At 69.7% G+C, this 115,343-nt stretch carries 90 protein-coding genes and 12 pseudogenes (2 of these 102 only partly in view); 49 read left to right on the top strand and 53 right to left on the bottom strand.

Annotated features, from left to right (window positions below; genetic code table 11):
• Positions 1-295 carry the 3' portion of a response regulator gene (locus tag KI385_RS41760; protein ID WP_238577218.1) on the top strand. The gene continues 368 nt to the left of window position 1, outside the view, so the window shows 295 of its 663 coding nt (coding positions 369-663); the start codon falls outside the window, past its left edge; its stop codon occupies positions 293-295.
• Here KI385_RS41760 and KI385_RS41755 read toward each other — a convergent pair.
• Positions 288-761, bottom strand: coding sequence for a hypothetical protein (locus tag KI385_RS41755; protein ID WP_238577217.1), 474 nt, complete (start codon positions 759-761; stop codon positions 288-290). The two genes, KI385_RS41760 and KI385_RS41755, sit on opposite strands and share 8 nt — an antisense overlap.
• A 336-nt stretch (positions 762-1,097) precedes the next feature.
• On the opposite strand from KI385_RS41755, the gene KI385_RS41750 reads away from it, so the two are divergent.
• Positions 1,098-2,213, top strand: coding sequence for an agmatinase family protein (locus tag KI385_RS41750; protein WP_238577216.1), 1,116 nt, complete (start codon positions 1,098-1,100; stop codon positions 2,211-2,213).
• Positions 2,214-2,283: 70 nt separating this feature from the next.
• On the opposite strand, the gene KI385_RS41745 is transcribed toward KI385_RS41750, so the two are convergent.
• The 5 genes and pseudogenes from KI385_RS41745 to KI385_RS41730 form a co-directional block, all read right to left on the bottom strand.
• Positions 2,284-2,475, bottom strand: coding sequence for a hypothetical protein (locus tag KI385_RS41745; protein ID WP_238577215.1), 192 nt, complete (start codon positions 2,473-2,475; stop codon positions 2,284-2,286).
• A 309-nt stretch (positions 2,476-2,784) separates the two neighbouring features.
• Positions 2,785-2,907 (bottom strand): hypothetical protein, encoded by a 123-nt coding sequence (locus KI385_RS44090; RefSeq protein ID WP_281066959.1) that lies wholly within the window; start codon positions 2,905-2,907, stop codon positions 2,785-2,787.
• Positions 2,908-3,341: 434 nt separating this feature from the next.
• Complete coding sequence (locus KI385_RS41740; protein WP_238577214.1) at positions 3,342-3,551, bottom strand: hypothetical protein; 210 nt, start codon at positions 3,549-3,551, stop codon at positions 3,342-3,344.
• Between the two features lie 757 nt (positions 3,552-4,308).
• Positions 4,309-5,160 (bottom strand): hypothetical protein, encoded by an 852-nt coding sequence (locus KI385_RS41735; protein ID WP_238577213.1) that lies wholly within the window; start codon positions 5,158-5,160, stop codon positions 4,309-4,311.
• Positions 5,161-5,305: 145 nt separating this feature from the next.
• Positions 5,306-5,392 (bottom strand): annotated as a pseudogene (locus KI385_RS41730) (HNH endonuclease); the annotation flags it as partial.
• 167 nt (positions 5,393-5,559) lie between these two features.
• On the opposite strand from KI385_RS41730, the gene KI385_RS44800 reads away from it, so the two are divergent.
• From KI385_RS44800 to KI385_RS41710, 5 genes are all read left to right on the top strand, one after another.
• Positions 5,560-5,802, top strand: coding sequence for a YxD-tail cyclophane-containing RiPP peptide (locus KI385_RS44800; protein WP_425357038.1), 243 nt, complete (start codon positions 5,560-5,562; stop codon positions 5,800-5,802).
• An 83-nt stretch (positions 5,803-5,885) separates the two neighbouring features.
• Positions 5,886-6,311: a hypothetical protein gene (locus tag KI385_RS41725; protein ID WP_238577212.1), complete on the top strand. Its 426-nt coding sequence runs from the start codon at positions 5,886-5,888 to the stop codon at positions 6,309-6,311.
• 86 nt (positions 6,312-6,397) lie between these two features.
• The gene (locus KI385_RS41720; protein WP_238577211.1) at positions 6,398-8,962 is read left to right on the top strand and encodes an ATP-binding protein; all 2,565 of its coding nucleotides are present in this window, start codon (positions 6,398-6,400) and stop codon (positions 8,960-8,962) included.
• An 833-nt stretch (positions 8,963-9,795) separates the two neighbouring features.
• Entirely contained in the window at positions 9,796-10,152 is a 357-nt protein-coding gene (locus KI385_RS41715) for a calpain family cysteine peptidase (protein ID WP_238577210.1), read from the top strand.
• An 8-nt stretch (positions 10,153-10,160) separates the two neighbouring features.
• Positions 10,161-10,649 carry a protease inhibitor I42 family protein gene (locus KI385_RS41710; RefSeq protein WP_238577209.1) on the top strand — a complete coding sequence of 163 codons (489 nt, stop codon included), beginning with the start codon at positions 10,161-10,163 and terminating at the stop codon, positions 10,647-10,649.
• Positions 10,650-10,762: 113 nt separating this feature from the next.
• Here KI385_RS41710 and KI385_RS41705 read toward each other — a convergent pair whose 3' ends face one another.
• The 4 genes from KI385_RS41705 to KI385_RS41690 form a co-directional block, all read right to left on the bottom strand.
• Positions 10,763-13,771 carry a tetratricopeptide repeat protein gene (locus KI385_RS41705; RefSeq protein ID WP_238577208.1) on the bottom strand — a complete coding sequence of 1,003 codons (3,009 nt, stop codon included), beginning with the start codon at positions 13,769-13,771 and terminating at the stop codon, positions 10,763-10,765.
• Complete coding sequence (locus KI385_RS41700) at positions 13,768-14,238, bottom strand: hypothetical protein (protein WP_238577207.1); 471 nt, start codon at positions 14,236-14,238, stop codon at positions 13,768-13,770. Before KI385_RS41700 ends, KI385_RS41705 begins: the two co-directional genes overlap by 4 nt.
• Positions 14,239-14,821: 583 nt before the next feature.
• Complete coding sequence (locus KI385_RS41695; protein ID WP_238577206.1) at positions 14,822-15,442, bottom strand: HAD family hydrolase; 621 nt, start codon at positions 15,440-15,442, stop codon at positions 14,822-14,824.
• Positions 15,443-15,446: 4 nt separating this feature from the next.
• Positions 15,447-16,205, bottom strand: a complete 759-nt coding sequence (locus KI385_RS41690; RefSeq protein WP_238577205.1) for a DeoR/GlpR family DNA-binding transcription regulator — start codon at positions 16,203-16,205, stop codon at positions 15,447-15,449.
• A gap of 73 nt (positions 16,206-16,278) precedes the next feature.
• On the opposite strand from KI385_RS41690, the gene KI385_RS41685 reads away from it, so the two are divergent.
• The 6 genes from KI385_RS41685 (at position 16,279) to KI385_RS44795 (ending at position 21,020) form a co-directional block, all read left to right on the top strand.
• Positions 16,279-17,505 carry an MFS transporter gene (locus tag KI385_RS41685; RefSeq protein ID WP_238577204.1) on the top strand — a complete coding sequence of 409 codons (1,227 nt, stop codon included), beginning with the start codon at positions 16,279-16,281 and terminating at the stop codon, positions 17,503-17,505.
• 25 nt (positions 17,506-17,530) lie between these two features.
• Positions 17,531-17,983 carry an MFS transporter gene (locus KI385_RS41680; RefSeq protein ID WP_238577202.1) on the top strand — a complete coding sequence of 151 codons (453 nt, stop codon included), beginning with the start codon at positions 17,531-17,533 and terminating at the stop codon, positions 17,981-17,983.
• Positions 17,896-18,399 (top strand): MFS transporter, encoded by a 504-nt coding sequence (locus tag KI385_RS41675; RefSeq protein ID WP_342593538.1) that lies wholly within the window; start codon positions 17,896-17,898, stop codon positions 18,397-18,399. The genes KI385_RS41680 and KI385_RS41675 overlap by 88 nt, the downstream gene beginning before the upstream one ends.
• A 142-nt stretch (positions 18,400-18,541) precedes the next feature.
• On the top strand, positions 18,542-18,970 hold the full coding sequence (locus KI385_RS41670) for a hypothetical protein (RefSeq protein ID WP_238577199.1): 429 nt from the start codon (positions 18,542-18,544) through the stop codon (positions 18,968-18,970).
• A gap of 697 nt (positions 18,971-19,667) precedes the next feature.
• Positions 19,668-20,213 carry a phospholipase gene (locus KI385_RS41665; protein WP_238577197.1) on the top strand — a complete coding sequence of 182 codons (546 nt, stop codon included), beginning with the start codon at positions 19,668-19,670 and terminating at the stop codon, positions 20,211-20,213.
• Between the two features lie 162 nt (positions 20,214-20,375).
• Positions 20,376-21,020, top strand: coding sequence for a transposase domain-containing protein (locus KI385_RS44795; protein ID WP_425357120.1), 645 nt, complete (start codon positions 20,376-20,378; stop codon positions 21,018-21,020).
• Positions 21,021-21,102: 82 nt separating this feature from the next.
• Here KI385_RS44795 and KI385_RS41660 read toward each other — a convergent pair whose 3' ends face one another.
• The 5 genes from KI385_RS41660 to KI385_RS41640 all read right to left on the bottom strand — a co-directional run bounded on the left by KI385_RS41660 (position 21,103) and on the right by KI385_RS41640 (position 30,297).
• Positions 21,103-23,076 (bottom strand): collagenase, encoded by a 1,974-nt coding sequence (locus tag KI385_RS41660; RefSeq protein WP_238577195.1) that lies wholly within the window; start codon positions 23,074-23,076, stop codon positions 21,103-21,105.
• A gap of 634 nt (positions 23,077-23,710) precedes the next feature.
• Positions 23,711-25,609 (bottom strand): ArnT family glycosyltransferase, encoded by a 1,899-nt coding sequence (locus KI385_RS41655; protein WP_238577193.1) that lies wholly within the window; start codon positions 25,607-25,609, stop codon positions 23,711-23,713.
• A gap of 527 nt (positions 25,610-26,136) precedes the next feature.
• On the bottom strand, positions 26,137-26,619 hold the full coding sequence (locus KI385_RS41650) for a poly-gamma-glutamate biosynthesis protein PgsC/CapC (RefSeq protein WP_238577192.1): 483 nt from the start codon (positions 26,617-26,619) through the stop codon (positions 26,137-26,139).
• Entirely contained in the window at positions 26,616-27,950 is a 1,335-nt protein-coding gene (gene pgsB / locus KI385_RS41645; protein ID WP_238577190.1) for a poly-gamma-glutamate synthase PgsB, read from the bottom strand. The genes KI385_RS41650 and pgsB overlap by 4 nt, the downstream gene beginning before the upstream one ends.
• Before the next feature lie 13 nt (positions 27,951-27,963).
• Complete coding sequence (locus KI385_RS41640; protein WP_238577189.1) at positions 27,964-30,297, bottom strand: HAMP domain-containing protein; 2,334 nt, start codon at positions 30,295-30,297, stop codon at positions 27,964-27,966.
• Between the two features lie 985 nt (positions 30,298-31,282).
• Here KI385_RS41640 and KI385_RS41635 point away from each other — a divergent pair.
• Both KI385_RS41635 and KI385_RS41630 read left to right on the top strand, forming a co-directional pair.
• A complete protein-coding gene (locus KI385_RS41635) occupies positions 31,283-32,572 on the top strand; it encodes an alpha/beta hydrolase family protein (RefSeq protein ID WP_238577188.1) in 1,290 nt (429 codons plus the stop codon).
• Between the two features lie 208 nt (positions 32,573-32,780).
• The gene (locus KI385_RS41630) at positions 32,781-34,319 is read left to right on the top strand and encodes a DUF5722 domain-containing protein (RefSeq protein ID WP_238577187.1); all 1,539 of its coding nucleotides are present in this window, start codon (positions 32,781-32,783) and stop codon (positions 34,317-34,319) included.
• 446 nt (positions 34,320-34,765) lie between these two features.
• Here the strand turns inward: KI385_RS41630 and KI385_RS41625 are convergent, their stop codons facing one another.
• From KI385_RS41625 to KI385_RS44345, 4 genes and pseudogenes are all read right to left on the bottom strand, one after another.
• The gene (locus KI385_RS41625; RefSeq protein ID WP_238577185.1) at positions 34,766-35,629 is read right to left on the bottom strand and encodes a class I SAM-dependent methyltransferase; all 864 of its coding nucleotides are present in this window, start codon (positions 35,627-35,629) and stop codon (positions 34,766-34,768) included.
• Positions 35,630-35,648: 19 nt separating this feature from the next.
• Positions 35,649-35,993, bottom strand: a complete 345-nt coding sequence (locus KI385_RS41620; protein ID WP_238577184.1) for a VOC family protein — start codon at positions 35,991-35,993, stop codon at positions 35,649-35,651.
• 1 nt (position 35,994) lies between these two features.
• The gene (locus KI385_RS41615) at positions 35,995-36,174 is read right to left on the bottom strand and encodes a ribbon-helix-helix domain-containing protein (RefSeq protein WP_128510758.1); all 180 of its coding nucleotides are present in this window, start codon (positions 36,172-36,174) and stop codon (positions 35,995-35,997) included.
• Between the two features lie 41 nt (positions 36,175-36,215).
• A pseudogene (locus tag KI385_RS44345) lies at positions 36,216-36,946 on the bottom strand (transposase).
• Between the two features lie 203 nt (positions 36,947-37,149).
• Here KI385_RS44345 and KI385_RS41605 point away from each other — a divergent pair.
• The 3 genes and pseudogenes from KI385_RS41605 to KI385_RS41595 all read left to right on the top strand — a co-directional run bounded on the left by KI385_RS41605 (position 37,150) and on the right by KI385_RS41595 (position 38,938).
• The gene (locus KI385_RS41605; RefSeq protein ID WP_238577180.1) at positions 37,150-37,560 is read left to right on the top strand and encodes a VOC family protein; all 411 of its coding nucleotides are present in this window, start codon (positions 37,150-37,152) and stop codon (positions 37,558-37,560) included.
• 250 nt (positions 37,561-37,810) lie between these two features.
• Positions 37,811-38,306 (top strand): annotated as a pseudogene (locus KI385_RS41600) (helix-turn-helix transcriptional regulator).
• Between the two features lie 5 nt (positions 38,307-38,311).
• Positions 38,312-38,938, top strand: a complete 627-nt coding sequence (locus KI385_RS41595) for a VOC family protein (RefSeq protein WP_238577178.1) — start codon at positions 38,312-38,314, stop codon at positions 38,936-38,938.
• Between the two features lie 34 nt (positions 38,939-38,972).
• On the opposite strand, the gene KI385_RS44790 is transcribed toward KI385_RS41595, so the two are convergent.
• Positions 38,973-39,179: a hypothetical protein gene (locus KI385_RS44790; protein ID WP_425357037.1), complete on the bottom strand. Its 207-nt coding sequence runs from the start codon at positions 39,177-39,179 to the stop codon at positions 38,973-38,975.
• A 232-nt stretch (positions 39,180-39,411) separates the two neighbouring features.
• On the bottom strand, positions 39,412-40,596 hold the full coding sequence (locus tag KI385_RS41585) for an IS701 family transposase (RefSeq protein WP_238577177.1): 1,185 nt from the start codon (positions 40,594-40,596) through the stop codon (positions 39,412-39,414).
• 219 nt (positions 40,597-40,815) lie between these two features.
• Between KI385_RS41585 and KI385_RS41580 the strand changes: the two genes are divergently transcribed.
• Entirely contained in the window at positions 40,816-41,655 is an 840-nt protein-coding gene (locus KI385_RS41580; RefSeq protein WP_238577176.1) for a DUF1963 domain-containing protein, read from the top strand.
• Here KI385_RS41580 and KI385_RS41575 read toward each other — a convergent pair.
• Positions 41,621-42,459, bottom strand: a pseudogene (locus KI385_RS41575) (IS5 family transposase). The gene KI385_RS41580 and the pseudogene KI385_RS41575 overlap by 35 nt on opposite strands.
• Positions 42,460-43,101: 642 nt before the next feature.
• On the opposite strand from KI385_RS41575, the gene KI385_RS41570 reads away from it, so the two are divergent.
• Complete coding sequence (locus tag KI385_RS41570) at positions 43,102-43,527, top strand: VOC family protein (protein WP_238577175.1); 426 nt, start codon at positions 43,102-43,104, stop codon at positions 43,525-43,527.
• A gap of 76 nt (positions 43,528-43,603) precedes the next feature.
• On the opposite strand, the pseudogene KI385_RS41565 reads toward KI385_RS41570, so the two are convergent.
• From KI385_RS41565 to KI385_RS41540, 6 genes and pseudogenes are all read right to left on the bottom strand, one after another.
• A pseudogene (locus tag KI385_RS41565) lies at positions 43,604-43,753 on the bottom strand (transposase); the annotation flags it as partial.
• A 99-nt stretch (positions 43,754-43,852) separates the two neighbouring features.
• Positions 43,853-44,044, bottom strand: a complete 192-nt coding sequence (locus KI385_RS41560; protein ID WP_238577174.1) for a hypothetical protein — start codon at positions 44,042-44,044, stop codon at positions 43,853-43,855.
• Between the two features lie 5 nt (positions 44,045-44,049).
• On the bottom strand, positions 44,050-44,367 hold the full coding sequence (locus KI385_RS41555; RefSeq protein WP_342593508.1) for a hypothetical protein: 318 nt from the start codon (positions 44,365-44,367) through the stop codon (positions 44,050-44,052).
• Between the two features lie 448 nt (positions 44,368-44,815).
• The gene (locus KI385_RS41550) at positions 44,816-45,928 is read right to left on the bottom strand and encodes a serine hydrolase domain-containing protein (RefSeq protein ID WP_238577173.1); all 1,113 of its coding nucleotides are present in this window, start codon (positions 45,926-45,928) and stop codon (positions 44,816-44,818) included.
• 974 nt (positions 45,929-46,902) lie between these two features.
• A pseudogene (locus KI385_RS41545) lies at positions 46,903-47,031 on the bottom strand (IS5/IS1182 family transposase); the annotation flags it as partial.
• A gap of 233 nt (positions 47,032-47,264) precedes the next feature.
• On the bottom strand, positions 47,265-47,678 hold the full coding sequence (locus KI385_RS41540) for an acyl-CoA thioesterase (protein WP_238577172.1): 414 nt from the start codon (positions 47,676-47,678) through the stop codon (positions 47,265-47,267).
• A 497-nt stretch (positions 47,679-48,175) separates the two neighbouring features.
• Between KI385_RS41540 and KI385_RS41535 the strand changes: the two are divergent.
• The 4 genes and pseudogenes from KI385_RS41535 to KI385_RS41520 form a co-directional block, all read left to right on the top strand.
• Positions 48,176-48,724, top strand: a pseudogene (locus KI385_RS41535) (class I SAM-dependent methyltransferase); the annotation flags it as partial.
• A 368-nt stretch (positions 48,725-49,092) separates the two neighbouring features.
• On the top strand, positions 49,093-49,263 hold the full coding sequence (locus tag KI385_RS41530) for a hypothetical protein (protein ID WP_238577171.1): 171 nt from the start codon (positions 49,093-49,095) through the stop codon (positions 49,261-49,263).
• Between the two features lie 406 nt (positions 49,264-49,669).
• The gene (locus tag KI385_RS41525; protein ID WP_238577168.1) at positions 49,670-51,055 is read left to right on the top strand and encodes an AAA family ATPase; all 1,386 of its coding nucleotides are present in this window, start codon (positions 49,670-49,672) and stop codon (positions 51,053-51,055) included.
• On the top strand, positions 51,052-52,179 hold the full coding sequence (locus KI385_RS41520; RefSeq protein WP_238577167.1) for a tetratricopeptide repeat protein: 1,128 nt from the start codon (positions 51,052-51,054) through the stop codon (positions 52,177-52,179). The genes KI385_RS41525 and KI385_RS41520 overlap by 4 nt, the downstream gene beginning before the upstream one ends.
• 386 nt (positions 52,180-52,565) lie before the next feature.
• Here the strand turns inward: KI385_RS41520 and KI385_RS41515 are convergent, their stop codons facing one another.
• Entirely contained in the window at positions 52,566-52,736 is a 171-nt protein-coding gene (locus KI385_RS41515) for a hypothetical protein (protein WP_238577166.1), read from the bottom strand.
• A gap of 1,282 nt (positions 52,737-54,018) precedes the next feature.
• On the opposite strand from KI385_RS41515, the gene KI385_RS41510 reads away from it, so the two are divergent.
• Positions 54,019-56,415 carry an Orn/Lys/Arg family decarboxylase gene (locus tag KI385_RS41510; protein WP_238577164.1) on the top strand — a complete coding sequence of 799 codons (2,397 nt, stop codon included), beginning with the start codon at positions 54,019-54,021 and terminating at the stop codon, positions 56,413-56,415.
• Between the two features lie 1,007 nt (positions 56,416-57,422).
• Here KI385_RS41510 and KI385_RS41505 read toward each other — a convergent pair.
• Positions 57,423-57,800: a hypothetical protein gene (locus KI385_RS41505; protein WP_238577163.1), complete on the bottom strand. Its 378-nt coding sequence runs from the start codon at positions 57,798-57,800 to the stop codon at positions 57,423-57,425.
• Positions 57,801-58,724: 924 nt separating this feature from the next.
• Between KI385_RS41505 and KI385_RS41500 the strand changes: the two genes are divergently transcribed.
• On the top strand, positions 58,725-59,048 hold the full coding sequence (locus KI385_RS41500) for a hypothetical protein (RefSeq protein ID WP_238577162.1): 324 nt from the start codon (positions 58,725-58,727) through the stop codon (positions 59,046-59,048).
• 365 nt (positions 59,049-59,413) lie between these two features.
• Here KI385_RS41500 and KI385_RS41495 read toward each other — a convergent pair whose 3' ends face one another.
• The 3 genes from KI385_RS41495 to KI385_RS41485 all read right to left on the bottom strand — a co-directional run bounded on the left by KI385_RS41495 (position 59,414) and on the right by KI385_RS41485 (position 60,894).
• Positions 59,414-59,902: a hypothetical protein gene (locus KI385_RS41495; protein WP_238577161.1), complete on the bottom strand. Its 489-nt coding sequence runs from the start codon at positions 59,900-59,902 to the stop codon at positions 59,414-59,416.
• A 10-nt stretch (positions 59,903-59,912) separates the two neighbouring features.
• Positions 59,913-60,275, bottom strand: a complete 363-nt coding sequence (locus KI385_RS41490; protein ID WP_238577160.1) for a hypothetical protein — start codon at positions 60,273-60,275, stop codon at positions 59,913-59,915.
• Between the two features lie 283 nt (positions 60,276-60,558).
• On the bottom strand, positions 60,559-60,894 hold the full coding sequence (locus KI385_RS41485) for a hypothetical protein (protein ID WP_238577159.1): 336 nt from the start codon (positions 60,892-60,894) through the stop codon (positions 60,559-60,561).
• A 219-nt stretch (positions 60,895-61,113) separates the two neighbouring features.
• Here KI385_RS41485 and KI385_RS41480 point away from each other — a divergent pair, with 219 nt between their 5' ends.
• A complete protein-coding gene (locus KI385_RS41480) occupies positions 61,114-61,731 on the top strand; it encodes a GNAT family N-acetyltransferase (RefSeq protein WP_238577157.1) in 618 nt (205 codons plus the stop codon).
• 125 nt (positions 61,732-61,856) lie between these two features.
• Here KI385_RS41480 and KI385_RS41475 read toward each other — a convergent pair whose 3' ends face one another.
• The 5 genes and pseudogenes from KI385_RS41475 to KI385_RS41455 all read right to left on the bottom strand — a co-directional run bounded on the left by KI385_RS41475 (position 61,857) and on the right by KI385_RS41455 (position 65,469).
• Complete coding sequence (locus KI385_RS41475) at positions 61,857-62,450, bottom strand: hypothetical protein (protein ID WP_238577156.1); 594 nt, start codon at positions 62,448-62,450, stop codon at positions 61,857-61,859.
• A gap of 362 nt (positions 62,451-62,812) precedes the next feature.
• Positions 62,813-63,739 (bottom strand): phosphotransferase family protein, encoded by a 927-nt coding sequence (locus KI385_RS41470; RefSeq protein WP_238578059.1) that lies wholly within the window; start codon positions 63,737-63,739, stop codon positions 62,813-62,815.
• 81 nt (positions 63,740-63,820) lie between these two features.
• Positions 63,821-63,996 (bottom strand): annotated as a pseudogene (locus tag KI385_RS41465) (diadenosine tetraphosphate hydrolase); the annotation flags it as partial.
• A gap of 72 nt (positions 63,997-64,068) precedes the next feature.
• Positions 64,069-64,530, bottom strand: a pseudogene (locus KI385_RS41460) (class I SAM-dependent methyltransferase); the annotation flags it as partial.
• A 228-nt stretch (positions 64,531-64,758) separates the two neighbouring features.
• On the bottom strand, positions 64,759-65,469 hold the full coding sequence (locus KI385_RS41455) for a CTP synthase C-terminal region-related (seleno)protein (protein WP_238577155.1): 711 nt from the start codon (positions 65,467-65,469) through the stop codon (positions 64,759-64,761).
• Between the two features lie 77 nt (positions 65,470-65,546).
• Between KI385_RS41455 and KI385_RS41450 the strand changes: the two genes are divergently transcribed.
• From KI385_RS41450 to KI385_RS41425, 6 genes and pseudogenes are all read left to right on the top strand, one after another.
• Positions 65,547-66,440 carry a LysR family transcriptional regulator gene (locus KI385_RS41450; RefSeq protein WP_238578058.1) on the top strand — a complete coding sequence of 298 codons (894 nt, stop codon included), beginning with the start codon at positions 65,547-65,549 and terminating at the stop codon, positions 66,438-66,440.
• Positions 66,441-66,740: 300 nt separating this feature from the next.
• Positions 66,741-67,250, top strand: a pseudogene (locus KI385_RS44340) (LamG-like jellyroll fold domain-containing protein); the annotation flags it as partial.
• Between the two features lie 25 nt (positions 67,251-67,275).
• Positions 67,276-67,683 (top strand): LamG-like jellyroll fold domain-containing protein, encoded by a 408-nt coding sequence (locus KI385_RS41440; protein ID WP_238577152.1) that lies wholly within the window; start codon positions 67,276-67,278, stop codon positions 67,681-67,683.
• Positions 67,614-68,375: a LamG-like jellyroll fold domain-containing protein gene (locus KI385_RS41435; RefSeq protein WP_342593507.1), complete on the top strand. Its 762-nt coding sequence runs from the start codon at positions 67,614-67,616 to the stop codon at positions 68,373-68,375. The genes KI385_RS41440 and KI385_RS41435 overlap by 70 nt, the downstream gene beginning before the upstream one ends.
• Complete coding sequence (locus tag KI385_RS41430) at positions 68,368-69,264, top strand: RNA polymerase sigma-70 factor (RefSeq protein WP_238577151.1); 897 nt, start codon at positions 68,368-68,370, stop codon at positions 69,262-69,264. Before KI385_RS41435 ends, KI385_RS41430 begins: the two co-directional genes overlap by 8 nt.
• Positions 69,252-69,758, top strand: a complete 507-nt coding sequence (locus KI385_RS41425; protein WP_238577149.1) for an SRPBCC family protein — start codon at positions 69,252-69,254, stop codon at positions 69,756-69,758. Before KI385_RS41430 ends, KI385_RS41425 begins: the two co-directional genes overlap by 13 nt.
• A 138-nt stretch (positions 69,759-69,896) precedes the next feature.
• On the opposite strand, the pseudogene KI385_RS44785 reads toward KI385_RS41425, so the two are convergent.
• Both KI385_RS44785 and KI385_RS41420 read right to left on the bottom strand, forming a co-directional pair.
• Positions 69,897-69,986, bottom strand: a pseudogene (locus KI385_RS44785) (IS5/IS1182 family transposase); the annotation flags it as partial.
• A gap of 153 nt (positions 69,987-70,139) precedes the next feature.
• Positions 70,140-71,003, bottom strand: coding sequence for a DUF5707 domain-containing protein (locus KI385_RS41420; protein WP_238577147.1), 864 nt, complete (start codon positions 71,001-71,003; stop codon positions 70,140-70,142).
• Between the two features lie 136 nt (positions 71,004-71,139).
• Here KI385_RS41420 and KI385_RS41415 point away from each other — a divergent pair, with 136 nt between their 5' ends.
• Entirely contained in the window at positions 71,140-71,511 is a 372-nt protein-coding gene (locus KI385_RS41415; RefSeq protein WP_238577146.1) for a hypothetical protein, read from the top strand.
• A 6-nt stretch (positions 71,512-71,517) separates the two neighbouring features.
• On the opposite strand, the pseudogene KI385_RS41410 reads toward KI385_RS41415, so the two are convergent.
• The 6 genes and pseudogenes from KI385_RS41410 to KI385_RS41395 form a co-directional block, all read right to left on the bottom strand.
• Positions 71,518-72,337 (bottom strand): annotated as a pseudogene (locus KI385_RS41410) (IS5 family transposase).
• Between the two features lie 275 nt (positions 72,338-72,612).
• Positions 72,613-74,376, bottom strand: a complete 1,764-nt coding sequence (locus tag KI385_RS41405; protein ID WP_342593506.1) for a protein kinase domain-containing protein — start codon at positions 74,374-74,376, stop codon at positions 72,613-72,615.
• Positions 74,348-74,590 carry a protein kinase domain-containing protein gene (locus tag KI385_RS44335; protein ID WP_342593505.1) on the bottom strand — a complete coding sequence of 81 codons (243 nt, stop codon included), beginning with the start codon at positions 74,588-74,590 and terminating at the stop codon, positions 74,348-74,350. The genes KI385_RS41405 and KI385_RS44335 overlap by 29 nt, the downstream gene beginning before the upstream one ends.
• A gap of 26 nt (positions 74,591-74,616) precedes the next feature.
• Complete coding sequence (locus KI385_RS44330) at positions 74,617-74,904, bottom strand: protein kinase family protein (RefSeq protein WP_342593504.1); 288 nt, start codon at positions 74,902-74,904, stop codon at positions 74,617-74,619.
• A gap of 194 nt (positions 74,905-75,098) precedes the next feature.
• Positions 75,099-75,359 (bottom strand): hypothetical protein, encoded by a 261-nt coding sequence (locus KI385_RS41400; RefSeq protein ID WP_238577144.1) that lies wholly within the window; start codon positions 75,357-75,359, stop codon positions 75,099-75,101.
• A 72-nt stretch (positions 75,360-75,431) separates the two neighbouring features.
• Positions 75,432-76,364, bottom strand: a complete 933-nt coding sequence (locus tag KI385_RS41395; RefSeq protein WP_238577143.1) for an NADP-dependent oxidoreductase — start codon at positions 76,362-76,364, stop codon at positions 75,432-75,434.
• Positions 76,365-76,484: 120 nt separating this feature from the next.
• Here KI385_RS41395 and KI385_RS41390 point away from each other — a divergent pair, with 120 nt between their 5' ends.
• Positions 76,485-76,901 carry a winged helix-turn-helix transcriptional regulator gene (locus KI385_RS41390; protein WP_238577142.1) on the top strand — a complete coding sequence of 139 codons (417 nt, stop codon included), beginning with the start codon at positions 76,485-76,487 and terminating at the stop codon, positions 76,899-76,901.
• A gap of 21 nt (positions 76,902-76,922) precedes the next feature.
• Here the strand turns inward: KI385_RS41390 and KI385_RS41385 are convergent, their stop codons facing one another.
• Positions 76,923-77,165, bottom strand: coding sequence for a hypothetical protein (locus KI385_RS41385; protein WP_238577141.1), 243 nt, complete (start codon positions 77,163-77,165; stop codon positions 76,923-76,925).
• A 427-nt stretch (positions 77,166-77,592) separates the two neighbouring features.
• Positions 77,593-78,078 carry a hypothetical protein gene (locus KI385_RS41380; RefSeq protein WP_238577140.1) on the bottom strand — a complete coding sequence of 162 codons (486 nt, stop codon included), beginning with the start codon at positions 78,076-78,078 and terminating at the stop codon, positions 77,593-77,595.
• A gap of 267 nt (positions 78,079-78,345) precedes the next feature.
• Between KI385_RS41380 and KI385_RS41375 the strand changes: the two genes are divergently transcribed.
• Together KI385_RS41375 and KI385_RS41370 are read left to right on the top strand one after the other, a co-directional pair.
• On the top strand, positions 78,346-78,627 hold the full coding sequence (locus KI385_RS41375) for a hypothetical protein (RefSeq protein ID WP_238577139.1): 282 nt from the start codon (positions 78,346-78,348) through the stop codon (positions 78,625-78,627).
• 442 nt (positions 78,628-79,069) lie between these two features.
• Positions 79,070-80,254, top strand: coding sequence for a serine hydrolase domain-containing protein (locus tag KI385_RS41370; protein WP_238577138.1), 1,185 nt, complete (start codon positions 79,070-79,072; stop codon positions 80,252-80,254).
• A gap of 399 nt (positions 80,255-80,653) precedes the next feature.
• Here KI385_RS41370 and KI385_RS41365 read toward each other — a convergent pair whose 3' ends face one another.
• Positions 80,654-81,052 carry a hypothetical protein gene (locus tag KI385_RS41365; RefSeq protein WP_238577137.1) on the bottom strand — a complete coding sequence of 133 codons (399 nt, stop codon included), beginning with the start codon at positions 81,050-81,052 and terminating at the stop codon, positions 80,654-80,656.
• Between the two features lie 567 nt (positions 81,053-81,619).
• Between KI385_RS41365 and KI385_RS41360 the strand changes: the two genes are divergently transcribed.
• The 6 genes from KI385_RS41360 (at position 81,620) to KI385_RS41335 (ending at position 94,473) form a co-directional block, all read left to right on the top strand.
• Positions 81,620-82,966 carry an MFS transporter gene (locus tag KI385_RS41360; protein ID WP_238577136.1) on the top strand — a complete coding sequence of 449 codons (1,347 nt, stop codon included), beginning with the start codon at positions 81,620-81,622 and terminating at the stop codon, positions 82,964-82,966.
• A 142-nt stretch (positions 82,967-83,108) separates the two neighbouring features.
• Entirely contained in the window at positions 83,109-84,413 is a 1,305-nt protein-coding gene (locus KI385_RS41355) for a condensation domain-containing protein (RefSeq protein WP_238577135.1), read from the top strand.
• Between the two features lie 138 nt (positions 84,414-84,551).
• Positions 84,552-87,746 (top strand): non-ribosomal peptide synthetase, encoded by a 3,195-nt coding sequence (locus KI385_RS41350; protein WP_238577134.1) that lies wholly within the window; start codon positions 84,552-84,554, stop codon positions 87,744-87,746.
• The gene (locus tag KI385_RS41345) at positions 87,746-89,686 is read left to right on the top strand and encodes an amino acid adenylation domain-containing protein (protein WP_238577133.1); all 1,941 of its coding nucleotides are present in this window, start codon (positions 87,746-87,748) and stop codon (positions 89,684-89,686) included. Before KI385_RS41350 ends, KI385_RS41345 begins: the two co-directional genes overlap by 1 nt.
• A 49-nt stretch (positions 89,687-89,735) precedes the next feature.
• The gene (locus tag KI385_RS41340) at positions 89,736-91,610 is read left to right on the top strand and encodes a non-ribosomal peptide synthetase (RefSeq protein ID WP_238577132.1); all 1,875 of its coding nucleotides are present in this window, start codon (positions 89,736-89,738) and stop codon (positions 91,608-91,610) included.
• A complete protein-coding gene (locus KI385_RS41335) occupies positions 91,600-94,473 on the top strand; it encodes a condensation domain-containing protein (protein ID WP_238577131.1) in 2,874 nt (957 codons plus the stop codon). The genes KI385_RS41340 and KI385_RS41335 overlap by 11 nt, the downstream gene beginning before the upstream one ends.
• A gap of 100 nt (positions 94,474-94,573) precedes the next feature.
• On the opposite strand, the gene KI385_RS41330 is transcribed toward KI385_RS41335, so the two are convergent.
• Positions 94,574-95,221, bottom strand: a complete 648-nt coding sequence (locus KI385_RS41330) for a response regulator transcription factor (RefSeq protein ID WP_238577129.1) — start codon at positions 95,219-95,221, stop codon at positions 94,574-94,576.
• A complete protein-coding gene (locus tag KI385_RS41325; RefSeq protein ID WP_238577128.1) occupies positions 95,206-96,459 on the bottom strand; it encodes a sensor histidine kinase in 1,254 nt (417 codons plus the stop codon). Before KI385_RS41325 ends, KI385_RS41330 begins: the two co-directional genes overlap by 16 nt.
• Before the next feature lie 246 nt (positions 96,460-96,705).
• Here KI385_RS41325 and KI385_RS41320 point away from each other — a divergent pair, with 246 nt between their 5' ends.
• Positions 96,706-97,146, top strand: coding sequence for a hypothetical protein (locus tag KI385_RS41320; protein WP_238577127.1), 441 nt, complete (start codon positions 96,706-96,708; stop codon positions 97,144-97,146).
• A gap of 64 nt (positions 97,147-97,210) precedes the next feature.
• Here KI385_RS41320 and KI385_RS41315 read toward each other — a convergent pair whose 3' ends face one another.
• Both KI385_RS41315 and KI385_RS41310 read right to left on the bottom strand, forming a co-directional pair.
• Positions 97,211-98,677 (bottom strand): hypothetical protein, encoded by a 1,467-nt coding sequence (locus KI385_RS41315; RefSeq protein WP_238577126.1) that lies wholly within the window; start codon positions 98,675-98,677, stop codon positions 97,211-97,213.
• 332 nt (positions 98,678-99,009) lie between these two features.
• A complete protein-coding gene (locus KI385_RS41310) occupies positions 99,010-99,237 on the bottom strand; it encodes an acyl carrier protein (RefSeq protein ID WP_238577124.1) in 228 nt (75 codons plus the stop codon).
• A gap of 110 nt (positions 99,238-99,347) precedes the next feature.
• Here KI385_RS41310 and KI385_RS41305 point away from each other — a divergent pair, with 110 nt between their 5' ends.
• The 5 genes in view from KI385_RS41305 to KI385_RS41285 are tightly spaced (at most 47 nt apart) and all read left to right on the top strand, a layout consistent with a single transcriptional unit that may run on beyond the window.
• Positions 99,348-102,509 carry a non-ribosomal peptide synthetase gene (locus KI385_RS41305; RefSeq protein WP_238577123.1) on the top strand — a complete coding sequence of 1,054 codons (3,162 nt, stop codon included), beginning with the start codon at positions 99,348-99,350 and terminating at the stop codon, positions 102,507-102,509.
• Complete coding sequence (locus KI385_RS41300) at positions 102,506-105,028, top strand: beta-ketoacyl synthase N-terminal-like domain-containing protein (RefSeq protein WP_238577122.1); 2,523 nt, start codon at positions 102,506-102,508, stop codon at positions 105,026-105,028. The genes KI385_RS41305 and KI385_RS41300 overlap by 4 nt, the downstream gene beginning before the upstream one ends.
• A gap of 2 nt (positions 105,029-105,030) precedes the next feature.
• Positions 105,031-108,552, top strand: coding sequence for a non-ribosomal peptide synthetase (locus KI385_RS41295; protein WP_238577121.1), 3,522 nt, complete (start codon positions 105,031-105,033; stop codon positions 108,550-108,552).
• Between the two features lie 47 nt (positions 108,553-108,599).
• Positions 108,600-114,824 carry a non-ribosomal peptide synthetase gene (locus tag KI385_RS41290; RefSeq protein ID WP_238577120.1) on the top strand — a complete coding sequence of 2,075 codons (6,225 nt, stop codon included), beginning with the start codon at positions 108,600-108,602 and terminating at the stop codon, positions 114,822-114,824.
• Positions 114,821-115,343 carry the 5' portion of a MupA/Atu3671 family FMN-dependent luciferase-like monooxygenase gene (locus tag KI385_RS41285; protein WP_238577118.1) on the top strand. The gene runs 509 nt beyond the window's last position, so only the first 523 of its 1,032 coding nucleotides appear in the window; the start codon lies at positions 114,821-114,823; its stop codon lies beyond the right edge, outside the window. The genes KI385_RS41290 and KI385_RS41285 overlap by 4 nt, the downstream gene beginning before the upstream one ends.

The following is a 115,343-nucleotide window of genomic DNA, read 5'->3' as shown; positions in this document are numbered from 1 at the left end:
CGCACTGATCGCGCCAGGTGTGACGCGCCGTCTGATCGCGGACTTTGTCAGGCGCCCCGCGGCTGCCCCGGAGCGCTCCCCACGGCCGGTCGAGAACCTCACCGAGCGGGAACGGGAAGTGCTGACCCTGGTCGGACGCGGCCGGTCGAACACCGAGATCGCGAAGGATCTCTTCATCACGGTGGCCACCGCCAAGTCGCACGTGTCACGGCTGTTCATCAAACTGGGCGCCCGGGATCGGGTTCAGCTGGTGATCACCGCCTATGAGATGGGGCTGGTCACGCTGCCTAGCTGAGCGCGTGGCTGGGCCGATGGTGAAGTCGAAAATGTGGCGTTGGGGCGAGCGCGTGGCGCTGCCGGTCAATCACCCCACCCGGAAAGGCATTGGGCAACCCGTAGTCGAGGTGGCTCTCGCACATCGCCACCGTGCGCAGCCGCTCAAGCGCGGCGTCCACGAGAGCGCGGGTGCCCTCGGTGTCCGGTCCGGGTTCTCGATGTAGACCTCGGCGGCGAAGGCGGCCCACTCGAACCAGCACTGCCGCGCCGCTGCGCCGGCGGGCGGGCATAGCGTGCCTGGGCTGCCAGCAGCCGGCCGGAGATGCGGGTGGCGCCTCGATAGTGCCGTGGCTGACGTGCCCTGGTTGCCGGTAGTCGGCAACGGCCATCTCGTGCAACGAAGACTCCCCCACGCTGCGTTCGGTGAAGAAGGTGAAGAAGCAGGTGCCGTCATCTTCGCGGCCGCTGTCGACCTGCTCGGGCACCCCACTTACCCCTCTCCCCGGGACCGCGGTAAGCGGCCTCTGGCTGGGGCAGTTTCTGCGGGAGTCGTTTCGAGGTGACTTCGGGAGTCGTTTCGCAGTGGCCTTCATGATCAATGCCGGTGAGTTTTGATGTCACTCGCTCGTGCGTCGGCCTGGGAACGGGGCCCTGCGGGGCCGCCGGGCCTCCTGGTCACCGGCCCGAATGACTGACTGTTGCGGCCTGTCGCGCCGGGGTGTCCGCTGCAATCACCGTAGGTCGGTTTGAGTGATCGCAGTGTGGCCGGCCGGCACCATCGGCACCAGGCGACTGTACGGGTGGGGCGAGAGGAGTTGACTGTGGAAGGTGTACCCCCGGATGCCTGGAAATGGGAAATCGACCGTACGTCCGACCCGAGGCGCGAGCCGGGGCCGATCAACCTGCAGCGCTACGCGTTCGTACCGGCCTACGCCGGGATCGCCACGTTCTTCGGGCTGCCGCTGTGCCTCAACCCGGACGACCTTCGTGCCGGCCACGTGGATGTGGCAGTCGTCGGAGCGCCGGTGGACATGTCCACCGGGCATCGAGGGGCGGCCTACGGACCGCGTGCGATCCGGGCCGACGAGCGGATCCTGCCCAACACCCCGCAGATGCTGGTCAATCCCAGCACCCGCATCAAACCGTTCGAGGAGCTGACGGTGGTCGACTACGGCGATGCCGCCGTGGACCCGTTCAGCATCGACAACTCCATGGAACCGATCCGCGCTCTGGTCCGCGAGATCGCAGGAACGGGCGCCATCCCGATCGTGCTCGGCGGGGACCACTCGATCCTGTGGCCGGACGCCGCGGCTGTCGCCGATGTGTATGGGGCCGGCAAGGTCGGGGTGATCCACTTCGATGCGCATCCGGACTGCTCCCACGACCTGTTCGGCCATCTCGCCTCGCACGCCACACCGATCCGCCGGTTGATCGAGGACGAGCACGTCCCCGGACGCAACTTCATCCAGATCGGTCTGCGCAGCGCGATCGCGCCCGACGACGAACTGTTCGACTGGATGCGCGAGCACGGATTGCGCGCGCATTTCATGGCCGAGATCGACCGACGCGGATTCGATGTCGTCCTTCAGCAGGCCATCGACGAGGCGCTGGACGGGCCGGAATATCTGTTCCTGTCACTGGACATCGACGTGCTGGACCCGGCCTTCGCGCCCGGCACCGGCACACCGGAGCCGCCCGGCCTGACCAACCGCGAACTGCTGCCGGCTATTCGCCGGATCTGTCACGAGACGCCAGTCATCGGCATGGACGTCGTCGAGGTCGCGCCCCACCTCGATCCCGGTTACACCACGACAATGAACGCCCGCCGGGCCATCTTCGAGGCGCTGACCGGGATCGCCATGCGCCGTAAAGGCATGCCCGGGCCCGCCTACCTGGACCCGGGAGTCGACGGACCGCCGCCCGGGCAGCAGACATAGCCGTCGTCCGCGAAACGGGAAGCTGTGATGTCCCGCCGCTGTACTGTGTGCTGCTTCGGGCTGCCCCGTGTCAACTGCGGGCCCTGGCACGGGAGATGAGCACAACCGCGACCAGCCCGATGACGATGAGCACGCCTCCCGCCCCCGGCAGCGTGCCGAGGGTGCCGAGCACTGCGTTGCCGAGCGCCGAGCCCGCCTGCCGCATTCCGTTGAGTGCCCCCTGGCCCGTGGCAGTGAGCTCGGACGGCGCGGAGACGGCCATCTCGGCCGCGGCACCGGGGATGCAGAGGGTGCCCGTGACGGCGAGCGCGAGTTCGGCCGCGATGATCAGGGCGAGCGGGGCCCCAGCGGATACCCGCAGGTCTGTCGTGGTTCTCCGCGCCTGCCCCTGTGGAGCTGAGCTTGGTGTTGACCGGAAAGGTGGCGGCCAGGCTTTGCAGGCCCTGTTCGAGACCGAGGGCAGAGGCGGCAGGGGTGAGCAATTGGGGGCTGTAGCCGTGCGGCGGCGCGAGTGTGAGCAGCGCGTGAGTCGGCCGGGACGGCATTCGCCGATGCCAGCGGGCGAACGGCCCTACGTCGTCGCGGCGCTGGAGTAGGAGTGCAGGCTGAGCAGGGCCTCCGACAGCGGATCAGACCGTTCCGCGACATAGGTCCGGGCCACATAAGTCCGGGCCAGGTGAATGCGCACGGTCATTTGCGCACCCCCGGCTCCCCCGGCATTGCGGCGCCCGGTTCCCCTGCCCAGGCCGTCGGCCCACCCCCTCCCCGAGACGCTGTTGGTTAATTCGCGCCCTGCCCTTGCCTGCCCTACTTCGGCCCGTCGCATTGTTGCGAGGCAGGGCGGAGTAGGCCGAAGTAGCTGACGTGGCCCGGTGCGGCCCGCCCCGCGGCGGGAACAGGTCCGCGAACTCCTCGTCGGTGAGCAACCGTCCCAGCTCGTCCCGGTCCCGGATCGCCAGGCTTCCCTTCGGCCGCCCAGACATCGTCAGCCACCCCATACGACAACGTCGGCCTTCAAGACCACAACCAGGTCTTGAAGGCCGACGTCACACAGGCCCCGAATTACCCCACAACGGCCCGGGGTGGTTCCGGGGCCCGGTGGCTGAGCACCGTGCCAAAAGCTGTATCTCAGCCGGTGATCGGGCCCAGGGGGATGTCCGAGACATTGATGCTGAGGGACTTCACGGAGCCGCCCGTCAGGACAGGCACGCCATTGGGGCCCGGGGCGAACTTGGCGGTCAGGCCCTCCACGGAGCCACCGACGGAAAGGCCACCCGCGACGCTGTCGAGGTCGGCATCGGCAAGCTCGCGGGTCTCAATGCGGGAGGTGTTGCTCATGATGATGAGCGTCCTTCTTCTCTAGTGGTGAGTCGCAATGCGTGGCGCACTGCAGCGGGAACCCCTTGAATGACCCCCGCCATGCGCCAGATTGCACGCTCGCGTGGGGCGTGGTGAATCAAACGCCCCACCCTTCACGCTCTGCACACACCAAGTCTTGAAGCGGAACGCCGACTTCACGCAGGACCCCGAATTAGCCAACAGCATCCCTCCCGGACGGCGGGCCGACGGCATCGCCCCGGGCTCGTAGATGTCGACGGGCGGTCCTGGTTCGTACTGACCCGTTTCCGGGTCGAAGACCGGTTCGCCAGGCCGGTGGATCCTGATCTTGTTGGTGAGGATCTCCTTCTCGACGATCGCACTGACAGCCCCAGATCCAGCCCGTCAGCAGGCGCGCTCGTACGTTCGATCATAGCCCTGTTGTCCGTCTCAGATGATGTGGCCTGTGGAGGCGGCTCCGTCCTGGGGCGACCAGATCGATTGAGATGCGTGTCTGCCGTAGATCTCAATCGATCTGGTCCCGAAGGAGCGGATGCCGGGTGCCATCTCAGTTGATCTGGTTCGTCTCTGCTGTTTCGAACTGGTACCACGTCTGGGTGGTCAGCCATGACTGATAGTTCTTGAAGATCACGGCGAGGCCGTCAGGCTGTACGCGCAGATCGAAGTACTTGCGCAGAAGCCGGTGGAGAGTGGTGACGGCCTCGGCCTCGGCTTGTGGGGTGGAGTGTGGTCGGCCGCAACCGGATCGCTGGCGGGGCTAGGGGTCCGATACGGCACGGCGCACAACAGCCTGCCCCACACCCGTGGCGACATCGATGACGGACAAGCCCAACCGCGCGTGGAAGACGGCCAACTCCGCAGTGCGGTCCGGTCGCCGGTAGCAATCCACCGTGGTGTCGAGATCCCGGCCGACCGGCAGGCGGGCCGGCCGTCGGCACAGCACGGTTAGGCAGGCCGTCACCGCAGTCTCCCAGGGTTCACCGCGAACGGTATGCGCGAGAAGCTCCATGGCTCCCCCGGTGTCGCCCGCCGTGACGCGGTCGATGACCGCGACCTGGCGGCCGTCGAGCATCCTCCTGCCGATACCTTTGTGCCTCTGGAGCTGCTCGAGCGCATCCGCCCACCTGCCGGCGCTGACCAGGGCTCGGGCGCCATCGGCCAGCAGCACAGTCCACAGCCACTGCCGCAGCCCACGAGGGTCGTCGGCGGAACCGGTGATGTGCTCGAAAGACACCGTCCGCCCGTCGATCACGGCGCATGACCGGGACCTCACGGCTCGGAACATCGAGTCGAAGAGGAGGTAAGCGCCCTCTCCATCGCCCGACCGGATCAGCAGGCGAGAGAGGTTGACGAGGGGTTCCAAGCCGCACCGGGCGACCTGCGCACCCGGTGGTTGGGTGCGCAGGTACACCTCGGCGTGACGCCGGCACAGCGTGCGGGCCAGCTCGGGCAGGTCGCAGTCACTCGCGAGCAACGCGGCCTTGTTCAATGCCGCGGCAGCCGGTGCCAAGATGCCGTTGCCTTCGGCCTCGCGGGCCAGAACGCCGATCCCCCGGACCCGCTCAGCAAGGGGCAGACATGCCGGGCGCGGGCGACCGGCCGAAACCACCGGACTATCTGGCTGGCGTCCACCTCACTGCCACTCTCCCAGAGGTTCCCGAAGGTCCCGGCCGCTTCGCGGACCGCCGTGGAGCGGGCGTTGGCTCCGGTCATGCGGACGTAGGTACGGGCAAGCGGCGAGGAGTTCGGCGTACGCCTCGGTCGTTGGCGTACTTCTCGCGGCGCTGCACGGTCCATTTCGAAGCGCCGGAGTCCCAGGCTTCGGCGAGGGGGACGACGTGCTTCGTCGGCGATATTGACATGCCAAGGAGGATGGGCTGGGGAACATCTCCGTACCGCCCAATCGCCGGGCCGAACACGCTCACGCCCGGCGGACCGTCCCGCCCCGTTCGGCTTTGCACACGCCGAAGATGTGACCAAGGCGGGTGTCGCGAGAGGATGTAGGACGATGGACCAGCAGACGTTCCCTGAAGCGGATCGGGTTTCACACGACGCAACGGTGGGTCCGCGCGGCAATGATTTTCCTCTGCGTGACTACTCCGGCGTTGACCTCCAAGACTTGACGGCCCGCACGAACCATCCCGTGCTCAGGGATGTCCTGGCCAGGTTGGCGGCCAGGACAGGGAGCCCGGGGGATAGCGTCGCCTACTACGAAGATTCGGCCGGAGAACCACCGACAGCAAGTCAGTGATGGATAATTGACGGAACGTCACAGCACGGGAGACCCTCAAAGGTCTACTCTGTTGGCTCGGAAACCAGCGGCGGGGGTAGCGCATGGATCCACTCGTGTTGGCGGCGGGTACGGCACTGGTCGGGGCTATGGCCAAGGACGGCTGGGATCAGACTCGGGCAGCTGTGGTCGCGCTGTGGCGGCGAGCCCGTCCTACGGAAGGCGATGACATCCACGCGGGTCTGACCAGGGCGCGTTCCCAACTGCTCGTGGCCCGCGAAGGCGCGGACGAGGACACCTTTACTGCTCTGGTGGGGAGTTGGCAGCTTCGCTTACAGCAGCTGTTGGACGAGGACCCGGGCATCATGGATGAGCTGCAGTGGCTGCTGGACAACGAGCTCAGTCCGTCACTGGGCCCGGACGAACGGAATCACATCCGTTCGATCGTGCAGAAGGCGGAGGGCACCGGCAACAGCCGGATCATCCAAGCAGGGCGGGACGTCCGCTTCTCCGGGCCGCCTGAGCAATGAGTTCCGGGGCACCCCGGCCGGTTCCACCGGGGACGCAGCAAGCGCGGGCCGAGCACGGCGCCAATGTCTACCAAGCCGCGCGTGACGTGCATGTCACCCGTTACGAAACAGCGGCACCGACGCCGGTAGCCGCCCTGCACACCTTGCCGCGGGATATTGGCGGATTCACCGGCCGCGACGACGAGTTGCGGAAGCTGGTCGAGTCGGCCGCCGCTGCCGCGGGTCCGGCACGGGTGATCGCCATCCATACGCTGGACGGCATGCCAGGGGTCGGGAAGACCGCTCTCGCCGTGCATGCCGCGCACCTGCTCGCCACCGAGTTTCCCGACGGCCAGCTGTTCATTCGTCTGCACGCCCATACTCCTGGGCAGCGCCCGGTCACCGCGGCTGCCGCCCTGGCGACACTTCTCACGGGCATAGGGGTGCCGCCGCAAGGGATACCTGATGATCTCGACGCTCGCGCTGGGCTGTGGCGTGACCGGCTGGCCGGCCGAAGAATGCTCCTCGTCCTGGACGATGCCACCGGCCAGGAACAGATCGAGCCGTTGTTGCCGAACTCCCCCGCATGCCTGGTGATCATCACGAGCCGCAGCCGTCTGGTGGCTCTTGAGGGTGCCCAACCGCTCGCGTTGGACATACTGCCGCCCGCCCAGGCTGCCTCGCTGTTCGCGCGCCTGATCCACCGTGAAATCGCGGACAACGAGACTGCGGCAATAACAGAACTGGTCGGACTCTGCGGCTACTTGCCGCTGGCGATCACTCTGCTGGCAGGCCGGATCAATCATCATCCCACCTGGGCCATACGCCAGTTGGTGGCCGAATTCGCCGACACCCAGGACAAGCTCGCGCAGTTCACCGCGGGGGACCGGGCGGTGGCCGGCGCCTTCGATCTCTCCTACCGCGACCTGATGTCCGATCGGCAGCGGTTCTTCCGTTGCCTTGGCCTGCACCCAGGCTCCGACATCGATGCCCAGGCCGCTGCGGCTCTGGGCAACATCTCCCTGGCTGAGGCCCGTCGACACCTCGACGCTCTCTACATCGACCATCTACTCGACGAGCCGTCGCCGGGGCGCTACCGTGCGCACGACCTCATCCGCGCGTACGCTCGCCGCCTCGTTGCCGAGGACCCCCAAGAAGACCGTGACCAAGCCGTCGACCGGTTGATGGATCACTACCGGCGCATGACGGAAGCTTGCGACCGTCACCTCAACCGGTACTGGCACCGCGACACCAGATCGGACCAACCGCTCGCCACGCCACCCGCTCCGGTCAACCGTGGTCAGGCTCTGGCCTGGATCCGCACGGAACAACCGAATCTGGCCGCTTGCGCGCACCACGCCCTGGCCACCTCGCGCCTCTCCGCCGCGGTGGGGCTCGTCCAGGCGATGGCCGCCTACCTGCGCCAAGAGGGCCCCTGGGACCAAGCCATCGCCCTCCAGCAGTTGGCCGCGACCGCCGCAGGACAGAGCGGCGACCACATTGGCGAGGCCCATGCGCTACGGCAGCAGGGCATTCTGTGTTCCTTGGCGGGCGACTACCCAGCGGCCCTGACAACACAGCGGAAGGCGCTGGACACCTTCCGCAGGTACGGAGACCGTACCGGCCAGGCCGCCGTGCTCTATCAGCTGGGCATCATGGACATGCTGAATGGTCGGGCTCGGGACGCGGCGTCCAGGCAGCGGGAAGCCCTGTCCCTCTACGAAGAGGTGGGCGACGCGACCGGCCAAGCTGACGCCCTGAACGGACTGGGCACCGTACAGCGACAGTTCGATGACATCTCGGATGCATCGCGAAGCCACAGTCGGGCACTCGCCCTGTACCGCGGCCTCGGCGACCGTCTCGGGCAGGCCAACGCCCTCCACGGTCTCGGCGCTGTGCAAGGTCATCAAGGCGATATCGATGCCGCGGTGGAGTCCCACCAACACGCGCTGAGCATCTACCGCGACCTCGGCAATCGTCTGGGAGAAGCTCATGTCCTGCGGTACCTCGGCGTCCTACAGACGAGGCGGGAGGACTATGGCGCAGCGGTCGAGACCCTTCAGCAGGCATTGGCGATCTACCGCGGTCTCGGTAACCGCTTCGGCGAAGCCGGCACCCTGCACGACCTTGGCTTCGCGCTGAGACGGAGCGGCGACCACCGACCCGCGATGGCGGCCCAGCGGGCGTGCATCGGCATCCGCCGCGATCTTGGTGACGCATTCGGCGAGGCCCACTCCCTGCGCGAGCTGGGCAGACTCCACGCCCTGACACAGCATTACGCGATGGGGCTGGCGACGCAGTACCAGGCGTTGGGCCTGTACCAAAGCCTCAACCACACCCTCCTTGCGGCCAAGACCTTGCACGGGATCGGCATCGTGCACGGTGAAATGGACGACCACCAAGCCGCCTTGGACACCCAACGAGAGGCACTGGCCCTCCTTCGCGCTTGCGGTGACCGCAGGGGCCAGGCCGATGCCTTGTACCGCCTGGGCATCTCCTTGCGGCTGACCGGCGACCACCCCGCCGCACGAGCAAGCCTGCGAGAGGCGCTCACGTTCTACCGCGGCCTGGGCAGCGACACTGGCGAGGCCAACACCCTCGCCGAACTGAGCGCTCTTGCCGGCGGTACCGACGGGACAGGCCCCAACGAGCCCCTTGCAGGGCAGCCGTAGCGGCGAGTACCACGCGCCCCGCCGCCACCGGCCATTCAGATGATGTCCCACTGAGGTGGATGTTGGTTCAGGGTTTGCGTTCAATCCATAGTGCTGGCGGCTTTGTGGCCGCGCCGACGGCGCCGCGGGCGATGAGCGGTTTCACTGCCAGGCGGTGCGCGGGTCGCGCAGCGTGTGGCCCCGCCGGCGGTCCGTACATGGCGGCAAGCGTGACGAACACGCATGCCGTCACATGCATTCTCTTCGCAGTGCCCGGATTTCCTCAGCGAGCAGCCTGCGCAGCACAGGCTCGTCGATAACGGCCCACATCAAAGGCGCGGTTGTGAGACAGCGCGCCATCCTCCCACTGAGCCGCGCCTGACGTTTCATCAACAGGTCCGTCTTCCTTGCCGATTCTTCCCTACTCATCACAGGGCGCCCGACTGCATCCCATGCGGTGTGCTGCCTCGGCACCTGGCAACCCAGCATCCTCGCGCAGCTGTCGCATTCGTACTCCTGCCAGCTGCCTCGCGAGGCTGCCCTGACGGCGCCGTCTTCGTCCTGCCGTCAGCGATACCGTCGAGATGGTTCATCACCCATAGATTCCCGAGCACTTCCTCGGGCTCTCCAAGGTGACTGGCCTCTGAATCGGCGAGTTCACCCTTCCGCCCCGTCGGGCGATGCTCCCGCATCCGGGACGACTTGTATCGGCGAAACTCGTTGGGGAGGTCGTATACACAAGCCCCCATGAAATATGTGGTGATGCTCGCTCCGCCTTCATGGGACCAGCCATGTTCAAGAAGCGCACCTTGGCGCAAGGACCCGGCCTGGCTCCAGCGCCACCTCCCCCCCCCGTGACCACCACCGCGGACAGCATGGAGATCAGCCCGCACACCGGAGCGGCGTACGACTTTCAGGAGTCCAGGAGCGCCGACGCCAGGCGGGATGTGCGGCCGGACATCGAGAAGTCCGTGGCCGAAGGCAAGCCGGTGCCGATCGGCGTCGAGGGGTACAACAAGCGCGATGAGCGCTCCGGCCACGCGATGATGATCACCGGCCAGGAGGGCAACATGCTCCAGGTCTACAACCCCTGGGGCACCACCACCTGGATCAGTGAGGAAGACTTCGTCAACGGCCACGTCGACAAGGCCTCCAAGGCCTCCGACAACCGCATCCCCGACGCCTACGCCGTCCACCTGCCCGCCGACTGAAGTGATCCATGATGCGCAACCAACTCCCGAACGCCGCCCTTCACCGGGTACTCGCACCGGCACTCACCACGCTCACCGTCCTCACCGCCCTCACCGGATGCGGTCTCATCGGTCCCGCTACCTACGACACGGACGAAACCGCCATCGAGGCCGACTCCGGAGAGGAGTTCACGCTGTCCGTGCCCTCCAACGCCTCCCTCGGCGAGCGCTGGTACGTGGCTACGCCGAAGCCCGCCGCCGGTGTGCTGCGCGCGACAGGCGAGGATCAGGAGAACTCCGGAAGCGAGGCGGACGGGGCAGGCGGCGGCAGCCAGCTCTTCCACTTCAAGGCCGTCGGCCAGGGAAGCACCAGGATCCGGCTGATCCACTGCCCCGTGCACGCCTGCATCGACAAGGGCGACTCGGCCACCGCTTCCCCGCCCCCGCCCCCCGGCTCCACGGCCGCCCCGGCATCGAGCCGGCCGACCTACCGCACCTACACCGTCACCGTGAAGTGACCGATTCCGAGACAGGTATGCATCCCACCCCTGTCTGCCCTGTAGGGCGAGTCCGGAGGACGGGCTCCCGTGACACGCTTTTCCCGAAAGGCCGGCGCCCCAAAGTGCAGGGGTCAGTCCACGATGATTCCGGGGTAGCAGTACTCATGGCTCCAATCGGGTTGAATCCGGTACCCGCAGTGGCACAGCTCAGCTCGGGCCCGCTCTCCCGCCGACCGGCGTCGTAGAGCGGTCACGAGGGGCTGCCGCTCCAGCCACGACACCGCGTCGTCTCCCTCCTTCCAGCCCAATGACTCGGGAACGACGATGAGCCCGTTCAGCAGCATCTGCACAATGCCGTCAGCCTGCCGGAGTATGAAGTTCAGGACATTGGTGCAATAGGTGGGGTCCATCTCGTCCAGGCGAATGCGCCGGTCCTGGGCGTCCTGCCAGACCTCGTCCTGGTTCAGCAGAGTCGACCAGTGTTCCTCCACCGTCCAGCGGATATTGATCTTGATGGGGAGGCCGGCGAGCGCATCATGCACGGCCTTCTGGGTTTCCAGGGCCTCTTCCCACGCGTTGTGGAATTCGGAGGGTCGCTCTGCCGCGAGCCTCCGGTAGATCCCAACGGCCTGGTCCGCCGCCCGCTGCGCCGGCCGCAGATCCTGTGAGTCGCCGAGCCGCGCCAATGCCGAAACCTGTAGTGACCTCGCGAGTGCGGCCTCGTACCGCGCCGGGTCGACGGCCGAGAGACGGCCGCAGATCTCCGCTGCCTCCTCAGCCGCAGCCAGAGCTGCCTTCCACCGCCGCACCCGCGACAGGTAGATGCCGAGATTCGTCGTCAGCTGCGCGAGCGACGGTTCGTGAGCCTCGGGGTTCACCGCAGCCAGTCGTCGGCTGATCCCCACCGCTTCCTGAAGGGCGCTGATCGCCTCGGTCCGACGGCGTGCTCCCCAGAGCAGCACCGCCAGGTTGCCCAGTGAAAGCGCCAGGACGGACTCGTCCAGTGCGAGGGACCGTGCGAGGTCCGACTCATCCGTGGAGGGAGCCGAAGTCACCCACCGTCGGATGATCTCGACCGCCCGCTCGGTGGCGACCAGACCGTCGCTCCAGCGGCGCAGTCGCCAGGACAGGACGCCGAGGTTGGCCAGGGCCATCGCCAGACCGGGCTCGTACGCCGACGGATGGGACGCGGCCAACCGCCAGAAGATGCCGACCGCCCGCTCGGTGGAGGCGAGGGCTTCTTCTGTACGCCGTGAGTCCGACAGCCCCTGTCCCAGATGGCTGAGCGACATCGCCAGACCGGGCTCGTACGCAGCCGGATCCGATGCGGCCAGTCTCCGGAAGAGCTTGGCCGCCTCCTCGGCCGCCTGCCGACTCTCCTTCGAACTGCCCACACGAAAGGCGCACTCGCTGAGATTGACCAGGGCCATGGCAAGGCCTGGCTCGTACGCCGCGGCGTCGGCCGCCGCCGCTCGTCGGAAGGTACGCACCGCCTCCTGCGTAACGGCCACAGCGTCTTCCCGGCGCCCCGCCCTCGACAGCCGGAACCCGAGGTCCTGATACAGGCGAGCGCGCTCGGAGGGAGCATCGGTGGTGGAGAGTCGATACGCCGTGAGCCGTTCCGTGAACGCGGCAATTCCCACGTCGAGGTCTGCCTGACCGAATCTGGGGAAGTGGGCTTCGACCGCCTCCATGACAGCTGGCCCGATGTCGAGTTCGGCCACTGTGCTCAGAGCGGTGCTGCCCGCGGCAACGGCCAATGCCGGGTCCGCGCGCAGGATCCGTTCGAGGTGGTGCGCCACGTGCGGCCAGCGATGGGGAGCCGCTGCCGAGGCCAGGAAGGTGACGGCCCGGGCGACATGGCCGCGCGACGTGTCGTCCTCGTGGCGTGCGCTCAGTTCGTCTGCTGTCGTCTCCGCCCAAGGAGCTGCGGGGTAGGCGGTGATGTGGTGCCCGGGGAGGCTCAGCGCGAGGAAGTCCTCGGCCAGCCGGTCGGGATAGAGCGGCTCCAATACGGCGCCCGGCTCCGACGACGGGTAGCAAGCGGCATGGTCGGTCAGCAGTCGCTCCGGACGCTCCATGCCGAGTCGGGTCAGGGTGACCTTGCCGTTCGCGTGGGTGGTAGCCCCCGTCAGTGCCGCGGTGAACACCACTCGGTTCATCTCGCTGGGTGGCGTCCCGAATTCGAGGCCTTCGAGTCTGTTCTCCCAGAGCTGGGCCCAGTGCTTGCGTTCACGGTTCAGCAGGTAGGCGGAGAGCCCGGCCATGCCTTTCGGCGGCCGTTGCCCACGGGTGTGGGCATCGATGGCGACCAACGCGGCCATGTGCACCGCAAGGACGAGTCCGAAGTCCGGCCGGTGCAGGTCGTCGGGCGGACCTACGACGGTCGGTTCGGCGAGTCCGTAGCAGGCCGCGAAGCAGTCACGGGCCCTGGTGAACATGGCTGTCCGCGCACCACGATCTGGCTCAGCGTCGAGCGGTGCCAGCTCCAGGTCCCCGGTCTCCGCGGTGAGGTCTTCCAGCGCAGCCCGGACGGCCGGCCACTGACTGGTCGACCGTGCCAGCAACAGCAGCCGTGTGGGCACCGTTCCGTCGAGCAGCTTGTTGCTGAACAGCCAGGTCAGATGGGAGACAGGCCAGCGGTCCGCGTAGTCGACGATCAGGAGCAGCCCGGTGGCACCGTTCAGCCGAAGATCCTGACTCCCCGGCTGCGGCAGGACAGCACCGGGGCCGTGGGTGGCCGTGACCACCTTCCAGCCCGCTGTGGTGCTGTCGGCCGCGAACTCGGCCGCCAACCGTGACTTACCCTGCCCACCGGTACCGTGCAGCCACATCGCCGAGACGCGCGGGCCGCCTCCGTCACGCCAGGCGGCCAGCTCGGCCCGCTCCCGATTCCGTCCGGTGAAGTCCACAATCTGGTAACGGGCGTTGAGCAATCGACTGGGCTGCGTGGTCAACCACGCACGATCCAGGTCCACCGGCGGTGGACGGTGCTCGGTGAGCAGGTAGACAGGGCCTCGGTCGGCGAAGACGTGCAGATCGGCGCCTATGACTCCGTAGCCGAAACCGTTGTCCACCCGGATCCGTTGGCGTGCGCCGTTGCCGTCCTCCGACCAGGCTTCGGCATCCGGCGGATTCAACGGACGTCTCCGGTGCCCTCCTCGTCGGCCGCCCCGTGCGCGGTCACCGACGGTCCGCCGAGTGGTGCCTCGTGAATGATGACATTGCCGCCCTGGGCGGCAAACACTCGCCCGTTGTCCCGGGCGACATTGGTCTGCACCCACGTCTCCTGCCTCGTCGGCCGCCCTGCCTCGATCTCACTGATCAGGGTCCGAAGCTCGTCGACGGCCTCCGGGTGGCGGTCCAACAGCGACTCCAGCTCCAGCGACCACAGCGCAATCAGACTCTGGCGTACACGCTCTCTGTCCTCGGCTTGCGCGACCAACTCCGCGTTACCGTCCAACTGCGCCTCAATGGCCGACCGACGTTCCTCACCGCGGTGCCGGAAGAGCCTGGCCACTCCGGCACGGACCGCCGCCCAGGAATCGGTTGCCATCGCCCCTACGACCGTCGTGCCGCCCGCCAGAACCAGTTCCTGCAGCATCATGCCTCCTTCTTCGACGAGCCTGTCGACGCCCTACCCCCGAAGGCGCCTGACTCGCCGTCGACTCGACGGTAGCGGAAGCCACCGACATCAGCTCTGCACAGGTGCCTCCTGTGCTGAGGCGGCAAGGAAACCGCCCGATGCCGGGGCGGACTGCTGAGGGAGCAACTGTCACGGCCAACGGCGGGGGCGGACGCGTCATGCAGGGCGAAGGTATGACCCTCGGCAACCTGGGGATCGTGAACGCCGAGACCGGAAGAACCGATCTTGCCCGCCAAATCCTTGAAGAAGCGCTCCGGCTTCTGGGCGACTCCGGCAGTCGCGCCCAGAGGGAGATCCTCCTCCGGTGGTTGAGGGATTTGCAGACGCGAGACCGACTGGTTCAAGGACTCGCATGGCCCCATAGCCCTTCGCGCAGCGACGGCTCGGTTACGGCCACGCCGGTGCCTGGTGTTGCACCTGGTGATTGGAGCTGAGTGCCTGTCATGTCTGCCCGCACCGGTCGACAGCCACCGCTGACGGTGTTCTCATCCGGCCGGCGAAGGCATCGATCCGGCCTCGGTAGCGGGCCGGGCGAGGCCGGTGCTCACGACCGTGATGGAGCGGCGTCCCACTGCGCGAGGGTTTCCCTCAGCCGGGCGGGGGTGGTGAAAAGGTGACTGCGGATGCCGATTGCCTCGGCGGCCCGGACGTTGTCCTGACGGTCGTCGACGAACAGGATGCGATCCGGTGCGGCGCGCAGGGCGTTCTGGCACCACCGGTAGGCGTCCGGCTCGGGTTTGGCGTGGCCGATGCGGCAGGAGAAGGCGCGTAGATGGAAGCGCTTGAGCCAGCCGTGGTGTTCTTCGTAGTGGGTGGCCAGTTCCTCGGGGATGTTGGACAGCAGCGCGATACGCCGGCCGGACGCCGCGAGCTCTTCGATCAGGGCGACCATGGTCTCGTCGACGGCGCTCCAGCTGGCGATGTCGGCTTCGATGAGCCGTGCGATCCGGTCGTCGTCGAAGTGGGTGCCGAGGGAGTCGGCCACCTGGTGCCAGTAGCCGGAACCGGTCACCTCTCCGCGGTCGTACGGCGGGCGCTGTGCCCAGTAGGCATCCCAGAAGGCCACAGCGGGCACGGCCGCCGTCCGGGCCAGCCGGTTCTTACCTTCCGGGGACTGGTGGCGTGCGATGACGCCGAACAGATCGAACAGAACGGTGCTGGTCACGTGGTCACACCTTTCGAACGGCCACGCCCGCCGTGGCCAGTGCGTCGGTCTCATCGCTGGGGGCCGCCTCATCGGTGACGACTGCGTGCAGAGCGGAGGCGTGCGCGACGAATGCGAGGGCGGTGCGGGAGAGCTTGACGGCCTCCGCGACGGCGATGACGCGGCGGGCCGAGGCGATCGCGGCACGCTTGACGGCGGCGTCCTCCAGGTCGTATGCGGTCAGGCCGTTCGTCGCCTGCAGTCCGCAGCAGCCGATGACGGCGGTGTCGAAGCGCAGGGCGGCCAGTGACGCCGCGGTCAGAGGCCCGGTGAGCGCCAGCTCGCCCGGCCGCGGCCGGCCGCCGGGGACCAGCAGCGTCAGCTGCGGTGCCCCGCTCAGCGCGTTGACTGCGTGGAGGGACAGCGGCATCACGGTCAGGCGACGGTGTTCGAGCGCACGGGCCACCTCCAGGCAGGTGGTGCCGCTGTCGAGGACGACGGACTCGCCGTCGGCGATCAGCCCGGCGACCTCGGCGGCGATGCGCCGCTTGGCGTCCAGCCCCTCCTGCGCCCGCATCACGAAGGGGGGTTCCTCGCCGCGCAGCAGCAGGCTTCTTGCTCCTCCGCGGTAGCGCTCCAGGACACCCTGGTCGGCCAGGACCTCCAGGTCGCGGCGGATGGTCATCTCCGAAGCGCCGGTGATTTCAGCCAGCTCCGCGACGCCGATGCGGCCCGCCTCGCGCACGACATCGGTGATCTGCCTGAGTCGGTCTGTGCTTGCCATGCCCTTATTGAACATTGAGCACGTTCAAATGGCAACCTTACGAACATTGATTTTGTTCGTTATGTTTGCAGGCATGGAGAGACCACTGCGAGCCGGTCGGCTGGCCACCTTCGCGTACTTCGCCTTGAACGGCTTCCTCATGGGGATGTGGATCGTCCACATCCCCGCCATCGAGCACCGTGTCGGGATAAGCCATGCCCTGCTCGGCTGGCTCCTGCTGCTGCTCGGTGCGGGAGCCTTCGCGGGCATGCAGATCACCGGCCCGCTCACCGACCGCTTCGGCGCCCGCACCGTCGTACCGGCCGGCGCGGCACTGTGCAGCGCCGCCCTGGTCCTGCCGGGCCTGGCCACCAACGTCTGGACGCTGGGGGCGGCGCTGCTGGTGCTCGGCTTCGGCAACGGCTGCCTGGACGTCAGCATGAACGCCCACGCCGTCCAGGTCGAGCGCGGCTACCAACGGCCCGTCATGTCCGCCTTCCATGCCACCTTCTCCATCGGCGGCGTCCTTGCCGCGCTGGTCGGCGCTTGCACACTCAGCTGGAACTGGAGCCCGCTGGTCACCCTCGGCGCGATGGCGCTCCTCGGCCTCGCCGTTGCCTCGCTGGCCACTCCTGCACTGCTGCGTCCCGAGCGCGCCCAGACCGAAGAAGCCCCCGGCCCGGCTGCGAGAACCCGGCGCAGGACTCCCCGGCGGATCTGGGTATTGTCCGGTCTCGCGTTGATGCTCATGCTCTGCGAAGGCGTGGCCAACGACTGGAGTGTGCTCCAGTTCAGGGACGTCCTGGACGCGCCGGCCGCCACCGCCGCCCTCGCCTACGGAGCCTTCGCCACGGCCATGACCATCGGACGCCTGCTCGCCGACCGGGTGGCCGCGCGATTCGGTCCGGTGGCCATCCTCCGCTACGGAGCGTCCATGGCCGCACTCGGCCTGACGGTCGTGGCGCTGTCCCCCTGGATTCCCCTGGCCCTGATCGGCTGGACCGTGTTCGGGACGGGGCTGTCCGGCTGCATCCCCCAGCTCTTCAGCGCGGCAGGCCACACCGACCGTGACGCCGCCGGTGCCAACGTCTCCCGTGTCGCGGGCCTCGGCTACCTCGGCATGCTCGCCGGGCCCGCCATCATCGGACCGCTGACCCACTTCATCGCACTCAACGTCACATTCTTCCTGCCCGTGGCGTGTTGCATCATCGCCGCCTGCACGGCGGACACCCTGCGACCCACCGGCGCCGCGGCCGAAGGGGAAGGGCTCAACGGCTTCGGCCCGCTTCGGGCCCCGACTCCCGACGAGACCGTCCGTTGAGCACGTTCGTGGTCGGACGTCAGAGATGCTGCCGGTCGGCGTGCTGACCCCGATGGCCGACGGCTTGCAGATCTCCCCGGGTAGGGCGGGGTTCAGCCTGTCGATCACCGGCCTGGTGACCACCGTCACCACCCCGGTGGCCTCACGCGTGGTGGGTGCGCTCGAACGGCGTGTGGTGCCGCCAGCAGCGACGGTGGTGCTGGCCGGCGGCAACGGGCTGACCACCGTGGCAAACGGCTTCGGCTTGCTGGTCGTCTCCCGGGTCGTCATCAGGATCGGGGGGAACGGTGTGGGGCTTGGCGTCCGCGGTCGCTACGCAGGTCGTGGCTCCCCGCCGCCAGTGTCCTTCGCCGTCGGTGGGGTCGCGGCAGCCTCGGTCACCGGCGTGCCCTGGGCACGCTCGTCGGTAACGCCCTTGGGTGGCGTGCCGCGTTTGCCTCACTGTCCGCTGCCGCCCTCGCCGCCGGGCTGCTGCTGACGCCTCGCCTTCCCTGCCCGATCGCACCGGCCGGTACGAACAACCACACTGGTCGCAAGCCGCTGCTGCGCACCGCCTCGGTGACCGTCGGTCCGGCGCTGATCGTGTTCCTCGTCACCGCGCACTTCGCCGAATACACCTACGTGCGGCCCTTCCTCGAAGAGCACACCGGATTGACGCCTGCGGCCATCGCCCTGCTCTTGCTGGTCCACGGCGTCTTCGGGCTGCTTGGTAACGTCGCCGCTGGTGCCCTGGCGGCACGCCGCGCCCGGGTCAGTCCGACGACCGGCATCAGCACGACGATCGTGCTGCTCGCGCTTTCGGCACCCTCGTCGGCGTCACGGCGTCAGCATCGCCTTGTGAGACCTGGCCTACGGCGGGCTGTCGGTGGCCCCCGGTCCGGTAGCGGCAGCTGAGACCACGGCACGGCGAGGGCCATGACCAAGAGCTGGCCGGGTCGTCATATCCGCTGGTCAAGGTTGTGGAAGATACGAGATACGAGATACGAGATACGAGATACGAGCTCGTGAGGGGGTGTCCCCGACACGCCTTCCAAGCGTGTTCCACCGCTGCACAACTCGCGGATCTCTCCCAGGCAAGACCGACGACGAACTCGCCTCGCTCGATGTCACGGCGCTGGTGCGCTACGGCATCGGCTTCGGCGGCTCGCACCGCACCACGTTCGTCGGAGACGGGGCAGTGGGCGCCGCCGTCGCACTCGACCGGCAGGGCGTCCTTCCGCGCGCGATCGCCTTCCTCGCCGAAGTCGTCCGCAGCGGCGGGACCACGTACGCCGCGGCGCTCCCCGAGCCGGTGCCGGGCGAAGCCGCGGCACAACTGGTACGTGGCTGGGTGCAGTCGGCAGCGTCCCTGATTCGTACCGTGGAGGGCGACCAGGACGTCGCCCGGTGGCTGGAGTCCGTCTGCGCCATCATGGCGCTCCGACTCACGTACCGGACCAGGACCGCTGGACCCGGCAGCGGTTGAGACGGTGTCCTGATTGGTGAGCGCAGACGGGCGACGAGCCGGGTTGTTGGGGCTGCTCGTTCCTATGCTGGTCCCATGGGCTGAGAGCACTTCAAGGACGCAAGCCTGTCGGGCGAGGGCGAGTACCAGGACGGCGAGTGGGTCCGGTACCGCGAGGGCGGCGGCCTGCTGCGACAGGGAGCCTTCGTGGACGGTCAGCGGCACGGCCCGTGGCGCCGTGGCACGACACCGGGAACCTACTGGAACAGGGGACAGACAACCTCGGCAAGAAGACCGGCGAGTGGACCACCTACAACAAGGCCGGTGAAAAGGTGAAGCGAAAGGTCCACCTCTGAATGGACCAAGCTTCACCAGACCAGACCAGACGGGGCGAGGTCGTTGGTGGCGGGGCCCTCAGCGGTCGTCGACGGCGGCCTGGACATGGGAGCCGGCTCTCAGATGTCGAGGCCGATGCCATGGATTAACAAATTCCGTTTAACCGGGATTCCGGTCTGCGCATCACGGGGGAGCGCCGGACCGTAACTTCTCTTGCCGATCGGGTTGGTTGATCCAACTCCGTACGATAGCCTCTCGAACGCACTCGGTTTCGGGGGGACGAGTAGCACGGGGTTTCCATAGAGGAATCGTTCCCCTTCGCGCCGAGGTTGCTTCCGACCACCGGGTGAATCACCCGGTAGGCAAGAGGGGAAAACTTTTCGTGAAGAAATTCGCCATGTCCTTGTCCGGTGCCGCACTCAGCGGCGTCGTGGCCCTCTCGCTCGCCCCTCCGGCACTCGCTGAGAGCACACCCGCAGGCCGTGCGGAGGCACTGACCACGGTCTCCGCCGACGCCGGCCGGCCGGCGGCCGCGTACACCCGGGGGCAGAAGCTCACGCGGCTCGGGCAGTTGACGGGCGAGAGCCAGGGTTCGCAGACCGATTGGTTCAATACCCGGGTCAAGTGGCAGAACGGAAGCAACAAGTACGGCTTCGACTGGAACACCGACGGCTGCTCGGGGGTTACGAACAATCCGGTCGGCTTCCATTTCTGGGAGTCGTGTGCGCGGCACGACTTCGGCTACCGCAATTACAAGAAGCTGCACGCGTTCAGTCACGCGAACAAGAGGCACGTCGACAAGGCGTTCTTTGCTGACATGACTCGCCAGTGCAACGGGCAGTGGGGCAAGACCAGCGTCGAGCGCAAGGCATGCCGAAAGGTCGCCAAGAAGTATTACGACGCAGTGGTGGCCCTCGGCCACCTCTGAGCTTGCTGTTCAAGGGCCGTGGCGCCGGCGTGGCATGCGCCGGCGCCCGTGCTCAGACCCATGCGTGAAAGGGCACGCTGCCCCATGTGGTAAAGCTCAGGTGGGTCGACCGGGTAATTGCGATCCGGTCGACCCACCTAAAGCCAATGCCGTTGTCTTGGCATTCGGTGGCTCGGGCGTACGCGGAGAGAACAACGCAGACGGCTGCTGTCCGCCCGGCTGGTGGTCTACTTCATCCTTGGCCTGGCGCTGTTTTCGCCGGCGCCGTATCTGGAGGTGCTGCGGCATCTGGTCGAGGGCCTGCGGGGAGCCGGGCTGTTGGGGTCGTGGCGGATCCCGGCGAAATCCTCGCTGTTTCGGGTGAGGGAGCGTCTGGGGTCGGAGCCGCTGCGGATGCTGTTCGCCGCCACCGCCGGGCCGCTGGCGGATGAGCGGACAACGGGTGCGCACTGGCATGGGCTGCGGCTGGTGGCAGTGGACGGCAGCTGCTGGGATGCGGCCGACAGCGTCGCGAATGGAGTTGATGCACCGCACCGAAGTGACATCCCGCCCCCGGCACTCCCCCGTACCGCTCTTGGACGACTGGGCGGCGGGACGTCTGGAAGCCTCCGTCCTCGGCGGCAACCCCGATCAGGAGCTCCAGCCGCAGGGCGGCCTGGTCCTCGCCTCGCCCCGCTCGTCACCGAGCCGGTCTGCGCCCTGCTCCCACGGCCCATCCGCCGGCTTCCCCGAAGGAGGTGGCCCTGGCTCAGGTCCCGGAGGAGCCTCCATGTTTCAGGGGATTGGCAGATGAACCGGGACAGTTGAGAGGCCTGGTGTCCCGCGCACGAACGATGCGCGGGACACCAGGCTCTCCTGACTCAGTTCTTGCCGGTGGCCGAGGCCCCGGTCACCGGCCGCTCCGGGCCGGCAGCTGGCCGCAGTTGCCGCCGGCGCACTTGCTCAGCCAGTCGGTGAAATCGGCGTCGTACTTGGTGCCGATGGTGTCGCGGAGCAGGCTGTGGGCCGCGTCGTACTCGCCTGCGCGGTAGTGGCCGAGCAGGGTGGCGACGTCCTCGGGGTGTGACTGGAGCATGTATCGGACGCCCAGGTAGCCCCACTGGTAGATACGGGTGGTGTCGGCGTTGTCGTAGGTGGTCTCGAAGAGCTGGCTGAGCTTGTAGGTGTTCTTGCCCGCCTCCTCGATCGCCCGGTCGTAGGTGATGCCGCGGTACGAGTAGGAGACGTACTCGGCGAAGCCCTCGACCCACATCACGGTCGGGGTGGTCTGCCCGGCTGCGAAGTCGCCGTGCATGTCGAAGCGGCCGTCGAGGTAGTGGGTGTACTCGTGGTTGAGGTTCCAGATCTGGAAGGCGCCGTCCTGGGCCGGCTGCTCGTAGGCGATGAAGCGCGGCTGGTTGCCCTCAGCGGCCGGGTCGCCCTCCAGGTACATGCCGCCGTTGTTGGTGTCGATGCCGAAGACGACACCGGCGTAGGTCTTGTAATCGGTGCTGGAGTTGAAGGCGACGATCTCGATGCTGGTGTTGTTGTCGTCCTTGACCGGGCCGTTGTCCTTGACGATGCCGTGGAAGACCGGGTCCTGCTTGAGGATGCTCTCGCATGTGGCCGAGAGTTCGGACGCGGTCAGCTCCTGCGCGAGGATCTTCGCGCTCGGACCGCATGAGTGCTTGACCGTCAGCACGGCGTCGCGCACGCGGTTCTGCAGGTCACAGGTGCCGTACTCGGCGCAGTTCTCCTTATCGAACTCACCTGTCATCTCTGCGAGGCCGACCCAGAGCGGGGCGGTGCGCCCAGTGATCTCGCTGCGGCCGAGCAGCTCCTTGACCAACGGCTTGACGGTGTCCTTGAGGCCGGCGTGCTGCAGAAAGCGGCCGAGTTCGCGTCCGGCGTTGCTGGCCAGGTAGGACTTGTCGGTGCCGAGCAGATCGTCGTGGGCGACGGCGAAGTCACGCAGTCCGGTGAGGACGCTCGGGTCGGCCTTCACGGCTTCCGCGAACTCCGGCAGCTGGTGGCCGCGGAACAGCACGGTGTAGGTGTTGTTGACCGCCGAGAGCATCCCGTAGAACTGGTCGTACGACGAGTTGTAGTCCTTCTGCAGACGCTTGACCACGTTGAGGAAGCGGGCGTTCTCTCCGGAGCTGTCGATCAGGGTGACCGTCTCGGCCAGGGTTCCTCCGTTGGCCTCGGTGACGTCGAAGGCGTGGGACGAGCCGAAGAAGCCGTCCAGGGCGCCCTGAATGGCGCTTTTCAGCGTCGGGCCGTATTCGCCGACGTTCTCCGGCTGGTTGTACTGGATGTAGTAGCCGGCGCGCAGGTACAGCACCACCTGGGTTGCGAAAGTGCTGTTGTCCCCCGGGTAGTTGGTCGCGACATCCTTGAGCGCGTTCGCCACCGTGACCATCTGTTCCTCGCGGAAGAGGGCCTTGGAGTCCTCACCGGCCACGCTGAACAGCGTGTTGATGCAGGCGGGTTCCGACTGCTTGATCTGCTCGACCAGGGCAGCACCGGTCTTCGAAGTGAAGTCGCTGACGTTACAGTCCGCCGCGGCCTTCGCCGCAGAGCGCGCCCGCTTGCGCTCTGCGGCGTTCTGGGCCGCGGGCAGCGGAGGGCGTTGCGCGGACTTCGCGGACTTCGTGGCCGATCGCGCGGGCTCGGTGGCGTGTCCGGGTGCGAGATCGGCGGCGAGCACGGTGGCGGAGGCGGGCTGCGGGGCGAGGGCCGACCTCGGTGCGGGCTTGGGTGCCTCGGCGCCGGCCGGTGCCGCCCCTCCGTTGGGGGCGAGCACGGTGAGCCCTAGGCCGGCGGCGGCCACGGTAGGTATCAGCAGTTGGGCGAGTCTCTTGAAGGTGGGGGGTCTACGCATAGTGATGGCCTCCAGGCCGGTCGGCAGCCGTGCGTGGGGCACGGCAGTGGGGGGTGCGGACCGTGATGGCAACGGAAGTTGCGCACTCTCGGAGCTGTCATCCGCAGAAAGTGTGACCGTACAATTTCACAGTTCACATGACAGCAAAAGAGGGTTGCAGGTAGCAGAAGTAAATTGATGAGTCGTCAGAGATGGGATCTGTCGGGGAGCTTGAGATTCCCGGACGGAACTGCGTGATCCCGCCGGGCACGCTCATGCCGATTTCGAGGGACGACCGTCGTCCCTGAGGTGAGCCGGGCTCCTCCATCCCTACTCCGGCGCGCGGATTCCGCCCCCGGACCGCGCGGGTGGCATGTCGCATCCACGTGTGCGGAGCAGTTGACGCGAGCCGACCAGCGGCTGGCGGCTTCGTCGCTGCCGCGGCCAGCAAGCCGCCCGGCGGGGCGTTCGCTCACTCGACGCCGGGGTGGGTGGCGCCGGTGCGCTCCACCAGGCGACGCGGGGTCGCCGGGTTGATGCCGCCCAGTCACATCGGCTCGATGTACGGAGGCTGCGGGGTGTGTTGTGCGTGGTGAAGGGGGCATCGTGAACCTGTGAGGCAGGTGTTGCCGCAGAACTCGCCGCGTGCGGCAGGTCAGTTGGCTCGTCGAGAGCAGTCATAGAGGGTAAAGCTTCCGTCCGAGGTTCGACCGTAGGCGCTTGGGGGGATGGGGGTGCAGTTTCTCTTCACCCAGGCCGATGCCGGTGTGGGCGGGCGGCGTGTGGTCAGCAGGGCGTAGCGCAGTTGGTGGGTAGAGACCAGGTCACTGAGTCGTCGTGCGGCCGGATAGGGGGTCAGGCCGGTGAAGCCGCCCATGACCAGTATGGGTTGGGAGGTGGCGCGCAGCAGCGGCTCGGCACCGTAGGCGGCTTGGGTGGCGAGCAGGTACTTCTCCCCGGAACGGTGCGCGGAAAGGTATTTCAGCAGTGCGGCGTCCCGCGCGGACGGCTTGCTCAAGGGGTATCGCCGGAACGTGGCCCGATGGTGGTGCCCGTCACGGTAGTCGGGTCCCACCGGTCCGGCCAGCGGCGACATCGGTGAGCCGGCGTACCGCGGGTCCAGGCAGGAGGTGGCCCAGACCGCCGGGGCGAGCAGTATGGACGCCAGGGAGGCTGCCAGGGCAGTGTGCACCGCCCGTCGCGTTGTGCGTGGTCCGCGGGTGCACAGGCCGACGGTCCCGCACAGGCCGAGCATCAGCACCATCGGCAGCAGCCAGGGCGCGAATTCGCTGTGCGGCCCTTGAATTGCCACAGCCCACAGCGTCGTGAGCCCGATGGCGAGGGGCAGCGCCGCTCGACGTCGGCCACCGGCGCGGTACTCGGCCCAGAAGAGGACGACTCCCCCACCGGTCAGCGCGGCGAGGGCCGGGGCAAGTACGACGGTGTAGTAGCCGTGGTTGCCGTTGGAGTTGCTGAAGACCACGACGTGCACCACCAGCCAGCCTCCCCAGAGCAGGAACCCCGTCCGCGGCCCGTCGGTGCGCGGCTGTCCGGTGCGCCACCACACGCCCAGCGCCAAGGCCAGTACGGCGAGCGGCAGGAGCCAGGCGATCTGCGGGCCCACGCTCTGGTTGACCAGCATGGTCCAACCGGTGTTGTCGGTGGTGCGGCTGGCTGCGGTGCCGGCGACGGCGCCCAGCGCGTTCGGGTCGTGCCCGAAGCGGCTCAACCCGTTGTAGCCGAAGACCAGGGTGAAGGGGTTGTTGTTGGTGGTCGCGTCGATGTACGGACGGTTCGCTGCGGGGGTCGCCCACACCAGCAGCAGCCAGGAACAGGAGACGACGAGTGCGGTGGCCCCGGCGAGCAGCAGCCGCCAGGCCCGGTTCCACCGGGAGCCAGGCGCCGCTATCTGGTACACCGCGGCGAAGACCGGCAGGACGAGCCATGCCTGGAGCATCTTGGCCTGGAAGGCCAGTCCCACCCATGTCCCACAGAGGAGCAGCGGCAGCAGCCTCCCGGTGGCGACGGCCTTCTGCAGCGACCCTGCTGCGAGGACCAGCAGCAGGACGAGCAGCGTGTCGGGGATGGTGTGCCGGTCGAGTACGACGGTGACCGGGGTGAGCGTGAGTGCCAGCGCGGCGAGCAGCCCTGCCCGTGGGCCGGCCCAGGCACGGACGATCCGGTGCAGCGCCCAGACGGCCAGTACGCCCTCCAGCACCTGCGGCATCACCACCGCCCAGTTGTGCGGTCCGAGGAGCTTGACGGAAAGGGCCTGCGGCCACAGCGCACCGGGGATCTTGTCCACGGTGATCGAGCCGCTCGGGTCAAGCCCGCCGAAGACGAAGGCGTGCCAGTTCGCCGCCATCGACCGCGCGGCCGCGCTGTAATACGGGTGTACCCCGGCATGGTCGATGCCCCAGGCATAGAGCACCGCGGCAGTGGCCAGGATCAGCAGAAGCGCGGACAACTCCCTGCGATCGGTGGTCCGTTGACGGAGCCTGGTGGTGCGCCGGCGGCGGTCGGCGGGGTCCGGGGCGAGGGCGGTCGTGGCCATGGCGGGGTCTCTCATGGGACGTCGGGCTGGGGTGCGGTGATCGTTCGTCGGCTTCACGGGCGGCGGTCCTTGCGCAACCTCGGGCGGGGAAGCCGTCGCCGTCGAGCGTCGCGCGGCCCGGCAGGCCGCCCTTGGTGGGCGCGTTGTCCTTCGAGCGGCACGAGCAGCAGCGCCGATGCCCGTCGTCGTCCGGCCCCAGGTACCTGCCGCGGTGATCGATGCCGTGTGGTGTGCCGATGTCGAGGGAGGAGTGGGCGTGGGTTCGCTGCTCGCCCTGAACGCGTGGGGGCGGGCGTGAGGCGGCGTTCGAAGCGGTAGCCACCGGTCGATGCCGGAAAGCCGCTGTCCGGTCCGCCGCTTCGGGGGTGGCGCCATGGGGATCCGCCGACAGCTCCCCCGGCGGGCAGGCCGGCGGTGGTGCCCAGGACCTGAGGGTGACCGGGCCGGCGGCGCGGGGTGGGAACGGTGCCCATGATGACCTCTTCGACGTGCGGAGGGGCGTGGCGGACGCGGGCGGTACGGCGAGATCAGCCGATGGGCAGCGCCCCCAGCAGCAAGCCGGCAACGAGCACCACATACGTGCTGAGGGTCACGGCCGTGGTGGAGATCACGGTGGCGGCCAACGGTTGGCGAACCAACTGATACGCGATGAGCCCGGGCACGATGAAGCCCAGGGTCTGGGCGGTGTAGAGGAGCGGGAACTCGTGCTGGAGCGCGAGCAGCACCGTGGTCTGGAGCAGCACCGCGGACAGCACCACGGCGGCGAACAGCCGCTTCCCGTAAAGGATCACATGGCGCTGAAGGAGCTTGGTCGCGAGGAGGGTGAGCGCGGTGACGCCGATCACCATGGCGGCCCGGACGACATCGGTGACGAGGGTCAGCGCCAGCCAGCCGGGGGTGATCATGCCGCCGGGAGAGAGGTTGGTGGTCAGATAGCAGACCAGCGAGAAGACCAGTCCGAGGGCTATCCCCAACGCGATGGTCTGCGGAGTGACGTTGACGGGGATCACAGCGAGTTCCTTGTCGGCTGGTACAGGGCGTCGGCATGGGCAGAGGCGGGGCTCGGGATATGCGGGCCGGGCGTGGGGCGGTTCAGCGACGCCACCCAGCTGTACGGCTCCGGCTCGGGCGGGTGCGCGAGCGGAAGCGGCTCGTCGGCGTCGTCAGAGGGCAGCTTGCCGAGGTGCTCCAGGAACAGCTCGCCCTGGCCGTGGATATTGCCGACGGCCACCAGCGAGGAATCCGGGGCCAGTTCGTCGAGGACGGCGCGGGTCAACTCCTGTGCGTCGCGCCGGTCGCCACCCAGGTCCACCACCCGACCCGACCAGCCCGGCGGGATGCCGTCGCGGGCGCTCTTGGTCGGATGCCCGATGAGGAAGACCGTCTCCGGGTCCAGGTCAGGGACGATCGCTCCCATCTGCCCGTTGCGTTCGACCCGGTCCGGGCGGCAGTTGATGACCACGTTCAGCGGGCGGCGGATCGCACCGAGTTCCTCCAACTGACGGACATTCATCAACGTCGACTCGGGATCGTTGGCGGCGAAGACATTGGCGAAGCGCAGCCGTTTGCCGTCCGGTGTGCGGTAGCGCTCGACGGAGAGCACGCCGGGGTCCGGCGGCGCGTCCCACATTCCGCGCAGTGCGGTGGCCCGGTCCACACCGAGCAGTTCGGCCACTGCCAGCGCGATGGCGACGTTCTCCTTGAAGGTGAACCAACTGAACCCGCGCAGCTCCTCATCCGTGACCGACTCCGGATCCACCGCGATCAGGCGGCACCTCCGTTTGTCCGCCTCCTCCTGGAGAATGTGCAGCCGCTCCCGCTCGGCGGTGACACAGACCCCTCCGACCGGCATCGACCGGGACAGGGAGCGAGCCACATCGTCCAACGTCGGCCCCATTTCGGCGAGATGATCCTCGCGAACGTTGCACAGCACGCCGATGGTGGAACGGATCAGCTTCTCCTGGTTGATCTCCTGAAGTGCAGGCATCACCGCCATGCACTCGATCACCAGAGCGTGCGGCCGGTATGCCGCCGCGCGCCGGACGATGCCGATCTGCTCGACGACGTTGGCGATGCCCAACTTCCGGTACACCGGTTCCTCGGTGGCATCCGGGTGGATGAACCGGGCAGCGGTGCCGGTGGTCTTGGCCACGGTGACCAGACCACCACCGCGCAGCGCCCCCGCGCACAGCCGCGTGATCGAGCTCTTGCCGCGAATGCCGTTGACCAGCACCCGAGTGGGGATCTGCGCCAGCGCGGCGTAGTGGCGACGCTGCTCCAACACGCCGGCGACCAGCAGCACGGCACAGCTCAACAGCACCACAACATAAAGAAACAGCACGTCAGTTGGTCCTTCACTGTTGCGGCGGGCCGCCGCTTTGGAACGATGGGGCAGGTACGGAAGCCACGTGAGCTCTCCCGCCACCACGGTCCCGCTCCACCAGCGCCTGCCGGAGCAGTTCCAGACTGCGCGTGACCGAGCCGCACTCATCGTGGTGGACCGGGTACAGCACGGTGCGACGGTCACCGCCGGCCAGCCGCTCCGCGCATCCGGTGACGGCGCGCAGCGGCCTGACCACCACGATGTGCAGCCAGCTCAGGCATGCGACGCCTACGGACAGGGCGAGCAGACCGGCCAGCATGGTGCGCGCTTGCAGCTGATATGCCGCCAGTTTGAGCGCTGCGGCAGGCTCGGCGGAGACCACCCGCCAGCCGAGTCCGGCGACAGGCCCCTTCTGTGCCAGTGGCGCTGCGGCCGCGACCGACGGGCCTTCGCCCAGGGCCGTCCCCGCGTGCAGTACTGCCGATGCCGGACTGCCCGCGCTGCCAGGCGCTGCCTCGGTCCTGGCCACCAGACGGGTGAGGCCCCGGTGGGGAAGAGCCTGGAAGGCTTGAAAACCGACGCTCGCCGCGAGCACCCTGTGGCGCTCGTCGGTCAGCCACACACTGCCGAGCCCCTGCCGCGCAACCAGGGAGTTCAGCGCGTTCACGCCGATCTCGGCGACGACGACGGCCCCGGCCGGGACGGCGTCCTTGGCGTTCCTGGCCTTCCGGGCCGCCGGGATCTGGGCGTAGGCGGCGATCGCGGGGATCGTGCCCGACGTGTTGACCTGGGTGATTCCGTCACCGGTCGGCGCATGGTCGAGGGTGCGCACTGGCTGCTTGCCCACCCGCAGCACGATGGCTCCGGTGCGGTCCAGCACATACAGCGACCGGAACGTGGGGTGGTCGGCTTGTTCGCGCCGCAGCACCTCCGTCGCCCGCTCGCGTGGCGCACCGGAGAGGGCTGACGCCGACGCCGCGAGGTCGGTGCAGCTCCGGCCGAGGGACCGCCGCACCCGGTCGGCGGCGGCCTCGGTGCGTGCCTGCTGGTCGGCGACGGCGGCTGCCGGTACGGCCTTGGCTGCCGGTACCCGGTTGAGCAGGAACAGCAGCGGTATTCCCCACGCGGCGATCACGAGTGCGCAGACGAGGACCAGAGCCCGCACACCGGGGCGGCGCCGCACCGGCCGCACGGGCTCCGGTCCTGTCTCGCCGAGCAGCTGGCGGCGTATCGACTCCAGTGCCCGGCCGACCCTGCCGGGCTCGCCGAACGCGCCAACCGACACCGGTCGCGCCAACTCCCCGCGGTCGCCGGGAATTTCGGCGACAGCCCTGGCCAGCCGGGCAGCGGACAGGTGCAGCCGCAGGAGCGTGCGCTGCATGCGGCCCCACAGCACCAGGGTGACCAGCACGGCGATCACCACCAGCGCACCCGCGGCCACGAGGGCAAACCACGTATGGTCGGCTCCCTCCTTCGCCGGCGGCACATCCCTGGCCGTGAGGACAGTCAGCCCCAGGCCGGAGGTGTCGCCCTTACCGCCCGCCGCGGCGACCGATGCCCACCCCGTGACCCTGCGCAGCCCGTCGTGACCGTCACCGAGCACGCTGCCCGAGACGTCGCCGGTGTGGAGACCGGCGTTCGCGGCGTTCGCCGCAGCGGCAGGCAGAGCGCGGTGGTCGGTACGGGGCGCCGGGGCCGTGCCGGTGGTGGCGGCGGTGGCAAGCACTTTTCCGTTCCGGTCCACCAGTTGACCGGTGCGCCCGTCTCCGTACACCGCTGGATCAGCGACCTTTTCCGAGACGACAAGCAGGAGTTCGCGTTCCTCAGCATCCTGATCCCCTCTCAGGTCGCCTGCCTGATCGTGATTCTCGTCCTGCTTGGTGCCCGGAGCGGGGACGGCCACCCGGGCGAAGAGCAACAGCCGCGGTTCGCCACGGCCCGAAAGGACCAGTCGGGGCGCGATGTTCGCGGTACCGGGCCGCACCAGCGCTGCCACATCCACCCCGGCCAGCGGAACCGTTTCACCACTGGCCGCCAGCGGTCTGCCGGTGCGCGGGTCGAGCAGCGCACCGCCCCCAGCAGGGTGCCCGGTCGGGAGAAGGGACCGCAGTAGTGCCACCGGCGTGCTGCTGCCGGCGGGCGCTTCCGATGCCGCGGCGCGGCGCACTGCCGTGGCTCTTGCGTTGATGGAGGTCACGACCGAGTCGGCGGCATCCTCGGCGATCTGACGTTCCGCGTCGCGTAAGGCCTGGGGGACATCCTGTTCGTGAACGGTACCGAGACCGAGTGCGGTGAACGCGGCAACTGCCAGCAGGGCGCTGAGCAGTGCGGCGATCGGTGGGCGGACGCCTCCGAGCAGAGGCATGTCGGCACGGCGTCGGGTGCGGTGCGGACGGGGCGCGCGGGCAACAGCGTGCAGGACAGCGTCCTCTCGGAATGTGGGGTTGGCCGTGCGGCAACTCGCCCAGTATGAATACGGGGAGCACAGGATAATCACAAGTCTGTTCGTGCTGGGCCCCTGTATACCGGCTCACAGGAACTGCGCTCAACTCGCCCTTGGGAGAGGTCGCTTATACATCCGGGATCTCGTCCCGGCGTGGCGCAATTCCCAACTCAACTTCCGACCGGGGCGATTGACCGCACGTTCCCCGTCCGCATTCGCCGCGTCACGCACAGTCGCGGGGGCGCTCAAGACCACCCCCGAAACCGCCCCTTCTCAAGAATCCGCAAACCCACAGGGGACGGCTTGCGAGGCTCGGCGATCACGAACTGGCGCGTAACAAAAACGCTCAGTGAAAACACGAGCAACGCCGGCGAATTCTGGATCCCACGGACACCATCCGGCGATGGCGTGAATCAGCCATCTCCCGCAGAGGCCCCTTGACCGGGGATGGTGCCCCGTCAGCCACCGCGCCGAGGCAACGGAACAGCCGCCCACGTCGGCCCTTTGCCGGCTTGGGCCTTTGCTGCTGCGACTGGTTCCCCGAGGATGCAGAGTTGTCAAACATTGACAACTTCCACCGGCCGCACCAGGGTATTTCTCCCGCACGTGTCCGTATCGGCACCCGGCGCCGCTCAACTCGGTGGCCTACTCCACGAGCACCGACAGACCGCTCCCAGCGCGTATACGTCAAGGGAAATGGCCGGTCACAGAGGCGCGGCAACGGACGGGGCACGAAGCCGACACCATGTATTTCCGGACGCGTCAGCAGCGCCCATCTCACCAACCGCCATGGGTATAACTCCCCGCACAATCAGAGGGGTTGGCACGACCATGGCAAATTGCCTATACGATGATCGCCGGCCGACCGCCGGTCACGTGGCGATCACCACCATGGAGGGGGCTGCCCATGAAACACGCACGAAGGCGCCAGAGGCGGTTGCGCACCCGGGTCGCCGGCACCACAGGACTACTGACCCTCGCCCTGGGCGCCGGGATCGCGCCGGCTACCGCCGCGGAGAAGACCACCACTGCGCCCATGACCACGGCAGCGTCCCTGGATACAGCGGCATCCTCGGACACAGCAGCGCCGTTGAACACGGCGCCGGCCCCGGGCGAGCTGACGCTCCCCGCCCCGACCGGACGTCATCGCGTCGGAATGGTCGACCTCCACCTGCGCGACACGGCGCGCGCGGATCCGTGGGTGCCCGGAAACCAGCCGCGCGAGCTGATGGTCTCGGTGTGGTACCCGGCCACGGACACCGACCGCTATCCCCCCGCGCCCTGGCTGCAACCCGCCGCCGCCGCACACTTCTTGGCCCGCTCGCAGGTGCCGCCGGGATCGGTGACCCTGCCCACCACCGCCGGGCACATCGGCGCACCCGTTGACCGCGGGGCCGGCAAACTGCCGGTGCTGCTCTACTCGACCGGGCTCCACTCGCCCCGCGCGATGGGCACCGCTCTCGCTCAGGACCTGGCCAGTCGCGGCTACATGGTCGTCACCATCGACCACACCCACGATGCCAGCGAGGTGGAGTTCCCCGGCGGGCGGCTTGAGGTGAACACCATGCCGCCGGGTTCCCACTCGTCCGACACGATCGCCGTCCGGGCGGCGGACACCCACTTCGTCATCAACCAACTGGCGTCGATGGCCCGCGGCCACAACCCGGACGTGGACCACAAACCACTCCCCCGCGGGCTGTCCAAGGCCGTGAACATGAACCGTATCGGGATGTTCGGCGCTTCCCTTGGCGGAGGGGCGGTTCCCGCGGCCATGCATGCGGACTCCAGGATCGACGCCGGCGCGAACCTGGACGGCCAATTCTTCGGGCCGTCGATCACCCAGCCGCTCAAACGCCCCTTCCTGCTGTTCAGTTCCCAGAACCACAACCGCAACACCGACCGGAGCTGGGCGAAGTTCTGGGACCACCTGCACGGAGAGCGCCTCGACCTGAAACTTCTCGGCTCCGGGCACAACTCCTTCGTTGACAACCAGGTCCTCTTCCCCCAGGCAGCGGGCGCGTTCCGACTGACCCCCGAGCAACTGGTGCAGATTCTCGGCACGATCGACCCCAACCGCTCCATCGGGGTCCAACGCACCTACCTCGCGGCCTTCTTCGACAAGCATCTGCGCCACCGGCACACGAGCCTGCTCGACGGTCCCTCGCGCCATTACCCGGAGATCGACTTCGTGCGCTGAACGCCGCTCCCATGCGCGCACCCCCAGCGCCGTCCCTCCCCGGACGACGACACGGTCGGCCCGAGCAGAGCCCCGACAAGGGCAGGCAGCCAACCATAGGACCGCCCCCTCCCCGTCTCTCTCGCCGAAGGGGACGGGGCCGGTTCACCACCACGCCAAGCGCATCAGGAGAGTCACGGCCAGGCCGGCTCGATATCTCGCCGCCCTCGTGTTGCTGATATTCGCTCTCGTCCTTCCTGAGGCTCTCCAGCCCACTGCCGGTGCTGAGACGGCTCCGCCGCCGTACCCGACGCGCTCCGACTACCGCATCAAGGGCATCCAGCCGGACTTCTGGGCCGGCAAGGACGAGATCGCCGGCAACAACGCCGGCGGCGTGTCCATGAACCTCGTCTGGGCGGACTGGGAGCCGAGCGCCAAGGCGGCCCCGTGCGCTGCCGGTGAGCAGACGTTCGACGGTCGCTGCTTCACCATCCGGCCCGAGGTGGACTCGGCCATCAAGGAGTGGACCGACCGGGGCCTGGTGGTCACCGCCATCGTCTACGGCACCCCCACCTGGGCCCGTCAGGGCCGGCCCTGCGAGCCCGCACCCGGCTACGAGTTGTTCTGCGTACCCAACGACCCTGCCGACTTCGGACGGTTCGCCGGAATGCTGGCCCAACGTTACGACGGACTCCACGGGCACGGCCGGATCGCCGACTTCGTGATCGACAACGAGGTCAACACCAACACCTGGTTCAACATCGGCTGCGGCCGAGGAAAACCCTGCGACACCACGCAATGGCTCGATCAGATCGCCGCCAACTACAACGCCGCCTACGACCGCATCACCGCCCAGCAGCCCACCGCCAAGGTACTGACCTCACTGGACCACCACTTCGGTACGGCATACGACCGCCCCTCCGACCAGGACGCGACGCTGTCCGGCATGACCGTGCTCAAGGGCCTGGCCGCCCGGACGGGCTCGCGCCGATGGCGCGTCGCCTACCACCCCTACGCCCCGGACCTGTTCACATCTGCCTTCTCTGCCGACGACTTCCCCAAGGTCACCTACGGCAACATCGGCGTAGTGGTGGGCTGGCTGCGCCAGCAGTTCCCGGACACCCCCTCCGCCTGGACGATCCAGCTCACCGAGAGCGGCATCAACTCCGGAGACCGGTCCAGCGAGTCGCAGCAGGCCGCAGCCGTGTGCGACTCCTTCCGCAACGTGCTCGCCACGCCGGACATCGAGAACTACATCTACCACCGGATGCAGGACCACCCCGCCGAGGGCGGCCTCAAGCTCGGCCTCCGGAGGCAGGACGGCTCGGCCAAACCCGCGTGGTCCACCTGGGCCCTGGCCAACCGCAACGACCTGACCTCACCCCAACTCTCCTGCGGCTTCGAGCACCTGCCCTACACGCTCCTGCGCCGCGGCTCCAGTCCCGGCCGAGGACACATCGCCTCCTCCCGGCTGCTGCCGCCCGGCTTCACCCAGGAGCAGAACTGGAAGCTGCTGCGCCACCAGGCACCCGGCACCACCATGCTCTACGAGTGCAAGGTTGGCGGCCACACGCTGCTGACCCGCGACCCCGGCTGCGAAGGCCAGTTCCCCATGGGACCCGTCGGCTACCTCCACACCACCCAGGTGACCGGCTCCGTACCCCTCTACCGCTGCTACATCCCCTCCAACGGAGACCACCTCGTCTCCAGCACGGCCGGCTGCGAGGGCCACACCAGGGAGTCCGTCCTCGGCTACGCGTTCCCGTAACACCTCCCGATCCCGGCTGGGACCGGCCCTGACAGACAGCCAGCCATCTTGAGGGCTCCCATGACACGGGACTGATCGTCGCCCAGAGGCGCTGGGCGACGAGAGCGCACGGTACGAGAGCCAGCCGGATCTTCAAGTCGGATCTTCAAGTCGGAAAAGGCTCCGCGGTGGCGATGTAGGCGGCACTGTCCAAGCACGCGGGCACCACCGGTGACCAGTCGTTGATGACGTTCCACTGGCGCACGATCGACGCCATGGTGTTTGCCCGCGCGCTGCCGGAGACCACGGCCGGGCTGCATCAGACGGCCGCGGTCCGTGCGCGCGCCGACCGAGCGGCGCTTGCGCACCACGCTCCCCCGCTCCCCCGCTCCCCCGCTCCCCCGCTCCCCCGCTCCAACCGCACATCCCCAACCTTCGTTTTCGGAACATGTGGTGGCCGAAGAGCGTCAGGTAGTGGCCACCAGTAGGTCCTCTCCGCTTGACGGGCGAAGGCCGTCGGTCCGATCGGCGAAGTAGCGTTCGGCGAGCACAGTTCCCGACACGTGTTGGGCGTCTTTGAAGCCGGCGTCGCGGGCCAGTGCCAGCATCTCCTGCGGGGCGTAGAAGCTGATGAACGGCGTTCCGGCTGCTTGCGCCTGTGGCTTGGTCGCCTCGAGTGCGGGGCGATCGGCGTCATCGATGAGTTCGGTCGGCAGCATGAACGTCATGGCGAGCGTCGAGCCGGGGGCGAGCCCCGCGAGCCGGCGCAGGGTCGCCGCGGTGACGTCTTTGGTGAGGTACATGGTGACGCCGGTGGAGACGACGACCGCGGGCCGGCCGGGATCGAAGCCGGCGCCGGACAGCTGCTCCCACCAGTCCCCGCCCGCCTCGAAGTCGACCGGCACCAGTCGCAGCCAGTCGGGGATCCCGTGGCCGAGCTCGATCAGGCGTCGGCGCTTCCAGGCTTGGGTGTCCGGCTGGTCGATCTCGAAGACCCGTAGGCGGGAGGCGATCTCCGGCCTGCGCTGGGCAAAGGTGTCGAGTCCGGCCCCCAGGACGACGTACTGGGTGATGCCGTGGCCGGCCTGCTCGGCAACCAGGTCCTCGATGAAACGAGCGCGGGCCACAATGGCCGCCCGGAACCCGCTGGTGCCGCGCAGGTCCATGTCCGGGCGGCGCTGCCATCCCTCGTCAGGGGCCGCCAGTTGCAGTCCTATCTCGTCCTCGAGGACGTGGGGCGGCGGGTCGGCCTGCACATGCATCGCCCGCCAGAGGGCGACCCGCACCGCGCTGCTGTCCGGCACCTCGTTCTGCTTCTGCTCGTCTGCCACGATGTCCGTCTCCTTACGGTCAGTTCTTGGTCGGAGCCTGGAGGCTCCACAGACGTCCGTCGGGGTCACGGACAGTCATCTCCGTGGTCCCGTAATGGGTGTCCTCGAACGGCGTGACCACCTCGACGGCAGGATCGGGACGGAACGCCTCCGCATCGGTCACCTTCAACACGATCTGCGTCTGGGGCTCCCGGTCCTCGGGGACCTCGGCGATGAACACGTACGCACCGTCGCCATTGCGGAGTCGGCCGGAGTTGTGGTCGGTCGAGAACTCCAATTCGAAGCCCAGCGCCTGGAAGAACTTCGCCGCCTTGCCCCAGTTGTGGGTCTCCAGGAACACGGCCTCGATGCCTTCGGTCGCCATGTCAGTTCTCCTTCTCAGACGATTGCTGTCGCTGCCCATGGGTGTCGTCGAGGTAGGCGCGCAGGGCGGCTGCGACCAACGCCGAGAGGGACGAACCCGACTCGATGGCGTGATATTTGACCTGCTTGATCAGTCCGACCGGCAAGTACACGTTGAATTGCTTGACCTCTTCGTCACTCACAGAGGCGATGCTAGCATCCTAGCAAGCTAGCGTGGGTCGTATCAGGCAACATTCGCCCCGTTGACGACCTTGCGTAGGCGGGTGTCTGCAGCGCGCTTGTTCCGCCAGATGATGGGCCTCGATGCGGTCAGCCAGGGACTATTGGTCGGGGTATTGGCGATCTCCACGTTGTTGGCCTCAGCCCGGTCCACCACCCGGCGACACCGTTTCGTGGTCAGGTGCCGGGAGTAGCTGTCGCAGACGCTCGCGATGCGCACGCCGGATGGGTGCAGCGAACGCAGGTAGCGGCAGGAACTCCCGGAACTTCGAGCGGTTCTTGGTCTTCTTGATGTGCCCGTAAAGGCGGTACTTGCCCAGGTCGTAGGCGGCGAACAAGTGCCGGGCCCCGTGCGTGGGGTTGGAGGTTGCGCGGGCCGAACTCGTCCATGCAGAAGATGGCTTCGGGTCCGTCGTCCTCGGGAATGACCTCGCCGTCGGCTATCGCGTACAGGTGCTCGACACGCGCCTTCTTCGTGACGTAGTCGGGGTCGCGGGTCGTCTTCCAGGCTCCAGGTCGAACCGTTGGCGTTGACGTTGTGGAGTACGTCCCGGACCCGGTCCGTGCTGGTGAACGTCACTTCCGCGATCTTCGCCACGGTCTGCCCTGGGCGGACAGGAGCACCGTCCGGGCCCGTCGCCAGGTCACCACCGCCCCGGTGCCCCTGCGGATGCTCCGCAGCAGGCGGCACCCCTCGTTGTCATCGATCGCGCGCACGCGAACACGTTCACCCACCCAAGCACTCTGACGATGACGCGCCACTCAGGCCAGGACCCGATCGGCGCCTCCCTCTGGGAGACGGTTGAGGAGATCCTGGGCGACGCGGCGTCAGGCGGTGCGCGCGACGGCGGGGATGCGACCGTGTCTGGCGTAACAGGTGGCCAGACCGATCAGGAATCGAGAAGCGTCGGCCCCCGAGCCCATCTAGCGTGACCGCCATGGACATCACCATTCACGCGAGCTTCCTCCCGCATGACGACCCGGACGCGTCCCTGGCTTTCTACCGCGACGTCCTTGGCTTCGAGGTCCGCAGCGACGTCGGGCAGGGCAAGATGCGCTGGATCACGGTCGGCCCCGCCGGCCAGCCGAGCACGTCCATCCTCCTGGCGCCGCCGGCCGCCGACCCCGGGGTCACCGAGGACGAGCGCCGCACCATCACCGAGATGATGGCCAAGGGCACCTACGGCTGGATCCTGCTGGCCACCCGGGACCTCGACGGCACCTTCGAGAAGCTGCAGGCCGGCGACGCCGAGGTCGTCCAGGAGCCGACCGAGCAGCCGTACGGCATCCGCGACTGCGCCGTCCGCGACCCCGCGGGCAACCTGATCCGCATCCAGGAGCTGCGCTGAGCCGTCCGGTCATCGATTCGGCCATGATGGCCGGCGTCGCGACCACCTGCGAAGAATACGACGGTCAGCGCTTCCAGGCCGCTGCCCCTCGGCGGCCGCGCCATCGCTGAGGTACTCGCGATGTCGGCCGCCGAGGCGCGCACGGCGGCCGCCCACAAGGGCGGCGTCCACAGCCTCGCCGAGCCGACCACCAGCCTCTATCCGCATGCAACCCAGGTGCTCGCGGACATCGATGAAAAGGAGTTCTCTCATGTGTCACCCCTCGTGGGGGCGCGCACGCACAGCGGCGCAGCGCCTGAGCGACCTCGCGCGACTGCGCCGCGTCCACGACCGGATCGACCGGGAGTACGCGCAGCCTTCCCCAAGCTCTTAAGGAGCAGGGGAGACCCCATTACGTCGAGGCGCTCGCCCGCGGCGTGAACATGTCGGCCGGGCACCTCAGCCGCCAGTTCCGGCTGGCCTACGGAGAGTCGCCGTACGCGTACCTGATGACGCGTCGCATCGAGCGCGCGACGGCGCTGCTGCGTCGTGGCGACCTCAGCGTCACCGAGGTCTGCTTCGAGGTCGGCTGCTCATCGCTGGGCACCTTCAGCACCCGCTTCACCGAGCTGGTCGGCATGCCGCCCGGCGCCTACCGGCGCCGCGCAACGGGCGCTACGGCGGGGATGCCGCCGTGTGTGGCAAAACAGGTGACAAGACCGATCAGGATTCAAGAAGCGCCGGTCGTCGAGCCGCAACTAGCGTGATGACCATGGCATCCATCGAAACCGTCACCCTCGACGTGGCCGACCCCACGGCCGCCAACCGCTTCTACACCGCCGCCTTCGGTTTGGACACGCAGATACGCCTGCGGGCCTCGGAGGCACCGACGACCGGCTTCCGTGGGTTCACGCTGGCGCTCACGGTGTCCCAGCCGGCCACCGTCAACAGCCTCATCGACGCCGCCCTCGACGCCGGCGCCACGCCGCTGAAGCCTGCCGCGAAGTCGCTCTGGGGCTACGGCGGTGTCGTACAAGCCCCGGACGGGACGATCTGGAAGGTCGCGACCTCGGCGAAGAAGGACACCGGCCCTGCCACCCGGCAGATCGACGAAGTCGTCCTCCTGCTGGGAGTCGCGGACGTGGCCGCGAGCAAGGGGTTCTACGTCGACCAAGGCCTTGCCGTGGCGAAGAGCTTCGGCCGCATGTACGTCGAGTTCGCAGCTGGGTCGAGTCCCGTCAAGCTGGCGCTGTACAGGCGCCGTGCCCTTGCCAAGGACGCCGGCGTCTCTCCCGACGGCACCGGATCACACCGGCTCGTGATCGGCGGCGATGCCGGGCCTTTCACCGACCCGGACGGGTTTGCATGGGAGGCCGCATCGCCGGCACCCACGCCCTGATGTGTCACTGCTGTCTGCCCTGCCTGGTCGCCGATCACGAGACAGCCGCCGGGCTCGGGGCGGTGCCGGGTACCGAGCCGATGCGCCCGCCGCGGCCGACCACCATCCAACGCACCAGTTCCGCATCCTGCGGAAAGCGCGCTCCGTTCACCTTCCCGGCCGGCGTTGCCGGGCGTCCCTTGCGCTGCAGGCTGATGCGTTCGACGCCCAGTTCCGCCAGTGCCGTGTCGTTGGTTGCCAAGGCCCCGCCTGCGACGACGGTGTCCGGCGTACGGCCGGCGATGCCCGTGACCGCTCGATGGCAGGGACTAGTACTGCAACGGTGTTTGTGCTGATGGCTGGGCAGTTCTATGGGCTGTGTCCGCGTCGTGTGTAGTGACTGATGCGGGCCTGGTGTTGTCGCTTTCGGCGCCAGTGTGACCAGTGCAGGATGTGGTCGACGGGTGTGGGTTGGCGGTTGGTGAGGCGGGTGATCAGGCGTCTGATCTCGGCGAGGCTGAGGTGGATGAGCTGGGAGGATCCGTTTCTGCTTTCCCGGCATTGAGTTCACGGGACCGCAGGACGGTCAGGCAGGCGTGTGCGGCCATGGCCAGGGTGATGTGGCGGTGCCAGCCGGGATAGCGGCGGACTTGGTAGTCGTCCAGGCCGCACTCCTGCTTCGCGGTCTGAAAGCACTCCTCGACTGCCCATCGGCTGCCCGCAACCTGGATCAACTCATCAAGAGTGGTGCCGGCGGGACAGTAGGCGATGTAGTAGGAGATTTCCTCGGGTCGCCTGACGCTGCGGCGGGCGAGAACCCAGTGGCGGCGGTCCTCGCGGTGCCAGGGACGGACTTCGACACGCGCCCAGTCGAACACCCGCATCCCATGAGCGCCGTTCCCACACGAGCGGCGTTTCCACTTCTGCCGCGGCAGGCCCGTGAACAGGTCGTGGACGGGATGGTCCAAGGCCCAGCGGGTGACCACGGTGTCGTGCCGGGTGGTGGCCATGACGTGGAAGACATCGGCCTGCTCCAGCTCATGGCGCCAGCCCTTGCTGAAGCCGTAGGCCGCATCCGCCGTCACCCACCGGAACGGGATCTTGTCCGCGATCGCACGGCGGACCATCTTCTTGGCCATGACGACCTTGGTCTCGAAGCCGACCTCGTCGTCGATACCGGCCCTGCGGCATCTCTCGCGGTCGTCTGTCCAGGAGGTGGGCAGATACAACCTGCGGTCGATCAGCGTCCGGCCACCGCCAGCTGCATAGGCGAGGAAGACGCCGACCTGGCAGTTCTCCGTCCGTCCCGCGGTCCCGGAGTACTGCCGCTGCACACCTGCCGAACGGGTCCCCTTCTTCAGGAAGCCGGTGTCGTCCACGATGAGCACCGCGTCGGGGTCGCCGAGGTTGTCGACGACGTAGTCACGCACATCGTCGAGGACCTCATCGGCCTCCCACTCGATCCGGTTCAGCAGCCGATGGAGGCGGTCCGGAGCTGCGTGACCGGCCTGTTCGGCCAGGGTCCAGCCGTTCTTCCGCTCAAGCGGGGCGATCAGTCCCCGCATATAGGCAAGCGCCGACTCCCGCGGCTCCGTCCTGGAAAACCTGTGCACGAACCGCTCGTGCACAGCGTCCAGTTCACCGGCCCACGCCCTGACAGCAGCAAGGTCCCCACCCATGACCAGACCAACGACCAGCCTGCCCAACCGTCACGGCAAACACCGTTGCAGTACTAGGTTCTGTCCGGCGGTCACGAGCGGAGACAGCGTCTCCAACGGGAACGCGAATTGCACCTGGACACGCGGTCTCGTGAGATTCTGAGACCCAAAACGGACGGTTGATGATCTGAAGGAATCGGCCACGTCCTGTCTGTCACAGGCAGGTGCTTGACTGCCCGTATGGACCCAGAGACCACCCGCTCCGCCCTTCGTGACTTCTGCGCCGAACGTCTCGGCGCCGATCTCGCCGCCCGCTTCGTCCGCCTCGCCCGACCCGGTTTCGAACTCACCGCAGCCGGTCCCGGCGAAGCCGCCGGCCACAGCCGGTTCGGCGGCCGGGCGATGCTCGAGCCGGGCACGCCCTGGCCGACGTGCGAAGGCTTTCCGCTGAGCCTGATCGCAGTCCTCGACACCGACGCCTTGGCCCCCTGGCTCGATGATGTCCTCCCGCCCGGGACGGGCCTGCTCAACTTCTTCTGTCTCGACGCCGACTCCGAGCAGTGCGATCCCGCCTCCTACGAGCTGGCACTCAAGTACGACTGCTTCCACCCGCAGTTGGGGAAGGTCATCGCGACGCGTACCGCACACGCCGTCGAGACGGACCCACCCGCCCGGTCGAGCGTCTTCGACCCGGTCGTCTGGGCAGCCGCGCCCGGGTTCGACTTCCCCGACACATGGGACCCGGCCTGGGACACCCTCGACCTGGGACCCGAGGCCGACGACATGGCCAGGGCCATGCCCGGTCAGTACGTGGAGGAGCTGCTCGCCGACTGGGCGAGGCGGCCGGGTGCGCTCGTTTCCGAGGACATAGCCTTTGGATGGCCGAAGTTCCCCACGGGGAGTTCGCCGATGGTGCCGTGGGGCGAAGACCCGACCACCTACCACCACCTGCTCCAGCTGTCTGGGCAGGACGAGTGGTACCTCGGCGGCGACGGTGGCTGGATGCATTGGTCGATACCCACCGATGCGCTGCGGGCCGGCGACTTCAGCCGGGCGATCCCGACCCCGGACATTTGGTGACCACCGGGCGAGCAGGTTCTGCCCGAAATGTTGAGCGGAACCAAAGTCTGATCGCAGCGACGCTGACAGTGCCGTGGACGACGTAGGCCCGCTTGTCGTCCCTCGTGGCCACGGCCCGGAAGTTCTTGAACCTGTTGACCGTCCGCTCGACTTCGTTCCTGCGCTTGTAGATCGCCTTCCCGAAGCCGGCCGACGAGTACGCCTTGTCGCCGCCGAGGTGATCGGGTCGGGTTCGGGGGTGACCGCCGCCCGGACGGGCGACACGGACGCGTTCCATGACCGGGATGAGCTGCGGGGCGTTGCCCCACTGGCCCGGCGTGATCAGGAACGCGAGCGGACGGCGCCCCCTCCACCGGCCAGATGGATCTTGCAGGTCAATCCGCCCCGCCAGCGTCCGAGTCCCTCGTCGGGAGGGTGCTGCCATGGCGTGCTTCTTTTCCCGGCGCCCGCGGCGGTCTCTTGCGTGCTCCGGGGGCGTGCTGATGAGCGCGACAGGAGGTCGAGTCCACGCTCACCATGGACCAGTCGATGCGGCCGTCCGCGTCGGCTTGCACGGCCCGCAGGATCTTGTCCCACGCGCCATCCGCCGACCAACGTCTGTGCCGCTCGTAGAACAGTCTTCCACTTGCCGAATCGCGCAGGCAGATCCCGCCACGGCAGCCCTGTCCGCTCCCGGACGAGGATCCCGTTGATCACCCTGCGGTGATTGGCCCAACGCCCGCCGCACTCACCGATCTTGGGTAGGTGGGGCTTCAGCCGGGCCCACTTGTCGTTCGTCGCATCTCTCCGCCCAACGACGGGCACAACGACCCGAATCCGGTGCAGTCACATAATCCGCCGGACGGAACCTGGTGTCCTGAGTCAGAGATTCGCCGGCAGTAGGCGGTGACCTTGTCGAGGAACTCGTCGGCTGTCGCCCCGGGCATCATCGCCAGCACCGGCTGGGACCGGTCCAAGGCCTGGATCTGGGACTTCTCTTCCACGCACGGCACCAGCGCCCGCTCGGCAACGGTCAGCACCGCTGGTGGGATCTTCGGTCCAGGACGACTCACACCAGGCCAACGACGAATCTCTGACTCAGGACACCAGGGCATATGTCTGGCGGGTGGCAGGGGGCTTAGGGGTGTCTCGGGGACTGTTCAGGGTGATCACTGATGGCACCTGATGTCCAAGATGGCCAAGGGCCTGGGGGGTGCGGGTCCGGTCCTCACTCGGGAGGAGTCTTCTCCGTAGGTGCGGACCCGGGTCGGCACGCTGCCCTCGGGAAACGCGGCGATAGCCGTGGCCGCGGTCTGGTCCGGAAGGCGGGCAACCCCTTGGCGGCATCGACATCGGGGCACCCCCTGCGACCGCACGACACAGCAGCGGCTCGCAAGGATCATCCCCCGTCAAGATGCAGATGCCTACCGGGAGATGAGCAACAGAGTCCCCTGCTATGGTGCGCCGATGTCATCGATCAAGCAGTTCCAAGTCACCTTCGACTGCGCAGAACCTGAGCGCGTCGCTCGTTTTTGGTGCGAGGTGTTGGGGTACGTCGTATCGCCGCCGAAGGGGTTTGCTACTTGGGACGATTTCGATCGCTCGCGGCCGCCTGAGGATCAGGGTTCATGGTTCGCATGCAGTGATCCCTCAGGTGCGGGCCCGCGGCTGTTCTTTCAGCGCGTTCCCGAAGGCAAGGTCGTCAAGAATCGGCTGCATCTTGACGTGCGGGTCGGCACCGGGCTCGTGGGTGAAGAGCGCCTGGCCACGCTTGAGGCCGAATGCACACGACTGGTCGCGCTCGGCGCGGTACGCGTGCGACTACTGGCTGACGACAACGATTCGTGCATCGTGATGCAGGACATCGAGGGCAACGAGTTCTGTCTCGACTGAGCATCCTCCGAGACGGCGAGGCGGGGAGCCGTCTGCCTTGGGCCTCTCTCGAAGGTGGTCCCGTATGGAGCGGGAGTTATCCCGTGAGCGTGCGGTTGTGAAGTCGGGCGATGCCGAGCATCGCGGTGTGAATGCCGTCGCCCTTCAGACGGCAGTCGCGAAGGATCTTCCAGGTCTTCATCCGCGCGAAGACGTGCTCGACGCGGGCCCGGACCTTGCGGTGGGAGTCTCAATGACCGTTTGCCGACCACAAGCAGGCGCTGGAAGGTCAGTGGAATCGCGGCGAGCAAGTCGATACCGAGGGCCTGCGGATGGCTCTGCGCCACTACCGGTCTTTCTTCAACCGCCTGCTCGCGGAGTAGGACGGCAGTCCGCGGCCGGCGGCCGCGCTGACGGCGGACGCCGACACGAAGTCCGGTGTCACTGGCAGCGCGGTGCCGTCGTCAGCCAGCGGCAGCGCCACACCACCCACGACCTCGACCCGGTCCGCTACCGAAGAGACGAAACACAGGGGCATCACTCTCAGTCCATAGAGCCGGCGACGCGTCGCCGGCGCGCGAGCACACCGAGCACGACGTCCACGATCAGGAAGCCGACGAGCGAGACGCCGAGCAGCGGCACCGCCCAGCCCACCGCCGCGACGACCAGCGCCAGCGGAAGGAGCACGGGCAGCGGAACCTGCCGCCACGCGCCCCGCGGAATCGGACGGCCGAAGGACAGGGCGCGATCGCGGGTGGGCCGGCGCTGCCACCACATCCGGTAACCCCAGACGATCAGGAAGATCAAGGTGACGGCGAGCGCCACCGAAGTCGTGAAGTCACCCAGATTCGAGGAACGCATCAGAGAATCGGGCGACAGCACGAGCGAGCCGCACGACCCTGGCGATCGGTAGCGCCCTCGGTGGCGTTGCCGTGGTCGCTGCGGCGCAGGCCCAGCACACCGCCGTGGCCGGGGTGTTCCGCGACCAACGGCACTGGACGGCCCAGCCATCCCAACCTGACACTGTTGCCGCATGACGACCTCGTGATCAACAGCGGACGCCCAACGCACACCTGTCGGCGTCGTGGCTGAGCGCCTGCCGTGGGTTCCCGGCCGTGGACACGAACACACAGCCCGATGCCCTCGAGCTGATCCGCCTGGCCGGTACCACACAGAGCGTGCACGAAGCAGCCGAGGCCGGGGCTGGTGAACTCGCATGCTTCGTGCATCGCGTCACCATCGCGTCATCATCCGGAGACAATCGCGAGATCACCAGCCTGCTCACGCTGTTACCACGGCGTGCTGGCCATCACTTCTTGCACAGGGCGGTGTCGAGGAGAGCATCGGCGTTCGTGAAGCCCTTTGAGGTGGGCGCCCAGTCGGCGGTGACGACGACCGTGGCGGCACGGCCGTCATCGGTGACACCGGGGGCCGAGTGGTAGCCGGGGATGTCACCGCCGTGCCCCCACATCACGCCGCCGCAGCTCAGGGGCGTGCTTGTCAGCCCCAGCCCGAACCGGACGCCGGCCCCCGCATCGAAATCGTCGGGGACCTTGACGGTGGTGCGCATCTGGGCGAGCTCGGCGGGCTTGAGGAGTTTGCCGCCGATCAGGGCGGAGAAGAAGCGGTTCAGGTCGCTCGGGGTGGAGATCAGCTGCCCTGCGGCCCAACCCCAGGAGGGGTCCAACTCTGTGACGCCTTCCAGTGGTGCTCCGGGCTTCGTTGCGTGGTAGCCCTGGGGGTGGGCTTCGCGGATGTTCTCGTCGCCGACGTCGGGGAAGTAGGTGTGGCGCAGTCCGATGCGGTCGATGATCCGCTTGGTGATCTGCTCGGCGAGGGGGCGGCCGGTGACCTTCTCGATGAGCAGGCCGGCCAGTATGTAGTTGGTGTTGCTGTATGACCAGCTGGTCCCGGGGGCGAACTCCGCCTTGTGGGCCAGCGCCGTGTCGAGCAAGGCGCGGGGCTGGTAATAGGTATGGCGGCCCTTGCCGAAGACGGCATCCAGCATGAAGTTGGTGTAGTTGGGCAGTCCGCTGGTGTGCTGGAGCACCTGGCGTACGGTGATGTTGCGGCCGTCGATGCCCTCGCCGCGTACCAGGTTGGGCAGGTACTCCTCGATGGGGGCGTCGAGGTTGACCTTGCCTTCGCCGACCAGTTGCAGGACGACCGTGGCAGTGAAGGTCTTGGTGTTGCTGCCCGCCCGCACCTGTCCGTCGACCGGCACCTTCGCCTTGGTCTTCAGGTCCGCGACGCCAGCGGTGTAGTTGCGGGCGCGTCCGTCACGGTCGACAGTGGCGGCCAGGGCGGCGGGGAACTGGTCGTCGGTCACCAGCCGCTCCAGGCCCTTGCGTACGACATCACGAGGGCCGTGGGACTCCGCCGCCGCGGGCAACGTGCCGGCTACGGCCAGGGCGGCAGCCATTACCGCTACCGCCGCGACTGCCCGCCGCGGCCTGCACAGCGATGTCACGTGAACACGCCGGAGGTTCTGAGAACGATCAGACATGGGCGAACTCCCCTTGTGAAACCTGCTGGTTGCATCGGAAAACCGGACGTTTCCAGCCTGCGCGCCCAAGATCCATCAAACCAACCAGACAGCACCCCCATGCAACGTAGGGACAACCCCCGGCTTCTTGGGGGCCTGTTCCCCAGGTACATCCAGTCCCGCACTGCTGGGCTTCGCCCACCCAGGTCAGCTTCCTTCCCCGCTACCGGAGTTGGCCGGCTGCCCGGCGGATCCTCCACGGTGCCGGCGGTCCGCAGCTCAGCGTGTCCAGGGCGGGGAAGCAGAGTGAGCAGGTCTGTCCCAGCCCTGAGCAGGAAGTGGGGAAGTTCAAAGATCCCCATCAGCCCGGCCTCGAAGACCTGGGCGTCCGGCACTACGACGCGGAGGCCGTCATCACGAGCGGCTTGCCAGCGGTGTTCGGAGCCACCCAGGTCAGGCGGCCGCGAGGATTCGCAGATGGCCACTGTGCCGGGCGATGGCCGACCACCTGGGACCTCGACTCGTCAGGGGAAGCTCGTCGGGGTCCGGCGATCGTCAAGGGAAGAGGGCGACCTGCGGGACCGCAGGTTCCTCCAGTGCCAGCTTGTCCTGCATGAGGCGATGGCTGCCGCGGCCCATTTGGTCAGTATCGGTGACGACTCACCGGTACGAAACCATTCGGGAGCAGCCAGCCCCCGACCGGGCGGGACGCTGTTGGCGAATTGGGCCTCGTGCGTGATGGCTGCCTGTGTGACCTGGTTGGCCGTGCAGGCCGACGTTGTGTTGGGGAGGGGCATGCTGTGTCGCTGCACGTGGAGGAGCCGGGGGATGCCGGCGGAGACGGTACGGATCGCGCGGGCGGCTTTCCCGAAGGGCAGTCGAAGGGCAGTCCACATCGGTCTCCCGGCCACCGGATGGGCGCGGGCATGGCCGCCGGCCGGACGTGGCACGCGAATGCGTTCCAGGACCGCAATCATCTGCGGGGCATCGCCCCGTTGTCCGGGCGTCACCAGCATGGCCAACGGCCGCAGCCCATTCTTCGTTCGATAAGCCACCCCGCACCACGCCGACCGGAACGACCAGCACGCTCAGCACGCTCAGCACGCTCAGCAGTCACGCGACTCGTCGGACAGGCCGTAGGTGCGAGTTCAGCCCGTCGCTGGGCCGGAGAAGGCCCCACCGATCGGTGCGGCAACGGCAGTGCACTTTGCGCGGTGGGAGAACCCAACGGTGATCATTGGGTTGTGGAGCGCGTGCCGCTGTACTGGTCCTATTACCCTGCTGAGGTATACGGCTGGAGGGCCGCACGAACCGGGGTGGGCATCTCCTTCTTGCTGTGCGTCGCGGGATCGACGAACACGTGTCGTACTTCGCCTTCTGCGATGAGCCGTTCACCGACCTTGAACACCGGGCGCACGATCATGCTCGTTGTTCCGAGATGGGTGATGGGCATCTCAATATCGAGGAGCTCATCGAAGCGTGCCCCCAGGCGGTAGAGAACCCGCGCTTCTGCCACTACCAGGTCGGCTCCGCCCTCGATCGTGGACGCGTAGTCTCCGATGACTTCTCGCCACAGCTCAGTCAGGGCCACGTCGTAGTAGAAGAGGTAGTGACCGTTGAACACCACGCCTTGCTGGTCACACTCGCTGTAGCGCACTCGCAATCGGTGCGTGAATAACTTGGCCATGGCGAGATGGTAGTTGCCTCCCGCACTGATGACCGAGGAGGGCGGAGAGCGCGTGCTCCGGAAACTTCCGCGGGAGGGCATCTGGGCCGGCAAGGGGTTGCCGGTCGGGGAGCGCAAGAGCCACCGGCGCCTCGGGGACGACAGACGGCGCGTAACCCACTCCACACCCGACAAGGTCGCACGGGCCCGAAGCCGGATCGCCCCATGTCCAGCCGAAGGGCTACCAAGCCGACAACCTTGCGACCGACTAGCGCTGTCCGTCGAGTCTTGTCCAGGCGTGAGACGCGCGATGCAGGCTCCGATGACCGGTCGGCCCAGGAGTTGTCGGCACAGCGTCACGCTGGGCAGCAGCGGCCGCCCCGATTCCACTCGCTGACCGACAGTGCATGGCGGCTGTCCAGTCGCACCGAACGTTGAGCGCGTCTCAACCGACTTTGAGTAGGTGGCCGAGGCCCTAACGCCCAGCGTGAGGAGGCACGTGAGGCGAGAATGGAGTGATGACTGCAGTACCGCGCGCCCATTCGTTCAACAAGTCCGCCGCCCAATATGCGGCAAGCCGCCCCTCCTACCCACCCGCTCTCTTCAACGTCATCGAGGAGCTCACAGGACGCCCCCTCGCGGGGCCCGTGGCGCCGACGTCGGCGCGGGCACCGGAATCGCCACCGCCCTGTTGCACGAGCGCGGCGTGGACGTGATTGCCGTTGAACCCGGTGACGGCATGGCGGTCCAGTGCCGCAGCGCCCTCCCCGCCGTGCCGATCGTCCGGAGCGACGGCAATGCCCTTCCCCTGGCCGATACCTCCCTCGAACACCACCGCCTTGGACGTGCCATGGATCGCTGCGCAGCACGAGCGCATCGCACACCACTGCGGAGTGAAGCCCCGTTCCGGGACGCGTCCCAACGACAGCGACGCCATTCGGCTCGCGGGCCTCGGCGATCTCCCTGTCACCCGCCGCCAAGTGCGGTGGAGTCGCACTGTCCCCCTCGACACGCATCTCGCCAACATCAGCAGCCGCTCAGCGTTTCTTGTTCTCGGCGAGACCCGCAACCGCCGCCGCCGCGGCTGGATCGTCGGCTGGCTGTTCTCTTGTCCGACCTCCACACAGGGCTGGGAACAGCTCTGTGCAATCCGAAGGCCGCTGCCTTCGCCATATCGGTGCTGCCTCAGTTCGTTGCGGCCCAGGGGCCCGTCCTGCTGTCGAGCATGGCCTTGGGGGTGGTGTGGGCGCTGGTCAACACCGGCCGGTACCTGCTACTCACGTGGGCCGTCGGTCGGGGTCGCGCACCGGTGTCCCGGCAGGTTGTACGACAGCGGCTGAGCGTCACCACCGGCATCGTGCTGCTGGCACTCGGGGCGGCCGTGGCGAGTGGTCTCTGAGGGGCCCATCGGCCCGGTGGCGTAGCTCAGCCGGCATTGTCCACCGCCTACGCCCAGGACACCCTCGGCAACGCCGAAACCAACGACGAATTCGGCCCCGTCACCAGCGGATCGGCCGGCATCTGCGGCAAAGACACCGACCTCACCCTCCGCGGCCCCCACGACCTCTTCGGCGCCGCCCTACCCGGCGTCCACGTCACCTTCTGACGCACGTCCCGCCAAGACCCGCCGAGACGTGCGAAGCAGCCACAGGCGTGGACACTCGGCTCGCAACCTGCATGCATGCGGCGGCACGATGAGCGTGAAGGAGCCCCGGATCATCAACGCCGCCATACGGTACAAGCGCCGCTACCCGAAGCCGCCGTCGCTGAAAGCTGTCCCGTGGTCGCGTCTGAGGTTCCGGGGATGGGTCACCCCGGAAAGGATGGCCTTCTCTTGGAAACGACTGGCTGCGACGTCGTCAACGTGAACGAAGCCAGGCGGGGATATGGGGCTCATTCTCCCCCAGGTCCTCGCCGCTGGTGGGCCACGTGGCTTCCCCACAGCAGGTTGTGCGCAGAGCACATCAAGGGCGCCCGCAAGTCACTCACCTCGGCTCCGTAAAGTGTGAGCCATGTCGGCGGAATCCCCCCTGATCAAGAGCATGCGCACCGCCGTTGCGGCGGCGCCCGATGACGTACCCCTGCGGCTGCACCTCGCCGAGTTGCTGCTGGCCGCGGGGCACGGTGACGCAGCGGTGGGGGAGGTTGCTGTGGCGTTGCAGCACGCGCCTGGTGATGTGCAGGCACGCGAGTTGATGGTCCGGGCCCTGGCAGGTACTCCGGTAAGCACCCCCGGCGAAGCCGCGCTTCCCCCGACGTCACAGGCCCCGGTGCCCGGCCAATCTCCCGCCCCCGCCACCGTGCCGCCGCAGGCCCCGGTGCCCGGCCAGCCTCCCGCCCCCGCCACCGTGCCGCCGCAGGCCCCGGTGCCCAGCCAGCCTCCCGCCCCCGCCTCGCGCCCGGGTTTCGACTGGAAGGCCGCTGAGGACCAGGTCGGTGATGCCGTGCCACCCAGGTTCGTTGAGGCGCCGCTCACCGTCGACGGCGGCGGCGACCCTGGGGACGCCGCTGCCTGGGACGTGGAACGCCCGGGGGCCGTCCGCCTCGCCGATGTGGGCGGCATGCAGGAGGTCAAGGAGCGGCTGGAGGCGGCCTTTTTGGCGCCGTTGCGCAATCCGGAGCTGCGCCGCCTGTACGGCAAGAGTCTGCGTGGGGGGCTTTTGCTGTACGGGCCGCCTGGTTGCGGCAAGACCTTCATCGCGCGGGCCGTCGCAGGTGAGCTCGGGGCGAACTTCCTGTCCGTGTCCGTCAACGACGTACTCGACATGTGGATCGGCACCTCCGAACGCAACATGCACGAGCTCTTCCAAACCGCCCGCCGCCAGGCCCCGTGCGTGGTCTTCCTGGACGAACTGGACGCACTCGGCGGAAAGCGCAGCCGCACCCAGAGCAACGGAATGCGCAACACCGTCAACCAGTTGCTGACCGAGCTGGACGGCATCGAGGCGAGGGAGGCGAACCAGGGCGTGTTCGTGCTCGCCGCCACCAATGTGCCCTGGGACGTGGACATCGCCCTGCGCCGCCCCGGCCGACTGGACCGGACCTTGCTGGTGCTGCCGCCCGACGGGCCGGCCCGGGAGGCGATTCTCCGCTATCACCTGCGTGAGCGGCCCATCGAGAACGTCGACCTCGGCAAGCTCGTCAAGGCCACCGACGGCCTGTCCGGCGCCGATCTGGCCCATGTGTGCGAGGCCGCGGCCGAGCACGCGCTGCTGGACTCGGCCCGCACCGGGACCGTACGCCTGATCGGGATGAAGGACCTGCTGGCCGCGGCGGGGCAGATCGCGCCCTCGACGGAGCCATGGTTCGCGTCCGCCCGCAACGTGGCGATGTACGCGAACGACGGCGGGATGTACGACGACCTGGTGGCCTATCTGAAGAAGAAGCGGAAGCTGTGACCGAACTGAACTCGGCCGTCGAACAGGCCCAAGCCCTCATCGATTTCCAACGTTACGACCAGGCCCGGGACCTGCTGTCGCAGCACCTCGCCGAGGACCCCGGCGACATGGGCGCCTGGATCAAGATCGGCTACTGCCACCTGAACACGGAGCAGCCGGAACAAGCCCTTCACGCGGCTGACGAGGCCCTCAAGCTGGCTCCGGAGGACTTCGGGGCACTCATCCTGCGCGCCCAGGCGATGACCAGAGGGCCCAACGGCTCATGGCGCGAGGTCGAGCCCGTACTGCGCGAAGCGGTCCGGGTGGATCCGCAACACTGGTACGGCTATGCGAAGCTCGCCGACGCCGTGTCCCGCATGGCGCTGCTCCGCTACGCTCAGACAGCCGGCGTCAACGACCTCCGGAACCATGACCTCAGCCACGTCATGCGCGAGGCGTCCGACCTGGTCATGGAGGCGCTGCGGCTGGGCCCCGAGGAGGTCTACGCCCACGAAGTCGCCCTGCAGATCGCCAACTGGTCGAGCAACATCACCCTCGCCGACCAGCTCGAACGCGCCATCCTCCGGCTCGACCCCACCCATGCCGAGGCTCTGACCGCGCAGACTCACAGGGCCGCCAACGCCCCGGGCGTCAAGGCCGCCCAGGCCGCCGATCTCTACGCCACCGGGCTTGCCGCCGCACCGGACTCCGCCGATCTGCAGCGAGGTCTCGACCAGGCCACGTACCGCATGCTGCGCGGCGTGCGGTGGCTCGCTCTGCTCTGCGTCGGCCTTGCCGGGGCGGGGATGGACCTGTTCGCCGTCGAGGGCGGGGTGCAGCGGGAGTTGCCGCTGCACCTCGGCCAGCGCCTGTGGGACCTCGTGCCGATGACCGCCATCTGGCTCGTCGGCGCCCTGCTGCGCTACCGGCGGCGGCGCGCCGGCGTCCGACTCAACGTGCAGTCACTGATACGCCGCCGCCAGTGGGCCCGCATCGTGGTGGCCCAGGCGGCCTGGGCCATGCTGTGCGCCCTGCTGATCACCCAAGTCCCTTGGGCGGACCGGCCGTTGCCGCAGGTGCTGTTCTGGGCCGGGCTCGCGCCGACGTTCGCCACAATCTGGTTCGACCGGAAGAAAACCCGGTGAAGATGAACGCCATGGCGTGAAAAGCGCGACCGACACCGTGCCGTGCTCGCCAACGACCACCCGCTCGGCCAGCTGCGCCAGGATCTCCTGCGGCCGCGGCCCAGTGGAACGCTACGGCCAGGCCCCGAACCATGGTGGTTCGGGGGCACCCGGCTGGAAGAAGACCGCGATCCACCTGCGGGCGCGTTCCAGGTCGGCGAGCCGGCCTCGTTCGAGGAAGCACAGCAGGTCGAGACGTGGTAGCGAACAGTAAAGTCAGCCACGTACTTGATTCCGTGTCCGGGGGGCCCGGACGGCTCGCCGGGGCGGGGCCGCGACTGAGCGTTTCACTTGGCGGATGAGCGCTTGAGTTGGCGGGTGAGCGCTTGAGTTGGCGGGTGAGCGTTTCATTTGGCGGGGACGTTCTCATCGATGCGGGTGGCGAGCCTGGAGGAGTACTCGCTCAGTGCAGCGGCCGGCAGTGGGTGGATGACGGTCGCTCGTCGGCGGTCTTGGCATTCGGGGCACCAGCCCTCGTTGCTGGTGGCCTTGAGCTGCGCTGACGAGCAGTTGCGCATGGCTCGCAAGGGTGGCGCGTAAAGGCGTTCTCCGTGAGTGACGTGCGTCCAGACGAAGACTGAGGCCGCGAGTTGACGCGTGCGCGGCTATTTCGTCACGAAACGGAACCTTGGCGTCTGCCGTTGTCGCACTCCTTCGGCGATCGTGTTCCAGCCCTCTTCGGGCATGGCCCATTGGCTGAGGCGCTCTCTGCGCCGCCGGTAGTTGGTCAGGCCGGGGGTGGAGGCGGGCGATGTGATCGGCGAGGCAGGCAAGGGCTTCCTGGTAACGCCTTGCGTTGTTGCCCGCCGGTAGCCATTGGAGGAGTCCCGCGCTCGCGTTTTCGGATGCGACGGCATGGAATCCGAGGTGGAAAGCCCCTTCCCTCCGGCTGCCGCCGCGTGCCATCTGGACCGGGCGGATCGCCACGTCCCTTCTGAGGTACAGACCTCGTGCCGGGGCTCCAAGGTCTTCCAGCGGTGCGGTCCATGAGTTCGGGAGGCTCGGGAGGCGTTGATGGATGCCCGTGGCTGCCAGTCTGCCCTGGTGGGTTGCCGGCTGGGGGAAGGTGGCCTGAGTTCCGGCCCGGCGGACCCGGGGGTGTCGAGACGCGGTTTCACGGCGGTGCGGAAGCCGGCCGAGCCGTGAGGCTCCAGCTGGAGAATCCTTGCCCGTCCGGGCCAGTGGATGTCTCCGTGGGCCAGGAGGCCGTCCAGGTATTCGACGGCCTGGGGAGCGGTGAGGGCCTGGGAAGCCCGCGATCAAGGCCGCGCTGGTGGCAGCTTCCAGCGGTGGGCTGTCGAGCGCCGAACGGCGATGGCGAGCCGTCCATGCTGTTTGCGGGTGCTCATCGCCTGGAGGCAGTTGTCGATATGGGTGGCGATCGTGTCGAGGTGAGGCGCGTGGGGGAACAGATCGGCAGCGGCCGGCCAAGTTCCGCAGATCAGCAGCATGGCAGCGCGCAGGTCGTCGAAGTGTCCGGCTGCGGATGCGGGTGTGCGACGGACTGAGCGGCATCCGGCTCGGAGGATGCCGCCAGGTGGACCAGACGCTGAGGTCGACGCGCTGCCGCGGCCACTCACTGACTCTGAGAGACCAAGCAGGGTGGCCGGCTCTTGGGTGCTGCGGCTTTCCTCGGCGAGTGATGCGACCTGGATCGGCAGCCTTTTGTGCGGTGTTTCCCTCATCGGGGTGGTTTCGACCTGGTCGCCGGGGTGCTACCGGTGATCTTCCGGTTGCCTCTCGGGCATCACGCATGGTGCGGACCGGCAGACCATGCGCCGACACGCGCAGAGGGGCACTATGACAGACGCGACGGTTCTGTTCGCGGTACGTGAGTTCCCGGAGAGCGGAGGTACCGGAGCCGAGCAGCTGCGCAGGATCCACAAGGAGTTGGAGACCTGCGGTTTCGAGGTGCGCTGGGTCTCCACGGGCGACGACGCCCAGGCGGTGCTGCGTACCGAGGCGGGCCTGGCCGCCGCCGTGGTGGACTGGGATCTTCCGGAGGACGGAAAGACCAGTGGCGAGTCGGGCGGTGCCCAAGTGCTGCGCCAGATCGGGCGGCGTTTCCAGAATCTGCCGGTCTTCCTGGCCACGGCCGGCGAAGACCTGGAGCATCTGCCGCTGTGGGTGGCGGAGACGGTGATCGGCTACATCTGGCCGCTGGAGGACACCGCGACCTTCATCGCCGGACGGATCGCCAGCGCCGCCCGCGCCTACCAGCAGGACCTGCTGCCGCCGTTCTTCAAGGCGCTGCGCCGCTTCGACCACGCGCACGAGTACTCCTGGCACACCCCTGCCCACTCCGGCGGTGTCGCCTTCCTCAAATCCCCGGTCGGCCGGGCCTTCCACGACTACTTCGGGGAACGGCTGCTGCGCAGCGACCTGTCGATCTCGGTCGAGGAACTCGGTTCCCTGTTCGAGCACACCGGCCCGGTCGGCGCGGCGGAGCGCAACGCCGCCCGCGTCTTCGGCGCAGACCGCACCTACTTCGTACTCCACGGCGACTCCACCTGCGACCGGATGGTCGGTCACTTCAGCGTCACCCGCGACGAGATCGCGCTGGTGGACCGCAACTGCCACAAGTCGGTCCTGCACGGCCTGGTCCTCTCCGGAGCCCGGCCGGTCTATCTGGTCCCCACCCGCAACGGCTACGGACTGGCAGGTCCCCTACCGCCCTCCGAGATCCAGGCGCAGTCGGTCGCTTCCCGGATCAGCCGCAACCCGCTGGCCCAGGGCGCGGTCTCGTCCGAGGCGCAGTACGCGGTGCTGACCAACTCCACCTACGACGGCCTGTGTTACGACGCCCTCCAGGTCGCCCGGGCCCTCGCGCCCAGCACGCCCCGGCTCCACTTCGACGAAGCCTGGTTCGCCTACGCCCGTTTCCACCCCCTCTACGCCGGGCGCTACGGCATGGCGGTGGGCCCCGACACCTTCCCCGGCCCCGAACGCCCCACCGTCTTTTCCACCCAGTCCACCCACAAGCTGTTGGCCGCGCTGTCGCAGAGCGCGATGGTGCACGTCAAGCCCGCGCCGCGGGCGCCGGTGGAGCACGAGCGGTTCAACGAGGCGTTCATGATGCACGGCACCACCTCGCCGCTCTACCCGATGATCGCCTCCCTCGACGTGGCCACCGCGATGATGGACGGGCCGCAGGGCCGCTGGCTGATCGACGAGGCGGTGACCGAAGCCATCCGCTTCCGCCAGACGGTCGTACGCGTCGGCCGGCGCATCGCGGCCGCCGGTGACCGGCCCGACTGGTTCTTCGGTGTCTGGCAGCCCGGGACCGTGACCGACCCGGATACCGGCGAGTGTCTGTCCTTCGCCGACGCATCGGCCGAACTGCTGCGCACCGAACCGTCCTGCTGGCAGTTGGAGCCCGACGCCGACTGGCACGGCTTCGCCGGCCTGACCGAGGGCTACTGCCTGCTCGACCCCGTCAAGGTCACCCTCACCTGCCCCGGCATCGACGCCACCGGGCAGATGGCCGACTGGGGCATCCCCGCCCGTGTCCTCACCACCTATCTGGCCACCAGGGACATCGTGGTGGAGAAGACCGACAGCTACACCACACTCATCCTGTTCTCCATGGGGATCACCAAGGGCAAGTGGGGAACCCTGCTGGACGCCTTGATGGACTTCAAGACGCTCTACGACCAGGACGCACCGCTGGAGCGCCTGCTGCCTGAGCTGGTCGCCGCCCACCCGCAGCGCTACACCGGCCAGACCCTGCGCGGTCTGTGCCAGGAGATGCACGACCACCTGCGCGAGGCGCGCCTGGTCGAGCTGCTCGATACGGCCTTCCAGGACCTGCCCGAGCCCGTCACCCCGCCCCAGCTTTGCTACCAGCGCCTCATCCGCGGCGGCACCGAGCGCGTACGGCTGGCCGACGCGGCCGACCGGGTGGCCGCCGCCATGGTCACCGTCACCCCGCCCGGCATCCCCGTCCTGATGCCCGGCGAAAACACCGGCACCCCCGACGGCCCGCTGCTGCGCTACCTGACCGCTCTGGAATCCTTCGACCGGTGCTTCCCCGGCTTCCGCAGCGAGACCCATGGCGTCACCCTCGACCCGGACACCGGCGACTACCTCATCGAATGCGTACGCCGGATCCCGGCCCAGCAAGCCGGCCGCGCAACCGGAGAGCATCAGGAGACGCCGGCGTTGAACTCGGCCGACTCCCGACTGTCCGCAGGTTGACCGAGGGGCAGCCCCGCACCGCCCACCTGGGCGAATGAGGGCCCTGACCAGATCTTGGTCAGGGCCCTCGTCTGGTCCCAGTTGCCGCCGGACAGCCCGTGGACCGATCAGGCCGAACGCTCACAACCTGCCGATCCTGGCGGTCCGTTAGCCCGTTGGCCCGTTGGCCCGTTGGCCCGTTGGCCCGTTGGCCCGTTGCAGGGCATCGCACGGTAAGCAACGAAGGTTCTCGGGGTCTCAGCCTCTGGCCTCGGGACCGGATCCCTCCGTGACCTGCTGTTCGGCGCGAAGGCCCGACCTGCCCCGACCTGCCGCATCCGCTGGCCCATCGTCTCGACGGAGGCGCGCCACTACGGCCTTGCCCGGGCGAGTGCTGGAGAGCCCCGGCCCAGGGCCCAGGGCCCGGGGCTGCGTGGGGTCAGCCGTGAGTGGCTGCCGTGCTGCACAGTGGTGGTGTGCTGGATGGGGACAGCGATGGCCGGTACCCGGTCGACGCGGAAGGTGCGCCAGTCGGTCGGCCGTTGTCCCAGGCGACCGGGTACCGGTGGCGGCCGAAGCTGACGAGGCTGTGCGGCTCGGCTACGCACGCTACGGCGTCCAGGGCTGTGACACGGGCTCAGTCAGGACCATTGCGCAGCCGGTCGGCGTGGGACGGTGCCCACCGCCGTACTGGTCTCCACCCACGACGTGACCATCCGCCGCTGGGCCGAACGCGACCACAACGTCGTGCGGTGGACCGAACTCGACGCGGCGGCCACTTCGTCGCGATGGACGCCCCGGACCAACTCGTCAGCGACGTCCGCAGGGGTGGGGATTTGAAAGGCCCTCATCAGCGGAGTGGAATCCGTCGTGGGCTGGCGCGAGCGCCATAGCTTCAACCCGGTTAAGACTCAGAGTTCTGAAGCTCTGCTCCCCCCGCCAGGCCGACACCGAGCCTTGGACGCCGTTGCATTTTGCGTGGTCGCCTGGGGGCGGATCGCCACACCAGTGTGGGGGTGGCCTGCACGTCAGTTCGACGTGCAGGAGCGAAATCGCCGGAGTAGCTCAAGGCCGGCAGGGCTCTCGGCGTCGAAGTCCTGGCTCTGCTGTTCGGCTGGAACGTCCGGGCCCCAGATGCGTGCTCCGTGGCATCGGAAGCAGAAGGCGATCTCGAAGAGCAGGTCGGTGCAGCTGTGTGCCCGGATACCCCAGCCAGGGACGAAGCAGCGGTACAGCTCGCCGCCAGGCAGGTCGCCGATCAGCGCCAGGGCCTGCTGGGCTTGGTCCCCCTCCCAGATCGCGACAGCCTCGCCGGCCAGGTCGGCCGAGGTGAGGAGCCGGGCGGGATCAGTGATGCGGACGACCTCGATGAGCTCGGCCTTCACATGGTTGAGGGGCAGCAGCATGACCCCAGACTCTCCTCTCGCTGCTTTGCTTACCAGGCAGGTCCCGGAGGCATCCGCCATGCGGCAGGGCCTGCCGCGTACTTCATACAGGGAGTCGGCGGAAGGGCGGTTCGCAAGTTCCGGCGTCTCGCCCTGGCCGCCGACGTCATCCTCACCATCCTGGCTCTGCTCGCGCCGGCCGCCGCCGACGCCCCGATCTGACCCGGCAGCAGCGATGACGCGCGCCGTCACCGCCCGAACCGCCGACGACACCCCGGTCCGACGTTCCCGTGTCCGTCCTGTCCGGGGGTTGGGTGATGCCGGGGAGCCTTTCGGTCAGCAGCTGACGGGGGGGCCGTTGGCAACGATGTGACTGTCCGGGACGTCACGACTGCGCTCAAAGAGACGCTCAAGGCCTCGGGGTGGCGCTGGTCGAAGGCTGGAACCACTGGATCATCTGCTCCATGACGGCGACGGGTAGCGTCGGGTGCTGGGCTGCAGCCTGTGCGGTGGAATGACACCGCGTTCGAACTGTGTTCGAGCTGGAATGCGAGCAGGTGGGCGGGGACGGTGTCGCCGCGGGTGCGGCTGGGCAGGCTCCCGGCTTGGGACTGGTGGAGAGCACTTATTCTCGGCGTGCGCTATTCCTCGCCGTCCGATCGCCACCGACGCTTCTTGACCTCGCATCCCGGGATCGTGGTGCGCTGCGATGTCAAGGGCGGCCTGCGGGCCCGGTCGTGTGCGCGGGAGCCGTCGCCTCGGTCGGCGCCGTCGCTCGCTCCGTGCGGGGGAGCTTCGGCCTTCCGCCCCCTTCTCCCCGGCCCGCCGGGGAGAAGGCCCTTGCTGTCCCCGCTGGCCGCATCCGCTCCCGTGACTGCTCCGCAGACCTGAGTCCGCTGCTCTGGGCTCGCCGGAAGGCGTTAGACCGCGCTGGGTGCGGCCGGGGTGAACTTCGAACTGCCTGCGGCCGTCGGGGCGTTGGACGGCAGCCTGGTGGTGGGGCAGCCGGTGGTGGCTGCGGCCGGCGGGCCGGCGTTCGCGCTCGTGGGGCTCGGACGGTCGTGGAAGCAGGGCCAACAGGCCCGCTTCGACGCCTCGCCGGGGTCGTATCTGCTGCGGGTCGATAGGGGGCTCAGGCCCCGCTCGCTGCTGGCCCGGGTGCGGGACCCACGACGCCTCGCGGTCCGGGCCGCACGAACACCGCCGCAACGGCTCCTGCTCTCCCTTGCCGCAAGGCCGATACCCGGATCCGGTGCACTCGCCGCCTGATCATCGTGCACTCGGACGAGACGCGGCCCCCGGCCTCAGGGAACTGCCAGGGTCGTTCCTTACTGGATCCGCACTCATGCGTCGAGGCTCGTCCCGAGCATCGCCCGCACCGATCACCGTGCCGGAGAATTCCTGCCCCGGAGGCTGGCAGGTCAGGGGGCTTGCGGCAGCCAGGGGGGTGATGATGGGCAGGTGGGCCAGGCTCTTCGTGCCGTGGGTGAGGCGGCGGGTCATGAGGGTGATGGCGGCCCGGTGTTCAGGGTCTCGGAGTGCTGGACAAGTCGTTCGCAGTCACGCGCCTGTCGGCGGGCGTGCGTCGATGAGACGACTTCTTGAGCTCATGGGGTGGACCGGTCTCGGCCGGCCTACGCGAGCTTGTAGTCGTAGTAGTCGAGGGGGCCGGTCAAGATGGCTTGAAAGTAGAGCGGCTCGCCATCGGTGTCGAGGGGGACGTCATGACCGGCTACACGCGTGAAGCCCATGGAAAGCTGCGGCACGAAGGCGTAGAGAGTTTCGTCCAGCACGGTCAGGCCCATCCCCTCCAACTGCTTCAGTAGCTCGCGGGCGGGAGTCCGGAAGACATCGATTCCACGGAAGCGCACGGTGATCTCTTCAGCGCCGGGGCGCGGGATCCACATCTCGGCTGCAGTGAGGGTCTTCCCGTCTTCGATGTGGAAGACGATCTCGAACTGCGGATGCAGGGCAAGGACCTTCATGTAGTGGACAGGGTCGGCGGACCCGTCATCCCGCACCTTGACCTGGCCCAGTTCCGCGGCAGCTGCTCGAACGGTGTCGGCAGCTGCCCCGAGGGGAAAACCGGTGATGCCGTTCGGCGGGTCCAGTTCGAAGTCCATGTTGCTCATTTTAGGAGACAGTTCGGATCTTCCAGCCGTAGTCTGTCAGGTATTTCTGGAAGCCCTTGTTGTGCGGCAGATGGTCGACCATCTCCTTGATCGCGGCATCGTACTTGGTGCCATGCACGCGCCGGATCTCGTCGATTTCCTTCTTCATGGCCTGTCGAATTTTCCTTGCGCAATGAGCGCTGATGGAATTGCGGTGGTCGTCGTACTCCATCCGAATCGCAGGCTCGGCGCCGTAGCCCAGCTGCGTCCCACTGTCCCTACGTGTCGGCGTGGTCAGACCAGGCGGTCCGCCCGTCGAGGGTGACCAGTTCGCTGGGAGTGTCCTCAAGTTGGTGACGATCGCGTAGAAGCGCTCGTCAATCACGGTCTGGTCCGCTGTCTGGTTCGGGCGCCAGGCGCGCTCGGTCTGGCGCGCTCGGTCTGGGAGAGGGGAGTCCAGGTGCCTGGCTCCCAGTCCCAGGTCAGTGTGCGGCAGCTGCCATCGGCCAGTGCGCTGTACTGCTCCGTCAGTTGTGTGCCGTCCCAGACGAAGACGGTTTCCTCGACTGCTACTTGCTGCCCGTCCCGCTCGCCCAGTCGCTGGTTTTTGCCGATCCATCGTCCCAGCGGGTCGTAGGTATACGTCCACGATCCGCGACGGGGGGTAGCTATGCGGACGAGCTGGTCCTCGGCGTTCCAGGCGTACCGCCATTCCCGGCGCTGCCCGGAAGCCACAGGCTCTCGGATGCCTCTCGCATCAGCGCCGGCTCGTCCTGTCGCTGCAAGAGCACCAGTCGATAGGCCAGGTTGCGCACCCGGACCGGCGGAAGGCCGTCAACCACGTGCGGGCACAGCTCATGCAACATCGCAAGGATCGAACCCGCGTCAGCGAAGGTCAACTCGTCGATGAAGTAGTGCTCCTGGTGGTCACACTCACACTCAGGCGCAGGTCGGTACTCGTCCCCGAACAGACACCGGGCGTGCTCCGTCAGCGTGCTGTGCATGTCCAGGAGCCTGCGACGCCGTGATCCTCCGGTCAGCACACAGGGCCCGTCCGATGAGTCGCGTGACGGACCTGGGTCAGACCTGAGCATGCGTCAGCACGGGCCCCGGCCGGCTCTCCTCGCTGACGGCCGCTCCCTGTACTTCCATTTCAGGACGTCTCATCGGCCCTCGTGAGTAACCGGGCCCCGGCCCGGCCACCGAAGATCATCGGGTGCAGAATGACCCGTATGTCGATAACGAATACTCCGAAGACGGCAACGATCGACGACGCTTCACTGATCGGCCGCACCCTGGCTCGCGCTTTTGACGACGACCCGATGATGCGCTGGTTCTTCCCCGACGACACCACGCGCGAGGCGGGGCTGGGACGCTACTTCACCACGATCTTCGCCCGGCAGTATGTCCACCACGGCGTCTGCGAACACACCGAGGCGGCGGCCGCCTTCTGGGTGCCGCCGGGCGCACAGGACAAGGCCGTTCCCGACGCGGAGACCATCCAGGAGCTCGCGGAGATCCTGGGCGACCGGGCTCCGCTGTTCCAGCAGGCCGCGGCGGCGGCCGCCGGGCACGGACCCCAGGAGCCGCACTGGTACCTGGCCGTGGTCGGTGCAGACCCGGCCGCCCAGGGTCAGGGCCACGGAGCCGCGCTCCTCCGCTCGGGCCTCGCCAAGGCCGACGCGGCCGGCCTGCCGGCCTACCTGGAATCCTCCAAGCCGTCCAACCTCCCCTTCTACGAGCACTTCGGCTTCACGGTGCTCGGCGAGGTCCAACTCCCGGGCGGTGGCCCGACCTTGTGGTCGATGCGCCGCGAGCCGCGCCGCCCGGCCGACGTCTGAGGGCTTTCCGGCGGCCCGTGACGCCGGGCCGCCGGTACTGGAGGCCGCTGGGGTCAGTCGCGTGCGAGCGTTTCTGGCGGCGAGGGCGACGTTGGCGAAGTTCGGGCGTGGTCAGGTCGGTTGGGTCATGGCCGCGAAGAGTGCGAGAGCGCCCGAAGGGCCGTCATATCAGCCAAGGGTTGCAGTACTGGATGTGCAAGGGGGCGGGTACGTGCCCGTGACCGCGGGCCAGGGCTGAGCTCGACGCAGAGGTGCCCGGCGTCCGGGGAGCGGTGCCGGTATGACGGGGCCTGGTCGACGAGGCCGCGCAGCGCGGTGCCGTGCTCGCGGAACGCGGTGGAGCTGCCCACAACGAAAAGAGTGTGTGCGGCGACATCGAAACCGAGGGAGTCTCGGTATGACCGGGGCTGTCGCTGCCGGTGGTCGATGGCGGTCTCGTCGGAGAAGTCGTGGTCCGGGGTGGCTGCGGTGTGCGGTGTGCCGGCACCGAGTCGTGCTCGGACCTGCTTCCACGACGGGGTCGGGAACTGCAGGTTGTGGTGGTCCAGGACCGGCGAGACCGGTGTCCCGTCCCGATGAAGCCCTCGGCCGATCACGCGGCGGGCCACGCCCACCACGACGACCACGGAGTCGCTCTCCGGATCAACAAGACCCCGCTGCGGCTGCCGCCACCCCTGGACGACCTCGTCCTCCAGCTCGTCGACATCGAACGCAACCACGAGCACATGGTGACGTCCAACGAGCTCAACGCACCCTGGCTCTCCCCGACCCAGCGGCCAGGCAAGCCGCTGTCCAGCAGCCGACTCGCCGCCCGGCTCCGGAACATCGGCCTTCCCTCCGACGCCGGACGATGTGCCGCCCTGCTCGACCTCTGCGTCCAGATGCCCCCAGCTGTCCTTCAGCGGCTCCTTGGCCATCAGCCCGTTCGCTGCCGAGCGCTGGGCCGCAGGCGCTGTCAGAGCGGCCTATGCCGCCGAGGTGGCCCGCCGATCACGACGTCGCCGCTGCTGCCGAACCTCGATTCTCCGCTTGGTTGAGCGGTGAACGATGAGGTCCGGGCCGCGCCCCGGACCGCCTTGGCTCAGCCCAGCGCGTCCATCAGGGCGGTGACATAGGCATCCAGCCGCTCCTCCACGGCTCGCGTCGTCAGCTCTGTCCTCCCTGCCTCCCGCCATGGCTGCGCCACCTGCTGCACTTCTTCTGAGAACGCCAGCCCGTCACGCACCTGCCAGTACAGCCGCTCGCTCGCGGCCGCGGCCAGCACCCCGCCGGCCTCCTCATACGCCTCAGCGAACCGCAGACCCCACGCCGGGCCGTGCAGCAGCGCGAGATTGGTGGAGCAGTGCGCCACATCGAGATCCGCCGGGCCCCAGGAGGTCGCTGCCCAGTCGACGACGCCGGTGATCCGGGGACCTGCCGGGCTTGGGGGCGGCACGTCGAACAGCACGTTGCCGGGTTGGAAGTCCCGGTGCAGGAATCGCCCTTCATAGGGCGGCGCGGGCCTGCGGATCACGTCGATCGCCGCGGCCCATGTCGCCGCGTCGGCGCCCTTCGGAGTCACGACTGTGTCGGCGGTCGTCAACGCCACATACTCCCGGGGCCGCTCGGCGGGTCGCAACGCGTGGATCGCCACGAGTTGACGGGCCAGCAGAGGGACGCGTGTCTCCAATCCCTCATCGTCGAGGACCGTCCGGCCTGCCAGATGTGTCATCAGGAGCGATGGATATTCGCAATGCGCGGCGGTCGGATCAACCGCGACCAGTCCAGGAGCCGCCACACCGGTCCCCGTGAGCAGGGTCAGGGCGCCGGCCTCCCTGTTCAGCCAGTCCTCGGCGTGTCCCACATAGAACGGGTCGACGAAGCTCCGCAGCACCAGGTCACGGGTGCTTCCGTCCCGCGTGCCGATGGTCAGCCTCCGCATTTCGGCAGTGATGCCGCCGTGCAGCGCCTCGGTCCTGACGATCCGTTCGCCGACCTCCAGGTGCCGGCTCACCCAAGCCAGTGTCATCGGTAGGACAGCCGCCGCCTCATCGTGGTTGGTCACCGTGCCACCTCATCATCCGGAGGGCGGCACGCGCGAAAGGTTTATGCGGGAGAGCTCCGACAGTCGCTGCACAGCAGGATCATCCACCAGCAGCACCGAGTATCCCGGCAGGAACTGAACGTCCCCGATCACCGCGAACCGGCCTCCAGCCCCTGGAGCACTGTCGGATTCGCACCCCGAAGTGCGCTGCCGATCCGGTCCTGCCGCCAGTCATCAGTCACCATCGGTGACTCTACACATGGCTGATCAGCCAGGGGCTGTTCCGCACACGGGAATATCCGAACCTGCCGACATGACTCGAAGAAAGCGATCAAGAGGTGGCCGCCAGGCGCGAGTACCCGCCGGAACTCGGCGAAGTACGAGGGCATGTTCTGCGGTGGTGTGTGGATGACCGAATACCAGGTCACGATGCCGTTCAGCTTGCCCTCGGCCAGGTCCAGGGTGTCCATGGAACCGACCTCGAACCTCAAGTCCGGGTATGCCTCGCGGGCGAGATCGATCATCACCGGCGACAGGTCGACGCCGAAGACGTCCAGCCCCAGGTCCCGCAGGTGCGCGGTCACCCGGTCCAGGGCCGCATCCCAGCTCGGCGACCGGTCCGGCATCGGTGGTCAGCGCGAGCTCGGAGAACGCAGCGAGCACCGCACGATCCAGCGGAAGAGCGTCGAGCTCATTGCGGGCGAATTCGGCGTAGCGGACGGCGACCGCGTCGTAAGCATCCGCTGGCGCACAGGGTACGAGGAAGTGTCGGTCACCAGCGAGGAATCCAGTCCTTGCCTATCGCGCTGGCGACTGACCCCTCGGACAGGTGGCCGGACCGGGCGCGATGCCGGCCAGGGTCGGATACCGGTCGACTCGGGTGGCGCTGAGCGCGGCTTCGGGAACGGTGGCGAGCGGGCTGCGGGCGTGAGCCTCTGGCACGGTGCACGCGCGCAGCCAGGCATGGAACGGGGCGCTCACCCAGGCCGGCGTGGTGCGCACGCTCATCGGGTGCGGGCGTGGTCGACGGCGGCCGTGGCCAGTCCGGTGATCAGCGGGTGGGCCCGGGTGCCGTCGCCGTCCAGTTCAGGCTGGAAGAGGGTGGCCAGGAAGAAGGGGTGGGCGGGCAGTTCGGCGATGCGGATGTCGCCGGATTCGTCGGTACCGGTGAAAGCCAGGCCATGTTCGCGCAGGACGTCGAGATGGTGGGGGTTGGGGCCGTAGTTGCAGTGGTAGCGCGCCTGCGTACGGTCGGCGCCGAGCAGGTGGGCGGCCCGGGAGCCGGGGGTGACCTTGACGGCGCCTTCGTGGCCGACCAGGGAGCAGGCCAGCGGGACGACCACAGCGTCCTCGTCAGTGGTCTCCGGGGCGTTCTCGGCGTGGCCGGCACGCGTCATGCCGCAGACGTTGCGGGCGAACTCCAGCAGCGCGTGCTGAAAGCCGCCGCAAGTGCCCAGGAAGGGAATGCCGCCTTCACGTACCGCCCGGATCGCTGCCAGGACGCCGGCCTCGCTGCGGTAGGGGCTGCCGGGCAGGACCCAGACCGCGTCGAAGCCACCCATGCCCTGGTCGGCGTCCTCGGTGGGGATCCAGTAGGCGTCCAGGTCCAGCCCGTCGCGCACGCGCAGCGCCTTGAGCAGGCCGGGGATGCGGGCATGGGATCGGACGGCGTCGGAGCGGTCCCCGACCAGGGCGATGCGTGCGGTGTGGTTCATGGCAACGATCCTGCAACCCCATCCCACATCAGGTCCAACGATGATCCTTGCACCATGCATAAGCGATGCTGATGCACATGGATCCGCATCTGCTCCGCACCTTCGTCGCCGTCCTCGACCACCGCTCGTTCTCCGCCGCCGCCTCGGCCCTCGGCTACACCCAGTCCGCCGTCTCCCAACACATCGCCGCCCTCGAAGCCGACCTGGGCACCCGGCTGGTCGAACGCCGCCCCGTGGCTCCCACCCCGGCCGGAGCACGACTGATGGAGCACGCCCCGGCCCTGCTGCTGCGCCTGGACGTCGCCCGCGCCGACATCGCCCGCCTGCACCACACCCACTCCACCCGACTGACCCTGGCGTGCTCGCCCGCCGCTCTCGGCCCCGCCATCGCGCGGGCCCTGGCCCATCTGCACTCCATCGCCCACCCCTTGGACCTTGAGGTGCGAATGCTGGGCCGAGAGGCGGTGATCGAGGACGTGCTCACCGGACGCGCGGACCTCGGCCTCGTCGACGGCGTCGCCGCCCCCAGCGACCCGTTGCCGCTACCCGACCTCGGGCCCACCACCACGCTGGCCGCAGCCGAGGAGCCCCTGGCCGTGCTCTTCCCCCACGACCATCCCCTGGCACTGCGCCGCTCAGTGCGCTTGACCGACCTCACGCAAGCTCAGTGGATCGACGCCCCCGACACCGCCGTCCCCCTCGACCGGCTGCGCGCCGTGTGCCGCATCGACGGCTTCCACCCTCGGGTCCGCCACCGCGGCACCGACCTGCACGGCCTCGCCGCGCTCGCCACCGCCGGCCACGGCCTCGCCGCCCTGCCCCTGCCGCTGGCCGCCACGCTCGGCGGCGCAGCCGTTGCGGTGAAAGAGCCCCGCCTGGTGCACCGCACCGAACTCGTCCACCCTGCCAACCCCACCGGGCCCGCCCGACAGTTGGCCGGCCTCATCACCGGTGCAGCAGTCGCCCTGTGATCAGCCTGCTGCCCGCAGTTTCGGGTTGCCGCCGTAGACCTCGTCGCCCGTGCACTTCGACCCGAGGCTGACCACGACCACGGAGCGCTCGGGAAACGAGCCATGCCAACGCTCACCCCCTGCGAAATCGGGCATCCGCGTCCCAACTGCGCGGTGACGCCTCCGTTGGCACGTTCTCACCCTTAATGCGACTTGAAGCGGTACAACCTCACGGCATGGTGAACGGAGTCACCTATCTTCACAATCCGGAATGCCGGTTTCTTGCTATAGACACCGTTTCGTGCAGCTACCCGGGCGAACGTGCTTGCGCCTACGTTCCCGCTCACAACTTCTTCATGGAATCTTCATTTTTGTGGGTGGGGGAACGGGGATGCCGGTCTCGGCGCGTCGAAGACGCTTACATCGGGTGCTCTCAACGGGGTTGGGCGGGCTACCGACAGCAAGACTGTTCCCCGCGACCTTCGAGCCGCCTTCCACGGCGGCGCCGAGCCCGGCACGGCGGGGGTGGCGGTCAATGCGCTGACGCTGGACGGCAAGGACGACTACGCCTCGGTGGACGCGGCGCACTTCAACACCGAACGGTCCTACACGGTCACCGCGTGGGCCCGGGTCACCGACGCCACCCGCAACCAGACCGTCGTCGCCCAGAACGGCAGCTTCCTCAGCGCCTTCTACCTGTCCTATGAAGCCCCTGGCGGCGTGTGGAGCGTACGTCTGGCCACCAAGGACGCCACCGATGGCGGGCTCACCCAGCAACGCGTCGCCTCGAAGCAGAAGGCGAGTATCGGCAAGTGGGCACACCTGGCCGCCGTGCACGACACGGTGGACAACACGGGTGAGCCTGTACGTCAACGGCATCCTCCAGGACAGCACCGCAGCCCCCCAGGCCTGGTACGGCGACGGCGGCGCCCTGCAGATCGGCCGGGCCCTCTACCGCGGCACCTACACCGACCACCTCGCCGGTCAGATCGACGACGTGCGCGTCTTCGACCGCCCGGTCTCCGAGGGTGAGATCCACCAGCTCGTCCGGCGCCGACCTGTCCTGACCGGACGCTGGCAGTTCGACCGGGCGACCACCCCGGGAGACAACTCGGTGGCGCGGGGACCGGCCATGACGCCGGGTGGCGGGGCGAAGCAGGTTCCGGGCGGGGGGGCCTGGGGTACGGCGGGCTGGTGCTGGACGGCGTACGGGACTACGCCTCCGGCGCGATTCCCTTCGACACAAGCACCAGTTTCACCGTGACCGCATGGGCGCAGGCGGCATCGGCACCCACCCGTCCGGCGGCGCTGGTGAGCGCCGAAGCAACAAATGCCAGCGGCTTTGCCATGGGATTCGTGCCGAACCCTACGAAAACAGGTGACGGGCTGTGGCAAGCGGTCACCGCCCGGGCCGACACAGCAGAGACCGAGTACGACTGGGCGGGCAACGCCCAGCCCATGAACAGCGTGACGGACTGGAACCACATCGCACTCGTCTACGACGGTTTCGCCCGGCAGCTGCGCATCTACGTCAACGGTGAACTCGGCGAGGCCGCTTGCCTGGACGTGGACGGCGACGGCCAGGCCGATGATGCGAAGTGCATCGAGGTGGTGCCCTGGGCCGAGGACGTCCTCTCCATCGAGGCCCTGAAATCCCTTCAGATCGGCCGGGCGAAGGGGCGCGACGCCTTCCGGGCCGTCGGATTCTTCTGCGGTCCATGGCCGCGGTGGACGGGCTCCAGACCCCATCGAACCCGCGGCGTGAGGTGGATCACACTGACGGACTGTCACGCTTCGCCGGCGTGGGGTGTCTCGATGGGCGTCCGAGGAGAGGAGCCGGGTGTGGTGACGGGGTACCGACGCGTGCTGGTGGTGGGGGCAGGTATGCCGGGGACGGTGTGGCGACTGTGCACCGGTCACCGCACCAGGGAACGAGTTGGGGTCGGCCATGGCTGAGGACGCCTTCACCGAGCACCGTCCGCTGCTGTTCACCATCGCCTACGAGATGCTGGGCAGCGCCACCGACGCCGACGATGTGCTGCAGGAGAGCTACCTGCGGTGGAGCGCGGTCGATCCGGCCGCGGTCGAGCATCCCCGCGCCTACCTGGTCCGTGTGGTGACCCGGCAGGCCCTCAATCACCTGCGCGCGGTCAGGGCACGGCGTGAGGAATACGTCGGCACGTGGCTGCCCGAGCCGATCCGCACCGCACCTGAGGTGAGCGAAGACGCGATCCTGGCCGAGTCGGTGTCGATGGCCATGCTGCTCGTCCTGGAGACGCTGGGCCCGGCCGAGCGCGCGGTGTTCGTGCTGCACGACGTGTTCGGCTACACCCACGGCGAGATCGCCGCCTCGATCGGCAAGTCCGAGGTCACCGTCCGGCAGATCGCCCATCGCGCACGCCGGCACGTCCACACGCGCCGGCGCCGCTTCGAGCCCGACTCCGACGCCACCCGAGAGATCGTCCAGCGGTTCCTGCGCGCGGCGGCGACCGGCGAAATCCAGGCATTGATGGACCTGCTGGCACCGGATGTCGTACAGATCTCCGACGGCGGCGGGAAAGTGGTCGCCGCCCGCCGCCCGATCACCGGCCGCGACGACGTCGCCCGGTTCGTCCTCGGCGTGATCCGCACCAGCGCCGCGACGACCCGCGTCGAGCACGCCACGTACAACGGTATGCCCGCGGCACGGTTCCTCACAGGCGGTGAACTCGACTGGCTGGTCGCGTTCGAGATCCACAACGGACGGATCACCGGCCTCTACGGCATCCGCAACCCGGACAAGCTGCACCGCGCCGAGACGGTGCGCCCACTCGACAGAGGAGGACACCTGCCATGGAAACCATGACCGTTGAACGCGTCATCGACGCCCCGATCGACGAGGTATTCGCCTGGCTCACCACGACCACCAACTACACGAGCTCGCCTCTGGTGCTGCGCTGCCGCCTGACTCGGCGCGGCGAGGCCGCGCCCTACGGCGTCGGCGCGGTGCGCAGTCACCTCTGGCTGATCGGTTGGTTCCGGGAACGCATTACCCATTACGACCCGCCGTACGCCACCGAGTACGTCGTCGAGCGCAGTCTGCCGCCGTCCCGGCACGAACTCGGTCGCATGACGTTCACCGAGGTCGACGGCGGCACCCAGGTGCGCTGGACCACCCGCGCCGAGATCCCCGTCCCGTTGCTCGGTGCCCTCCTCACCCGGCTCCTCGCGCGGCCCGTTATCACCCGCACCTTCCGCAACATCCTCGACGCCGCCAACACCGCACTGGCCCAACACCCCCGGTCGGAGCCGAGCAAGCCGACCGCGCACGCGCCAACGAGCGGAAACGAACCCCGATGACCGTACGGCCCCCTCGGCAAAACCGACCGTTCAGAGCGTCCGCTGGTAGGTGCTGAGCTGGGGATATCGGATGTGGTGGCTGGCCGGGCGGGTGGTCCAGCGGTGGGTGTACCAGGCCCGGCGAATCAGGCTACGCAGGGTGAGCTGGGACCACTTGATGCCCTGCTTGGTGCGGTCGACCGGGGACTTGCCGGCGCACTCGCGGCCCGAGGCCGGCTTGCCGGCACACTCGCGGCCCGAGGCCGGCTCGCCGACGCACTCGCCGCCCGAGGGCGCCTTGGTGATTCGGCTGTGCTGCCGGCCGCCCGGCGCGGACCTGTGCCGGTCCGTGCGCCGGGCGGCCGACGCGCGGGGCAGGGCTCATCGCCCCGCCCGCGCCGCCTACTTCACGTCGACGTAGTCGCTGGTGGCGGTCGCCACCGAGGTCGTCGACGTACCGGCCCAGACATAGCGCCAGTAGCCGTCGGCGTCGGCCTTCACGGTCGTCTTCAGGTTGCCGCGGCTGTCCGAGGTGACCGTCTTGACGGTGGTGTAGCTGCTGGTGCCCGCCTTGCGGAACTGCAGCTGCACCGAGCCCACGCCGTAGGCCCCGTACTTGAGGGTGTCCCAGTTCGCCCGGGTCAGCGCACCGGTGACGGTGAGGGTCGCACCCTTCGTCACGGGCTCAGGGGAGGCGTTGGTGGTCAGCTTGGCGGCGCGCTTGACCCAGCCGGACCGGTAGTCGTCCTTGATGGAGTAGTCACCGTCGTTGCCCACCGCGGAGGCGTACACATGCCACCGGCCGGCGAGGATGTTGCTGTAGATGTTGGAATTCGGGTCCGCGACAAGGGTGACCGAGCAGGTGGAGGTCGTGCTGTTGACCGCCTTGCAGGTGCCGTGGTCCTCGCTCGGGGTCATGGCACCGTCGACACCGGTCTCGGAGTTCAGGTCGGTGCCGTGCCACAGGAACGCGTAGCCGTCGTAGATGCCGGACGGGTCGGTGGCGGTCACCGAGACGGTGAACGTCTTCTTCAGGCTGGTGCCGACCACGATGTCCTTGCCGCCGTTGACGGTGACGTTCGTGATCGTGGTGTCACCCTGTGAGTCGTCCGCTGCCGCGTTGGTGGGAATCTTCGCGGCGGACGACGAGAGCTGCGCCTTGGCGGCGCCGTTGCCCGAGCCGTCCGCGGCCTGGGCGGCGGGGACGGCGAGGGCGGATATGGCCAGGGCGCCGGACAGTGCGGCAGCAGTGGCACGAATGCGCATGTGTTCCTCGAAAAGGCCTGGGGGCTCCGCCGGCGTGGAACACGGACGGCGGAGCCCGGATCGGTACGGAGTTCAACGAACTCGCACAGCAGACCCGACAGCGAGATGAATGGTTGTGCGCTCACATGGAAATTCTGTGAAGAATTTCGCGCCGGCTCCCGGGGAGGGCGCGCCGCCGGCCGATGCTTTGCAGTCGTTCCAGATCGCCCTCAAGGGAGACGAGGACGGACAGGACGACCTCGTGATCGGTGACGACTTCACCGTCGACCCCGGCAGCGACGACCAGCGCCGCAAGCTCCTCAGCGCCGGTGTGCTGTTCCTCAACTGCACCCCGAGCTTCCACGCACCGGGGGGCAAGACCGTCGAGGACGGCGAGGTCGAGAGGTGCGCCACCATCGACTACTCGGAGGATCTCGACTTCACCCCGGCCCCGGCCCCGGCCCCGGTGCCCAGCCCGGCCGTCGGGACCGCGGTGCCCATCGACGTCGCCACGATGGGCAAGCGATAAGAGGAGCTAACAGAATGCTTGGACGCGTCGATAGGTGATGACGCAGCAGGCCAGTTTGAGGAATGCTTCGTGGACGTCGTCGCGGATCTCCCAGCGGATCCGTAGCCTGCGAAAACCGTGAATCCAGGCGTTTGTGCGCTCCACCACCCAGCGGACGGTGCCGAGCCCGGAGCCGTGCGGCACGCCTCGTCGGGCGATGACCGGTTTGATCCCGCGCTTCCACATCAGACGGCGGTACTTGTCGAAGTCGTAACCGCGGTCGGCAAACAGCCGCCGGGGCCGGTGGCGAGGTCTGCCGGTACGGCCCCTGATGTGCGGTATCGCGTCGAGCAGGGGGAGTAACTGGGTGACATCATGCCGGTTGCCACCCGTGAGCGTGATGGCCAGCGGGGTGCCGTGCGCGTCGGTGATCACATGGTGTTCGAGCCCGGTCTGGCACGGTCGACCGGACTCGGCCCCGTTTTGGGCCGCCCCGACGCGCCTGCCGATGCGAGCCGTCGATCACCGCCCGGGACCAGTCAAGCTTCCCCGCCTGGTGCAACTCGGTCAGCAGCACCTGGTGGAGCCGGTCCCATACGCCAGCTTCGTTCCAGTCCCGCAGCCGGCGCCAGCACGTCATCCCCGACCCGAACCCGAGCTCCTGTGGCAGCCACTCCCATCGGATGCCGGTATGCAGCACGAACAGGATCCCCTGCAGGCACCGGCGGTCATCCAGCGGCAGACGCCCCGCATTGCGAGATCTGCGCTCACGGACCGGCAATAGAGGCTCGAACCTCGCCCACAAGTCATCCCTCACCAGCCACGGCGGGCCCTTCCCCTTCCCCATGACATGCCCAACGAGCCACCAGGAAGCGAGACATGGCGACACAGAAGCTTTCTGTTAGCTCCTCTAAGTCGCCTCCCTCCCAGTCAAGTTGCGCGCGCGGCGGAGACTCCCCCTGCGACGGCGTTAGCGAAGACGTCGGCCAGCTCGATGGAGTCGACGTGCAGGGGTGCGCGGCCGGTGCTGACTCGGCGTACGCGTCGGAGGATCTGGCCACGGCCCCCGAGGACCGAGGAAATCATGGTCGGAGCAGCGATAGCTGCCACGCCCTCTCAAGATCAGCTGAGCTTCCAGAGAGCCAGGTGGTAGCCCAAAGCTTCGGCCAGGAGGTCGCCGCCGGGGCTGAAGGAGAGAGCATCCGGGAGGGTCTGCCGCGCCTCGGCCTCATTCATGGCCTTGGCCGCCTCCTCGATCCTTTCGTCGAGCACGCGGATCGGGTTCCAGGTGGTGGTGGACCAGACCTGGACCGCCCCGCCCCCCTCGCTGGCGGTCAAGGACTTGCCATCCGGGCTGAACGCCACGGCGCTGATGGGTTCCTGAGTGAAGGTCAGGATCTCGATCTCTGTACGGCTGCCAGGGCGCCACAGCTTGACCTCGTTTCTAGAGGTAGCCGCGAGGACCTTGCCGTCCGGGCTGACCGCGAGGTCGATCAGGCCGTACCCGGCTTTCTGGACAGTTGCGGTAACCCTCCGCCGGCGGATGTCCCAGAAGCGCAGCTTATCGGTGTAGGTGGAGGCGATGAGGGTGCGGCTGTCCCAGGTGAACCTCATGCACAGCACCGCCCCCTCGGTCACTCTCGCCGTGGGCCCCGCGGGGTCGACGAGCGTGGCGACCAGGTTGCGAGACCTGACATCCCACAACGTGATCGTGGTGTTGGCACTGTGCGCCAGGATCTTTCCGTCCGGGCTGAACGCCAGGGTCGCGTACTCGGGCTCCTTCTGGTTCTTGTCGCCGTCGAGCGTGGCCGCCTTCTTGCGGGACGCGACATCCCACAGCGTGATCGTCACGTACTTGTCCACGCTGGCGAGGAGCGAGCCGTCCGGGCTGAACACCAGGTCGAACGTGGTGTTGTCGACCCCCGTCCCGCCGGGCCCACTGAGGACGGCCGCGATCTCCAGGGTGGGGCTGTGCCGGAGCACGACGCCGCCGTCCAGGTCACCGACCGCGATGAACTTGCCGTCTCGGCTGAAATCCGTGGCGGTCAGCATGGTGTCCCACTTGTCCGACAGGGTGAACCTGGACGCCTGCTCGGGACTGGACGACGGGGACCGCGACGCGCTCGGACTTACCGTCTCCGACGGCGATGTAGTCCGCGACGGGGATGCCCCGGAAGCCCCCGCGACCGAGGAACCCGAGAGCCGGTCCAGGGTGAGCGGGACAGCGACCGCCGCGGCGGCACCGGCGCCGAGCGCGCCAAGCAGGAGCACACGGCGGCTCGGGCGCCGACGCCCCGCCGGATCCTCCAGCGGCCCGTCGGATGCCGCCGCAGCGCCGGCCGGCGGAACCGGCCCCGCGGACGCCCCCGCCGCCGGGAGCGCGGTCTCGGTGAGCTCATCCGCGGCCCCAAAGACAGGCGGAACGCCGAGATCCTGCGGGGCCAGGCCCCCGGGCGGAGGCGCGGTGCCACCTGCTCCCGGCGCGGTGCGGACGACCGTCTCGGCCCCGGATTCCACCAGCACGCCCCCGTCTTCCAGCAGACCGAGGACCCGAGTGATCTCGGCGTGCTGCTCGTCGATCAGGGCGTGTACGGCGGCGGGCCAGGGCCGCGCGGACGGGGCCGGCCGCCCAAGAAGCTGCGGGATCTCGGTCGGAGTGGGCCGCTGGGACGGGTCCTTGGCCAAGCACCGTGCAACGAGGCCGCGAAGCTCGTCCGGGAGTGGGGTGAGGTCGGGTTCGATGTGTACGACGTTGTAGAGCGTCTGCGGCGTGGAGGTACCGGCGAACAGGCTCCGCCCGGTGCACGCCTGGACCAGCACCGCGCCGAGAGAGAACACGTCAATGGCCGGGGTGAGTTCACGGCCCTCGGCCTGTTCCGGAGACATGAAGGCAGGGGAGCCGACCAGCCAGCCCGTGGGTGATCTCGGTGCCGCCTTCGCTGTCGATGGCCCGTGCGATCCCGAAGTCGATGACCCTGGGTCCGTCGGCGGCGAGCAGCACGTTGGACGGTTTGAGGTCGCGGTGGATCAGCCCGACCCGGTGGATCTCGGCCAGGGCGGCGAGACCTGCGGCCAGGCGCACCGCTGTCTTCGGCGTCAACGGACCGACGGTTTCCACGACTTCGCTCAGGGTGGGCCCGGTACGAACACTGATGCCAGCCACGGCAGCGGCGCATCCGCGTCCGCATCGACCACGGCGGCCGTATACGCGCCGGACACCCTGCGGGACGCCTCTACCTCGCGGCGGAAGCGCGTACGGAATCCGTCGTCCTCCACGAACTGCGAGCGCACCACCTTGACCGCGGCCAGGCGCCCGTCCGGCGTGACACCGAGCAGCACCCGCCCCATGCCGCCCCGCCCCAGCTCGGCCACCAGCCGGTACGGACCGGCCACCGGCCGGTCCGACTCCCCCAACAGCTCCCTCGGCCCTCTCCGACGCGTCAGTGCCTCTGCGCAACTCCGGCCACGCGAAGCCCTGTTACGTACATCGTCGCGTTCAGTGGAGCGTTTCACACCTGTGCGAACAGGGTGCTCGATACGGCGGAGGATCGCTGCACAGATCGAGAACGGGCTTTCACGCAATCGTGCTGGCGGACGGGGCAGCCGACTCAGTCGTCTTGCTCTTCGGCGAAGCTGCCCATGCTCTCCTTGAGACGGCGCCGCGCTGCGTCCAGACGCTCCGCGTAGTCAGCGGCGAAGATCGCGGGAAGGGACTTGTCCAGCGTCCCTGCGAGCCTGTGAATGGGGGCCCACGCGGCCGGATCATCGACCAGGCGACTGAGATCCGTCATTTGCACTCGCTCCAGCCAGTCCGAGAGAACGAGCGCCTCGTCGGAGGTGAGCTTGATGGTGATCTCGGTGTCGTGCACGAGCCGAACCTAGCCCATCCCCTTGCTCCCGTTGACGACAAATTGACCAAGGGAATGAAGGTTCCAACAGCTCTAAGGAGTGAGAACGATCTTGCCTTGCACCCGGTTGGTCTCGCTGAGCTCATGGGCTTTGGCCGCGGCTTCCAGCGGCAGCACCTGATTGACGGCGACGTGGAGACTGCCCCGTTCCACCAGGTTGGCGATGCTCTCCAGATCGGCGCCAGAGGGGGTGAACCCGAACTCGACGAACCCCACGCCATGTGCCATGGCTTGCTCCCGGACGGCGGTTCGGTCGGGACCAGAGCCTCTGACGTCTATGAGGATTCCGTCCGGCGCGAGTGTATTGAGCGACCGTGGGCCGTAGTCGCCGCTGATCGGGTCCAGGACCACGTCGATGTCGCGGACGGTCGCCGCGAAGTCGGTGGTGGTGTAGTCGATGAGTTCGTCGGCGCCCAGGTCACGCAGGAACGCGTGCTTGCTCTCCCGAGCGGTGCCGATGACATACGCGCCGCGCGCCTTGGCGATTTGCACGGCGAGATGACCGATGCCGCCGGCTGCCGCGTGGATGAGTACACGCTGCCCGGTTCCGACGGCGGCGACTTTCATCAGCGGCTGCCAGGCGGTGAGCGCCGCGACCGGCAAGGCGCCGGCGTGTATGTGATCGATGCCTCCCGGTGCGACGGCGAGCGCCTCCGCCGGTGCGACTACGTACTCGGCGTAGGCGCCGTGCGGCGGGAAAGCGCATCCGTACACGTCGTCGCCCGGCTGGAATCGCGTCGTCCGGTCGCCGACCGCTTCCACGGTTCCGCACAGGTCCAGCCCCAGGGTGAGCGGCGGATCGCCGAACCTTCGCACCGTTCCGGCGCGAATCTTCCAGTCGGCCGGGTTCACCCCCGCGGCCCGGACACGCACCAGCACCTCGCCCGGACCTGGCGTCGGCCTGTCGGTCTCGACGACTTCCAGAACCTCCGGACCGCCATAGGCGTACTGGCTGACCGCACGCATGCGGGTAGTCATAGGGATGTCTCCTTGGATGGATGAACCGTTCGGGTCGGCCGCGACACCATCCTTGGTCGCATGGGTACCTCTTGTGAAGTAGGCACCTGATTGATATCTAGGTACCTCATGGATACCTACCTGGGTGAAGTCTCCGAGGACTGGCTGGCCACCTACCGCCGCGACTGCCCGTCGCGCACCGTCGTCGAGATGCTTGCCAACAAGTGGGCGCTGTACGTCCTGGGGGCCCTTCGTCGACATGGCCGACCGATGCGCTTCAACGAGCTGCGGCGACTCCTCGACGGAATCACGCAGAAAATGCTGACCCAGACCCTCCGTGCGCTGGAACGAGACGGCCTCGTGAACCGCACTGTCTACCCCACCGTTCCGCCTCGCGTGGAGTACGGACTCACCGAACTCGGGGTCGAGGCCGGGCGGCTGACCAACGCCATCGCCGAATGGTCCGTAGAACACGCCCAAGAGGTCCTGGCAGCCCGCCAGGACTTCGACAACCGGGCCACCAAGGCTCCAGAGCCCCTTCGATGACCGTCGCCACCTTCGCGGCCGCTACCTCAAACTGATGGAGGCGACGCAGGACAGAGAATGGTCGCAAGAGGACGCTGACAGGCTGATGTCCGCATTGACCGAGGGCTGTGCCGTGGCGTTGTAGCGGTCTTCGAAGGTTCGGAGCCGGTCCCTGACCTCGGTGAGGTTGGTGAAGTCGTTGGGCGGGCCCACTTTGCGCTGGACGACGGAGAAGGAGATTTCCACCTGGTTCAGCCAGGAGGCGTGCACGGGAGTATGGACCATCGCGGCGTTCGGGAACGGCCAGGGCGCCGCCGCGTCCGTAGGTGTGGTTGATGCGTATCGCCCCGGCCTGTCCGGGGGCGAGGGTGGGGTGGCAGCGGCACCGGGCCTGGATGGAGGTCTTCTCGTCTGCGCGCGGCGTGCGGCACCACCTGCGCACGCACTCGCAGCCGGTGCTCGGTCGTGTGGCCGTAGGTCATCTTCTTCAACCGCACGTGTTCGGCGGCACTCAGGGCTATCGGACAGGCAGTGCGAACGGGCATGACGGGCGAACCGATCGGCCGAAGTGGATCACTGGCAAGCCGCAGCCTGCCCGCCCGCCGCAGAGGCGGGCCACACGTCGCGGCGGGCGCACATCGGGCAGGATGCACACATGTCCACACCGCTGTTGCGAGCCGGGGTTGAGCCGGCTGGCCGCGTCAGGCCCGGTTCACAGCGCGGCGGACCGGCTACGTACCAGGAGGTTTTGCGTCCCCAGGCCGATCGCCATATATGCGTAGAGAGACACGGTCCCCAGCACGCCGGGCCCGGCCACATGGTCAATCCACAGCCCTAGCCCGAGGTGCACGCCCACCGAGGCCAGCCATAGTCCCGTAGTGGCCGCTGTCCCCTTGCGCAGCACTACGCCCTGAGGGTCACGCCAGACCCGCACAGTCCGCGCCCTGACAGCGCCGAAGCCCGCCGCGACGGCCAGGCTCACCACCAGGAGGATGACGGGCAGTGCGGTCAGCGAGTGATCCTTGACGACCGACAAGACACCTAAGGCGATCCCCGCGACACCCAGGACGCCCAGGACCCCCGGGGCGATCAGCGAACCGATGCGCCGCACCGGACGGGTGCGCAGTTGCTGACGTATCACCAAGCCGACCACCACCACGAGTACGACGAAGGCGGCCTCGCCATTCACCTTGTGCACCTCAGTTCCCCCTGTGGCTCTGCGCTCGGGCGGCGCAGTACTTCCCTATTGTGCGCGGGTGTCCACGGAGCCATTACAGGGCCCTGGCCTCAGTTGGCCGCCATACACGTGGGTCACCGCGGCGCCTTCGCCTACGTCGACGGCGAACTGCCCGGTGGTGCTTCGTGCTCTACCTGGCCAGCAGCAACCAGCAGCAACCATTACGAGGTCACCGTCCTGCCCACTGGCAGCTCCGTCGGCACCCCGAGCAACTGAGATCATCGGGGAATGACAGGCGCGTATCTACCCGCAGGGTGGACTCTTCAACAGATCCGTGACGTGTCCGGGGACCAGCAGGCCACTGCCCTGCACACCAGCCGGACCGTGATGTGGTGCGTGCCGAATGCCGAAGAGGTTGTGCATCCCGAGATCGTGCTGGGGTTTCACAGCTTGTGTCTGGTGAAGCCCGTTCATGACAACGACTGGTACATGGGCAGCCTGAACGACGACGGATCGATCGACTGCTGGAGTGCCTATGACGATCTGTACGAAGCGCTGCGCGGACTGTAGCCGGCACGAACCGATCTCTTTCGGCAGTGCGAGAGGCAAGCCGTACAACTGCGAAGTACAGCAACCGCGATGACCTCGGCCGATCGCTGCAGGCCGCAGGGTAACCGATGACCAGCTGAACAGACCTCGACAACCGCTCCGCCGGTAGTTGGAGGCGAGGGGCTGCCGTGCCCCACGACAGTGGCCTGGGGCTTGTTGGTTGTCCAGATCATTGGCATGAACCAGTTCCAGGCATGGTGGCACTCGCGCGGCATACCTTCGCCCGCCCAAGCGCCCCAGGCGAACGGCCCACGCACAGTCGGTCAACTGCCCCGGGTACCCGCCAGGGGCTTCTCAGGGTTGACTCAGGGGCACCCCGGATGATCCGACGATCTTGGGTGGCGAGAATCGACGCAGTTCCTGAAATACCTGTACCCCCTGTTGTTCCTGACTGGAGACCCGCATGCGCCGTTCCTCGACCCTCGCCATGGCCGCTCTGACGGCCGCCACCGTGGCATTCGGCGCGATTGCCCCTGCGCAGGCGGCGCAGAGGCCTGCGGACCTGGACCCCACGGCGTTGCGCGAGGCGATCGCGGTACACCCGGGCGACGGCGTGGCAGGTGCCGTGGCCCGGGTGAGCAAGGCAGGGCAGACGTGGCACGGGGCGTCCGGGGATCTTGTCACCGGCAAGCCGGTCAAGGACGAGGCCCACTTCCGTATCGGCAGCATCGCCAAGACATTTGAAGCGGTGGTGCTGCTGCAGCTCTCCGCAGAGGGCCGGGTGGACCTCGACGAGACGGTGCAGCACTACATGCCGGGCCTGCTGCCGGAGACGTTCGAGCCCATCACCGTACGGCAGTTGCTCAACCACACCAGCGGCCTGCCCCAGGACTTCGAAGGCGCACCCGCGCCGTCCCAGGACGAGGTGATCGACAACCGCTTCGACTACTACACCTTCGACCAGGTGATCCAGCAGACGCTCCGGCCCAAGGGCAGGCCCTGGCCCGGCCCGCGATTCACGCCCGGAGCCAAGCAGGAGTACAACTCCTTCGGCTACCGCATCGCCGGGAAACTGATCGAAGAACTCACCGGTCACTCCCTCAAGCGCGAGATCACCGCCCGCGTCCTGGTCCCGCTGAAGATGCACGACACCTCCGCGCCGGCCCACAACGTGCGGATACCCCGTCCGTATCTGCCCGGATACGTGCCCGACGGCAAGGGCAAGCTGGTCGACGTCAACGAGCAGGGCGGCAACCCCTCCAGCATGATCTCCACGACCGTCGACCTCGATCGCTTCATCACCGGCCTGTTCAACGGCCGTCTACTGCGCCCCACTCAGGCCGCCGAGTTGCGCGCTCTGCCCCGTGGCGCCGACGGCAGGCTTCTCCCTTACGCAGACGGCTCCAACTGCAACGTCGGGCCCGACAAGGGTTCCGCCTGCTACAGCATCGGGCTGATGTCCTTCCCGATGCCCGACGGCTCGGTGTTGTGGGGCAAGACAGGAAGCGACCTCGGTTACACAAGCGGGGTCTTCGCCTCCCCCGATCTGAACCGACGCGGCGTGTACGCGGTGGGCACAGCCTCTTCCGAAACCAACGCCGCCTCCAGCATCGGCAAGCGCCTCGCCCTCGCCGCCTTCAATGACTGAGGCGTAGTTGGCGAGTGGGGCAGCGACACTGCCCCACTCGAAGGAATCCGCCCTGCCCAACGGATGGGAGCTGCGGATACGCATGCCGTGCGGCCACTCGACGTGGCTCTCCCTTCATGTAGGCAATCCGCGCAACGCCGGTAGTAGGCGCTCACGGCGCACAGCGCTCCTGACCCGGCGTCGAAGGTCCGATTTCAGGGAAGCGTTGTCCGCCGTGCCGGTGCCGTGCCGTGCCGTGCCAGGACTGGATCGTGCCAGGACTGGATGGAGAAAGCGCCGCAGGCGTTCCCGCAGGCGCGAAGGGGGCGGAAGGGGGCGAAAGGGGGAAGGGCAACTCGCCCCGGTGGCCTCGACCACTGCGCCGGCCAGGTCCTGCCGCGGCACGCGTGGGTCACTACCTCACCGGCGGTCCACGGTACGGAGGGCAAACGGTCGCAGCTCGCCCTGGTCGGGATGGAGCGTGCCGAACCCGGAGACCGGCACCGGATGCCCGGACAGCGCCTTCGCCAGGACCCGGCCGGTCGCCGATCCCCAGACAAGATGCTGACGGGGAAGCACCATGGTGACCTGGTGCGGTCCGGCCGAGCCCTCGAACTCCGGCGGCGGTAGGAAGAACGGGTCCGGTTGCTTGAAGACCAAGTGGGCCAGCGCAAGGGAGTTGACCATGCCGCCAGCCTTGATCACCTCCTGGGCCCGCGGGATGTCCTGGAGCGCCGCCGGCTCAAGTCTCGGTCGGAACGTGCCGGTGAAGTAGAGCCGGACGCCGTCGCCGTACGGCAGCTCCTCACCGAGCAGCAACAGGGCCGGGCCGAAGGCAAGTCTGTGCTGCGTGGCCAGGTACCGGTGCTGCCGACGGAACTGGTCTACGGCTGCCTCCTCGTCACCGAGACGTTGACGGTGGGCGGCGTAGATCGCGGCGATCTTGCTGAGGCTGAAGTAGCTGAGGGACCCGAGGAACCACTCGTCCGTCCGCGTGAAGCTCCTCAGGTCGGACGCGAACGCGTGCAGTGCCCCGGACCGAGTTGGTCGGGCGGCCTGCGGAGCGGGCTCCCACCGACCGGTTCAACGGCGGTACGCAGCGCAGCGCATAGCGGGTGAAGTGAACGGTTCGGTGAATAAGGGGACATCGATAGCTGTTTTCGGTCAGGGTGCGGCCTGTGACGCTGGGTGCGCGGCGGATCGGTCTTGGGCGGCGACCGGCGGGAGGCCCATGGCGCGCCGGGGTACAGCACATGCCGAACATCCGGTACTTGCCATGATCTGACGGAAAATTTCCTGTCTGAGTGCGCAAAGCGTGAAGAAAACCGACTGAATCTGTGCTCTGCGTTTTGACTGTTGACCGGCTGGTCCTGGAATGTCACAGGCATGCCCGTCAGACCCCGAGCCGCGAACCGCGGCCCGCTGCGCATGCGCGACTTCCGTCTTCTGCTCGCCGGAGCCGCGGCCGGACAGCTCGGCGCCCAGGTGACCTTGGTCGCGCTGCCGCTCGTAGCCGTACTCCAGCTCAACGCACCCGCCTTTCAGGTGGGTTTGCTCACGGCCGCCGAGACCGCCGCGTTTTTGCTGGTCGGGCTGCCCGCGGGGGCCTGGGTCGACCGGATGCGCAAGCTGCCGCTGCTGATCCGGGCCGACCTCGTACGGGCCATGGCCATGGCCAGTGTCCCGCTGGCCGCCGTCGCCGAGGCGCTGACGATGGCGCAGTTGTACGTCGTCGCCCTGGTCACCGGCGTGGCGACAGTCTTCTTCGACGTGGCGCACCAGAGCTTTCTGCCCCAGCTACTGCCGAAAGAGCAGCTGGTCGCGGGCAACGGGGCGCTGGAGACGGTCCGTTCTTCGGCACAGGTCGCGGGCCCGGGGATCGGCGGTGGTCTTGTACAGCTGCTCGGGGCACCGCTGGCCATCGTGGCGGACGCGGCCGGCTACGCCGTCTCCGCCCTGTTCCTGTGGCGTATCAAGCGGCCGGAGAGCCGCCCGCAGCGTGTGCCGGGGAGCTCGCTGCGTACGGACGTCGCCGAAGGGCTGCGCTTCGTGTTCGGCCACCGCCTGCTTCGGGTGATCGCCGCGGCAACCGGGCTGGCCAACCTCTTCTCGGCGATGCTGATGGCCACTCAGGCCGTCTTCCTGGTCCGGGTGCTCGGCCTGGAGCCCGGAGCAATCGGCCTGGTGCTGTCCGCCGCCGCGGTGGGCGGGCTGGCCGGCGCCCTGTGCGCGGGCCCGCTCGCCGCCCGGCTCGGCCAGGCCCGGATCATCTGGCTGTCCACGCTGGTCACCGGACCCTTCGCACTGCTGTGGCCGCTGTCCGGGCAGGGTGCGGGGGCGGCGCTGTTCGCCGTCGGCTCCGGTGTGGTCTTCTTCGGAGCGGTCGTCTACAACGTCGCTCAGGTGAGTTTCCGTCAGGTCCTGTGCCCGCCGCGGCTGCTCGGGCGGATGAACGCCACCCTGCGGTTCGTGATGTGGGGCACCCTGCCCCTCGGCGCCCTGGCCGGCGGCGCGCTGGCCGACGCGTTCGGGGCTCGCGTGGCACTGGCGTGGTGCGCGGCCGGGTTCCTCGTCGTACCGCTGCCGTTGCTGCTCTCCCCGCTGCGCCGGATGCGTGAACTGCCGGACACCACCGGGGACACGGACACGGAGCTGCCGGTCACCGCCACAGGTGACGGCGACGCCCCGGCGTGCGCCGCCGGCGAGCCGGCCGAACCCGCGTCCCGCGGCTGAAGCGGCCCGCGCCCCCGCTCCCGCTCCCGCTCCCGCTCCCGCCAGCCCACACCGCACCAGGCCCCGCCCGCGTGCCCCCCCACTCGCTGCCTGTCGCCCCGGTCGTCCCGGTGGCGCGGTCTGCCATGACAGAGAGGTTCCTGTGCTCAGCATCACGCGCCAGTACCTGGCTCGCTACCACCGGCTCGACGACGGCGACGGGGCATCGGCCTCGGCCCTGCTGCCTGTCACCGGCGCCCAGCGTCGCTTCGTGCTGGTGCGGTCCATGGACCCGGCCGGTCGGCCGGATCTCGTGCCGATGTTCTTCTCGTTCCCGCGCGGCACGGTGGACGCCCGGCGCCTCGCCGCGGCCGCGGAGCACCTTGCGGCGCTGCACCCCGTTCTGCGCGCCCGGCCGGCCGTGTTGCGCGGCACCCCCGTGCTCCGGCTGGCGCAGCCGGATGTGCCGGTGGTGCAGATGTCCGCCGCATCGGGCGAGGACGCGGCCGCCGCCCTGCGACGGGCCCTGCGCGACTGGGCTCCGCAGGGGTCGCCACTGCGGCTGTTCCTGGCGCAGGACGAGCCCGCCGGCGAGCGGGAAGTGCTCGCTGTCGTGCTGGAACACACTGCGTGCGACGGTCGGTCGCTGGCCCGGATCGCCGAGGAACTGGGCGCCGCCTACACCGACGGCGTCGGGGGCGGCGGGCCGTCACCCGCCGATGTCGACGCCGAACTGGACGCCTACCGCGAGGCCGTGCTGCTCCAGTTGGACGCGGAGGAGCGGGCGGGCTCGCCCGCGGCGATGGCGTACTGGGGCGACCGGCTCCGCGCGGTGCGTGAACAGGCGCCCGCGCCACGGCCGGAGACCTCGGGCCCCGGCATGCTGCCGAGCGGGGCGGCCGAGCTGCGGATGCCCGCGCCCGACGCCGGGGCGTCGTTCCCCCGGCTGCTCGACGCCTGCCGCGCGGCCGCGACGGTGCTGTACGGCAGCGGCCATGTGGTGCCGCTCGGCTATCCATGGGGTGGCCGTCCGCCCGGCGCGGCCCCGGTGCTCGGGTGCTTCCTCAACACCGTGGTCTTTCCCACCGCGACGGGGACGGCTCCCGCGTCACCGGAGGAGACGGCGGGGGCATGGTGGGACGACCTGGACCATGCCGGTACTCCCTTCGACGAGGTGGTGCACGCCGCCCGGGCCGCCGGCTCCGGCTGGACCGGCCATCTCGACGGGCTGCTGACCGTCGACGACGCCCGGCAGCGCCCGCCTCTGCGCCTGGGCGGCGTGACCGGCCGCGAGATCCACATCGACGGCAGAGCGGTCCGCGGTCCCTTCGCGGTGTCCGTCACCCAAGGATCCGAACTGCACCTGCGCATGGCGTGGGATCGCGCCGTGCACTCCGACGACACCGCGAAGGGCGCCCTCGCCGCGCTCACCGACGCACTGCGCGCTCCGGTGCCGCCGGCCGGCTGACCACCCGGCCCACCCTCACCTCAACCCATACCACCAGGCCGGCCGCGCGATCCGCGGCCCGGTCTGCCCACCGCGCGGCCGGCCCGACCAGGCCCGGCCGCCACACCACCGACCCGACAACCTCATCAGGGATCGCCCATGCTTCCGCTCTCCTCCTCGCAGGAGATCGTCTGGCTGCACGAACAGGTGCAACCGGGCAGCCGCGCCTACAACTTCACCGCCGCACTCGACCTGTGGGGCACCCTCGACACCGAGGCCCTGCGCCTCGGACTCGCCACCGTCCTCGACCGGCACCCCGGTCTGCGGCTGGAACTCGTCGCCGTCCCCGGGGCGATGCCCGGCCAGCGGGTCGCCGAAGACTGCCGGCCGCGGCTGCGGACGGTGGACCTGAGCGGGGAGCCCGACCCCCAGCGCGCCTTCGAGGAGCTGCTGCGCACCGAGGCGGAGACCCCGCTCGACACCTACGAGGCGCCGCTGCTGCGCTGGACGCTGGTCCGGCTGGCGCAGCACCAGCACCGGCTCATCCACGTCGAACACCATCTGATCCACGACGGCCACTCGTTCGCGATCCTGCTGCGGGACGTCTTCACCGTCTACCGGGGCCACGTCCTGGGCGAGTCGGTCGAGCTGCCCGCGGCGCCCACGTACGCCGATTACGTCCGAGCCGGGGCCGAGCGCCGCGCCACCGACGAGCACCGGCGCGCCGGTCTGGACTTCTGGGCCGGTGAACTGCGCGAGTTCTCCTACGACATGCCGCTGCCCGGGCTGGCCCGGCCCGGCTCCCGGCGTCGGCATCACGGCGGTCAGCTGCGCCAGTCGATCGGCGCGGACCTGGCCGAACGCCTGCGGGAGCACGCCCGTTCGCGCGGCCTGACTCCCTTCGCCACGCTTCTCGGGCTCTTTGCCGAGCTGCTGCGCCGGCACAGCGGCCGCTCCCAGATGGTCATCGGAACCGCGGTCGGCAACCGACCCCGCGGGTTCGAGGACACCGTGGGCATGTTCGTGAACACCATTCCGCTCCCGCTCCGGCTCGACCCGGCCGCGCCGGCCGAGGAGTCCATGGACGAGGTGACCGACACCCTGATCCGCGCCCTGCCGCACCAGGAGGTGCCGGTCCAGGAGCTGACCCGCGCGCTCGGCCTGCACACCTCCGGCGCGGACAACCCCTTGTTCAGCGTCATGTTCAGCGCACACGACGCCGAGCTGCCCGAGATCGATGTGCCCGGACTGGACATCACCCTCTTCGAGGGGTTCAACACCGGCACCACCCGCTTCGACCTGGACGTGGTGCTGCTGCCGGACGACCGTCGCGGCGTCGGCCCCCGGCACGGCGCGCCGGGCATGACGCTGGTCTGGGACTACGACGCCGACCTGTTCGGCGAGGATGTGGCGAAGCTGCTCGCCGGGCGGTTCGTGGACCTGCTGCGGGCCTATCTCGACGCTCCCGGTACGGTCCTCGCCGACCTGGCGCTGCCACCCGCCCCGGCCGTCGCAGCCACCGCGCCCCGGGCGACGGACCGCGACCCGCTCGACCCCGCCGCCGCCCACGACCCCGCGCTGCCGGCGCTGCTCATCGGCGCCCGCCGGATCACCTACGGCGACCTCGACACACAAGTTGACTCGCTGGCACGGCGGATGCGTCAGGCGGGGGTGACGGCCGGTCAGCCGGTGGCCGCCGTACTGCCCCGTGGCGCCGACTCCGTCGTGACGCTGCTGGCGTGTCTGCGGACCGGAGCGGTGTACTGCCCGCTCTCGCCGTCCGATCCGCCGGCCCGGCTGGAACTGCTGCTGAACCGTCTGTCCCCGGCCCTCGTCCTGACCCCCGCCGACACCTGCGTCACCGTCCCCGCCGGACTTCCTACGGCCCCGGTCGACGCCCCGGCCCTCCCGCCGGCCCGGAACGCCGAGGTGATACCCGGCGCCTCGTACATCATTCACACCTCGGGCTCGACGGGCATACCCAAGCCCGTCGCCGTCGGGCGTGCGGCGCTGGAGAACCATCTGACCGGCGCGGCCGAGCGGTTCGGCCTGGGCCCGGGTGACCGGGTGCTGCTGTTCGCCCAGCCGTCCTTCGACGTGGCCCTCGAAGAGGTGCTTCCGTCGCTGTACGCCGGCGCGTGCCTGGTCGTCCCCGAACACGAGGTGCCCACCGGCACCGAGCTGACCGAACTGCTGGCCGCCGGCCGCGTCACCGTCGCGAACCTGCCCACCAGTTACTTCCTCGCCACCCGCCAGGACATCCGCCCCGCGCTCCGCGACGGCCGGTGGACGCCACGGCTGCTGGTCCTCGGCGGTGAACGCCTCCCGGCCGATGTGCTGCGCGCCTTCCTGGCCGACACCGACGCCACCGTGCTCAACGTCTACGGCGTGACCGAGGCCGCCATCAGCTCCACCGTCCACGAGATCACCCGCGACGAACTCACCGACGGGGCGGAGATCCCGCTCGGCGGCGAGCTGCCCGGCGAGCGGGTGCATGTCCTGGACGGCTGTCACCGTCCGCTGCCGGACGGCGCGGTCGGTGAACTGGCCATCGCCGGCGCCGGGCTCGCCGAGGGCTACGTCGGCAACCCCGAGGCCACCGCCGCACGGTTCGTCACGATCGAGGCCCTGGGCGGTGAGCGGGTCTACCTCACCGGTGACGTCGGCTACCGGGGCCGCGACGGGCTGCTGTACTTCCTGGGGCGCCGGGACAACCAGATCAAGCTGCGCGGCTACCGCATCGAGCTGGAGGAGGTGGAGTCCGCCGCCTCGGCCGCGCTCGGCGGCCGGTCCTGCGCCGTCGTGCTGGACCGCGAGGCCCCCGGCGGACCCAGGCTCGTCGGATTCCTGGAAAGCGCGGACCGGGAAGCGGACTGGGACGAGCAGACGCTGCACACGGAGTTGAGCCGCCGGCTGCCGAGCGCCCTGGTGCCGGCGCGGTGGGCGCGCCTCGACACACTGCCGAGGCTGGCCGGCGGCAAGCCGGACCGGGCGGCGCTGTCCGGGCGGGCCGCCGCTCTGGAGCCGGCCGCCCCCGTGGCACCGGCGGTGGAGGGCGGTGATGCGGACCCGATGCCCGGCGACCCGCTGACGGCGCTGCTCGCCGACGGCTGGCACGAGGTGCTGGGCCACCGCGGCTTCGACGTGACCTCGCACTTCTTCCGTGTCGGGGGTCATTCGCTGCTCGCCGCGCAGCTGGCTGCATGGCTGGAACCACGGCTGGGCCAACGCCCGCCGCTGCGGCTGCTCTTCCAGAACCCGGTGCTCGCCGACCAGGCCGGCGCTCTCGCGGCCGTCGCCACGACCGTGCAATCTCCCGCCGCTACGACCCTGACCACTGTGACGGAGGCGTGATGACCCAGCCCGACACCGCCCGGCCGACCGCCCCCGCCGCCGGCACCACCGCACATCCCGCCCCGCAGGACGGCCCGCTCAGCATCGCCCGCGGCGTGGCTCCCGCCGACGGTCCCAGCGCGGGCCTGCTCGCCCGCTTCGCGGAGTGGACCGCCCGCTCGCCCGAGGCCCCCGCGGTGATCGACGGGGCCCACACCTGGACGTACCGGCAGATCGACGCCGCCGCCGACGAGGTGGCCGGGGCGCTGCGCGGCCGGGTCCGGCCCGGAGACCTGGTCGGCGTCTGCCTTGACCGTTCCGCCGCGCTCGTGGTGAGTGCCGTCGCGGTCGCCAGGCTCGGCGCCGTCTATCTGCCGCTCGGCCCGCAGCCCGGTGAGCGCCGTGTCGACGCCGTCACCGAGGACCTGAACGTGGTCTGCCTGATCGGTGAGCCGCGCCTGCTGCCGTCCCGCTACCGGACGCCCGACCAGGTGGCATTGCCCCTGCCCTCGGCGGGCGCCAACGCCCCCGCCGAGGCCGTCGCGGCATTCGCCGAGCCGGCCGAAGGCGCGAGGTCCGCGCCCGCCTCGGCGTTCTACGCCGTGCTGACCTCCGGCTCCACCGGCCGGCCCAAGGCGGTCGCGGTCGCCGAGCACGCACTCGGTACGCTGCTCGACTGGTACCGCACCGAGACCGGCCTGGCCCCCGGGGACCGGCACTCCCTACTCATCGGAGTCGCGTTCGATCCGCATCTGCTGGAGCTGTGGGCCGGGCTGACGTCCGGGGCGGCGCTGGTCCCGGCTCCGGACGAGGTCCGCTGGGACTCGGTGGTGCTCACCGAATGGTGGCGGGCGGCCGCGGTGTCGGTGGCGGTCGCGGCGACCCCGATGATCGAGCCGTTGCTGGACCGGCCCTGGCCCGTCGACCTGAAGCTGCGTCATCTCTTCGTCGGCGGCGACCGGATGCGCCGTCGTCCTGGTGCCGACGTGACCACCACCGTCCACAACGCCTACGGGCCGGCCGAGGCCACCGTCCTCGCCACCACCTACGCCATGTGTGGCACGGACCCCGAGGCGGGCGAGGAGAGCGCACCGCCCATCGGCGGGCCGGTACCGGGCGTGACCGTCGTCGTCGCCGATGCGGACGGCCGTCCCGTCGCCCGCGGTGCGCAAGGCGAGCTGCACCTCGGCGGACACTGTCTGGCCCTCGGCTATCTGGACCCCGGCCTGACCGCGCGCCGTTTCACCGCTCCGCCCGAGGGCGTCGACCTGCCGGGAGTGGACCGTCTGTACCGCACCGGGGACCGGGTGCGGATGCGGGACGACGGGCGGCTGGAGTTCCTCGGCCGCCTCGATGAGCAGGTGAAGATCAGCGGGGTGCGGATCGAACCGGCGGAGGTGGCAGCCGCGTTCGAGCAGGACCCGGCGGTACGCAGCGCCGTCGTCATCGCGCCCCGTACACCCGACGGCCGCGCCCGCCTGGTGGCGTACGTACGGCCGGCCGCCGACGCCGCCCCCACCGCGGACGGTCTGCTGACGGCGGTCCGGCACTGGCTGCCCGAGCAGGCCGTGCCGTCGGACGTACGGATCGTCGGCTCGTTCCCCCTGGATGCCAACGGCAAGGTGGACCGGGCCGAGTTGACGCACCGGGCGGCCGCGGACGACTTGGGCACGTCCACCGGCTCCGCCCCGGGCGACGGCCGTCCCGACGAAGCCACCTCCGGCGAGCGGCTGGTACTCGACGCGGTGCGCGATCTGCTCGCCCGTCCGGAGACCACTCTGGCGGAGAACTTCATCGCGGCGGGCGGCACCTCGCTCCTCGCCGCCTTGCTGCTGGCCGTCATCCAGCGGGAGAGCGGGGTGCGACTGCGCGCCCCGGAACTGCTGCGCCAGCCCGACCTCCGTGCCGTGGCGGCGCTCGTCGACGCGCGCCGCGCGGGCCTGAGCCCGGCGGGAGCCTGAGATGGCCACGCACACCCCGTACCCTCACGACACCCGGAAGGAAGGGCCCGTGCCCACCGAACGCACCCTGTTGAGCGAGCGCACCCCTTCCGGTGGCCTCGCCCCGTCCGCCGCCCCGGCCGGGCGCCCGGGACCCGGGGCCGGTCTGCCGGCCCTCGTGGCGTGGCACGCCGAACGGGCGCCGCACGCCTTGGCGGTGGCCGACGGCGACACCACGCTCACCTACGCACAGCTGGTCCTGGCCGCCCGCGCCCTCGCCGCGCATCTGCAGCGGCACGGCGTCCGCCGGGGGGACCCGGTGGCGCTGCTGATGCCGCGCTCCGCCCGCACGGTCATGGCCCAGCTCGCGCTGTGGTGGGCCGGCGCGGTGTGCGTACCGCTCGATCCGGCGCACCCTCGCGCCCGTAGCGAGGCGCTGGCCGCGGACGCGGGTGTGACACTGACCGTCGGGGACGGCAAGCTCCTGGAATCCGCCGCACCGGCCGGCGCCACGCTCGCACTGCCCGATGAACCGCTGCCGGACGTCGCCCCGGCCCTCGCCCCCGCGCCCGAACTCGGCCCGGACGCGGCGGCGTTCATCTTGTTCACCTCCGGCTCCACCGGCCGGCCCAAGGGGGTGGCGATCGCGCACCATGCGATCGCTGAGCTGGTCACCGATCCGGCGTACCTCACCCTGACACCCCGTGACCGGGTGCTGTTCCATTCGCCGATGACGTTCGACGCCTCGACGTTCGAGGTGTGGAGCGCGCTCGCCAACGGTGCCGCGGTGGTGGTGTGCGCCGTGCAGCGGCCGTCGTTCGAGGAACTGGCCCAACAGGCGGAGCGCCACGGTGTCACCGTGGCGTTCTTCACCACCGCGCTCTTCCACCAGCTGGCGGTGCGCCGCTCCCGGGTGTTCGCGCTGCTGCGCACGGTGGTGGTCGGCGGGGAGGCGATGGCCGCCCATCATGCCCGTGAGGTCCTGCGGGCTTTCCCCTGGCTGGAGTTGGTCAACGGCTACGGGCCGACGGAGACAACGACGTTCGCCACGGCCCACCGGGTCACCGACGCGGACTGCGACGGGCAGGTGCCGATCGGCCAGCCCATCGCGGGCGCGACGGCGTACGTCCTGGACGACGCCGGCCGGCCCGTGCCGCACGGCGAGCGCGGCGAACTCTGGGTCGGCGGCAGCCGGCTGGCGCTGGGCTACACCGGACAGCCGGAGCTGACCGCCGAGCGCTTCACCTCTCACACCGGTCTGGGCCGCCTCTACCGCACCGGCGATGTGGTCTCCGCGCGCCCTGACGGAGTCCTCGACTTCCACGGGCGCACGGACGATCAGGTGAAGGTGCGCGGCTTCCGGATCGAACCGGGGGAGGTCGAACACGCGCTGCGGGACCAGCCCGAGGTGGACGACGCGGCCGTGGCCGTGCACCGCCCCTCCCCCGACGACGCCCGCCTGATCGCCTTCGTCGTCGCAGCACCCGGCCCCGTGCCCCGGCCGGGCGGTCTGCGCGACCGGCTGGCCGCGGTCCTGCCCGCTCATCTGGTGCCCGACGAGCTGACCGTCGTCGGGGAGCTGCCGCTCACTCCCTCCGGCAAGGTCGACCGCCGCGCACTGACGGACCTGGTCGCCGCGGGCGGCTGCGACACCCCGGCCGCGCCGCTGGCGCCGCTGGAGCAGGCCGTCGCCGACCTGTGGAGCCGTTCCCTGGGCCGCGATGTGACCCGTCCGGACGCCGACTTCATCGCCCTGGGCGGGCACTCCCTGCTGGCCCTCGGCGTCGCCGACGACCTGCGCGAGGAGCTGGGCGTCGAGCTGACGCTCGCCGACTTCTTCGCCGCCCCCACCGTGGCGGGTCAGGCCGCCCTGGTCGAGCGGGCGCTGCTCGCCGAGCACAGCGATCTGCACCCGCACGCCCCGGAGGACACCGATGGCCACTGACCGCCCCGCAGCCCCGGCCCTCCAGGAGGAGCTGCTGCGCCGGGCGCGCGCCCGCGCCGCCCGCTCCGTCCGCCTTCCCGAGGCATCGCACCAGGGACCGGCGCCGCTCTCCCACGCCCAGCGCCGTATGTGGCTGATGGACCGGCTCGGCCACGGCGGCGCGTCGTACAGCGTGCCGTTCGCCACCCGGCTGCGTGGTCCACTCGATGTGGACGCGCTGGCCGCCGCCCTGGTCTCGCTCGTGCGCCGGCACGAGATCCTGCGGACCCGCTACGGGCAGCGGGACGGCGAGCCGTACCAGGAGGTGCTCGCGGCGCCCGAGGCGTTCGCGGTGCCCGTCGTGGAAACGGGCGCCGAGGAGGCTTCGGCCCTGCTGGTGGCGGAGGCGCGCCGCCGGTTCGATCTGTCCGCCGGACCCCTGCCCCGCGCCCTGGTCCTGCGGCACGGGGAACAGGACCACACCGTTCTGCTGACGTTCCATCACATAGCCATCGACGGACCGTCGTTGGACACCGTGACCCAGGAGCTCGGCGAGCTCTACGCGGCCGCCGCCACCCCGAGGGCGACGCTCAGCCCTCAGCGCACGCGGCCGCCGCAGTACGCGGACTTCGCGCGGCGTGAGCACCAGGCCGCCGATCGCCTCGATGAGGGGTTGCGGCACTGGGCCGGCCTTCTCGAAGGCGCCGCTCCGACGCGGCTGCCCGGCCCCGTACCGCCGCCCGCCGACGCCGGCTCCCGGCCCGCCGGGACCCACACCGCGCCGCTCGACCCCCAGGTGCCGGCCGCCCTGCGCGAGCTGGGCCAACGGCACCGGGCCACGGTGTTCACCGTGGCACTCGCCGCGGCGTTCGCCGCCCTGCACCGTTTCACCGGGCAGGATGACCTGGTGATCGGCGTTGCCGGAACGCACCGGCAGGGCGCGGCCATGCGCGGCCTGGTCGGACTGTGCGTCAACACCCTCCCGCTGCGCGTCGACGCCTCCGGCGACCCGTCCTTCAGCACGCTCCTGGAGCGGGTACGGGACGCGCTGCTGGACGCGCAGCGCTACCGTGAAGTGCCGTTCGACCTGATCCTGGAACGGCTCGGCGCCGCGGCCCGCGGTGCGGACGGGACGGCTCTGGTGCGGGTGACCGCGGACGTGCTCGGCGCTCCCACGGTGCTGGAGCTGCCGGGGACCGTGGGCGAACACCTCGACGTGGGCGTCGGAGAGGCCAAGTTCGACCTCTCCTTCGGTCTGGTGGAGGGCGACCGGCCCGCCGGTCTCGTGCAGTACCGCCGGGCCGCGCTGGACGACGAGGCAGCGGCCGGCCTCGGCGCGGGCTACGCCGCGCTGCTCGCCGCGGTCGCGGACGATCCCGGCCTCCGGCTCTCGCAACTGCCCGGTACGGCACCGGTATCCCCGGACGAGCCCGGCGGGCATCCGGCCGAGGTGATGCTGCGCGCCCACCCCCAGGTCTGCGAGGCCGCGGTGGTCGCGGCGCCCGGTGGTCCGCTGCTCGCCTTCGCGGTCCTGCGGGAGACGGGCGGCCCGGCGCCTGCCGACCTGCGCGCCCACCTGCGGGCCGGCCTGGCGCCGGAACTGGTCCCGGTCGCGGTCACCCTGCTGGACGCCCTCCCCCGGACCGCCGACGGCGCGGCCGACCCGACGCGGCTGCCGGGAATACCGGCCGCCCCCGCGCCGGACGGGCCCCGCGCCGAGGCGGTGCGCACGGGCTTCGCGGCGCTGCTGGGTCGCACACCCGCCCCGGACGACGACTTCTTCGCCCTCGGCGGCCACTCACTCACCGCCGTCCAGCTCGCCGAGCGGCTGCGCCAGGCGCTGACGCTGCCGCTGACCGGCCTGGACATCATGCAGGCCCGCACCCCCCGCGCGGTCACCGCCCTGTTGGACGCGCGGGAGGCGGAACGCGCCGCCGCGCCCGTACCCTCGTCCGCCCGGCCACGGCGGGCACGACCCGGCACGGTCCTGGTCACCGGCGCCACCGGTGGCGTCGGCGCCTTCGTCCTGCGTGAACTCGCCGCCCAGGGGCGCCCCGTACTGGCCCTGGCCCGCCCCGAATCAGCGCATCTGGTCGCGGCGGAGGGCGTGGACGTCATCGAGGGCGACCTCGCCGACCCGGACGGGCTGCGCAAGGCGGTGGCCGGCGCGGACGCGGTCGTCCATGCGGCCTGTACCTTCACCCGGCCCGAGGTCGACGTGGCGGCGATGGAGGCGATGCTCGCCGCCTGGTCGCACGGCCCGTTCGTCTTCGTCAGCAGCGTGGACGCCTACGGGCACCCCGACGGCGGGCCGGTGGCGGAGGAGTCCGTCTCGCGGGAGCCGCTCAGCCCGTACGGCCGGGCGAAGCTCGACTGCGAGCGGATGCTGCTGCGGGCGGCCGGTACCGGCGGCCGGGGCGGGGCCAGTGCGGTCCGCTCCCCGCTGGTGTGGGGCCCGCACGACCGGCTGCGTGACCAGCTGCGCTGGGGCGCCACCGGCCTGCTCTACCAGGCCGCGCAGGACGGCCGGCCGCTCACCCTTCCGCGGCCGGGCACCCGCGGCCACGCCTGGTACGGCGCACCCTGGGTGCACGCCGCGGCGCTGGCACGGGCGGTGGTCTCGTGCCTGGACGCGCCGGTGCACGGCGTGGCCAACGCCGTCAGCGGACATGTCACCTGGCGGGACCTCGCCGCGGACCTGGTCGAACTGCTCGGCAGCGCCAGCGAGATCCGTGAGACGGACGAGGTCCATCCGGACCTCGACCACCGCTGGCACTACCAGGCCGGCCGTCTGGCCCGGCCACTGGGCGCACAGCCGGGCGAGGACCGGCGTTCCGTACTGGCGGCCATGGTGAGGTGCGAACCCAACGGCACGAGGAGCTGAAGCCGATGTGGCGCGTCGCGCCAGGTACGGCACTCCGCGCCGCGGCTTCGTGCCGACTCTTGTCCGCACGGCCTGCCGCGCGCTGGGCCCGAGAGGCACGTCAGGGCTCGTTCAGGTAGGCGAGGACAGCGAGGACGCGGCGATTGTTGTCGTCGTCATCGGTGATGCCGAGTTTGCCGAACAGGGAGGTGGTGTACTTGCTGATGGCGCTGGCACTGAGGAAGAGCCGCCGGCCGATGGCCTGATTGGACAATCCTTCGGCCATGAGGCCGAGCACGGAGTGTTCGCGTTCGGTGAGCTGTCCGAGTCGTCGGTTCGAGGACCCGCTGGACAGCAGTTTGGCGATGACGGCCGGGTCCATGGCGGTCCCGCCACCGGCGACGCGTTCCAGAGCATCGATGAACTGATCGGCGTCGAACACGCTCTCCTTGAGGAAATAGCCGATGCCACCGGCGCCGTCGGCCAAGAGCTCGCGGGCATACAGTTGTTCGACGTACTGAGAAAGGATCAAGACCGGCAGGCCGGGCAGTTCGCTGCGGGCGGCAAGAGCCGCCCGCAGGCCCTCGTCCGACTGGGTGGGCGGCATGCGGACGTCGATGAGGGAAACGTCCGGCCGCCATGTCAGCAGCGCGTCGAGCGTCTCGGGTCCGGTGGTTGCCGTCGCCACCACCTGGTGTCCGTACGCCTCGATGAGGCGGACCATCCCGTCGCGCAGGAGGTAGAGGTCTTCGGCTACGACGATTCGCATGGCACCATCATCCTCACGCGGGTCGGACCGCCTGTCGGGCTGGCGATCTCCAGGGTGCCGTCGAAGACCGCGAGGCGGCGGCACAGCCCCGCAAGCCCACCGTCGGCTCGCACGTCGGCCCCACCCCGGCCGTTGTCTTCGATGTCAACGACGATGCCGGTGTCGTCGCGGGCGATGGAGATTCGCGCCCGTGTCGCATGGGCGTGCTTGGCCGCGTTGGTCAGCAGTTCGGCGATTCCGAAGTACAGGGCGGACTCGATCGGCGGGTCCAGGCGGAGCTGCACGTCGGCGCTGACAGCCGTCTCGACCGGGCTGTCCAAGGCAAGAGCGCGAACGGCATCGATGAGCCCTCGGTCGTTCAGCACCGGCGGGTTGATTCCCTTGACCAGTTCGCGGAGTTCGGTCAGTGATGTGGCGGCCCCGACTCGTGCTTCCCGCATCAGGGCCTTGGCCTGGTCGGGGTCGGTTTCCATCAGCTTCTCCGCCGTCGCCAAAGAGAGCCCGAGCGCGACCAGGCGGGCCTGCGCTCCATCGTGCAAGTCACGCTCGATCCGGCGGATCTCGGCGGCCTGCGCCACCGTCGTGTCCGCGCGCTGGGCCGTCAGCTCATCCACCCGGTCCGCCAGCGCCATCGCAGAGGACGCGCTCAGGAAGCGGACGGCTACCGGCTCGACGGACCGCCAGGCATACGGGGCGCCGGCGAAGGCCACGGCCAGGCCGAGCACCCCGAAGGTGCGCGCGAGGATCGACGGCTGGGACAGCCCGACGGCCGCTGCCGCGAGTCCGGCCGGCGGGATGGCCGCGATCACGCCCACGGTGATCGGTGCGATCGCCGTGAATCGCAGGTCACGCCAGGTAGCCGGGTCGCTCCGCCGGATCCGCCACCGCTGCTCCTGGCGGGCCTGCTGGCTGCTGCGCGCGTAGGTGAAACCGTTCCACCAGTACCCGGTGGACATGCGCACCACCGGCTCGGCCTGCCGGTATCCGGCGGGAATGACGGTGGCCGTCCACCTCGCGACAAGGAAGCGGAACATCCCACAGACCGGGCGGGACAGGGCGAGAGTCCCGATACTCGCCCACACGAACACCGGCACCCACGACCACGGGCCCGCCCACCAGATCCCCAGTGCCACGGCAGCGGCCCACACAGCCGGGACCAGCATGCTGACGATCACCACCACGCACGCCCGCACGAACCCCACGCAGGCACTGGCCACCCACGACATCACCTGTCTCATGACTCTTCCTTCTCACTTCATCACCCTGCCCGTTGCACCCGCGGTTCCTGCGATGCGCCGCCGATCAGGCTGGTACGGCTTGGTGTTTTCACTGTGCACGGCACGGAGCCCGACGCCCGCCAGATCGGCTCCGAAGTGGGTCTGGCTCCACCGCCCTGTACGTCCAGGCCCATACCGCGGCTCCCATGCGCTCCCTAGCGTCGACACCACACCGGACAACGCGAGGGAAGAGAGACGAAGAGAGACATGGAAACCATCAGCCACACCACGACCGAGGCCGCCCACCTCAACCATCCGTACACCCAACGGGCCTTCGGCAAGGTGAAGTTGCTCGTCGCGGCCTACGGCGCGCTGAGCGCCGCGGTCCTCATCACGGTCGTCGTCCTCGCCATCACCGGACACGAGGTGACCTCGTTCATGTGGGGCCGATCGGCCGGAGTGCTCGCGAGCGCCGCGGTGACCTACTGGCTGACCGTGCGCGCCTCACGGGGAGCGCGATGGGCCTATCTCCGTGTGCGCGCCATCTCGATCATCGTGCCGATCGCGATCGTCGCCATCGACATGATTCCCGGCGCCCTCCCGCCGTGGTTCGTCGTGATGCAGGTCGCCTGCGCCCTCACCATCGGCGCAACCGCCTTCCCCATCAACGGATCCGGACTGCGCGCCGCCTTCCCCAAGTCACGCTGACCCTCTCAAGCCGCAGAGGCCGGGGGCGAAGGCTGCGTACGCTTGCCGTGGCGGTTCGCGGGGGTCAGGCGCCGGGCGGGCAAAGCCCGGCCACCGCCCATTTCGCCCGCGTGGACAGCCGGCTGAGCACCTTCGCGGACCCCTTGCCGATCGTGTCCAGCAGGAGCCTGCCGTGCACCATCGTCGTACGCGCGAGTTCCGCGTCCCCCGCCTCGACGGCGGCGAGCGTCAGCTCCAAATGCTGCTCCGTGATCAGCCGGCCGAGCCCCCGGCGGTGCCACTGGGCAACCGCTCCGTCCGGCGTGGTGCCATCGGCGCCGACCGCCGCCCGTGCCCGCTCCAGCGCTCGCCCCGCTGCCGCGAGATCGCCCTTGCGACGCTCAAGGCGGGCGAGGACGTACGCCTCCGAGGCCCGTTCCCATGCCGTGTCCTGAAGCGAGAGGAGGTTGAACTGGGCGCGGGCCGCCTGTGCGTGATCGCCGATGCGCTCCAGCGCCCGGCTCAGCTCCCGGAGCCGGTCCGCGTCCGGGCCCGTGTCGTCCAGCATGCGGATGAGCGCGACCCGGGCGTGCTCGACACGACCCTGCCGGTGGGCCAGCTCGATCCAGGTGAACTCGCTCTCGGCAACCACATCCCGCCCGTGCCGCTTCGCTTCCTCGGCGCGGGCCCACTCCACGGCTCCGGCGCTGTCGGTGACCTGCCCGGCAGTGGCCGACCGCAGCAGCGCGACGTCCCCATCCTGCCCGTGCAACGCCACCAGCACCGCGGCCAGCCGCCGCTCCTCGAACCACTCGGTCCGCGCGGCACACTCGTGCTCCAGCAGGAAACGCAGCAGTGGCAGATCGCCGTCACGGCGGTCGTACTGCGCCGCCCGCAGCACCCCCGCCCGCAGCACCGGATCCGCAGCCGCCTCCTCCCACGCGCCGAGGTCGCCGGAGCGCATCCGCTCCAGCGCCTCCCGTCCCGGGCCGAGGACGACGTCGCGCAGGGACTGGCGGAAGGATTCCTCCAGTTGGTAGGCGCAAAGTTCGTCCGAGTTGAGCAGGAGGTGGTCCGGCTCGGTGCGCCGGGTGGCCGACTCCGACAGGGCGTTGAGTTCGACCAGTGACCGGTCCGGCAGGCCGAGACCGCTGATCAATGCCGCTCGCTGCGCGTCCAGTTCGGGAGCGAACTCCTCCCGCGCCTCGTCGTCCCCCTCACGTACCGCGGCGAGCAGGCCCTCCTCGTCCAGCTCGGGGGAGACGTTCTCACACCACGCGGGCAGCCGCACGAGGATTTCGAGCGCCTCGCCGACACTGTCGGCGAGCAGCGAGGCGTACCCGTCGGAGGACGCGTGGAGTACGGCTGTTCCCCCGCACAGGAAGTACGTGCCGCCGGTGTCGTCGCCGGCGATCGGCTCCAACGACGCACCGGACGCCAGGTGCACCGACTCGACGTGGTACGCCCGGCTCACATCGAAGTCGAACGGAAACGCGGCCAGTTCGGCCAGATCAGGGCGGGTGCGCAAGAGTTCCAGAACGCGGTCGGTCATACGACCGAACCCTAACGAGGCTCCAGCAGGAACACCCGGCGCAGGTGGCACTCCGAGGTGACCGCGATGCGCCCCGGCCCGGCCACGTCGATGGACGGTCGACTTGGAGCTCGATGTGCTCCACGGAGGCGCTTGGGCCCGGCCACGCCGGCATCCGGCACGGTCGCGCCCAAGGCCGGAACCTGCTCGGGCAGCGTCGCCCAGTCCTCGTCGAGCGCCCACCGCCGGTCCGGCTGATCAACGGCCCCGCCGAGCAGCAACCGGTAGAACTCGGTGCGGACGGCAACGGAACGAGGGCGAGAGCCCGTTGGGCACAAAGCCCCGGGCTGCGCTCAGACCGTGCGGGAGGCGATGAGCGCAGCCAGGGAAGTGACGGTGGGGTGGTCGAAGAGGTCACGGACCGCGATCCGTGCCGGAGCCACGCGATTGATCCGGGCCGTCACCTGGGCGGCCAACAGGGAGTGGCCACCGACGGCGAAGAAGCTCTCGTCGTCGGTGAAGTTCCCATGGCCGAGCGTCTGCTCCCAGACGCTGCGGATCTGCTCACGCTGCGGGCTCATCGGAACTCTCCCTGGATCGAAGCCGGGTTGGGTGTGGCCTGCGTCATATTCACTACCACCGAGGCCACATGACATCTCACGTGTGACATTGTACTCGGCGGAGGTAGCGGATGCTTGATGCACAACGCGGCGGCGAAACAGCCCTGACCCAGCAACAGGAAACCGTGTGGAAAGCCCAGTTGATGGCTCCGGCCAGTGACTCGTACCACATCCCCCTGGCCTTCCACCTGAGCGGTCGGATCGATCCCTCCGCACTCGACCTGGCGTTGCGGCGGGTGATCGAGCGCCACCCCGTCCTGCGTGTGACCATCTCCGACAGCCCCGACGGCGCGCCCCGGCAGCGCCCCGGGCCACCTCCGAAGTCCTTGCTCGCAGTCCACGACACCGACCCGGGTCAGGCCCGGCACTTACTGGCGGAGGCTGCCCGCCGCCCGTTCGACCGGACCGAGCCGCTGAGAATGGCGGCGGAGCTGTTCCGGTGGTCGGCCGACGAGGCCCTGCTGCTCCTGGTCTTCGACCATGTCGCCGTGGATGCCCCCTCGGTGGCCCAGCTGCTGCACGAGCTGTCCCAGGACTGTGCGCAGCTTGCCGATGGCCGGCAGCTGGACGAAGTCGTCCCGGAGGAGGGCTACTTCGCGTACGCACGGGAGCAGCAGGCCCGTTTCGCGGAGCCCGACGCCGAGACGGCAGCGGGGGCGGCTTTCTGGGCGGAGCGAACCGCGCGGCTGGACCGCGGAACGGATCCGGGCCTTCGCCGGCCCGGCGAACTCGGCCTCCCCACTGCGGAGTTGGAGGTCGCACTGCCGGACGGGCTGACGGCGGCCGCCGTGGCGGTCGGCGGCTCCCTCTTCACCGTGCTGATGGCCGCCTACTGCCTGGCGCTCAGACATCTCAGCCTGGAACGCGATGTCCTGGTGGCGTATCCGGCCATCGACCTGCGGCGCGCCGAGTACGAAGGTGCGGTCGGCCTCTTCACCGACGGGCTGTTCCTGCGCGCGCCGGACCCGGCCGGGCTCACCCTCAGCGATTACGCCGCCAAGGTCCGCGAGGACCTGCTGGCCGGCTTCGAGCACCAGGGAGCGCCGCTCGCGGACATGTATCGCGGCCTGCGCGCCGCCGGGTCCTCCGCGCGGGCGATGCTGTCACTGCACGACCAGGGTGCGGAAGAGTTATCGCTGCCCGAAGCCACCGTACGGCGGGTGCCCGTCTACCCCCGCGCGGGCAAGACGGATCTCCTGCTGGCGGTCGAGGCAGACGGCGAAACGGCCGCGGCCCGGTTGCAGTTCAACACCGACCGCTACGACGAGGCCGCCGCGCGGGGCTTCGCCGCGGCCTACCGGTCGGTCCTCGGGGCGCTCACCGGCCTGGCCCGTGGTGCCGACGTGCCCGCCGTCGAGGTGCCGTTGGTACCGGACGAGCACCAGGTGCAGACGCTCGCCAAGGCCCGCGGGCCCGCGCAGCCGCCATTCGCGCCGGTCACCCGGTCGTTTCTGGAGCAGGTGCGCCGGTCGCCGGGCCAGGTGGCGGTGCTCGCCGCCGGGGAACAGCTGACCTACCGCGAACTGGAACGGGCTTCGGGTGTGCTGGCTGCCCGGCTGGGCGAACTCGGCCTTGCGCGTGGCAGCACGGTGGCGCTGCTGCTGCCGCGCTCCGCCCGGTACGTCGTGGCGGCGCTCGGCGTACTGCGCGGCGGGCACGCGTTCCTGCCGGTCGATCCCGAACTCCCGCCCGCAAGACGGGGGTTCGTGCTCTCGGACGCCGGGGTGGCGGCCGTCGTCGTGGCCACGCGGGCCGACGCCGCGGAACTCCCGGTGGGGATGACGGTGGTGGCCCTGGACGATCCGGCGCCCTCCGCCCCGGCCGGCGGCGCTCCGCGGACGGGCCACGCCCCGCTCGACGGGGACGAGCCCCTTGCGGCGGACCCCGCTTACGTGATCACCACCTCCGGCAGCACCGGCCTGCCGAAGTGCGTCCAGGTCCCGCACGGGGCGCTGGCCAACAATCTCCGCTGGAAGGCGGAGCGGTTCGGGTTCACCGCCCGGGACAGGTTCTACTTCAAGACGCCTCCGGTCTTCGATGCCTCGGTCTGGGAGTTCCTCACGCCGCTGATGGTGGGCGCCTCGGTCGTCGTGGCACCGGCCTGGGCGCACCGCGATCCATCCGCCCTGGCCGCGGAGGTCGAGGCCCGGGGCGTAAGTGTCGTCCAGTTCGTCCCGACGCTCCTCAAGGCACTGCTGGCGGAGCCCCGACCGCCGTCGGGCTCGGTGCGGTGGGTGTTCTGCGGCGGGGAAGCGCTGGACGCCGCCGTGGCTGCCCGCGCCGTCCGGTACTTCGAAGCGCCGGTGGTCAATCTCTACGGCCCGGCCGAGGCGGCCATCGACGTCACCTCGTTCACGTACCAGGAGGAGGTCACCGACGGTGGTGGCCCGCGCACGGGCCGGGTGCCGATCGGGTGGCCGGCAGCCGGGGCGCAGGTCCATGTCCTGGGCCGGGGCGGCCAGTTGATCCCTGCGGGGTTTCCGGGCGAGCTGTACATCGGAGGGGTTCCGCTCGCGCTCGGCTATCTGAACCGCCGGGAGCTGACCGAGGAGCGTTTCGTCCGCCACCCCTTCGACCCCGGCCCGGGCGCGAGGCTCTACCGCACCGGCGACCTCGGCCTGCGCACCTCGGACGGGACACTGGTGTTCCTGGGCCGCCAGGACGGGCAGGTCAAGGTCCGCGGAATTCGGGTCGAACTCGACGAGGTCCGCTCGGTGGCGCTCGGGCACCCCGAAGTCCACGACGCGGTCGCGGTGCTCGTCCCGGGCCGGGAGGAGGAGCTGCTCGCGCTGTACTTCCTGGGCCGGGAGCCGGGCACCCGGGCCCGGCTTCGGGCCCACCTCGCGCAGCACCTGCCCGCCGCGCTGCAACCCAGCCACCTTGTCGCCATGGACGCGTTCCCCCTGACCGGCAGCGGCAAGGTGGACGTACGGACGCTTCCCGCGCCGCCTCCGCTCGCCACCGCCGCGACCGCCGACCTGCCCCGGACCGAGCTGGAGCGCCGGATCGCGGCCCTGTGGGCGCAGCTGCTCGGCTGTGCCCCGGACCGGGTGCCCCGGGACGTCAGCTTCTTCGAGTCGGGCGGTACCTCGCTGACGCTCATCCGCCTGCACCGCATGCTCCGCGCGGAGTTCGGCACCCCGGTGCCGGTCACCGCCCTGTTCGCCTTCCCCACGGTCGCCGCGATCGCGCGCTCGCTGAAGACCCCTGACGAGTACGGAGAATCATCATGAGTGAACGGCCGGACGCATCGGCGGTGGCGATCGTCGGCATGGCCTGCCGGTTCCCGGGCGCCCGGGACCTGGAGGAGTACCGGGACCTGCTGCTGCGTGCGGAGAGCGCCGTGCAGCGCTTCGACGCCGGGGCGGGCGGGGACGATCCGCGCCATGTGCCGGCCGGCGGTGAGCTGGACGGTGTGGACCTCTTCGACGCGGAGTACTTCGGCATCGCCCCGGCCGAAGCCGCCGCGATGGATCCGCAACAGCGCCTGCTCCTACAGGAGGCCGTACACGCCCTGGAGCACGCCGGACGGGGCGCCCACGCGTCGCTCGGCCGGGTCGGGGTGTTCTGCGGCAGCGGCGACAACCGCTACGGTGCGCTGATCGCGGCGGCCGGCGACGGGCTGCCGATGGGAACGTCCGCGGCGGCGCTGCCGCTGCGTGTCTCCTATCACCTCGGGCTGCGGGGGCCGAGCGTCTTCGTGGCAAGCCTCTGCTCGACCGCGCTCACCGCCGTGCACCTGGCTCGGCGCAGTCTGCTGGCCGGTGACTGCGACCTGGCCGTGACCGGTGCCGTGTCGGTCGGGCTGCCGCACGAGCGCGGCTACCTGGCGGTCGACGGCGGGGTGCTGTCGGCGAGCGGGGTGTGCCGTCCCTTCGACCGGGAAGCCGACGGGACGGTACCGGGCAGCGGCGTGGGTGTGGTGGTGCTCAGGCGGCTGGCCGACGCGCTGCGTGACGGGGACACCGTCCACGCCGTGGTGCGCGGCTCGGCGCTGAACAACGACGGCGCCGACCGGTTGAGCTTCGCCGCCCCCAGCGTCATCGGGCAGCGTGACGTCCTGCTGTCGGCCTGGGCCGACGCCGGCGTCCCACCGGAGGGCATCGGCTACATCGAGGCACACGGCACCGGGACGCCGCTCGGTGACCCGGTCGAATTCGCCGCGCTGGCGGCCGCGAGGAAGCTGCTCGGTGTGACCTCGCCCTGCGCGGTCGGCAGCGTCAAGTCCTCGCTCGGCCACCTGGACGCGGCCGCGGGCATGGCCGGCCTCATCAAGGCCGTCCTGGCGGTGCGGGACGGGGTGGTCCCCGGGACGGTGGGCCATCGGGAGCTCAATCCGGCGATCGATCTCGACGGCAGCGGTCTGCGCGTGGCGGTCGACACCGCCCCGTGGCCCGCGGCGGACGGCCCCCGGCGAGCGGGCGTGACAGCGCTCGGGGTGGGCGGAACCAACGCGCACCTCGTGCTGGAGCAGCCGCCGGCCGTGCCGGTGCCGACGGGTGGCGGCGGGCCGCAGGTGTTCCCCGTGTCCGCTCGCTCGTCCTGGTCCTTCGACCGCTCACGCGCCGCGCTCGTCGAGCTGCTTCCCGGTCTCGACGGCAGCCCGACGACGGCGGCCCGGTTGGCGCGCTCACTGCAGGACGGCCCGGCCCCCGGCCGATTGCGCCGGGCATGGGTGGCCGCCGACACGGCCGGACTCGCCGCGGCCATCGGGGCGGACTCCGGGGAGCCGGCGGCCGGCCCGCTGGTCCTGGGGCTGGAGGCCGGTCCCTGGTCCGGTGGCGGGCAGTCCGCGGCCGGGCCGGACGAGGTGCGGTCGTACTTCGACGGCCCGCTGGCCCTGCTCGACTCCCTCGACGGGCTCGGTGTCGAGCCGGACGCGCTCGCGGCCTGCGGGATCGGTGAGTTCGCGGCGTTCGCCTTCGCCGGCGCGATCGACGCGCAGAGCGCGCGGCGGTACGCCGGGTACCACGCCACCGCCGTGCTCGCCGCCCGGATCGGCGGAGACCTCAGCGCCTGCGAGCGTGCCCTGGCCGCGTTGGACAGGGAGCTGACGTCCGCCGGTGAGCTCCGCGCGCTGAACGTGGAGATCCGTTCGGTGACGCTCGGCGTGGTTCTGCGGGCCGGCGATGTGCCCCCGGCGGCCCACCTGTTGGAGGTCTCCCGGGCGGCCGTGCTGGGCGGCGAGGCCGCCGCTCTCCCGCCGGAAGCCTGTGCGGTGACTCCGGCGGCCGGCGACCGCGCGCAGTTCCTCCGGCTGGTGGCGCACTGCTGGGAGCACGGTGCGGACGTGCGGTGGACGGGGTTGCGCGAACCGGACGGTCTCCCGCGGATGGCGATACCTCCGTACCCGTTCCGGCCGACACGTCACTGGCACCCGGCCGTCCCCGTCCGCGCGTTGCCCGAAGCGGCCGGTGACACCGCGTCCGCCGGCGCAGGCTCGCGCCGGCGCCCTGGTGCGACCACCGTCGAGACGGTGATGGCGATCTGGTGCGAGGTCCTGGGCCTGCCCGAGGTCGGCCCCGACGACGACTTCTTCGACCTGGGCGGTCACTCGCTCCTGGCCACCCAGGTGCTCTCCCGGATCCAGGAGGAGTTCGGCACCCGGATCCCGCTGGGCGATCTGCTGGACGGGCAGTCTCCGGTGGACGTGGCCGCCCTGGTGGATGCGGAGCTGGAGTCGTCCCGGCTGTACCGGTCGCTGGTCGACGCTCCGGCGGACGGCGGCGCATGGGAAGAGGTGGAGCTGTGACCATGGTCGCCGTTCTGGAGGAGCTCTCCCGGCGGGGCGCACGCCTCGCGCTGGAAGAGGGCCGGCTCACCCTCACCGCCCCCGAAGGCGCGCTGGACCCCGAGCTCACCGCGCTGGTGCGGCGCCACCGTGCCGAGGTGGTCCAGTTCCTGCGGGAGCGGGCGGAGGAGGAGGCCCGTCGCACCATACGGATCAGGCGGGTGGAGCGCGGTGGGCCGCTGCCGGCCACCTATGCCCAGCAGCGGCTCTGGCTGGTCGAACAGCTCGGCATCGATCTCCCGGTCTACAACATGTACTTCACGACCGAGCTGACCGGGCCGCTCGACGAGGAGGCTCTGCGCTGGGCCGCAGGGCAGCTGATGGCGCGGCACGAGGTGCTGCGGACCGCCCTGCGGAACTCCCCCGCCGGGCTGGTCCAGGAGATCTCGGCGCACTGCCCGACCCCGTACGCCGAGCACGACGCGCGGACCGACGCGCAGGCGGAGGCGCTGATCCGCCGGGTCACCGAGACCAGGTTCGACCTCGCCGTCGCTCCGCTGATTCGCTTCGACCTGATCCGGTGCGCGCCCGAGCGGAGGATCTTCGTGGTCACCCAGCACCACGTCATCTCCGACGGCTGGTCGACCGGTCTGATCCGCTCGGAGCTCTCCGAGCTGTACGCGGCCAGGGTCGCCGGGCGGCCGGCCGACCTGCCCGAACCGACCGTGCAGTACGCCGACTTCGCGGTCTGGGAACGGGAATGGCTCGGCACCGAGCTGGCGGAGCGCCAGCGCGCCTTCTGGCGGGGGCAGTTGGCCGACCTGCCGCCTTTGCTCGACCTGGCGCCGGGCCGTACCAGGGAGGCCGTGCAGGGCTTTCGCGGCGACGCCCTGGACTTCCGCTTGGGTCCCGAGGCCGCCGCCGCAGTGGAACGGCTCTGCGCGTGCGCCGCCGCCACCCCGTACAGCGTCTTCATGGGGGTGTTCACGCTGCTGCTGGCCCGGATCTCCCGGACCGGTGACATCGCGGTGGGCAGTCCGCTCGCCAACCGTCCCTTCCCCGCGTTGGAGCGCACGCTCGGCCTGTTCTTCAACTCCATCACCGTTCGGACGGTGGTGCGGCCCGAGGAGAGCGTGCAGGACTATCTGGCCCGGGTGCGGCGCACGGCGTTCGACGCCTTCGCCCACCAGGACCTGCCGTTCGACCAGGTGGTCGACGCTGTCGCGCCGGACCGCAGCAGCTCGCACTCCCCCGTCTTCCAGAGCATCCTGATCTACCAGAGCTACCCCGACGGCGACCTCGACCTTCCCGGTATCCGGTCCGGACCGGCGCCCGCGCCGGTGTACGCGGCGCAGTACGACCTGCAGCTGAAGCTGCGCCAGGAGTCGGACGGGTTCCTCGGCCAGTTGCTCTTCAGTACCGCGCTCTTCGACCGGACGCAGGCCGGGCTGCTGGTCACCTGGTTCGAGCGGCTGCTGACGGCGATGGCCGAGCACCCGGACCGGCCGGTCGGTGAACTGCCGCTGACCAGCCCCGAGGAGGAGGCCCGTCAGACCCGCTTCGACGCCGAGGCCGAGCTGCCGGTGCCGCAGCGGCCCGTTCACCGCCTCGTCCTCGACCGGCTGGCAGAGGAGGGCGACCGGCCCCTCGTGTCGCTTCGCGGACGGTCTCTCACCGGTGCGCAGCTGGCAGAGCGGGCCGCCGCCGTAGCGGCGGGTCTGCGGGCCGCGGGTCTGCGCCCGGGCGAACGGGTGGGCCTGCTGGTGCCGCGTTCACCGGACCTCGTCGTGGTCCTGCTCGGCGTACTGGCGGCCGGCATGGCGTACGTGCCGCTCAGCGGGACCGACCCGCAGGGCCGGCTGGAGGGCATGCTGGCCGACGCGCGGTGCGCCGCCCTGATCACCGACGGCCCGTACCGGCAGCTCTGCCCCGGCTTCGCCGGTCGCCGGCTTGCGCTGACCGATCTGGTCGCCTCGTCGGGCCGGGCTGACGGAACGGCACCGGCCCTCGCGGAACCCGGGCCCGAGGACAGCGCGTACGTGATCTTCACCTCCGGCTCGACCGGACGGCCCAAGGGGGTCGAGGTCACCCATGGCAACCTCGCCAACCTCTTCACCGCCCTCGACCACGCCGTCGAGCTGCCCGCGGACGCCCGCTGGCTCGCCGTCACCGCCGCCACGTTCGACATCGCCGTGGTGGAACTGCTCTGGACCCTGTCCCGGGGCGTGCCGGTGGTCCTTGCCGAGAGCAGTGAGACGCTGGCCCTCGCCGACCCGGGCGAGGACGTCGAGAGCGTTCCCGAGCTGATCGCCCGGACCGGGATCACCGCTCTGCAGGCCACCCCGACGCTGCTGCGCAGTGTGCTGCGTCTGCCGGGCGGCGACCGGGCGCTCTCCCGCCTCCGCCTGCTGCTGTGCGGCGGCGAGGCGCTGGACACGGTGCTGGCCACGCGCCTGAAGGACCTCGGCATACCCAGGGTGCTCAATCTGTACGGGCCCACCGAGACCACGGTCTGGTCGACGGTCTGGGAGGTACCGGCCCACCCGGCCGCGGTTCTGGTCGGCCGGCCGCTGGCGAACACCCGGGTCCGCGTCCTGGACGCCGGGATGCGCCCGGTGTCGGACGGGATGTTCGGCGAGTTGGCGATCGCCGGGGCGGGGGTGGCCAAGGGCTACCTGACCGACCCGGAGCTCACCGCCGCCCGCTTCGTCCGGGCCGTCGGCAAGGAGCGGCTGTACCGCACCGGCGACCTCGCCCGCAGGCTGCCGGACGGCACACTCGAACTGGCCGGCCGCCTCGACCAGCAGGTGAAGGTCAACGGCTACCGCATCGAGCTCACGGAGGTGGAGCGGGCCCTGGGTTCGCTCCCGGGGATCGCCGCCTGCGCGGTGGTCGTCCAGGAGGCCGACGACGGCCGTGCTCTGGTCGCCCACTACGTCACCGGTGACGACTGCGTCCGGCACCCTCAGGAGCTGCGCTCGGCGCTCGCCGCCGTGCTGCCGGACCCGTACCTGCCGGCCGCCTTCAACCGGCTGTCGGCGCTGCCGACAACCAGCGGCGGCAAGACCGACCGACGGGCGCTGCCGACGGTCGCCCTGACAGGTGGCGCGGCATCCGGTCCGGCCGCGCCGCGGGCCACGGACGAACTGGAGTCGATGCTGCTGGCCGCCTGGCGGCGCGTCCTCGACCGGCCGCTGACCTCTGCGGACGACGACTTCTTCCAGGCCGGTGGCAACTCGATCCTGGTGGCACGGTTGCTCACCGAGATCCGCGCCCATGTCACGGCCGAGGCGAGGATCGTCGATCTGTTCCGGTACCCGACGGTCCGCTCGTACGCCCGCCATCTGCGGGGCGGTACGGCGTCCCCGGCGCAGCAGGACGGTGTCCCGGCGCCGGCCCCCGAGCGCGCGGTCGGTGCCCGCCGCCGCGAGCAGGTGCTGCGCAAGCGCCGGCTGCGCGAACAGTCCAGCCGTGCCCCGTCGGAGACCGCCCCGGACACCGCCCCGGGTCCGGCGACCGGCGCCGAACCCGGGCGGCAGCCGTGAGCCGTCCCCACGTCAGTTCCCACCCGTCCCCCGACCAGGAGCAGCCCGTGCCCACCGATCTGCCCGATGACGATCTGCCGGCGATCGCCGTCACCGGCATCGCCTGCCGGTTCCCCGGCGCCGACTCGCCCGAGGAGTTCTGGGCGCTGCTGCGCGACGGGCGGGACCTCGTCGAGGAGGTACCGGAGGACGAGCTGCGCCGGGCGGGTGTCCGGGAGCCGGTACCCGGGGGGCCGTTCCATGTGCCCGTCCGCCGCGGGTTTACGGACCCGGCGCTGTTCGACGCGGCGGCCTTCGGGATGACCCCGGCGGAAGCCGAACTGACCGACCCGCAGCAGCGCATCCTGCTGGAGCTCGCCGTGCACGCCCTGCAGGACGCCGGGATCGACCGGGACCGCTTTCCCGGCCCGATCGGCGTGGTGGTCGGCCTGAACCACTCCGACTACCTGCTGCGCAACGTGCTCGCCCACCCCGAGGTGGTCCGCACGCACGGCTGGCACCGGGTCCTGATGGGCAACGACCGGGGGTTCACCGCCACGCAGATCTCCTACCGGCTCGGCCTGACCGGGCCCGGTCTGGCGGTCGACTGCGGCTGCTCGGCGAGCCTGGTGGCGGTGCACCAGGCCGCCCGCATGCTGCTCGACCACGAGGCGGACGCGGTGCTCGCGGGCGGTGCCGCGATCCGGCCGGACGATGTCGGCTACGAGTACACCCCGGGCGGGATCGTCTCGCCCGACGGCCGCTGCCGGCCGTTCTCGGCCGATGCCTCGGGGACGGTCTTCGCCAGCGGAGCCGGGCTGGTGGTCCTGCGGCGCCTCGACGACGCGCTGGCGGACGGGGACCGCGTGCTGGCGGTGATCCGGGCCAGCGCGGTGAACAACGACGGTGCCCGCAAGAGCGGGTACACCGCGCCCAGCATCGACGGCCAGGCCGAACTGGTGGCCGGGGTGCACCGGCTCGCCGGTATCACCGCGGACCGGGTGGGCCACCTGGAGGCGCACGGGACCGCGACCCTGCTCGGAGACCCGATCGAGGTGGCCGCGCTGACCGAGGCCTTCCGCCGGACCACCACGGCCACCGGCTTCTGCGCCCTCGGCTCGGTGAAGTCCAATATCGGGCACCTCGATTCGGCTGCCGGCATCGCCGGGCTGATCAAGACCGTCCTGCTGCTTCGGCACCGGGCTCTGCCGCCCTCGCTCGGCTGCGAGCGCACCAACCCGCACATCGACTTCGGATCGTCACCATTCCGGGTCAATACCGAGCTGCGCCCCTGGGAGTCCGGGACTCCCCGGATGGCGGGGGTGAGCGCGTTCGGCGTCGGCGGCACCAACGCGCATGTCCTGCTGGAGGAGGGCCCGGAAGACCCCGCGTCCCTTCCGCCGGCTCCCGCTCGGCAACGCTTCGAGCGCCGACGGTACTGGCTGGAGGCCGGCACGCCGCCGGCGGCGGACGGGCCGGGCCTACCGCATGCCGGTGTGCCGGGCGGGCCCGTCCGGACCGAGGGGGCGCTGGAGATCTTCCGGACGGTCCTGGGGATGGCGGACGTCTCCCCGGAGGACGACCTGTACGTCCGGGGCGGCGACTCGCTGACGGCCCTGCGGATCGTGGAGCTCGCCGCGGAGCGGTGGGGGGTGGGCGTCCCGATGGGTTCGTTCCTGGACGATCCGACGCCCCGGCGATTGGCCGAACTGGCCGTGGCGGCCGCGCCGGGCGAGTCGGACGAGTCGGGTGAGCCGGGCACCGAGGCGATTCCCGGGCCCGGCGGCGCCGGCGGTGAGCTGCTGCCGCTGACGGCCCTACAGGAACGGTTCCTGTTCCTCGACGAGGTCCCGGGCGCGGCCGAGGCCCACCATGTACCGGTCCTCACCGAGTTGCGCGGCCCACTGGATGTCACGGCCTTGCGGGCAGCTCTCCAGGACGTGGTGGACCGGCATGACGGCCTGCGGCTGAGGTTCCACCGGTCGGAGCTGGCGCCGAAGTTCGAGATCCTGCCGATGGCCGCGGTGGAACTGCCCGTGCTGGAGGTCGTCGACGACGACGCCCTGCGGCGCTCGGTGAACGAGTTGCTGTCGGTGGCAATCCCGTTGGACCGGGCCCCGGCGCTGACCGCCCGGCTGTTCCGCTGCTCGCCCGAGCGCCATGTGCTGGCGATCGCGGTGCACCACATCTGCGCGGACGCGCACTCGACCGGTCTGATCCTGCGGGACCTCTTCGCCCGTTACGAGCACCGCAGCGGTGCCGGTACGCCCGAACTCCCGGTGCTGGACGGCCTGCTGGCCGAGCACGTCCGGGCCCAGGCCGCCTGGCTCGCCTCGGACGCGGCCGACCGGCAGGCCGCGTTCTGGCGGGCCGAGCTCGCGGACCTCCCCGGTCCGCTCGCTCTGCCCGGGCATCCGCGCCCGGCCGAGCGCGGCTACCGTGGCGGACTGGTGGAGTTCGTGCTCCCCGAAACGGTCTCCACGCAGGTCCATGCACTGGCCGAGCGCGCCCGGGTCACGCCGTTCACCGTCGTGCTCGCCGCGTTCTGCGCGCTCCTCGCCAGGCTCGGCGGACAGACCGAGGTGGTGGTAGGCACTCCGGTCGCGGGCCGCCACCACCCGCGGACCCGGGACCTGGTCGGGAACTTCGTCAACACGCTGCCGCTGCGGGTGCGGATCGGCCCGGAGGACGACTTCCTCGCCCTGGTCGAGCACGTATCGGGCCGGCTGCGAGCGGCGCTGGACCATCAGGACCTGCCCTTCGAGGTCCTTGCCAGACGGATCGGCCGGACACCCGACCAACGGGACGCGCCACTGATCGACGTGCTCTTCAACATGCTCAGCGCCGTCGCATCGGAGGCCGACCCACCCACCGGACTGACCGCGCACCCGGTGCCGTTCGACCCCGCCGGCAGCCCGTACGAGCTGTCGCTGGACTGGTGGTTCGAGCCCGACGGGCGGATCGGCGGCCGGCTGCGCTACGACCGGGACCGGTTCGAGCACCCGGCCGTCGAGGACTGGTCGGCCGTCTTCGCCCACCTGCTGGACCTGCTCACCGCCGATCCCGCGCGGGCCGTCGCCCGGGTCCCGGCCCTCCCCGGCGCCGTGGCCGGCAGGGCGGCGGAGGTCCTGCACGGCCCGGTGGTCGATGTACCGGACCTCCCCGTGCACGAGGTGTACGCGGACCTGGCACGACGTGAACCGGACCGTCTGGCGGTCAGCGGGGGCGGTGTCGAGCTGACGTACGGCGGGCTCGCCGCGGTCTCGGCCGCCGTCGCCGGACTGCTGGCCCGGCACGGGGTGCGACCCGGAGACCGGGTCGGTCTCACCCTGCCGAAGGGTGTGCCGGCGGTGGCCGCCCTGCTCGGCGTGGCGCGCGCGGGCGCCGTCGCCGTCCCGTTCGAACTGGCCCTGCCGGCTGCCCGGCTGGCAATGATGGCCGAGGACTGCGCACCGGTGGTGGTGCTGTGCGAGCATCCGGCGCAGGCCGGGTTCGCGCCGGGCGCCGAGCCGGTCGTCCTGCCCACGCTGTCCGAGCTCCAGTCGAGTCCGGCGCCTGCCGTCCTTCCGACGGTGACCGGCGACGACCTCGTCTACCTCACCTTCACCAGCGGCAGCACCGGCCGGCCGAAGGGGATCGCCTTCCCGCACCGGGCACTCAGCAACCTGATCCACTGGGAGACCGAGGGCTTCGGCCGCGCGCTGCGCTGGCTGCAGTTCGCCTCGCTCGGCTTCGACGCGGCCTTCCACGAGATCTTCGCCGCGCTCTGCGGCGGCGGATCGCTGCACATCGCGGACGAGGAGACCCGTTACGACCACGAGCTGCTGGCGTCCTTCGTCGCCGAGCACGGGGTGCAGAAGGCGATCTGGCCGGTCTCCCTGCTCAACTCGCTGGCGGCGGTCTTCCAGGACGATGCGGCAGCGTTCGCGTCGCTGCGGGAGGTCGCCGCGACCGGTGAGCAGCTGCGGCTCGGCGAGGGCGTGATCGCCTTCTTCGAGGCTCTGCCGGACTGCCGGCTGGTGAACAACTACGGGCCCGCCGAGACCCATGTGGTCACCTCCTACCGTTTCCAGGGACCGCCGAGCGGTTGGCCGCGCTACGCGCCGATCGGCCGGCCACTGCCGAACACCGTGCTGCGGCTGACCGACCCGGCCGGGCGGGACGTGCCGTACGGGACGATCGGCGAGCTGCGGATCGGCGGGGTCTGTGTCGCCGACGGCTACCTGGCGCGCCCGGAGCTGACCGCCGAGCGTTTCGAACGGGTCCATGGCGTGCCGTTCTACCGCTCGGGCGACCGGGCGCGGCTGCTGCCCGGCGGCGATCTGGAGTTCCTCGGCCGGGACGACCAGCAGGTCAAGATCCGCGGCTACCGGGTCGAGCTCGCCGAGGTCGACCTCGCGGTCCGCCGGATGCCCGGGGTGCGTGATGTGGCGCTGGTGGTGGCGGGCGAGGAGGGCGCGCGGCGGGTCGACGCCTACCTGGTCGTCGACGACGGGCCGGCCCGGCACCCGGAGCGGCTGCGTGAGCGGCTGCGTGAGCGGCTGCTCGCCGAGCTGCCGCACGCCATGGTGCCGTCCACCTTCACCGTGCTCGATGCCCTGCCGGTCAACGCCAACGGCAAGGTGGTGCCCGCTCTCCTGCCGCCGCCCGGCCGCACCCCCATGATCCCGGCCGCGCTGCCGGCGAGTCCGCCCGCCGAGGCGCCCGCCGCATCGGCCCCGGGCGCGGCCGCGGATCCGGCCGGCGAGGTGCTGGCGCTGTTCCGCCGGGTGCTCGACCGGCCGGAACTCACCGCGGACGAGGACTTCTTCGCCGCCGGCGGCCACTCGCTGCTCGCCGCCCGGGTGCTGTACGGGCTCCGGGACCGCTTCGCGGCGCAGCTCACCGTCGCGGAGTTCTACCGCTGCCGCACCGCCGGGCAGGTGGCCCGGCTGCTGGCCGGACGGAGCACCGGCGGCCCCCGCGACGGCGGACGGCTCCAGGAGCTGCCGGCCGACGGGCCACCACCCGTTCTGCCGCCCGGGCTGCGTCACCTCGCCCGCCCAGGGGCGGCAGCGGGGAGCAAGACCTTCGTCCTGGAACTCGTCACACGGCCGGAGCCGTCGCGGCTGCGCCTCGCGCTGGAAGCGGTCCTGCGGCGCCACCCGGCGCTTCGCCTCTGCGCCGAACCCGACGGCAGCGCACTGCGGGTGCGCCCGCTCGACGAGCTCGACCTCTCCGTCGCCGAAGTGACGCCCGCGCGGCCCGTCGAGCCCGCGGACCGTCCGGCCTGGCTGCACCGCTCGGCGCAGGCCCACGTGCCCGACCCGCGCAGAGATCCGCTGCTGCGGCTCCTGCTCGCCACGCCGCAGGACGGGCCCGCGCTCCTGGCCCTGACCGTGCACCCGCTGGCACTGGACGGCCTCGGGCTGCTGAGCCTGTGCCACGATCTGTCCACCGCCTATCAGGACCCAGGCTCCCTCGGGCCCGAAGACCCGGGATTCCTGCGGCAGCTGACCTGGCGTCACGAACTGGCCGGCACCGCGCCGGCGAAGCACGCCGCCGAGGTGTGGCGCGGCCTGCTGGGCGACCCGGCCCGGTCTCCGGCCGGCTCCACACAGGGTTCGAGCGGTGCTTCGGCGGACGACGGGGCCGCGGTCATCGGCGGGGTCACCGAGTCGCGGTGGGCGCCGCGGCCGGAGCTGCACGCCGCGATCCGGTCGGCCTGCGCCCGGGACGGAATCGCGCCGTACGCCGTCCAGCTCACCGCCTTCGCCATCGCCGCGGCCGTGGCCGAGGGCGGCGAGCTGCCGATCGCCCTGCCGTGGGACGGCCGGGCCGGAGCCGGCTTGGAGACTTCCGTCGGTGCGTTCGCCGACATCGTGCCGCTGCCCGTCGCGATCCGCCCCGGGCAGCCGGTCGGTGCCGTCCTGTCGGCCGTCCGCGCCACCCTCGACCGGATCGAGCACGTCCGCCCGGTTCCGTACGCGGACCTGGCGGCCGCGGATCCGGCTCTCCGCTGTGAGCCGGACGTGGTGTTCGGCTACGCCTGGGACGACGGCGAGGACGTCACCTTCGGCGGGAGGGCGGCGCGTTGGGTGGGGCCCGAGCCGCTCCAGCCGGGTGTGCGTGTGCACTTCTCGGTCGTGGACGGCGCCGACGGGTTCCAGGTGCACGCCCGGTCCCGGGCCGACGGCCCCGGCGCGGCGGCGCTGCTCGCGGCGTACCGGGCCGCTCTCTACGCGCTGGTGTTCGATCCGCAGGCCCGGGCCGACGGCCGCCCGGACACCGACGGCACGAGTGAGGGCGTATGAGGTTCAGCTTGTTCTTCTTCGCCAACGGAGACGACCCCGACGAGCAGTACCGGCTGCTCATCGAGGCGTCCAGGTTCGCCGACGCGGAGGGGTTCTCGGCCGTCTGGACACCGGAACGGCACTTCCATCCGTTCGGCGCGCCCTTCCCCAACCCTGCGATCACGGGGGCAGCGGTCGCCGCCGTCACCCGCCGGGTCGCGGTGCGGGCCGGCAGCGTGGTGCTGCCGCTGCACGATCCGCTGCGGGTTGCGGAGGAATGGGCCGTGGTGGACCGGCTTTCCGGCGGCCGGGCCGAGGTGGCGTTCGCCTCCGGGTGGAATCCGCAGGACTTCGTCCTCGCACCGGAGCGCTTCGCCGAAGCCAAGGGGGAGATGCGCCGGGGGATCGAGGAGGTGCTCCGGCTCTGGTCCGGTGCCGCCGTCGAGCGCACCGGCCCCGGTGGGCGCAGCTATCCCGTCCGAACCTTCCCGACGCCTCGACACGGCGGGCTGCCACTGTGGATCACGGCTGCGGGCTCGC

This window comes from Streptomyces inhibens, from assembly GCF_022221585.1.
GTDB lineage: Bacteria > Actinomycetota > Actinomycetes > Streptomycetales > Streptomycetaceae > Streptomyces > Streptomyces inhibens.
This window is presented reverse-complemented; position numbering and strand designations above follow the sequence as displayed.

Excerpts from the sequence above, each read along its gene's own strand:
- KI385_RS41745 (WP_238577215.1), bottom strand. The coding sequence starts at position 2,475 with ATGGCCGTCTCCGCGCCGTCCGAGCTCACTGCCACGGGCCAGGGGGCA.
- KI385_RS44090 (WP_281066959.1), bottom strand. The coding sequence starts at position 2,907 with ATGACCGTGCGCATTCACCTGGCCCGGACTTATGTGGCCCGGACCTAT.
- KI385_RS41740 (WP_238577214.1), bottom strand. The coding sequence starts at position 3,551 with ATGAGCAACACCTCCCGCATTGAGACCCGCGAGCTTGCCGATGCCGAC.
- KI385_RS44800 (WP_425357038.1), top strand. The coding sequence starts at position 5,560 with ATGGACCAGCAGACGTTCCCTGAAGCGGATCGGGTTTCACACGACGCA.
- KI385_RS41725 (WP_238577212.1), top strand. The coding sequence starts at position 5,886 with ATGGATCCACTCGTGTTGGCGGCGGGTACGGCACTGGTCGGGGCTATG.
- KI385_RS41710 (WP_238577209.1), top strand. The coding sequence starts at position 10,161 with ATGATGCGCAACCAACTCCCGAACGCCGCCCTTCACCGGGTACTCGCA.
- KI385_RS41700 (WP_238577207.1), bottom strand. The coding sequence starts at position 14,238 with ATGATGCTGCAGGAACTGGTTCTGGCGGGCGGCACGACGGTCGTAGGG.
- KI385_RS41690 (WP_238577205.1), bottom strand. The coding sequence starts at position 16,205 with ATGGCAAGCACAGACCGACTCAGGCAGATCACCGATGTCGTGCGCGAG.
- KI385_RS41685 (WP_238577204.1), top strand. The coding sequence starts at position 16,279 with ATGGAGAGACCACTGCGAGCCGGTCGGCTGGCCACCTTCGCGTACTTC.
- KI385_RS41680 (WP_238577202.1), top strand. The coding sequence starts at position 17,531 with ATGCTGCCGGTCGGCGTGCTGACCCCGATGGCCGACGGCTTGCAGATC.
- KI385_RS41660 (WP_238577195.1), bottom strand. The coding sequence starts at position 23,076 with ATGCGTAGACCCCCCACCTTCAAGAGACTCGCCCAACTGCTGATACCT.
- KI385_RS41655 (WP_238577193.1), bottom strand. The coding sequence starts at position 25,609 with ATGGCCACGACCGCCCTCGCCCCGGACCCCGCCGACCGCCGCCGGCGC.
- KI385_RS41640 (WP_238577189.1), bottom strand. The coding sequence starts at position 30,297 with ATGCCTCTGCTCGGAGGCGTCCGCCCACCGATCGCCGCACTGCTCAGC.
- KI385_RS41635 (WP_238577188.1), top strand. The coding sequence starts at position 31,283 with ATGAAACACGCACGAAGGCGCCAGAGGCGGTTGCGCACCCGGGTCGCC.
- KI385_RS41620 (WP_238577184.1), bottom strand. The coding sequence starts at position 35,993 with ATGGCGACCGAAGGCATCGAGGCCGTGTTCCTGGAGACCCACAACTGG.
- KI385_RS41605 (WP_238577180.1), top strand. The coding sequence starts at position 37,150 with ATGGACATCACCATTCACGCGAGCTTCCTCCCGCATGACGACCCGGAC.
- KI385_RS41595 (WP_238577178.1), top strand. The coding sequence starts at position 38,312 with ATGGCATCCATCGAAACCGTCACCCTCGACGTGGCCGACCCCACGGCC.
- KI385_RS41585 (WP_238577177.1), bottom strand. The coding sequence starts at position 40,596 with ATGGGTGGGGACCTTGCTGCTGTCAGGGCGTGGGCCGGTGAACTGGAC.
- KI385_RS41580 (WP_238577176.1), top strand. The coding sequence starts at position 40,816 with ATGGACCCAGAGACCACCCGCTCCGCCCTTCGTGACTTCTGCGCCGAA.
- KI385_RS41570 (WP_238577175.1), top strand. The coding sequence starts at position 43,102 with ATGTCATCGATCAAGCAGTTCCAAGTCACCTTCGACTGCGCAGAACCT.
- KI385_RS41560 (WP_238577174.1), bottom strand. The coding sequence starts at position 44,044 with ATGCCCCTGTGTTTCGTCTCTTCGGTAGCGGACCGGGTCGAGGTCGTG.
- KI385_RS41555 (WP_342593508.1), bottom strand. The coding sequence starts at position 44,367 with ATGCGTTCCTCGAATCTGGGTGACTTCACGACTTCGGTGGCGCTCGCC.
- KI385_RS41550 (WP_238577173.1), bottom strand. The coding sequence starts at position 45,928 with ATGGCTGCCGCCCTGGCCGTAGCCGGCACGTTGCCCGCGGCGGCGGAG.
- KI385_RS41540 (WP_238577172.1), bottom strand. The coding sequence starts at position 47,678 with ATGGCCAAGTTATTCACGCACCGATTGCGAGTGCGCTACAGCGAGTGT.
- KI385_RS41525 (WP_238577168.1), top strand. The coding sequence starts at position 49,670 with ATGTCGGCGGAATCCCCCCTGATCAAGAGCATGCGCACCGCCGTTGCG.
- KI385_RS41515 (WP_238577166.1), bottom strand. The coding sequence starts at position 52,736 with ATGCGCAACTGCTCGTCAGCGCAGCTCAAGGCCACCAGCAACGAGGGC.
- KI385_RS41510 (WP_238577164.1), top strand. The coding sequence starts at position 54,019 with ATGACAGACGCGACGGTTCTGTTCGCGGTACGTGAGTTCCCGGAGAGC.
- KI385_RS41505 (WP_238577163.1), bottom strand. The coding sequence starts at position 57,800 with ATGCTGCTGCCCCTCAACCATGTGAAGGCCGAGCTCATCGAGGTCGTC.
- KI385_RS41495 (WP_238577161.1), bottom strand. The coding sequence starts at position 59,902 with ATGGACTTCGAACTGGACCCGCCGAACGGCATCACCGGTTTTCCCCTC.
- KI385_RS41485 (WP_238577159.1), bottom strand. The coding sequence starts at position 60,894 with ATGCACAGCACGCTGACGGAGCACGCCCGGTGTCTGTTCGGGGACGAG.
- KI385_RS41480 (WP_238577157.1), top strand. The coding sequence starts at position 61,114 with ATGACCCGTATGTCGATAACGAATACTCCGAAGACGGCAACGATCGAC.
- KI385_RS41470 (WP_238578059.1), bottom strand. The coding sequence starts at position 63,739 with ATGACACTGGCTTGGGTGAGCCGGCACCTGGAGGTCGGCGAACGGATC.
- KI385_RS41455 (WP_238577155.1), bottom strand. The coding sequence starts at position 65,469 with ATGAACCACACCGCACGCATCGCCCTGGTCGGGGACCGCTCCGACGCC.
- KI385_RS41450 (WP_238578058.1), top strand. The coding sequence starts at position 65,547 with ATGGATCCGCATCTGCTCCGCACCTTCGTCGCCGTCCTCGACCACCGC.
- KI385_RS41430 (WP_238577151.1), top strand. The coding sequence starts at position 68,368 with ATGGCTGAGGACGCCTTCACCGAGCACCGTCCGCTGCTGTTCACCATC.
- KI385_RS41425 (WP_238577149.1), top strand. The coding sequence starts at position 69,252 with ATGGAAACCATGACCGTTGAACGCGTCATCGACGCCCCGATCGACGAG.
- KI385_RS41420 (WP_238577147.1), bottom strand. The coding sequence starts at position 71,003 with ATGCGCATTCGTGCCACTGCTGCCGCACTGTCCGGCGCCCTGGCCATA.
- KI385_RS41405 (WP_342593506.1), bottom strand. The coding sequence starts at position 74,376 with ATGTCTCCGGAACAGGCCGAGGGCCGTGAACTCACCCCGGCCATTGAC.
- KI385_RS41395 (WP_238577143.1), bottom strand. The coding sequence starts at position 76,364 with ATGCGTGCGGTCAGCCAGTACGCCTATGGCGGTCCGGAGGTTCTGGAA.
- KI385_RS41390 (WP_238577142.1), top strand. The coding sequence starts at position 76,485 with ATGGATACCTACCTGGGTGAAGTCTCCGAGGACTGGCTGGCCACCTAC.
- KI385_RS41385 (WP_238577141.1), bottom strand. The coding sequence starts at position 77,165 with ATGGTCCATACTCCCGTGCACGCCTCCTGGCTGAACCAGGTGGAAATC.
- KI385_RS41375 (WP_238577139.1), top strand. The coding sequence starts at position 78,346 with ATGACAGGCGCGTATCTACCCGCAGGGTGGACTCTTCAACAGATCCGT.
- KI385_RS41370 (WP_238577138.1), top strand. The coding sequence starts at position 79,070 with ATGCGCCGTTCCTCGACCCTCGCCATGGCCGCTCTGACGGCCGCCACC.
- KI385_RS41360 (WP_238577136.1), top strand. The coding sequence starts at position 81,620 with ATGCCCGTCAGACCCCGAGCCGCGAACCGCGGCCCGCTGCGCATGCGC.
- KI385_RS41350 (WP_238577134.1), top strand. The coding sequence starts at position 84,552 with ATGCTTCCGCTCTCCTCCTCGCAGGAGATCGTCTGGCTGCACGAACAG.
- KI385_RS41345 (WP_238577133.1), top strand. The coding sequence starts at position 87,746 with ATGACCCAGCCCGACACCGCCCGGCCGACCGCCCCCGCCGCCGGCACC.
- KI385_RS41335 (WP_238577131.1), top strand. The coding sequence starts at position 91,600 with ATGGCCACTGACCGCCCCGCAGCCCCGGCCCTCCAGGAGGAGCTGCTG.
- KI385_RS41330 (WP_238577129.1), bottom strand. The coding sequence starts at position 95,221 with ATGCGAATCGTCGTAGCCGAAGACCTCTACCTCCTGCGCGACGGGATG.
- KI385_RS41325 (WP_238577128.1), bottom strand. The coding sequence starts at position 96,459 with ATGAGACAGGTGATGTCGTGGGTGGCCAGTGCCTGCGTGGGGTTCGTG.
- KI385_RS41320 (WP_238577127.1), top strand. The coding sequence starts at position 96,706 with ATGGAAACCATCAGCCACACCACGACCGAGGCCGCCCACCTCAACCAT.
- KI385_RS41315 (WP_238577126.1), bottom strand. The coding sequence starts at position 98,677 with ATGACCGACCGCGTTCTGGAACTCTTGCGCACCCGCCCTGATCTGGCC.
- KI385_RS41310 (WP_238577124.1), bottom strand. The coding sequence starts at position 99,237 with ATGAGCCCGCAGCGTGAGCAGATCCGCAGCGTCTGGGAGCAGACGCTC.
- KI385_RS41305 (WP_238577123.1), top strand. The coding sequence starts at position 99,348 with ATGCTTGATGCACAACGCGGCGGCGAAACAGCCCTGACCCAGCAACAG.
- KI385_RS41300 (WP_238577122.1), top strand. The coding sequence starts at position 102,506 with ATGAGTGAACGGCCGGACGCATCGGCGGTGGCGATCGTCGGCATGGCC.
- KI385_RS41295 (WP_238577121.1), top strand. The coding sequence starts at position 105,031 with ATGGTCGCCGTTCTGGAGGAGCTCTCCCGGCGGGGCGCACGCCTCGCG.